This is a genomic window from Arthrobacter sp. GW822-FHT05G07 (assembly GCF_058799755.1).
This window is the reverse complement of the sequence record NZ_JBXALT010000015.1, coordinates 1-113,546: the sequence shown is the minus strand read 5'-3', so window position 1 is coordinate 113,546 and position 113,546 is coordinate 1. Positions and strand designations below refer to the sequence as shown.

Sequence of the window (113,546 nt, the reverse complement as noted above, 5' to 3'; positions counted from 1 at the left end):
ACCAACCACAACCCCCGCTGCTGCGGCGGCCGCAAGTACCTCCCTGGCCTCAGCCGTTGTAGCCGCCAACGGCTTTTCACCGTAGACCGACTTGCCGGCGGCGATTGCTTTGAGCGCGATGTCCGCGTGGGCCGCAGGGATGGTCAAGTTCAGGACGAGGTCCACATCGTCCGCTGCCAGGAGTTCGTCCACGGACAGCGCCCGGACACCATCGTAGGAGTCGGCCACGGCCTGCGCCCGCGCCGGGTCAAGGTCCGCTACGGCCACCAGGTTGATGGGATCCAGCCGGCGGAAGTTGCTCAGGTACTGGGCAATGATGGCGCCGCACCCGATGACTCCGACGTTTAGCGGCTTGGCAGGGGTTATCGAGACGCCCACAGCATGCCCCTTTCAATGATGGTACGGACGTTGTTGTCCTGGAGGATTTCCACGCGGTGGCCCGGGGTGCAGACGAAAATTCTGCCCGTGCCCCATTGACGGGTCCAGATGGCGGGCGAGGTGACCTCACGGTTCCACGGGTCCCACTCGCGGACTTTCTGGGTGGTGGTGGCCAGCACATCGATGTAGTCGTCGGACAGGACCCAGTACTGCTCCGTGACGAGGTCGAAGTCGCCGATTCCCTGGGTGATGGGGTGTTCGGATGCAGCGGGCAACATGTTGACGGTGTAGGGAACGTAATTGTCTGATTGCTCCCCGACCCGCTCGTCGGCATGCTTGCCTGGGTGGCAGGCGAACTGGCCGCCGATCAGGTGAAGGTAGTCCGAGTTGTTGCGGTAGGAGTCGGCGATGCCACCGTGCCATCCCGCCAGGCCGGTGCCGTTTTCGACGGCGGTGCGCAGGCCCTCGAACTCATCCTTCTCGATGGTGGTCATGGTCATGCATTGCACGATCAGGTCCACTCCGGCCATGTAGTCGGGATCGGCGTAGATCTTGGGCGATTCCTCCACCCGGACGTCGTAGCCGTTGTCCTTCAGATAGGGAATGAACAGCTCCGTGGCTTCCACCGGCTGGTGTCCGTCCCAACCGCCGCGAACCACCAGCGCTGTCTTGTTGTTGCTTGTCATGGTTTCCTTCGTATCGGGCGTATTCATATCAGTCAGATGTTCTGCCAGCGGCTGGCATTGTCTGCGCTGGCCTCCACCGCGGCCAGGACCTTCTGCACCTGCAACGCGTCAGCGAACGACGGCGAGGGCTGCTCGCCTGCGCCGATGGCTGTCACAAGGTCCACCACCTGATGAGTAAAACCGTGCTCATAACCGAGACCATGCCCGGTGGGCCACCAGTTGGCGGCGTAGGGGTGAGAGGGTTCGGTGACCATGATCTTTCGGAAGCCTGCATCGGGTTCCAAGGCAGAATCGTAGAACTGCAGCGAGTTCATGTCCTCGAAGTCGAAAGCGATGGACCCCTTGGTGCCGTTGAGTTCCAGGCGCATGGCGTTCTTGCGTCCCAAGGCAAAACGGGTGGCTTCGAAAATGCCAATGGGGCCGGAAGCGCCAGTGGCGCGTGAGCCGGCGTCAGCGCCGCCGTCGTGCTTGGCCTCAAAACGGGCGGTGAACAGCGCGGCGTCGTCCACGGTCACCGGGCCGCGCGGCCCGTCAGCGCCGCCGTGGCCGCCCAGACCCACGAAGTCACCGCCTACCGGGCGCTCCTTCACGAACGTCTCCAGCAGAGCGGAGACCCCGGTGATGTTGAGCCCGGTGATCCATTGCGCGGCATCGATGCTGTGCGCGCCGATGTCGCCGAGCGAGCCGGACCCGGATTTGGACTTGTCCAGCCGCCAGGTCAGCGGAGCCTCGGCGTCACTGAGCCAGTCCTGAAGGTACTGGGCACGGACGTGTCGGATCTCGCCCAAGCGGCCGTCGTCCACCATCCTCTTGGCCAGCGCCAAGGCAGGGGTGCGTCGGTAACTGAAGCCGCACATGGAGAGCACACCGCGTTCAGCTGCGGCCTTGGCCACCAGCGTCATCTTCTCGGCTTCCTCCACGGAGTTGGCCAACGGTTTTTCGCAAAGGACGTGCTTACCGGCTTCCAGCGCTGCGATAGCTATCTCCGCGTGGGTGTTGCCCGGAGTGCAGATGTCGATGAGGTCGATGTCGTCGCGCTCAATGAGGCGGCGCCAGTCGGTCTCGATGGAGGCCCAACCGTATTTACCGGCTGCTGCCCGTACACTTTCCTCGTTCCTGCCCGCCATTGCGGTGAGTTCAGGTGCCAGCGGAAGGTCGAAAAAGCGCGGTGCCGTGCGCCATGCGTGCGAGTGGGCGGCGCCCATGAAGGCATAGCCCACCATGCCCACGCGTAAGGGTTGTGGTGTGGTCATCAGTAAATCCTTTCTACTTGCTGAAACCTGCGGTGAGGCCACTGAGCAACTGCCGGCGGGCCACCACGTAAATCACCAGCAGCGGCAGCGTTGCCAGCACCACCGAGGCGAGCACCGCCGGGATGTTGACACTGAACTCACCCTGGAAGGTCCACAGTGACAACGGGAGAACCCTGGTGTCCGGGCTTTGCGTGAGGATCAGCGGGAACAGGAAACCGTTCCACACATGCAGTGCGTTGTAGATGCCAACCGTAATGACAGCAGGCTTGGTCATGGGCAACGCCAGGCGCCACATCATGGCCCAATCGGAACAACCGTCCAGCCGCATCGATTCAAACAATTCGTTGGGAACATCGCGCATGAAGTTGGACAGGATGAGCACCGAGACCGGGATCGCGAACGCAATGGAGGGCAGGATCAGAGCCAACAAGGTGTCGTACATGTGGGCCTTGGTGATCATCCAGTAGATCGGAATGATGGTTGCGTGCAGTGGGATAGCCAGGCCCAGGAGGAAGACGTTGTTGGTCCAACTGAGGAACCTTCCCTTGCCCCGGACGATGGCGTAGGCCGCCATGAAAGCGACGAAGAGTGCCGGAATCACGCTGCCTACTGTGACAATGAGGCTGTTGGTGAAGTACTTGGCGAAGTCGTTTTCCAGGACCAGCTTGTAGTTGTCCAGGGTTGGCTCTGCCGGTGGCAGCATCGGGTTGGATGTGAAGAACCCTGCCTGGTTCTTCAAGCTGGTGATGACCACGTAGTAGACGGGCACGATGATGATCGCCAACCAGAGCCAGCCGCCCAGGCCGCCCAGGAAGTTGGGCCGCGAACGGCCAAGCCGTTGAGGCCGACGGCGGGTGGTCACCTTTTCGGGGATTGTTGCCGGGGCTGCGGGGAGTTGGGTGGTGGAAGCCATTACGCACCTTCCAGTTGGCTGGCGTTGCGGTTCTTGCCGCCGAGTCGTTGCAGGAACACTGCCAGGGCCAGGCCGATGACAACGAGGATCACACCCAAGGCGCTCGCCGCTCCCATGTCGTTGGCTTTGAAACCGGTCAGGTACATGTGCAGGGGCAGGAGCCTGGTGGAGTAGCCCGGTCCGCCGGCGGTCAGTACGAACACCAGGTCGAAGTACGCCAGGGAACCCACCACCATGAGGGTGGAGGAAGTGATCATGGTGTACTTCAGCTGCGGCAGGGTGATGTTGAAGAACTGCTGGACACGGCCGGCACCGTCAATTTGGGCAGCCTCGTACAGCGAGGCAGGAATCTGTCGCACGCCGCCTTGGTAGATCAGTGTGTGGAACGGCACGAACTGCCAAGCAATCACGAATACCACCACAAACAGCACCAGATCCGAGTTGCCCAGCCAGTCCTGCGCGAGGATCGGCAGGCCCAGGCCGGGGCCGAGCCCGAAGTTTGGGTCCAGCAGCGCCTTGAAGGCGATGGCCACAGCGGCGGAGGAGAGGAGCAGGGGCACGAAGTACAGGACGGCCAGTGCCGCGCGGTACTTCTGGCTGGCCGCGGTGAAGACACCGAGCAACAGGCTGATGGGTGCTTGGACAATGAACGAGAAGAACATGATCTTGGCCGTCACCAACAAGGCGTTGCCCGTGACGGGATCGGCTAGGACCGTGTTCCAGCTGGACAGGCCGTCGAGTTTGATCTCACCGAGGCCGTCCCAGCGGGTGAAGCTGAGGAACAGCACTCCCAGGAGCGGGAGGATGGCGAAGAGCATGAAGAACGCGAGGGCCGGGACGGCCAGCCACCCTGACGGACCCTTTTCCAGGGTCCGTCGGGTGCCTGGGGCACGTTCGGCGCCCACTGCCCGTTGAGGCGTGGTGGTAGTTGCGGACACCGTATTACTTCCCGATCGTCGCGTTCATGGTGGAGGCGAACTGCTCAGGAGTGATCTTCTTCAGGAAGATCTGGTCGAGGTTGGCCAGCATGGCATCTCCTTGCGCGGGGCTGAGCGCCTGGTCCCAGGAAAGTGTGAAGTCCGGGGCATCCTTGGCCATGTCATAGACGTAGCTCAGGAAGTCCTTGTCAGGGGAGGCAGCGAGCTTGTCTTCAATGCCGGTGACCACTGGTACGGCTCCTGAATCGATCAGGCTTTGGACGTTCTCATCGTTGAACATTCCGTCTTTGACGTACTCCAGGGCGGTCTTCTTCTGGTCCTCGGTGGCCTTGGAAGATACAGACCAGAAGTTGGACGGGTTGCCCACAACGTTCGCCGGGTCACCCTTGCCGCCTTCGACAGTGGGGAAGGGGGTGTATCCGAGCTTTCCGCTGGAGACGAAGTCGGCCGCGTCCTTCTTCATGCCTTGGTAGATCCAGCTGCCCTGGAGGATCATGGCGGCCTTGCCTGTGTACAGCAGGGCTTGGTCCGCGTTGCTGTCAGCGGCAATGGAGGAGAAGCCGTTGATGAAGCCGCCGGCGTCCACCAGTTCCTGGATCTTGGTCAGTGCCTCGATCACGGCGGGGTCGGACCATGCGTTCGGCTTGTTGGCTGCAATATTGGCGAAGACTTCAGGACCGCCGATACGGTCCACAAGGTATTCAAGCCACATCAGGTCCGGCCACTTGGACTGGCCGCCCAGGGAGAAAGGTGCCACGCCGGCTGCCTTGAACTTGGGCACCAGCGCCATGAGCTCGTCCCAGGTCTTGGGCGGTTCTGCACCGATCTTCTCGAAGACTTCTTTGTTGAAGTAGAGCACTACAGGCTGCACCTTGTTGTTTGGCAGTGCATAGGTCTTGCCGTCGATCACGCCGCTCTCAAGAATGGAGGGAAGGTAGCGGCTCTGGACGTCGGGGTTCTCCTTGAGGAATCCCGTCAGATCATCAACCTGGCCGGCATCGACGTAGGACTTGAGCACCCCGCCGCCCCAGCCGTAGACGAGTGTGGGTCCTTGGCCGGCGCCGACGGCGGTACGCACCTTGGTCTTGTAGGCGTCGTTGGCAAAGAAGTCGAGCTTGATGGCGGAGTCGGGGTGTGACTTGTTCCAGGAGTCAACGGATGCTTGGAAAACAGGCTGGTCGCCGCCGGTGAGTCCCCACATGGTTGCCGAATCCGCCGAGGCTCCTGTTCCAGCCGGGCCCGAGGACCCGCAGGCTACGAGTGCGATCGACAATGCGGCTGCAGAAACGGCCATTCCGGCGGTGCGCAACTTGAGATTATTCATGTGCAGTTTCCATTCGTCCTTCGGGCTCGACGCTGATTGCCCGGTTGTGCGTTTAAAAAGCCACACTCCGCGGTGAGGCGATCGACTGCGATCATCCACATCCATTGACATTTCGAAATATTTCGAACATCCTTTCGGAAGTGCCCACCAAATTTAGCCGTGACACGCATCACCGTCAAGGCCTTTTTGTGGCCACATATAGAGGAGTGGCTCGGGTCGTTGACGGATTTCATCTTGATCGGGGACACTGTACTCATCCGAAATATTTCGAAAGCAGGAGAGTTGTGGAACCAGATCCTCGCCCGTCCAAACTCACCTTGGCCGCGGTGGCAGCCGAAGTAGGAGTCTCTGCGCCCACCGTTTCCAAGGTGGTCAACGGCCGTGAGGACGTGGCAGAAGCCACCCGCGCCAGGGTTCTGGCAGCACTACAGCGCACCGGCTACAAGTCGCCGCTCCAACGCAAAAGCATCCCCGAGCATCGTGCCGTGGAAGTGGTCTTCGATTCGTTGAATTCGGCTTATGGAGTGGAGGTCCTCAATGGCGTGATGGAACACGCGGCAGTATCGGACATGGAGGTAATCCTTTCCATCACCGGGCGCCAGGCCGGTTCGCCGCTTGGACCTGAGGAACGGGCACAGCGCCTGCTCGACGAGGGCCGTGCCGGCATGATCGTGGTGACGTCGGCCTTCGGCTCCGCGCAGTTGGAGGCGTTCAAACGCCGCCAAATCCCCATCGTGGTGGTGGATCCGCTGAATCCGCCACCCGCCGATGTCTTCAGTGTTGGCGCCAGCAACTGGGCCGGAGGCAAGGCCGCGGCATCACACCTGCTGGAGTTGGGGCATCGAAGAATCGCCTACATTGGTGGCCCCTCCACGGCGGAGTGCAGCCAAGCCCGCCTGCACGGCTATATGGCCGCCTTGATGGCAGAGGGCGTGAGCGTGGACCACGAGTACGTTTCCGATGGCCCCTTCAAGCCGGAGAACGGAGTACGCGCCATGAAAGCCCTGCTGGCGCTCGACAATCCGCCCACGGCGATCTTTGCCGGCAGCGACAGCATTGCGTTGGGGGTCCTCGCTGAAGCTCGGCGCCAGGATGTTCGTATTCCCGAGGAAATGAGCTTGGTCGGTTTTGACGGCACACACCAGGCCGAGGAATCCGTGCCGCCCCTCACGTCCGTGTCGCAGCCTCTGCAAGAGATGGGACGCTCTGCCCTGAGCTTCATCCTTCGCCAGAAAAACGGCGAGGAAATCGACTCGCGAAGGGTTGAGCTGGCCACGCACCTCGTCGTCCGCGAGTCCACCGCACCTCCGCGGGTGTCCACCGCTAGGGGAGTCGCCGCCGTCGAGGGCTGAGTGACACCGGTGGGATGGCGTCATACAGCAGCACCCGCACCCACCGTTCGCCCGTCTCGCGGAACTCCGCCCGGCTGGCGAAACGGTACAGGTAGCTGCGCGCCCGCACCCAACGTGGGCGTTCGCCGTCGAACGGGTCAACGCGCAGCAGTCCAAGAGTGCGTCTGTCGGCCTCCAACAACCTGTCCAGAAATATGTAAAACCAATCTTCGTGGACGGTCCTCAGCGGCAGGAACCACATCAGCCAATCCAAGCGCAGATGGTAGGGCGCCCATTGGCGGGGGAGTCGTCGCACGTCGCCGGGCTTGCCCTTAAAGCCGTACTCCAGCCACCGCTCATCCGGGGCGTCCGGCGCATCATCCAGCGTGCCCTCCACCACGATTTCAATGCGCTGCTTGGTCACCGTCCCAAAAGCTCCATAGGCGTTGACCAGGCGCCACCGGTTGAAACTGGCGTTCATCAACTGCCGGCTGGAGAAGAGGTTGAGGAGCGGCTGGTAGCTGAACACCAGCAACAGAACGGTCACAAGCACGACGACGGCGAGCCACCACACCGGGGTTTCAGTGCTTTGGTGCCACTCCAGCGGGATGAACGGAAAGACCGCATGGGCCACGGGGTCGCTGACGGCGGCGAAAGCCAGGACAATTGCCACCCAGTTCAACCACGCAAAGTTCCCGGTACCCACCAACCACAATTGCGTCGCGATGATGATTCCGGCGGCGATGCTGGCCAGCGGCTGAGGGGCGAAGAGGAAGAACGGCACCACGAGCTGCGCGAAATGGTTGCCCACCACTTCTACCTTGTGCAGCGGACGCGGCAGGAGATGCGCTTGTCGGCTCAGCGGGCCAGGCATCGGCTGTGTCTCGTGGTGGTAGAACATCGCCGTCATATCCCGCCACTCGCGACCACCCCGGATCTTGATCATGCCGGCACCGAACTCAAGCCTGAACACCAGCCACACAATAAGGATGAGGATGGTTGTGGGCGGCGGAGACTGGTTTGAGCCCAGGAACGCCACCGTGAAACCGGCCTCGAGGAGAAGGATCTCCCAGCCGAAACCATAGAACGTCTGGCCGACGTTGACGATTGACATGTAGAGGAACCACAGGGTAAGGAACGCCAGCATGGGAAGCCACGGAGGACCCGTTTGGGGGAGGCCCATGACCAACAGAACGGACACGCCGATACCCGTCCAGCACACGGCCTTGAGCAGCGCATCGGAGTAGCGCCACCGAAACAGAGTAGGCCGGGCCAGCCGACGGGCCATGTCCAGGAAAGCCGGCACCGGCAACAGCCCGCGCTCGCCGAGAAGTGCCGGGAACTGGTTCAGCGTGGAAAGGAAGGCAACGGCGTAGAGCACGGCTGTGCCGCGCTGCAATACCTGCCGGGCGAACTCGTAGTCCCGCGCATCAAACCAGGACAGCCACTCCACGATTCCACGGTACGCGCGGGCCGGTGGTGGTCAAGCGGTGTCGGTTTTCCACATACGCACCAGTCCGTTCGCGGCCCCCTGTAGTGACTGGGATACTTAAGCAATGCAGCCGCGCAAGATCGTCATCCTCGGGTCCACCGGTTCCATCGGCACACAAGCGATTGATGTCGTCGACGCCGCCCCACACCGTTTTGAGGTGGTTGCGCTCAGCGCGGGCGGAGGAAACCTTGCACTCATCGCGCAACAGGCCGTTCACACGAGGGCGCAAGCCGTGGGTATCGCCCAAGGAGATCAGGGAGCCCTGCGGCAATTGATCGCGGCCGCTGCCGCTGCAGCAGGCGTGCGAAACTTCGCTCCGGAGATTTTTGTTGGGCCGGACGCCTCCACCCGGATCGCCGCCATTGAGTGCGACGTCGTCCTCAACGGCATCACCGGTTCCATCGGATTGGCGCCCACCTTGGCCGCGCTCGGTACGGGAGCCACGCTGGCACTGGCCAACAAGGAGTCGCTGATAGTCGGCGGCGCCCTGGTCAAAGCAGCTGCGAGCCCCGGCCAGATCGTCCCCGTTGATTCTGAGCACTCCGCCATTGCCCAGTGCTTGCGTTCAGGAACGGACCAGGAAGTCGAAAAGCTGATCCTGACGGCATCCGGCGGGCCCTTCCGCGGACGCTCACGGGAACAGCTCCACGACGTCACGCCGCAGGAGGCGCTGGCTCACCCCACTTGGGACATGGGCCTCATGGTCACCACAAACTCGGCCAGCCTGGTCAACAAGGGCCTCGAAGTGATTGAGGCACACCTGCTGTTCGACGTTCCCCTGGATAGGATCGACGTCGTGGTTCATCCGCAGTCCGTGGTCCATTCCATGGTCCAGTTCGTGGACGGATCCATCATTGCCCAGGCGTCACCCCCGGACATGCGGTTGCCGATCGCGCTCGGGCTGGGTTGGCCGGACCGCGTCCCTCGCGCTGCACAGGCATGCGACTGGACGCAAGCCACCAGCTGGACCTTCGAACCCTTGGATACTGTGGCGTTCCCGGCCGTGGACCTCGCCAAGGACGCCGCGAAGCAGGGCAGCACGTTCCCGGCAGTGTTCAACGCCGCCAATGAGGAAGCCGTAGAGGCCTTCCATGCCGGGCGCATCCGCTTCACCCAGATTGTGGATACGGTTGAGTCCGTCCTCAGCGAACATTCAGGCTCCTCTGAGCTAACAGTGGAGTCCGTGCTTGATGCTGAGAAGTGGGCACGCGCCCGTACCCTTGATCGTTTAGCCACCAGCGCCCTGTAGCTCACAACCCTTATGGAAGCAGTCCCACCGGCATGAGTCCCGTCCTTCTCTTCATTCTCGGAGTCGTCTTCGTCGCCATCGGCGTAGCTGTTTCCATTGCGCTTCACGAGGTAGGCCACTTGGTCCCTGCCAAACTGTTCAAAGTGCGCGTCACCAAGTACATGATCGGCTTTGGACCTACCCTGTGGTCCAAGAAGAAGGGCGAAACCGAGTACGGCTTCAAAGCGCTTCCCTTGGGCGGCTACGTCTCCATGATCGGCATGTACCCGCCGAACAAGGAAGACGGCGCCGTCCGCCCCTCCAGCACAGGCATGTTCCAGACCCTGGCCACTGAAGCGCGCTCCATGGCACACGAGGAAGTGGGGCCAGGAGACGAGAACCGCGTCTTCTACAAGCTTCCCGTCTGGAAAAAGATCATCGTCATGCTTGGCGGTCCCGCCATGAACATGCTGATCGGGTTGATACTGCTGGCTGTCCTGCTCATGGGCTTCGGCATGGCCACAGCAACCACCACCATCGCTGACGTTTCCAAATGCCAGGTCGCGGCAGGGGAGACAGTGGACCCCGACTCGGCCGACTGCAAACTGACTCCGGCCGCGGCCGCGGGGCTCCAACCGAACGACACCATTACGTCCTTCGACGGAAAAGCCGTCACCAGCTGGGACGAGCTCACCAGCTGGATCCGTGCGTCCGCCGGAAGAGACGTGCCCATCACGGTGGAACGCAACGGATCGACTGTAGAAACCACTGTGACGCCCGTACTCTCGTCGCGGCCAGTAGTCGGCGCCGACGGCAGGCCCGAACAGGATGCCGACGGAGTGCTGAAATACCAGGAAGTCGGATTCCTTGGGATCGGGGCCCAAAGCGAACTGGTGCCCCAGCCGGCGTCGGCAGTTTTGCCCATGGCCGGAGAGAACATCAAGCAGATTTCCGGTGTGATCTTCAACCTGCCGGCCAGGGTGGTCGGGGTGGCGAAAGCCGCCTTCAGCGAAGAACCCCGCGATCCCAACGGACCCATCAGCGTGGTGGGTGTTGGCCGGGTTGCCGGCGAAGTCGCGGCCATGGAACAGGTGCCCATGCAAGCCCGCATCGGTACCCTGATCGGGTTGCTCGCCGGACTCAACTTCGCCCTGGCCATCTTCAATCTCATCCCACTTCTGCCCCTTGACGGCGGCCATGTAGCCGGGGCGCTCTACGAAGGGGCACGACGCCGGGTGGCCAAGCTCCTGGGTAAACCGGACCCGGGCGCCTTCGACATCGCCAAGCTGCTGCCGGCCACGTACGTGGTCGCGGCGCTGCTCATGGCCATGGGCGCACTCCTGATCTATGCGGACATCGTGAAACCCGTCAACATTTTCGGCTGAGCTGCGAGCATTCTTGGCTGGGCTGTGAACATTTTTGCCTGAGCAGGCGGGATAGGCTAGCTCCATGACTGTTTTCGCTGTTGAGTATGTATACGTCGCCGATTCCGGTGCCCTCCGCGATGAAGCCCGCCCCGCACACCGTGCCTGGCTCGGCGATCTGGCCGATGAAGGCAAACTGCTTGCCAGTGGCCCCTACGGTGACGGCGCCGGCGCCCTGCTGATCTTCAAGTCCGCTGACGAAGCCGAACTCAATGACCTCCTCAAGCAGGATCCGTTTGCAGAAGCCGGAGTAATCGCCGGCATCCGCACCACGGAATGGGCGCCCATTATCGGTGTCCTGGCTGCCCACGCGTCCTAGCCCGGACGTTCCCCACCACAACGATCCACCCCAACCCAAGGAGTCCACGTGACCTCGGTCAGCCTGGGAATGCCAGCAGCCCCACCCCCCGTCCTTGCCCCGCGCCGTAAGACGCGGCAGATCAAGGTAGGGTCCGTTGGCGTCGGTTCTGACTCGCCCATCAGCGTGCAGTCCATGACCACCACCCCCACCACGGATATCAACGCCACGCTTCAGCAGATCGCTGAACTGACGGCGTCCGGCTGCGACATCGTGCGTGTTGCCTGCCCTTCCGCCGACGATGCCGAGGCATTGCCGATCATTGCCCGTAAGTCCCAGATTCCCGTCATCGCAGACATCCACTTTCAGCCAAAGTACGTCTTTGCGGCAATCGAGGCCGGCTGCGCTGCCGTCCGCGTAAACCCGGGCAACATCCGTAAGTTCGATGACCAGGTCAAAGAAATCGCTGCAGCGGCCCGCGACCATGGAACGTCCATTCGGATCGGCGTCAACGCAGGTTCCCTTGAACCGGGCATCATGAAGAAATACGGCAAGGCCACCCCGGAGGCACTGGTTGAGTCCGCCGTCTGGGAAGCCTCGCTGTTCGAAGAGCATGGGTTCCACGACTTCAAGATCTCCGTCAAGCACAACGATCCCGTGATCATGGTGGCCGCGTACGAGATGCTGGCCGAGAAGGGCGACTGGCCCCTGCACCTCGGCGTGACCGAGGCCGGACCAGCGTTCCAAGGCACCATCAAGTCGGCCACGGCTTTCGGTGCACTCCTGTCCCGCGGCATTGGCGACACCATCCGTGTTTCCCTCTCGGCCCCGCCGGTGGAGGAAATCAAGGTTGGCAACCAGATCCTGCAGTCCCTGAACCTGCGCCCTCGCAAGCTCGAAATCGTCTCCTGCCCGTCCTGTGGCCGCGCCCAAGTGGACGTGTACACGCTGGCCGAGCAGGTCACCGCAGGTTTGGAAGGCATGGAGATTCCGTTGCGCGTTGCCGTCATGGGTTGCGTCGTCAACGGACCCGGCGAGGCCCGCGAAGCGGACCTTGGTGTGGCCTCCGGAAACGGCAAGGGCCAGATTTTCGTGAAGGGCGAAGTCATCAAGACTGTGCCTGAGAGCGAAATTGTTGAGACACTGATCGAAGAGGCCATGCGCATCGCCGAAGAGATGGGGGAGGCCGATGGCGAAGATGCTGTCAAGGGTAGCCCCGTGGTTAGCGTCTCGTAACGAGAACGGCTTGGGTGTCAGGGTGCTCGGCGATGCCGACACCCTGACTCTTCGTGCCCTGGCCAGCGAAGACGTGGTTGCCAACGTCTTCATCCTCGCCCACCTGGAAAGCACCGGGACAGCGGCGCCTACCAGCGGGGGTGCCAGTATTTTCGGAGTTTTCGACGGCGAAACGCTCCTGGGCGCGTGCTGGGCGGGCGCCAACCTTGTCCCTGTGCAGCTCGATCCCGGCCTGGCCGGTTATGTGGCCACTGCGGCTCACGAAACAGGACGCCGCTACGCGTCCATTTTCGGGCCCGCGGAAACGGTGATGGCCCTCTATGCGCGATTCGAGCAACTGGGCCATGGTGCCCACGAAGTCCGGTCTCAACAACCGCTGCTCACCATCTCAGGGACGCCGGTCATCGGCGCCAACCCTGCCCTGACATTCGGCACCATGGCGGACTTCGATCGCATCCTGCCTGCCTGCGCCGCCATGTTCGAAGAAGAAGTGGGCTACTCGCCCTTCCTCGGAGGGCAGGAGTTCTACAGCAGACGCGTTGCCGGGCTCATCCGGGAGGGCCATTCGCTGGTCCACATCGATGCCAACGGCACGGTGGTCTTTAAAGCCGAGCTGGGGGCAGTCACCCGGGACGTCACGCAGGTCCAGGGCGTCTGGATGAACCCCGAGCTGCGTGGACGCGGCCAAAGCGGTGGCTACATGGCCGCCGTCGTGAATCTCTCACGGACCTTCGCCCCGGTGACGAGCCTCTACGTGAACGACTACAACGCCAAAGCCCGCGCCACCTATGAGCGGGTGGGCTTCGAACAAGTGGGCACCTTCGCAACCGTCCTATTTTAGCCCTGCTTCCCGCTACTTGTAGTCTTGTCTCGGTTGGCGCACGCCACCAATCACTCGAACTTCCCTGGGGAACAAATGAATAAGAATGCGCTGCGCGGCTTTGCCGTGTCAGGACTATTGGTCATGGGCCTCACCGCGTGCGGCGGTGCCGGTACCTCCACGGACGCTGCGTCCGCTCCGGCCAGCGAAACGGCAACACCCACGCCCACACCGGCAAAGCAGCACACCTTGGAGGAACTCACGGCAGTTCTAGGCCAGATCAAGGACAAGCAGGGCGCTAAGTTGAGTGTCATGTCGAGCGCCGATATGTCCGGCACGCTGGAGCAGTCGAAGGCCATGATGTCGCAGATCGACGTCCAGCCCGCTGCCTGCAAAGACATGGCCCTGGGATCTCTCGCGCAGCCGGTCGACGGCGTCAAGGCCGCCTTTGGTGTCAGCCAGGATGTAGCTACCAGCAGTATGAGCACGATTTCCTTGGGGACTGGACTGGGGGAGCGGATCCGGGACAGGGCCCAGGAAAGCATCGATCAACTGTCGGCATGCGGCACGATGACCATGGGCGGTCCTACCGGGGTCAGCACGATCACGGTGACGGATCTGGCCGATAAGAAGCCCGCCAACGCTTTGATGGCGTATCGCATGGACACCAAGCTGCCGAGCGGTGAGACGGGGTCCGCCCTCATGTCACAGGCAATTAAACAAGACGTCCTGATCTCGGTCACCGTCGCGGGCGGTGCTTCCGAGGCGGATGCCTTGGCTAACACCACCGTTCTCCTGGACCAGGCGATAGAGCTCATCAAGTAGCCTATCCGGCCGTCAGTTGTGGCTCTTCCCAGGGTGGGGTGAGCCACAACTGCCACCTGTTAATGCCACCTGTTAAGGGGAGTCCAGACTCCCCGTGAGGTAGCGCTGGATGTTCGGCGCTACGAAGCGGACCACGTCTTCCTGATTCGCTGAGGCCAGGGGTTCGAGCCGGATCACGTAGCGGACCAGCATCAGCCCCACCACTTGTGTGGCTACGAGATTGCCGCGCACGCGTACTTCCTCGGCCGTCCCGGGCAGCCCCGCCATGATTTTGGACAGGATGGTGCGGTGTACCATTTCGCGCATGAGTGCCGTCTTGGCCTTGGAGCCGATGGTTCCCCGGACAAAGCCCACCAGGCCGTGCTGAGCCGGGCTTTCCCACAGCCGCAAGACGGCTCGCACAATCGCTTCGGCCCTCACCGCAGGGTCCAGGGTTTCGACGCCGGCAAGAACCTCGGCCGGGTCAGCGGGCAATTGGACGCTGGCGGCAAAGAGCTCGTCCTTGCCCCCGAAAAAGTGGTGCACCATGGCCGGATCCACGGATGACTCCCGGGCTACCTGTCGCATGCTTGTCCCCTCGAATCCTTGCTCGGCGAACAGTTTCCGTGCGGCTGCGAGGATGGCTTCCCGCGAATGGTCTCCAGCGCTTCGGCGGCCCCTACGCCCCTGCGGGTGGCTCATCGGGTTTGTCGTCGAAGGGTCAATGACGCGAGGACCAGGACTCCCACGACGATCCCGCCCATGATCAGGGCGTCTTGCCACATCGCGGCAGAGGCGTCGGCATTTCCGGCGATCTCCTTCAGTGCATCCACGGAGAAAGTCAGGGGCAATACGCTGGAGATTGCTTCCAGGACCTCATTCATATCGTCCCGTGCTACGAACAAGCCGCACAAAAGAATCTGTGGCACCACTACCACGGGCATGAACTGCACGGCTTGGAACTCGGTGCGGGCAAACGCCGAACACAACAGCCCAAGCGCGACGCCCAGGACGGCATTGATGACGGCGATCATCACCACCAGGCCGGGACTTCCCTTGATGTCGAGGTCAAAGATCCAGTAGGCCACAGCCGTCGCCACCAAGGACTGCAAGGCGGCCATGATGGAAAACGCCAGAGCATAGCCGAACAGCAGGTCTGCTTTGTGAATCGGTGTGGTCAGGAGGCGCTCCAGGGTGCCGGAGGTGCGCTCCCGGAGCATGGTGATGGACGTGACCAGGAACATCACCACAAAGGGAAAAATGGCCAGCATCATCAAGCCGACGCGGTCAAAGGTCCGGGGGAACCCCGGCGGGAGTGTTTCGTTCTCGAACAGGAAATAGACGGCCGTCAGCAGCAGCGCGGGGACCACAAGGATCAGCGCGACGCTCCGGTGATCGTGCCGCAGTTGTCCCAGGACACGGGCGGTAGTGGCAAGCGTCATTCGGAGGTTCATGACGTCACCTGGCTTTCTTCCTGCCCCCGTTTAGCGCCATCGATGCTGGGTTCAACGGTTTTGATGATGGTCAGGAAGGCCCGTTCCAGGTCTTCGCTCCGGCCGCGTTGGGCCAGTTCCGTCGGAGTCAGCTGCGCCAGCAGGAGCCCGTCGCGAAGCAGGAGCAGCGATGAACAATGGGATGCTTCCTCCATGACGTGGCTGGATACCAGCAGGGTTGTTCCGGTGGCAGCCATGGCGGCGAAACGCTCCCACAATTCGGCTCGGAGTACGGGATCCAGCCCCACTGTGGGTTCGTCCAGGACCAGGAGCTGCGGATGCGCCACCAGCGCGCACGCAAGGGACACACGGCTGAACTGTCCGCCGGACAGGTCTGCGGCTTTCTGCCTCGCTAGAGATTCAAGCCCGACGGCGGCAATCGCCTCGGCGACGTCGGCCGCCGTCGCGCCGTGCATTGCGCCGAAGTAGCGAACGTTCGCTTCGACGCTGAGGTCCGCGTAGACGCTGGCACCTTGGGTGACGTATCCGACGTCGTGCCTCAGTGGCGCGCTGCCCGCCGGCCGACCGAGGACGGTGACAGTGCCCCGGGTGATGCGCTGGACACCGACGATTGCCCGCATGAGCGTGGTCTTGCCGCTGCCGGAGGGGCCCAGGAGTCCTGTGATCCGGCCGGCATCAACCGTGAAGTTCAAGCCTCGGAGGATTTTCGTGCGTGAACGGGACACATGGAGTCCCGTCGCCTCAATGGCCGCTGGAAGGGGTGACATCAGGCCTCCACTTGGCTCCCTGTAATTCACCAACTGATGAATTAAAGCTAGATCTGCCTGACATGGTGGTCAAGGGCCTTACCGCCTCGGCGGAGGTCATCCTTGAAAATGTGTCTGCGATCACATAGGTTCTTCCCAAGCCGTGTCGTTGGGGCACGGGTGGTACAGGGGGAATCATGACCAAGACCTTGAAGGGCGCTATTGGCGGCTATACCATCCGTGATTTCGGCAATGAACAATGCTTCCCAGTCGCAGGCGATGCCGTTCCGCTGGAGGGAACGGCAATCTAGTCCCCGGACAGAGTCTGCGGCCGTCCGGCCGCTGAGCCACGCCATCGCAGGATGACCAGCCGGTTGCGGCCAGGGGCTTCCAAACGCGACGGCGTGGCTCTTCTGTTTTCAAGCTGTCCGGACGCCATGCGGGCCCGTTCAAGCGGCCGCGCAGTCAGCCGGTAGATTAGTAGACAGTTGTTTTTGCCACATCTGCCATAGAAACGGATACGTACCCGTGGTCCTTCGCCTTTCCCAGCTGTTCCTGCGCACCCTGCGTGAAGATCCCGTCGACGCCGAGGTTGACAGCCACAAGCTCCTGGTCCGCGCCGGCTACATCCGCCGCGCCGCACCCGGTATTTACACATGGCTGCCGCTGGGGCTGAGCGTCCTGCGCAAGGTGGAGGACATCATCCGCCAGGAAATGTCCGCCATTGGAGCCCAGGAAGTCCACTTCCCGGCCCTGCTTCCCCGCGAACCTTATGAGGCCACCAACCGCTGGACCGAATACGGCGAAGGCCTGTTCCGTCTCCAGGACCGCAAGGGCGCGGACTACCTTCTGGCACCCACGCACGAGGAAATGTTCACGCTCTTGGTCAAGGACCTGTACTCCTCGTACAAGGACCTCCCGCTGAGCCTCTACCAGATCCAGAACAAGTACCGTGACGAAGCCCGTCCGCGGGCAGGGCTCCTCCGTGGCCGCGAATTCATCATGAAGGACTCGTACTCCTTCGACATCGATGACGCCGGCTTGGACGCAAGTTACGCCGCCCACCGTGCTGCCTACCTGAAGATCTTTGAGCGGCTCGGCCTGGAAGTTATTCCTGTAGCCGCCACCGCTGGTGCCATGGGTGGATCCAAGAGCGAGGAATTCCTGTTCCCCACCGAGATCGGCGAGGACACGTTCGTGCGCTCGGCCGGTGGCTACTACGCCAACGTCGAGGCCGTCACCACCGTGGTTCCGGACGAGATCGACTTCAGCAACGCTCCGGCCGCCGAGGTCCTGGACACACCGAACACCCCCACCATCGACACTTTGGTGGACGCCGCCAACCAGTTGGCTCCCCGCAGCGAGTCCGACGGCGGCGCTTGGACTGCCGCTGACACGCTCAAGAATGTTGTCCTCGCCGTCACGCTGCCCACGGGTGAGCGCCAGATCGTGGTGATCGGCGTTCCCGGCGACCGCGGAGTAGACCTCAAGCGCGTGGAAGCCAACATTGGCTCCCACCTGCCCATCGCCGGTGAAATCGGCCTCGAGGCTGCCAACGAAGAGGACCTCAAGAAGCTGCCCTGGCTGGTCAAGGGTTACATCGGACCCGGACTGTCCCTCGACGAGCCTGTCCTTGGACTTGAAGGATCCTCCAAGGTTCTTTTCCTTGTGGATCCCCGCGTCGTCTCCGGCACCACCTGGGTTACCGGTGCCAACGCTGAGGGCAAGCACGTCTTCGGGCTGGTCGCTGGCCGCGACTTCGTGTGGGACGGCGTCATCGAGAGCACCGAAGTGCGTGCAGGCGACCCCGCCCCGGACGGCTCGGGACCGCTGGAAACAGCGCGTGGCATCGAGATGGGCCACATCTTCCAGCTCGGCCGCAAGTACGCTGAGGCCTTGGACCTGAAGGTCCTGGACCAGAACGGCAAGCAGCAGGTTGTCACCATGGGCTCGTACGGCGTTGGCGTGACGCGTGCCGTCGCGGCCCTGGCTGAAGCGAACAATGACGACCGCGGCCTCGTGTGGCCGCGCTCCGTAGCTCCGGCCGATGTCCACGTGGTGGCGGTGGGCCGCGGCGATGAGATCTTCGAAGCAGCAGAAAAGCTTTCCCTTGAACTCGAAGCCGCCGGCCTGGACGTCATCTTCGATGACCGTCCCAAGGTTTCACCCGGCGTGAAGTTCGGCGACGCCGAACTGGTGGGTGTGCCCACCATCCTGGCCGTCGGCCGGGGTCTTGTGGACGGTGTAGTGGAAATCAAGGATCGCCGCAGCGGTGAAGCCGAGAACATCTCGGTGGACAAGGCCGTGGACTACGTGGTCAACGCCGTACGAACCCGGTGATTTCCGGCTTCGAGTCGATCCAGCTCACCACACTCATCCTGATTGTGGTGGCTGGATTCGCAGCCGGCTGGGTGGATGCCGTAGTGGGGGGCGGGGGACTGATCCAGCTCCCCGCCCTGCTGCTGGTTCCGGGCATCACGCCTGTACAGGCCCTAGCTACCAACAAGATGGGGTCCATTTTCGGGACCACCACCAGCGCTGTCACGTACTACCGCCGCGTGGGACCCGATCTCAAGACGGCTGTTCCCATGGCGGTCATCGCGTTGGCCGGGAGTTTTGGCGGGGCCATCCTGGCTGCCTCCCTGCCGGCCAGCGTTTTCAAGCCCATCATCGTGCTGGCGCTCATCGCTGTGGCCATCTTCACAGCCCTGCGTCCCGGCGCCGGTGAACTGACCGCTCTCCGCCATGACGGCCATAAGCACTACGTGGTGGCGTGCCTGATCGGTGCCGTGATCGGCTTTTACGACGGCTTGATCGGCCCGGGTACGGGCTCGTTCCTGGTCATTGCCCTTGTTTCGGCCATGGGTTATGCCTTTCTGGAAGCCAGCGCCAAAGCGAAGATCGTCAACATGGCCACGAATGCCGGCGCGTTGATTTTCTTCCTCCCTCACGGTTCCCTGCTGTGGGGCGTAGGCCTCATCCTTGGCTTGGCCAATATGGCAGGAGGCTACCTCGGTGCCAGGACCGCTGTGGCCAGGGGAAGCAAGTTTGTGCGCCTTGTCTTCCTGATGGTGGTTGCGGCGTTGATCATCAAACTGGGCATGGATGTCTGGAACGAGAACTTCGCAGCGTAGGGCTGCCGCAGTTGGTTTTAGATAAAGCTGCCGCTGGCATTGGCCATGGTCCTCAAACCACGGACGACGGCGTGGGGCACCACCGCGCTCGACGCCGGGTTGCCGGGGGAAGCCTCGTTCGTCACCCGGATGTCGAACCCGCGGAGGCTTGTTTCCGCCACCACTTCAAAGCCACCGTCAGGACCATGAGCTACTGAACCGCTTCGCCGGGCTCGGGGAGTTCGTGCGCCCGCGGCAGGGCATCGAGGGTGCTGCCGGCCAACGTGCTGGCTACCCACAGGGAACGGGCAAGGTCACCACCGTGTCCGGGTTTTGCGGCGTACCACAAAGCGTTCTGCACCTCACGGGCGACGCTCCATTGCCGCGCGACCTCAGGATCCAGTCCTGCGGCGAGGCTGAAGTCATGGCACCGCTCGCGCAAGGCCGCTTCCGGGTCCGTCCGCGAGAGGTCGTGGATGCGGTTCCACAGGATGGGTGCTACGGCGAACTCGGCCTCGCCAATCTGTGGTTGCGGATCAATGGCCAGGTAGTCCCCGCGGAGGGACAGCCGTCCGGCGGCGGTGGTAGCGAGAATGTTCATGAAGTGGAGGTCCGTGTGCACCAGGACATCGGTGCCGGAACGGCGTCCCACCACTCCACGCGTCTGGCAGACCTCCAAAGCTGCCTCCAGAAGCCACCTCGGGAAGGGCCGGTCCAAACGTTCCCATTCTGCAGGGAGTTCATCGCTCCACCGTTCGGCGGTGGCAGCAATATGGTCGAAAGCCCGCCACTCCGGGCGGTCGTCAGGCTGGATTGAGAGTTCGCGCATGATGGCGCCCCACACGTCCCTGGCCTCGTCCAGCGGAGCGTCCTGCAGCCACCGGGAAGCATCCAGGCGTTCGAGCACCATGGAGCACCTTGCGTCGTCTGAGGCGAGAAGACGGACCGCGCCCCGGCCGTCCCAAAGGGCCAGGGCGTGGCCCTCCACCAACGCTTCGTCGTGGGGAAAAGCGATCTTCAGGGCCGCGGGAACGCCGTTCTGAAGAACAGGCACCACCAAGGCTCCATGGCCATTCCAAGGCTCGGCGCCTGGCGCAAGGTCCACCGTGAGCTGCCAGCGGTCCAGTGCCTCAGAGATGAGCCCCGGGAGGCTGGCCAGCCAGTCCCTGCCCGCGGAGTCGCGGTTGTACCGGGCGTGGAGGTCGCCCGGAATGGGAATCATCGCGTGAAGGGTCACGCCAACAGCCTAACTCCGCGTCACCGCGTGCCCCTTAGAAAACGCCGCTTGCGCCCAATAGGGTTCCGATCGAGAAGGTTGCGGCCAGCGCCAGTGCCCCGCCCAAGACCACCCGGGCTGCCGCGCGGAAGCGGGAGGCGCCGCCGATCCATGCGCCTACCGCACCGGTGATCGCCAGGGCCAGCAGGACTGCGACGAACGTCAGCGGCACCCGCAGCTCCGGCGGAGGCAGCAGGATGGCCAGCATGGGCAGCGCCGCCCCCAAGGTGAAGGCGACAGCGGAAGCCAAGGCTGCGTTCCAAGGGCTGACGATGTCGTCTTCATGGATATTCAGCTCGGCCGAGAGGTGGGCGGCCAAGGCATCGTGTTCGGTCAGCTCCTGTGCAACGGTCCGGGCGGTCTCGGCGCTGAGCCCTCTCGACTCGTAGATCGCGGCCAACTCGTTGAGTTCATCTTCCGGTTGCTCCGCCAGCTCACGTTTTTCTTTTTCGATCAGCGCTTTTTGGGTGTCGCTTTGGCTGCTGACGGACACGTACTCACCCAAAGCCATGGAGATAGCGCCACCCACCAGGCCAGCGGTTCCTGCAGCGAGGATACTGCCCGTGCTCGTGGTAGCGCCCGCCACGCCCACCACGATCGCCGCGACGGACACGATGCCGTCGTTGGCACCCAGGACTCCGGCCCGCAACCAGTTCAACCGGTGGGCAAGATCGTCGCGGTGGGGTTCGTTCTCATGCATGGTGGCAGTTTCTGTGGAAGCCATGCATCAAGCCAAGCACTGGCAGGCGGCCCTGACCAGCATGGCTAGGCTCGCCTATCCGCCGGTGGAAGCGGGTGCGGTGGTGGGCGTCGGCAGCGAAGGCAACTCGCCGGCGTCGAGCATGAGTCCCGGCAACGCAGGCAGGGGCGCGCCCCAGGCTGCGCTCCTGCGGGCAGCAGTCAGAAGACCGTCAACTGCCCAGCTCCGAGTCTCATCCGTGGACAAAGCAACCAGGTCACCGAATCGAGGCAGGGATGCAAGTTCCACGGAGCCCAGGAAAGCGGCCGGGTCCTTGGCGAACTGTTCCGGCAGCCGGTAACCGGCCTCGCTGGCGGGCGAGTCCGCGCAGTTGGCGCTGGTCAGTGATTCTGCCTGCTGGAGCAATGCCTCGTGCACTGGCAAGTACTTGGCAGCAGCCGCCGAGTTCGGCTCGTCCAGGCGCTTCAGGGCCACCTGGTACACGTAGATCGCTTCTTGTTGCGAGCGAACCACCGCTGCCAGGGCGGTGTCGGTGGTGGCGGACGTCGACTCCGGGGTGGGGCTGACCGACGGGCAGGAGGCGGCCAAAGGCGTTGCCGCCAGAGCCTTGGCGTCCGCCGCCGCTGTCTGCTGTGGCTGTGGCAGCTGCCACTCCGCGGCCAACCGTTCAGCCTCAAGCAGCTGAGCGGATCCGACGGCGGCAAGCATGCGGGCGATCCCGCCGTCGGCCTTTCGGGCATCGTCCAGTCGCTCCTGCCCACTGCCGGCCAAGCCGGTCAGGAAGGAGGCGCGGCTGGTTTCCGTCGCTGCTGCCCCGGTCTTGGCAGCCGTGGCCCGGCCGGACGATCTTGGGCTGGGCGTTGCATCATTCGGGCCAAGCAACGCCTGTGCATGGGTTGTCAGCAAAGTCACAGCGTTATCGAGTGTCGATTTTTCGGCATCAGGAGCGGCAGCCTCTGCCTGCATGGCGGCTGATTCGCGCAGCTGCAGCGTGTCTTCCAACGCCGAGGCGCGGGCTGTTTCGGAGAACGGGACTATCGGGGGAGTGCCGGAATCCCGCGGAATAAGCACCATTCCGGTGCCCGCAACAAGCAGTGCCACCACGGCAACCAGCAAAACCCGGCCCCAGGGTGGTGTTCGTCGTTTTTCGCTTGTCCGCCCGTTCACAACAGACCATGGTGTCACGTGGAGGGGGAAGTCCGTGCACCATGTTCCCGGGAAAATCGTTAGGCTAGTAGTCACAACAACATCTATCGGGAGGCGGCGGGCAACGTGAGTGACTCGGAAGCCACGACTTCAACAGACCGTTCTGAATCGAACTCAACGGCCACCATCCACAACCCGGAAGAGAGCAGGCTTAAGGCACTGCTTGAACCGGCTGTCCTTGCCAGCAGGCTCTACCTCGAGGATGTTTCCATCCACGTTGCCGGTTCTCACCGCACGGTCCACGTCGTCGTGGACCTTCCGCAGGAAGAGACCGGGGGCGTCAGCCTTGACGCTATCGCGGACGTCTCACGTGGGCTGTCCGATATTCTGGACAACGATCCCCATGACGACGGCCGTCCGTACGACCTTGAGGTTTCTTCCCCGGGAGTAAGCCGCCCACTGACCGAACCGCGTCACTGGCACCGCGCCCGCGGCCGCATGGTCAGGGTCAACGTCATTCAAGGGGATAACCTCCTGGGCCGTATTGCCTCGGTGGGGGATGATGCCGTGACGCTCATCCCCGAGCACGAGGTCAAGAAGGGCATGAAGCCCAAGCAGGGCGAACCCATCACTATTCCTTTCGACAGGATCCGCCAAGGAAAAGTCGAGATTGAATTCAGCCACCTCCACGAGGCTGCGCTGGAAGACGAGCACAACGGACCTTCCGAGGAGGCCTAATGGATATTGACATGAGCGCACTGAGACTCCTGGAGCGTGAGCGTGAAATCCCGCTGGATCTCCTGATTCCCACCATCGAGCAAGCGCTGCTGGTGGCGTATCACAAGACGCCCGGGGCCTTCGAGAAGGCCCGCGCGGAACTGGATCGCAAGAGCGGCCACGTGACCATCTGGGCCACGGAAATCGACGACGACGGTGAGCCCATCGGCGAGTTCGAGGACACCCCGGCAGGTTTTGGCCGCATCGCTGCCAGTACGGCCCGCCAGATCATTCTGCAGCGCCTTCGCGACGTTGAAGACGACAACGTGCTGGGCGAATTCAAGGGCCGTGAGGGCGAGCTTGTGGCCGGCATGATCCAGCAGGGCAACAACCCGCACATGATTCAGGTCAACCTTGGGGCTGTGGAGGCATTGCTGCCGCCGCCCGAGCAGGTTCCGGGCGAGAAGTACCTCCACGGAAGCCGCTTGCGTGCCTTCGTGGTGGACGTACACCGCGGTGCCAAGGGCCCGTCCATCACGTTGTCCCGTTCGCACCCCGGCCTGGTCCGCAAGTTGTTCGAAATGGAAGTTCCGGAAATCGCGGACCACTCGGTAGAGATCGTGGCGCTGGCGCGCGAAGCGGGTCACCGCACCAAGATCGCCGTCAAGGCAAACACTCCCGGCGTCAATGCCAAGGGTGCCTGCATCGGTGAAATGGGTTCGCGTGTCCGGGCGGTCATGACCGAACTCAACGATGAAAAGATCGACATCGTCGATTTCAGCGATGACCCCGCGACCTTCATCGCCAACTCGCTGTCGCCGTCGCGAGTGAATTCCGTCACTATCACCGACGAATCCACCCGCTCGGCCCGCGTGGTTGTGCCTGACTACCAGCTTTCGTTGGCCATCGGCAAAGAAGGCCAGAATGCGCGGCTCGCAGCCAAGCTGACCGGCTGGCGCATTGATATCGTCTCGGACGCCGCCCCCGCCAAGACTGACTAGCGCTTCAGCCGGCGGCCTGTGCCGCCGGTTCCGCGCCGCACTGGCGCGTACCTGGTTTCGGGAGACCGGGGCCGGGGGGCTAGACTAGATGGAACCGGGCTTACGTCCGGTATCCGCGCGCTTTGGCGTGCCTCAGCTGCATCCGCAGGACCGGGGCCCGTCGGGTGCCAGTAGCGTAAGGCAGGTTGGACACGTCGTGGCTGAACTGCTTGAACACGGCCATGGGCCTGTTCGCACCTGCATCGGATGCCGGAAGCAAGGCTCCCGGTCCGAGCTTGTCCGGTTGGTCGCCCAAGGCAGCGGTTCGTCCGCTGTCCTGGTGGATGAACGACGCCGGATGGCCGGCAGGGGTGCGTGGCTGCACCCCAGCGAAAAGTGCTTGGCATTGGCGATCAAGCGGCGAGCTTTTGGAAGGGCCCTTGCGGGTGCTTCCGATACAGGCGCCGTGGAACGATACTTGATGCCCGGCACGCCACTTGTGGAGGCCCAGGCCGCCGCAGGAAAACCGTCCAAACCTGAAAGCGGGTCAGAAAACTGATGGAAACCCGATGAGTTCCCAGCGATGAGTGCGTAACGATGACAACTTTGTTGCGCTCTGCAATGGGCCTTTCAATCGCGCAAGCGGCGAAGGCCCGCAGTAAGAAGTAGACGGTTCGTGCCTGGCTCGGTGCGGACCGAGACAGGAGAAATGTGGCCAAGGTCCGCGTACATGAGCTCGCCAAAGAGCTCGGTATTACTTCCAAAGATGCAGTAACCAAACTGCAGGAATTGGGCGAATTCGTTCGCTCCGCCTCTTCAACCATTGAGGCCCCCGTCGTGAAGAAGCTTCGCGACGCCTACCCGGGTGCCGGCGCTGCCAAGGCTGCCGCTCCCGCTGCAGCCCCCAAAGCTCCCGCAGCATCCCGTCCGGCTGCTCCGGCACCGGGACCTGCAGCGCCGAAGGCCCCGGCCCCGGCACCTGCAGCCCCCGCTCCGGCAGCTCCGGCCGCCGCTGCTCCGGCCGCCGCTGCTCCGGCAGCACCCGCCCCGGCAGCCCCCGCGGCTCCTGCCGCGTCCACCCCGGTTTCGGCCAAGCCCGGCGCCCGTCCTGCTCCCAAGGCAGAGACCCCGGCTCCGGCACGTCAAGGTGGTCAGGCTCCCCGTCCCGGCGGTCCGCGTCCGGGCAACAACCCGTTTGCCACGTCCCAGGGCATGCCCCGTGGACGTGGTGGCGACGGAGACCGTCCGCCGCGTCCGGGTAACAACCCGTTTGCACCGTCCCAGGGCATGCCCCGAGGCGAACGCCGCAACGACGGCGAACGCCCCGGCGGTCCCCGCCCTGCAGCTGGCGCAGGCGGCCCCCGTCCCGCAGCCGGTACCGGTGGTCCCCGTCCGGGCGCACCGCGTCCCGGTGCACCCCGTCCGGGCGCACCGCGTCCCGCCGGTGGTCCCGGTGCCGGAAACCGTCCTACTCCGGGCATGATGCCCAACCGCACTGAGCGTCCGGCTCCCGGTGGCGCAGGCCGTCCGGGTGGCGCAGGCCGTCCCGGTGGCGGACCCGGTCGTCCCGGTGGCGCACCTGGTGCAGGTACCGGTGGCGGAGCTCCCGCCGGCGGTGGCTTCGGTAAGGGTGGCCGCGGTCGCGGTGGCACCCAGGGTGCCTTCGGCAAGGGCGGCGCCGGTCGTGGCAAGCAGCGCAAGTCGAAGCGTGCAAAGCGCCAGGAACTGGAGCAGATGAGTGCTCCGTCGCTGGGCGGCGTATCGGTACCCCGCGGTGACGGTGAGACCATCATCCGCCTGCGTCGTGGCTCGTCCATCACGGACTTTGCCGAGAAGATCGATGCGAACCCCGCATCGCTGGTGACCGTACTGTTCCACCTCGGTGAAATGGCTACGGCAACGCAGTCCCTCGACGAAGACACCTTCGGCCTGCTTGGCGCCGAACTCGGCTACAAGCTCCAGGTTGTTTCGCCGGAGGATGAAGAGCGCGAGCTCCTCGACCAGTTCGACATCAACATCCAGGACGAACTTGACGCCGAAGGCGACGACGTTCTCGAGGCCCGAGCACCGGTTGTCACGGTCATGGGTCACGTTGACCACGGTAAGACCCGTCTGCTGGACGCGATCCGCAACTCGAACGTTGTGGCCGGCGAGCATGGTGGTATCACCCAGCACATCGGTGCCTACCAGATCAGCCACGTCCACGAGGGCAAGGCCCGCGACATCACCTTCATTGACACCCCCGGTCACGAGGCCTTCACGGCCATGCGTGCACGTGGTGCCAAGGTCACAGATATCGCGATCCTGGTTGTTGCAGCCGACGACGGCGTTATGCCGCAGACGGTGGAAGCACTCAACCACGCCCAGGCAGCCAATGTGCCGATCGTCGTCGCAGTGAACAAGATCGACAAGGAAGGCGCCAACCCTGACAAGGTCAAGGGACAGCTGACCGAGTACGGACTGGTTCCCGAAGAGTACGGTGGCGACACCATGTTCGTTGAGGTCTCTGCACGCCAGAACCTCAACATCGACGAACTGATCGACGCCGTTCTGCTGACGGCCGATGCCGCACTGGATCTGCGCGCCAACCCGGACAAGGACGCTCGAGGCATTGCCATCGAAGCGAACCTGGACAAGGGCCGCGGTGCTGTTGCTACCGTCCTGGTCCAGTCCGGAACCTTGGCAGTGGGCGACACGATCGTGGCCGGTACGGCTCACGGCCGCGTCCGCGCCATGTTCGACGAAAACGGCGAGGCACTCGATGTCGCACTGCCGTCCCGCCCGGTTCAGGTCCTCGGCCTGTCCAACGTGCCGCGTGCAGGTGACACCTTCCTGGTGACACCTGACGAGCGTACGGCCCGCCAGATCGCTGAGAAGCGTGAAGCTGCCGACCGCAACGCTGCACTTGCCAAGCGTCGCAAGCGCATCAGCCTGGAAGACTTCGACCAGGCCGTTGCCGAAGGCAAGATCGACACCCTCAACCTCATCCTCAAGGGTGACGTGTCCGGTGCCGTGGAAGCCCTCGAAGACGCGCTGCTCAAGATCGACGTCGGAGACGACGACGTTCAGCTTCGTGTCATCCACCGCGGTGTGGGTGCCATCACGCAGAACGACGTCAACCTCGCCACGGTGGACAACGCCATCATCATCGGCTTCAACGTCAAGCCGGCCGAGCGTGTTGCCGAACTGGCCGACCGTGAAGGCGTGGACATGCGCTTCTACTCGGTCATCTACGCAGCAATCGATGACATCGAGATGGCTCTCAAGGGCATGCTCAAGCCGGAATACGAAGAAGTCCAGCTCGGTACCGCCGAGGTTCGCGAAGTCTTCCGTTCTTCCAAGTTCGGAAACATCGCCGGCTCGATCGTCCGCACGGGCATCATCCGCCGTAACTCCAAGGCACGTGTCAGCCGCGACGGCAAGGTCATCGGTGACAACCTCACCGTTGAGACGCTCAAGCGCTTCAAGGATGACGCCACCGAAGTCCGCACGGACTTCGAGTGTGGTATCGGTCTTGGCTCCTTCAATGACATCAATGAAGGCGACATCATCGAGACCTTCGAAATGCGCGAAAAGCCGCGCAGCTAGGTTCCGTTTGGAACGGGTCCGTCGGGTAGCCCCGGCGGACCCGTTCCGTCCCCTTTTCTACTTTCCAGGAGGAAGTCATGGCTGATCCCGCACGCGCCGCCAAGTTGGCACAGAGGATAAAGGTGGTTGTTGCCGAAGCGCTCGGACGTCGCGTCAAGGATCCGCGCGTGGAGTCCATCACGGTCACGGACGCCCGCGTCACCAACGACCTTCAGCACGCCACCATCTACTACACCGTCTTTGGTGACGACGTAGCACAGGCCGATGCCGCCAGGGCACTGGAGAAGGCAAAGGGTGTGCTGCGGCAGGAAGTCGGCCGCAACATCACTGTTCGTCTCACTCCGACCCTCGAGTTTGTGGCTGACCAGATTCCGGTCAATGCATCCAACCTTGAAGAGCTCCTGCGTGAAGCCAAGCGCCGCGACGCAGAGGTAGCCGCTTTGGCTGCCAGCGCCAAGCACGCAGGCGAGGCAGACCCCTACAAGGGCGATTCCCCGGAGGACATCGACGAGGACGACTTCGACGAAGAGGACACCGACCTCTCCGGCGATAACGATCTGGACGAAGACGCCAACCGGTAGACCACTCTTTGAGTTTTTCTACAGCTGATGCCCTTAAGAAGCCTTCTTAGGGGCATCAGCTGTATTAAAACTCGCTATGATCTGGAGCATGTCGGCGCACAGTGCTCAGCAACGCGATGAATACCTGAACCTTGCCATCCAGCTGGCCGTGCACAACGTTTCCGACGGCGGCGGCCCTTTCGGCGCCGTTGTGGTCACCGCGGACGGAACTGTCCATGAGGGAGTCAACCGGGTTACTCGGGACCACGACCCCACAGCACATGCGGAAGTGGTGGCGATTCGTCGTGCCGCAGCCGCAAGCAAAAGGTTCGACCTCACGGGTTCCGTCCTTTATGCAAGCTGCGAGCCGTGCCCGCTGTGCCTATCCGCCACGCTCTGGGCCAGGATCGGGCACGTCTACTTCGCTGCAGACCGACACGGTGCGGCCAAGGCAGGCTTCGACGACGCTGTGTTCTACGAGTACTTTGCCGGCACCCGGCCGGAGTTGCTGCCCGTGGAGCATGCCGAGCTGGCCGCTTCCAATGAACCCTTCGACGCCTGGCGGAACCACGCGCGCCGCACGGCCTACTGAAGATCCGCGAAAACTAGACCTTGGCTGGGAGGCGGCTGACGCCGTCGAGCAGGTCCTGCTGCCCGCCGCACAGGGCAATCCTGATCCAGCCCTCGCCGATCGAACCGAACGCCGTACCCGGAGCGAAGGACACGCCGGACTCTGCCAGGAACGCCCGCACCCAGGACCTGACATCCCCGCCGCTCACATGCGAGACGTCGGCCCACAGGTAGAACGCCCCCTGGGCGCCCAGGAACGGAATTCCCTTCTTCGCCAAAACAGCTGAGGCTGCATCCCGGTTACTCCGGTAGTGGTCGCGAGCCTGGGAAACATAGTCCTGGGGTCCTGTCAGCGCGGCCAAGGCGGCGTACTGCGAAGGAGACGCGACGCAGGACACGATTGACTCCATCACGTTGTTCATCTTCGGCTCCAACCCGGGCGGGCAGATCAACGCTCCAATCCGAAGGCCAGTTAGCCCGTAGGTCTTGGACAGCGTCAGGGAAGTGAAGACCCGGGCTTCTCCGGGGATGTCGCTGTCGAAGCGCGCGGGACTGACATGGGGGACATCGAAAGTGAAGGCTTCATAACATTCGTCAGAGATGATCCAAAGGTCATGGCGGACGGCAAGCTCCACCAGTTGGCGCGTGGATTCTTCGGTGAAAACGGCGCCCAAGGGATTGGACGGGGAGTTCAACATGAGGACCCGGGTGCTTGGCGTGACGAGCGCCTCGATGTCCTCAACGCGCGGCTGGAAGTCGTTCTGCGGGTATAGCGGATACGGCACCGGAACGGCGTGCAGTAACCGGCTGGTCATGGCGAAGGTGGGGTAGCCGGGGTTGGGGATGAGAATCTCATCGCCGGGGGAGAGAAGGAGGCTCATGGCGAAGTGCAGTCCCTGTTGGGCGCCGTCCACTACGTACACGCGATCCGCGCCGATATCCACGTTTTGCTGTTCCCGGAAGCGGGCGGCAAAGGCTTCACGGAGGGCGGGGATCCCGGCGTTGGGTGTGTAGTTGGTCTCATCCCGATCCAGGCAGTCAATACCGGCGTCGAGGATGTGCCGGGGTAAGGCAAAGCCCGGCTCCCCGATGCTGAGGACGATTGCTTCGGGGGTGCACCACGCAGCTTCGGTGATCTCACGGATCTGGTTCACAGGGACGTCGCGGACATGCGCGGCAAGGTCAGGCATGGGAGCCATCCTAGCCACCCATATACTGGTAAGCGTGCTTTCTGGACTGGTAATCGTTGACAAACCGCAGGGATGGACCAGCCATGATGTGGTTGGCCGGATGCGGCGGCTGGCCGGCACCCGGAAAGTAGGCCATGCGGGCACGCTTGATCCCATGGCAACCGGCGTTCTGGTGCTCGGCATCAACAAGGCCACGCGCCTGCTGACCTACATTGTGGGCACGTCCAAGACGTACACCGCCACTATCAGGCTGGGCGAAACCACCATCACCGACGACGCCGAGGGCGAGGTCACGGAGGCCCGCACCGCAGCGGACATTACTGATGACGCCGTTGCCGTTGGTGTTGCCGCGCTCACCGGGCCCATCCAGCAGGTTCCCAGCAGCGTGAGCGCCATCAAGGTCAATGGCGAACGCTCCTACGCCCGTGTCCGCTCGGGCGAAGAGGTTAAGCTCGCGGCTCGCCCGGTCACCATCCACCGCTTCGATGTCCACTCCATCACGAAGATCGACGGCGGCAGGGTAGTTGACGTCGACGTCACCGTTGAGTGTTCTTCCGGCACGTACATCAGGGCGTTGGCCCGGGACCTCGGCAACGCTTTGGGCGTCGGTGGGCACCTCACAGCCCTACGCAGAACCCAAGTTGGCCCGTACTCCCTCGATCAAGCGCGCACGCTGGAGGAGTTGGCAGAAGAGCTCGAGGTTTTGGAGATGTCCTTGGCAGCACGCTCGCTGATGCCCAACCGGGAGTTGAGCGAGGAAGAAACCACCGAGATATCTTTTGGCCGCCGCATCGCTGCCGGACCAGGAGCAGGAACGCCGGACGCTGCCACGGCTGAAAAGCCTGCCGCCGCGTTCGCGCCGTCGGGAGAGCTCGTGGCATTGCTGGCAGACACGGGCAGCTTCGCTAAACCCGTGCTGGTCTTTGCCCCTGGAACTGGAACTGGAACTGGAACAGGGCAGGCAAAATAGGCATGGACGGATACTTCTACGCCATCCTCATCGTTGGATTGGTGTCCACGATCATGTGCGTCGTGGCCGGTTTGATGAAGAAAGCCCCGAACGACCCCACCATCTTTTCCGTACTCGCCGTTGAGCTTGTGCTCGTGGTGTATCTGGTGGGCTCGATAGTCCGGGTTGCCATGGGCGAGCAGATGGCCGGTGAAGCTTGGGAGTTCTGGGGCTACCTCATCGTTGCCCTGATGATTCCGTTGGGGGCCGTCTATTGGGCCATTCTTGAACGAACCCGCTGGAGCAATTTTGTCCTCGCGGCAGTGGGCGTAACCGTGCTGGTGATGGCCGCGCGCATGAATCAGATCTGGTACTGACCTTGAAGGAAGAACGCAACGTGACTGGAACCGAGACCAACCCGGCCAACCGGCAGCCGAAGCAAAAGGACACACGGAACACAGGGCCAGGTCGCCTGCTGATCGCGGTCTACGCCGTGTTCGCGTTGTCGGCGACAGCTCGTGCCGGCTACCAGATCGCCACCAAGTTCGCCGAAGCTCCCTTGGCGCATATCCTGTCGGCGTTCGCCGCCGTCGTCTATATTGTGGCCACTGTCTCGCTTGCCAAGCCGGGCCGGACTTGGTTCAAGGTTTCCCTGGCGGCTGTGCTCACTGAACTTGTGGGTGTGCTGGTGGTAGGAGCGATCAGCCTCTTTGATCCGGTCGCTTTCCCGCACGACACCGTGTGGTCCCTGTTCGGCCGCGGTTACGGGTTTGTTCCGCTTGTCCTGCCGATCCTGGGTCTCTTGTGGCTCAACAAGCGGCGGCCGTCCTGAGTCAAACACCCTAGCGGGTAACCTTAGATTGTTCCGGCGCCGGGAGGTTGCCGGGCGCAATGAACATCTGCAGTAAAAAGGCGAGGTTGATGGTCCACATCTGGAACGATCCCACTGAAGTCCCCAAGGACTTCGGACCTACTGTCGTTACCATCGGGAACTTTGACGGCGTCCATCGTGGCCACCAGCACGTTCTGTCGCAGCTGACCGATACGGCCAAGAGGCACAACATCCCGTCGGTCGCCGTGACATTCGATCCCCACCCCGCCCAAGTGCACAGGCCGGATTCTGCTCCGGAGCTGATCATGGGGCTTCAGGACAAACTGGAGGCCCTTGGCGATACCGGGGTGGATGCCGTACTGGTGATGAAGTACACCCTTGAACTTGCTGCCATGACGCCCCTGGAGTTTGTCCGGGAGGTCCTGCTTGAGGGTCTCCACGCCGCACACCTCGTGGTGGGACACGACCTCCGCTTTGGTGCCGGCAATGCCGGCGACGTTGTCACCATGCAGGAACTGGGAGATCAGCTCGGTTTTGGGGTTCAGGTTGTCAATGAATACGGCGCGGGGGGCTTCCCGGTCCACCACGACGGCGATACCGACCGGCGCTGTTCCTCCACCTGGGTGAGGGAGGCCTTGTCCGAAGGCGACGTCGTTACTGCTGCCGCGGTGTTGGGCCGGCCCCACCGCATGCGCGGGGAAGTGGTGCACGGAGCTGCCCGCGGACGGGATCTCGGTTTCCCTACGGCTAACCTTTCCCACGATTCCACCGGTTACGTGCCAGCGGACGGCATCTATGCGGGGTGGCTGATCGACCAGGCCGGCACGCGGTGGCCAGCCGCAATCTCCGTTGGTTCCAACCCCACGTTCGACGGCGTGAGCCGGCAGGTTGAGGCACACGTGATCGACCGTCCCGAAGAGAACGTGGAAGACTTCAACCTCTACGGGCAGACAGTTGCCGTGGAATTTACGCAGCGTCTGCGGGGCATGGTGGCCTATCGGGGACCGGAAGCCTTGGTGGAACAAATGTGCCTGGACGTAGCCCAGGCACACGAGCTGCTGACCCGGCACTAGGGGCATTTCGACAACACTGCTGACGTGCCGGTAAACTGATGAGTGGATCCGGCTGCAGTCCGTGGCGGCTGGACCTGTTTTTGTGTGCGGCAACGTACCAAGGACAACCCGTCAGCGAGGCGCTGCACCGGGAGGCACGGCACAACTCTAGGAGTTCACGTGGCACTTGACGCCGCTGTAAAGCAGTCCATCATCAAGGAATACGCAACCACTGAAGGCGACACCGGTTCGCCCGAGGTTCAGGTTGCAGTCCTGACTCAGCGGATCAAGGATCTGACTGAGCACATGAAGGAGCACAAGCACGACTTCCACACCCAGCGCGGTCTGCTGGCCATGGTTGGTCGTCGCAAGCGCATGCTTTCCTACCTGAAGAACACTGACATCGCCCGCTACCGTGCGCTCATCGAGCGTCTCGGCCTGCGCCGCTAGTTTGCCTTTAGGGGCGGCCCGCTCCGTTTCGGAACGGGCCGCCTTCTTCACCAACAACTAAAAACAGGAATCAACCGCATCGCGCATTCGCGGTCCTCGGTAGTGATTCCCGGGAAACCATCTGTGACGATGATGCCCGTGGATCTCGATCGATGACCGGGTGTCGTACAGGCCAGGAAAAAAGAAGAGGCCTGGGTTGATGCGGCGGACTTCCGCTAACAGAAACGGAGGTGACTCTCTATGGAGGGTCCCGAAATCCAGTTCTCAGAAGCCATTATCGACAACGGACGTTTCGGCAAGCGAGTCATTCGCTTCGAAACCGGCCGCCTTGCCAAGCAGGCAGCCGGCGCGTCGATGGTCTACATCGACGACGACACCGCACTGCTCTCGGCAACCACCGCTGGCAAGCAGCCGCGCGAAGGTTTCGACTTCTTCCCGCTGACGGTTGATGTTGAAGAGCGTATGTACGCTGCCGGCCGTATCCCGGGTTCGTTCTTCCGCCGCGAAGGCCGTCCCTCCACGGAAGCCATCCTGGCTTGCCGCCTCATGGACCGCCCGCTGCGCCCCGCCTTCGTGAAGGGCCTGCGCAACGAGGTCCAGATCGTGGTGACCGTTCTGGCCATCAACCCGGATGAGCTCTACGACGTCGTCGCCATCAACGCGTCCTCGATGTCCACGCAGCTTTCCGGCCTCCCGTTCTCCGGCCCGATCGGTGGCGTCCGCGTCGCCCTCATCGCCGACGAACAGGGTTCGCAGTGGGTCGCTTTCCCCAAGCACTCCCAGCTTGAGAACGCCGTGTTCAACATGGTTGTTGCCGGCCGCATCGCCGGTGACGACGTCGCCATCATGATGGTGGAAGCCGAAGCCACGGACAACTCCTGGAACCTCATCAAGGAACAGGGCGCAACCGCTCCTACCGAAGAGGTTGTTTCCGAGGGCCTCGAGGCTGCAAAGCCGTTCATCAAGGCACTTTGTGAAGCACAGGCAGACCTGGCAGCCCGCGCTGCCAAGCCCACGGTTGAGTTCCCGGTATTCCTGGACTACCAGGACGACGTCTACGCCGCTGTTGAAGCCGCTGCTGCCGACAAGCTGGCCGCTGTCTTCCAGATCGCTGACAAGCAGGACCGCGACAACGCCTCCGACGAGCTCAAGGACGAGGTCCTTGGTGCCCTTGCCGGCCAGTTTGAGGGCCGCGAGAAGGAACTGTCCGCAGCTTTCCGCTCGGTCACCAAGCACGTTGTGCGCCAGCGCATCCTCAAGGACCAGGTCCGCATCGACGGCCGTGGCCTGACGGACATCCGCCAGCTGACCGCCGAGGTAGAGGTTCTGCCCCGCGTACACGGTTCGGCAATCTTCGAGCGCGGCGAAACCCAGATCATGGGCGTCACCACGCTGAACATGCTGAAGATGGAGCAGCAGATCGACTCGTTGTCACCGGTAACGCGCAAGCGCTACATGCACAACTACAACTTCCCGCCGTACTCCACCGGTGAAACCGGCCGCGTCGGTTCCCCGAAGCGCCGCGAAATCGGCCACGGTGCCCTTGCTGAGCGCGCCCTGGTGCCGGTTCTACCCACCCGTGAAGAGTTCCCGTACGCCATCCGCCAGGTATCCGAGGCCCTCGGTTCCAACGGTTCGACGTCCATGGGTTCCGTCTGTGCTTCGACGCTCTCCATGCTTAACGCCGGTGTGCCGCTGAAGGCCGCTGTTGCCGGTATCGCCATGGGCCTGGTTTCCGACCAGGTTGACGGCCAGACCCGCTACGCAGCCCTGACCGACATCCTCGGCGCCGAAGACGCATTCGGTGACATGGACTTCAAGGTGGCAGGTACCTCCGAGTTCGTTACGGCCATCCAGCTGGACACCAAGCTCGACGGCATCCCCGCTTCCGTGCTGGCAGCAGCACTGAAGCAGGCCCGCGAAGCCCGCCTCCACATCCTCGAGGTCATCAACGCAGCGATCGACACCCCGGACGAGCTCTCCGAGTTCGCGCCGCGCGTTATCGCTGTCAAGATCCCCGTGGACAAGATCGGCGAGGTCATCGGCCCCAAGGGCAAGATGATCAACCAGATCCAGGAAGACACGGGCGCGGACATCTCCATCGAAGATGACGGCACTGTCTACATCGGCGCCACCAACGGTCCGTCTGCCGACGCAGCACGCTCCGCCATCAACGCCATCGCCAACCCGCAGGTACCGGAAATCGGTGAGCGTTACCTGGGTACGGTCGTCAAGACCACTACCTTCGGCGCTTTCGTTTCCCTCACCCCGGGCAAGGACGGCCTGCTGCACATCTCAGAGCTCCGCAAGCTGGCCAATGGCAAGCGCGTGGACAACGTTGATGACGTCGTCTCCGTGGGCCAGAAGGTTCAGGTCGAGATCACCAAGATCGATGACCGCGGAAAGCTTTCCCTCTCCCCGGTTGTTGCCGAGGAAGAAGGAGCAGCCTCCGAGGACGCTCCTGCCGAGGCCGCTGAAGAGTCCGCAGAGTAGTCTGTAAGCAGTACACCCGGCAGGGCCGGTGGGCTTGAAAAAGCGCCACCGGCCCTTCCGGCCTTAACCCGAAAGGCCTTGATGACTGTTGTACCCTTGCCGTTGGAGCAGACCCTTCCCGGCGGCGAATTGATCCATGGTGCAGAGGGCGGTTCCGTCGTAAGGCGCTCCGTCCTTCCCGGGGGCGTGCGCGTCCTGACCGAGGCCATGCCCGGTCAGCGTTCGGCCACCATAGGGTTTTGGGTGGCAGTGGGTTCGCGCGACGAAGCGGACGGCCAGCACGGTTCCACACACTTCCTTGAGCACCTGCTGTTCAAGGGCACCAAGCGGCGCACAGCCTTGGAGATCGCCTCCGCTTTTGACGAGGTGGGCGGCGAGTCCAATGCGGCTACGGCCAAGGAAAGCACCTGCTACTTCGCCCGCGTCCTGGACACCGACCTTCCCATGGCCATCGATGTCATTGCCGACATGATCACCGGGGCTGTCCTCGATCCTGCTGAACTGGAGCAGGAGCGCGATGTCATCCTTGAGGAAATCGCCATGGACAGCGATGACCCCACAGACGTTGCCCACGAGAAATTCGTAGCGGCCGTCCTCGGCCACCACCCGTTGGCACGCCCCATTGGGGGAACCCCGGATGCCATCAAGGCTGTGGCGAGGGATTCTGTCTGGGCGCACTACCAGCGCTACTACCGCCCCGAGGAACTGGTCATCACCGCGGCCGGCGGCCTGGATCACGACGTCGTCTGTGAACTCGTTCTGGATGCTTTGAAGGCCGCAGGATGGCAGCTCAACGCCGATGCCGCGCCCGTGAATCGTCGTGGGACTGACCGGGCCGTCATCACGGGCACGTCGGGACTGCACGTAGTAAAGCGTCCCGTGGAGCAAGCAAACATCATCATGGGTTGCCCCACGATCGTTGCAACGGATGACCGCCGGTTTGTCATGAGCGTGCTCAACGCCGTCCTGGGTGGTGGCATGTCATCCCGCCTGTTCCAGGAGATTCGTGAGAAGCGCGGCTTGGTGTACTCCACGTACTCGTTCACGGCAGCGTATGCAGACGCCGGATACTTCGGGATGTACGCCGGCTGCACGCCGTCCAAGGTTCGCCAAGTGTTGGAACTTCTGGGCCTTGAGCTGGACAAGCTCGCCAAGGAAGGCATCACGGACGAAGAGCTCCGGAAAGCAGTAGGGCAGCTCAGCGGCGGGATTGTCCTCGCGCTTGAGGACACCGGCTCGCGGATGTCGCGGCTTGGCCGGGCGGAACTGGTGTCAGGAGAATTCCAGGACATTGACGAGACCTTGGCCCGTATCAAGGCCGTCACGGTGGAGGATGTTCAGGAGCTCGCCCGCGAACTCGCAGCGGCGCCCCGCACCATCACCGTTGTTGGTCCATTCGAGGAAACCGAGACCTTCGGCCTGTAGCTTCCTGTCCCGAATCTCTGGACTCCCGCACTGTAAACAGGGCAGCATGATCACACGATGATGCTGCCCTGACTACATTGGAGTCCTGATGGATCTGCCCCCAAGCGGCCATGCTGCGGAGATGCTGCGGGATTTCCTCGGTCATTGGCGGGGCATCACGGAGATCGCTGCGTCACCGTGGGGAACTGCACGGACAGCTGAGGCCGAGGCGGTGTTTACCAAGGCTGCGGGCGGCTACGCGGTGGTCCAGAGCTACAGGCACCGCGAAACCGACGGCACGCATTTCGAAGGTCATGGCATGTTCACTGTTGACCGGGACCACGGCGATACGCTGTGGTACTACGTGGACAGCATGGGCCGGCCGCCGGCGAGCCCGGTCCGTGGGACATGGAACGCAGGCACGTTGACCCTGGACCGGCGGACAGCCGACGGCGTGGCCCGGCACACGTTCCGCGTTGACGATGGCGTCCTGGTGCACACCGCAGACTTGAAGCTTGAGGGATCTGCCGAGTTCAGCCCGTTGTTGAAGAGCGTGTTCCGGAAGGTCTGAACCCCGAGCAGTCCTAGCCCCCTGCGCGGTCCTAGCCTCCGGCGAACGGCGGCAAAACGTCGATGACGTCTTCGCTTCCCAAGGGAGCCGTACGGTCCCGGACGGCCACCTCATTGCGGAGGAAACTGCTGCGCGCCACGATCCTGGCGAGCGGCGGCGTGCCTTCGGGAGGCAGAGGGCGTTCGACGGCGAGGGCGGCTTCCAGCAGTTCCTCCAGGCTGGTGCCTTCCGGGAGGACGTGACGTTCTTCTTCCACCCCGGCGGCCGCGCGTGCGGCAGCGAAGTAACGGACAAGCAAGGGTTCAGCCTCCGATTGCGCTCATGCTGCGGTCCGGCTGGACGAAGTCCGCTGCGCCGAGACCGGTGTGGTCCATGCCGTGGGCTTTGGGCTTGACCCACATGGCGTCCTGCCACCGTGACGCCAATTCATCATCCGTGGCACCCTCACGGAGAATGCCCAACAGGTCGAATTCTTCGCGGGAGAAAAGGCAGCTCATGATCTTGCCCTCCGCGGTGATGCGAGTACGGCGGCAGTCGGAGCAGAACGGTTCAGTGACTGATGCGATGATGCCGACTGTGCCGAGGACCGGCCCTGTGGCGACGCCCGTTGCCGCATCCCGGCGTCGTACTTCAAAACGTTCGGCCGGGGCGCCGTCCCGCTCCCGGGGGTCGTTGTCCAGCACGAAGTCGCGGGAGAGCAGCTCACGAATCTCGGCGGCCGTGATCATGTTGCGCCGGGTCCATCCGTGGTCGGCATCCAGGGGCATTTGCTCGATGAAGCGGAGTTCGTAGCCGCGGCCCAGGGCCCAAGCCAAGAGGTCCGGCGATTCGGCGTCGTTGATGCCGCGCATCAGCACAGCATTCAGTTTCACGGGACCCAAGCCGGCTGCCCAGGCGGCATCTACGCCGGCCAGGACGCGGTCCAGGAAGGGGCGTCGCGTCAGTTTGGTAAACGTCTCCTCGTGGAGGGAATCGAGCGAGACGTTGATCCGGGTCAGGCCTGCAGCTTTCAGGGCTTGGGCCTTCTTATCCAGTCCCACGCCGTTGGTGGTCATGGAAATGGGGAGGTCCGGGTGGTCGCTCCGGATGCCGGCAATGATTTCCACCAAGTCGGCGCGGACCAGGGGCTCGCCGCCAGTCAGGCGGAGCTCACGTACGCCCAGGGCGTTGACGCCCACACGGACAATGCGGACGATTTCGTCTTTGGTCATCACGGCCTGTTTCGAGAGCCATTCCAAGCCCTCGGCAGGCATGCAGTACGTGCAGCGCAGATTGCATTTGTCCGTCAGGGACAGGCGCATGTCCGTTGCGCGCCGACCATAGCGGTCCCACAGCCCGGCGGGCGTGCCTGCGGGACGTGGGGGCGGAACTGCAACGCCGCTTTCCGTGCTGCCTGCCGCGCCGCCCGTAGGGGGCGCCGGCATGCCTAGCTGAACACTCATAAATTCAGGCTACGCCACCGCGGCTGGATCAGTGACACCCGTTACAGTCGCAGAGGCCTTTACCCACACAGTTCTTACGGATTCCATACACTTGTGCCCTTTGTGCCAGGATCGGGTGCCGGCCACCCCCAGCAAACCTATGCTGAAAGCGTGACCACAAATACGGCATCATCTGCACCAGGGAATCGTCGCATTCTTCTGGTAGAGGATGAACAGACCATTGCCGACGTTGTCCGCGACTACCTGCTGAAGGCCGGGTTCCAAGTGGACATGGCGGGGGACGGCTTCACCGCCCTCGAGCTGGCAGCCTCTCGTCAACCCGACCTTGTGATCCTGGACCGCATGCTGCCGGGACTGGACGGTGTGGAGGTCTGCCGCCGACTCCGCCAAACCATGAGCGTTCCCGTCATCATGGTCACGGCTCTGGGAACCGAAGACGACCGGATTCTGGGCTTGGAAATGGGAGCGGATGATTACGTCACCAAACCCTTCTCTCCGCGGGAGCTGGTCCTCCGGGTTAAATCGGTACTGCGCCGGAGCATCAAGGAATTCGCGCCGGAACCGCCTGTGGAGGCCGCAGGACTTGAACTGGATCCTGCCTCCCGGACAGTCACGCACGGCGGAGTTCCGCTGGCGCTGACGGTCCGTGAATTCGACCTCCTGGCTTTCATGATGCGAAGGCCCAACCAAGTTTTCAGCCGGGAAGAACTGATCAAGGCCGTCTGGGGCTGGGACTTCGGCGATCTGTCCACAGTCACGGTCCACGTCCGGCGCCTGCGGGAGAAAATCGAAGCCAACCCCACCAAACCCGAACTGCTCAAGACCGTATGGGGCGTCGGCTACCGCTTCGACAGCAAGCGATCCGATGGCGTCACTATGAACGTGCACGGCAAAGGGGGTGAGCATGGAAGGCAGTGAGCTGTGGGCCATCCTCGCGTGGGTCCTGTTCTGGGCCGTGCTCATCGGTGGCGGCACTTGGGTGCTTCTCCGGCTGCTTCGCCGGGCCTCGATACTCGCCCAGATCTGCCTGGTGGTGGTGGCCACCGTTGCCGTTCTGGTGGCGGGCATGGTCAGTGCCTTCACCGCGATGTTCATCTCCGCGAGGGACCTCGAAGTCATGTGGTACATCTTGGCCACTGCCTCGGCGGTTGCTGTTGCACTGTCCCTCATGCTTGGTGCCGGCGTCTCCCGGAACGCTGCCCACCTGGTGGACGCTGCCCGGCGCCTGGGGCGTGGCGAAACACTGGAACATACCGTGGCGGAGGGTCGGGGGAGCGCTCCCGCCATGACGTCCGAACTCGCCGAACTGGCCCAGGAACTTGAGGCCAGCAGCCGGAGCCTGGCCGAGTCCCGGCAACGCGAAGCCGCCATTGAGGCCGCCCGTCGCGAGCTGGTGTCGTGGATTTCGCATGACCTCCGAACACCCTTGGCCAGCATGCGCGCCATGACCGAAGCCCTTGAAGATGGCATGGCATCAGATGTTCAGGGCTATTACCGGAAGATCATCGGGCAAACCGAACAAATGACGGCCATGGTCAACGACCTCTTGGAACTATCCAAAATTCAGGCAGGCACCCTCCGCCTGCGTGCCGAGCCGCTGGACCTTTATGACCTCGTCAGCGATGCGCTCTCGGACTTGGCACCTTTGGCCGCGAAACGCGGAATCAGGCTCGACGGCGGCGGTGACCGGGAGTGCATGGCCGTCGCCGACGGACCAAGCCTGGCCCGGGCCGTGCGAAACATACTCCTCAACGCCATCATCTACAGCCCACCAGGCAGCGACGTCCACATTAGCGTCGGCCGGGATCGCGTGGGAGGTTCCGGCGGGAACGCCGTTATCGCTGTGGAGGATCAGTGCGGCGGCATCCCGGACGAGGACCTCCCGCACCTGTTCGAAACGGGCTGGCAGAAAGACCCCGCCCGCCGCACCACGGAAGAGATGCAAGGCCGCTACAGCGGTGCAGGCATCGGCCTCAGCATGGTGGCCGGCATCGTCAAGGCACATGGGGGATCGGTCACCGTGGACAACGTCGACGGCGGTTGCCGCTTTGCGTTGTCATTGCCGGCTGGGGCACCCCCACCGGAATCATCGATGTCATCAATGACTCCTACCCATCAAGTCATCGCAACTGACAACCGCCCTGGAGGCTCGTCATGAGTACGCTCGCACCCGATAGCACCCAGCAGCGTCGCATCATGGGCAAGCCCGTATTGTGGGCCGCTGCGGCCGGGGTAGCAGCCGGAGCCGCCGGGATCGCGGCGGGCGAACTGACAGCAGGCCTCCTGAGCCCGCTGGTATCGCCGGTCACAGCCCTTGGTGGCGCCGTGATCGACGCCGTGCCGCCGGGAGTCAAAGACCTGGCAGTCCAGTTGTTCGGCACCGCAGACAAAATCGTGCTGGTGGTGTGCATCGTGGTCGTCGCAGGAATTCTGGCAGCGCTCGCTGGTGTCCTGGAACGCCGCCGGACCGGCTGGGGCCTGGCACTCGCTGGACTGGCGGGCGCAGCAGGACTGACCGCCGTCGTGACCCGAGCCCAAGCGAGCCCCCAAGCGGCCCTTGCACCGATCGTTGCCGCCATTGTCACCATGCTGCTGCTGCGAACGCTCATACGTCGGCTCGCAACCTGGGCTCCGTCCGAAGAAACCCCCGGGCGCGAAAAGGCGCCATTGGCTCGGCGAAGCTTTCTGAACGCCTTGGCTGGAACCTCACTCGCCGCCGTCGTAGCCGGAACGGTGACCACTGTCCTCACCAGGGCCACAGCGGTGGCTTCCGGTTTCCGCGGCTCCATGACGCTCCCGGAACCCGCCACCCCGGCGCAAGCCATTCCTGCGGGTGCGTCCTTGCCGGTGGATGGCATCAGCCCTTTGGTCACCCCGAATGCGGATTTCTACAGGATCGACACCGCGTTGACCGTGCCGGCCATCGACCCCCCTGCCTGGACACTGAAGGTCACCGGAATGGTGGAACGCGAAGTTGAAATCGACTTCGCTACCCTCCTTGCCAAGCCCATGACAGAACGCCACATCACCATCGCCTGCGTGTCCAACAACGTAGGTGGCGACCTCATAGGCAATGCCCTCTGGCTGGGCTGGCCCGTGAGGGAACTCCTGGCAATGGCAGGACCCAAAGCCGGCGCAGACATGGTCCTCTCCACCAGTAACGACGGCTGGACGGCCAGCACTCCCTTGGAGGCCCTCACCGATGACCGTGACGCGCTCCTGGCCGTAGGCATGAACGGTGAACCCCTTCCGCTGGAACACGGATTCCCCGTACGGATGATCGTGCCGGGCCTCTACGGCTTTGTCTCCGCCACCAAATGGCTCACTGAACTGAAGGTCACACGTTTCACCGACGACACCGCGTACTGGACGCCCCGCGGCTGGAGCGATCACGGGCCCATCAAGACGCAATCGCGCATTGATGTACCCCGCAGCGGCCGGAGCGTCCAAGCAGGCAAGGTGCAGTTCGGCGGTGTGGCATGGGCCCAGCACAGGGGAATCAACCGCGTCGAGCTCCGCGTCAACCGCGGACCGTGGCAGCAGGCAGCGCTTGCCGGAGCCATCTCCACTGACACTTGGTATCAGTGGCAGTTGGGCATCGACCTCACGCCAGGAGACTACGAAGTGCAAGTCCGGGCCACCGATTCCAGCGGCGTTCCCCAGACCGAAGACAAGGCACCTGTAGCCCCCGACGGTGCCACCGGATATCACACCATCAACGTCAAGGTGGGCTGAGGCCCTAGTCTGGGTACGTCCGGAGAATTCCCCGGAAGCCAGCGTGTCCACACAGGAGGATGTCCGTGCCCAGATCTGTTGCAGCCCACCGCCAGGCAGTGGTGGAACTGCTGACCGGCGTCAGTGCGGATAGGGGTAAGCTCCGCCTGCCACTGCTGGAGGCGCTGGGCAAAGCGCTCGCCGTCGATGTCTACGCGCCCCTCTCCCTGCCCCCGTTCGACAATTCCCAAATGGACGGCTTTGCCGTCCGCTCGGCAGACATTCCCGACGGCGGTGCGGAGCTCCGGGTAGCTGAGCCGGTTCCGGCAGGTGCCGCGCCGGCAGCACTCAAGCCCGGCTTTGCCGCCCCCATCATGACCGGGGCCGTGATCCCCGAGGGGGCCGACGCCGTCGTGCCCATTGAAAAGGCGACGCCGAACGCTTTCCCGGACCCTGCAGCGGGGGAGGCTGTTGTCGTCCTGCCTTCAGTCGCTCCCGGCACCTACGTCCGGGACAGCGGCAGCGACATTGGGAAGGGTGAACTGGCGCTGGTCGCAGGCACCCGGATGGGACCCGCACAGTTGGGTCTCTTGGCGGCCTTAGGCCTGACAACCGTTGAAGTCCGCAAACCTTGGCGCGTGCTTCTGGTCACAACCGGAGACGAGGTAGTGGAGCCCGGGAAGGAACTCACTGCCGGCAAGATTTTCGACTCCAACGGAACACTGCTCGAAGCCTCCATGCGACAGGCCGGCCTGGACGTGGTCCGCACCGGAATTTCCGATGACGACCCCTCCAAGCTGCTGGCGGTCCTCCAACGTCACACCGGACCGGCGGAGGACCGGGTAGATGTCATCGTCACCACAGGGGGAGTGAGTAAGGGCGCCTACGAAGTAGTCCGGCAGGCCATGGCGAACCAGCCGGTGGAGTTCCTGCCGGTCGCCATGCAGCCAGGTGGACCGCAGGGATTGGGCACCGTCGAGGGTGTTCCGTTCCTTGGCTTCCCGGGAAATCCGGTCAGCTGCCTGGTCTCCTTCGAGATGTTTCTCCGACCGGCCCTTTCACAGGTACTGGGAACGCCTGCGCAGCGGCCGGTGCTCAAAGCACGTTTGGCCGAATCGCTGACCTCTCCGGAAGGAAAACACCAGGTTCGCCGCGGAACCATGGACGCCGATGGCACGGTCCGGATGGAAGGCGGCGCAGGTTCCCACCTGGTCCACGCCCTGGCCCGGGCAAACGCGCTGGTGCAGATCCCCGGCGACGTCACGGAACTCGCCGAAGGGGACGAAGTGGAAGTATGGATGCTGTGAACCACACTCCCGAAAATTCCGGTGGCCTGACCCACCTCAGGCAGGACGGCACTGCGCAGATGGTGGACGTTTCAGAAAAAGCCGTCACTACGCGTGAAGCCACCGCCACAGCCACTGTCCGCAGCACGCCTAACGTCCTGGCCCTGCTGGGCGCCGGTGAGCTGCCCAAGGGCGATGCCCTCGCCGTGGCACGTGTTGCGGGGATCATGGCGGCGAAGAAGACACCCGAGCTGATTCCGTTGTGCCATCCCTTGCCGATCTCCAAGGTCACGGTGGACTTCGAGCTGGGCGCCGACTCTGTTGAAATCCTGGCGAGCGTCAAGACCAGAGGCGTGACCGGCGTCGAAATGGAAGCCCTGACGGCTGCCTCGGTTGCCGCATTGAGCGTCTACGACATGATCAAGGCCGTGGACAAGCATGCAGTGCTGACCGATATTCGTGTGCTCGCCAAGAGCGGTGGAAAAAGCGGAGACTGGGACGTTTCCGGAGAATCGACCCCCAGGGAGGCCGGCGCGTGAGTGCGTGCGAGCCGATCACGCCGCGGAAGGCCGGCGTCGTTATCGCGTCAACCCGAGCAGCCGCCGGCGTGTACGCCGATGAGACGGGGCCGATCATCCTCGATTGGCTCAGCGAGCACGGCTTCGATACGTTCCCCACCATGGTGGTGCCGGACGGTGAGCCGGTTGGCGCTGCCCTGAGGGCACTCCTGACACAGCACCCCGCCGTGATCATCACCAGCGGCGGTACGGGCCTCAGCCCGGACGACCGCACGCCTGAAATGACGCTGCCCCTCCTCGAACGCGAGATTCCGGGCATCATGGAGGGTATCCGGCGCGCCGGCGCCGCCAAAACCCCCATGGCCATGCTGAGCCGTGGCCACGCCGGGGCAGCGGGGAAAACGTTCGTCATCAACCTGCCCGGATCCCCGAAAGGCGTCATGGACGGCTTGGCTGTCCTGGACCCTGTGATCGGGCACCTCTGTGAGCAATTGGAAGGAAACCATGGGCATTGAAACAAACTTTGAAGTGGTGAGCGCAGTCCTCAGCGCCGAGCCCATTTCCGTAGACCAAGCCATCAGGGCAGTGGAGTCGGATACCGCCGGAGCAGTGGTCAGCTTCAGTGGCGTCGTTCGAAATCACGACGACGGCAAGGCAGTGGACCGGCTAAGCTACAGCGCGCATCCCACGGCGCATCAGGTGATGTCGGACGTCGTGGCGCAGCTGGTTGCCGAGCACTCCGGAGAAGCGGCGCAACCCGTTCGGATCTGGGCAGCCCACCGGATCGGCATGCTGGAGATCGGTGATCCCGCGCTGGTGTGTGCAGTGGCTGCCGCCCATCGAGGCCAAGCATTCGCTGTGTGCTCCGAACTCGTGGACCGGGTCAAAGAACAGGTCCCCATATGGAAGGAACAGTTCTTTTCTGACGGCACCGTGGAATGGGTGGGAGCAGGGGAGTAGGCCGGAGTAACGGTTCCTGCCGGGCTCCGGCCCGGCGGTAGGGTTAACGGCATGACCGAACAACTTGCTGTTGCAGTGCTGGGCGCCCACGGGCGCATGGGAATTGAAGCCGTTAAGGCTGTTGACGCAGCCGAAGACATGAAGCTCGTAGCCGCTCTGGGCCGCGGCGATTCCCTGGAGAAACTGCTCGACGCCGGTGCACAGTACGTTGTTGACCTGACCGTTCCGGACATCACCGAGACCAACGTCCGGTTCGCCGTGGAGCACGGCATCCACGCAGTTGTGGGTACCACTGGCTGGGACGCCCACCGGCTCGATTCCTTGCGGAGCCTCTTGGAGCAAAAGCCGGACACCGGTGTTCTGATCGCCCCGAACTTCGCCCTCGGATCGGTGCTCGCCTCCGCGTTCGCGGCGAAGGCGTCGCAATACTTCGAGTCCGTGGAAATCATCGAACTGCACCACCCCAACAAGGTTGATGCTCCCTCCGGCACCGCAGTGCGCACGGCACAGCTGATCGCTGAAGCGCGCCAGGAAGCCGGCGTCCCGGCGAGCCCGGACGCCACGGAAACATCACTGGACGGTGCGAGGGGCTGCGACGTGGACGGGGTTCGTGTCCATAGCGTGCGCCTCCGCGGTTTGGTGGCCCATCAGGAAGTGCTCTTCGGTGGTCCGGGTGAGCAGCTGACGTTGCGCCACGACTCCTTCGACCGTGCCTCCTTCATGCCCGGCGTCCTTCTCGGGCTTCGCAAAGTCGCAGCCAACCCCGGCCTCACCGTTGGCTTGGACGGCTACTTGGACCTGGGGCTCTAGGATCATGGGCAATTTTTGGACCTCTTTGAAGAAGAACCGCACCAAAATCTGGGTGGGTGCCATCACCTTGCTGTTGGTGCTTTACCTGGTGGTTTCCGTGCAGCGCTCGTTCCTCTTGCTCGGCGACCCCAACCTTGTAGCCAAGGGGATCGGGGCCGCCTATCTGGTCCTGCCTGTTGTTGGCGCATGGGCGCTCATCCGTGAGCTGCTTTTTGGTGCCCGTACAGAGCAGATGGCCAAGGTTCTGGAAGCCGAGGGCGGATTGCCGGTTGATGATCTTCCGCGCACTCCCGGCGGGCGTATTGTCCGCGCAGCTGCTGACGCCGAGTTTGAGAAGTACCGCGCCGAGGCCGAGGCCGCTCCGGAGGACTGGCGCTCATGGTTCCGGCTCAGCTGCGCCTACGATGCCTCAGGAGACCGCAAACGTGCACGTGCATCCATGCGTGACGCCGTGAAACTCTTTCGCTCTCAGCCCACCGCAGCTGGCCGGTGACGGCCCAGGCTTGATGCCGTGTGGGCCACCCACTCCAATGGTCCGCGGCGCCGAAGTACGGCGAAACAAACGCCGATCACAACAGCAGTGAGAGCCTGGGCCCAGTACATACCTTCATCTGTCCACCCCGAGGGCAGGGGCTGGTTGGTGAAGCCGGAGACAACCCACACGTGCGCTGAATAGAGGGTCAGGGTCATCGCCCCCGGCCCGCTCAGCAGGATCAGGAAGTTGACCTTGATCCGCTCCGCCCAGGTGCCGAGCAGCAGGAACAAACCCACCACGGCCGCAGCCACCCCACCGCTGTGCAGCAGGTCCAAGGTGGTCCCGGCGTGCGGGGACGCTGTCGCCAGCCACCACCATGTACCGGTCTGTTCGAGGCCGGTGACGTTCACCTGAAGCATGCTCTCCAACGGGTATCCGCGGGTGTTCGGGAGGACTGAAAGTGCAGCCCGACCACCCCACAGCTCCATGGCAAGGATTCCGACGACTTTTGCCAGGCCGGCCACCACGACCCCGCAGGTCAGCAGCAGCACTTGGACTCGCGCCGTCGTCAGCGCCAAGCGGCCGATCACCAATCCGAGCAGCAGATAAGAGATCCACTGGAACGCGGGGTAGTAGCCGGTGAAAAAGAGGTCGGCGAGGAGGAGCGCAGGCGTCTCCATGTCCTCCCAGTTGGGATTGTGGCCCAACTTCAAGGGAGGGTTGGCGTCCAGCAGCAGAGGCCGGACCAGATATGCCAGCACCGGTGACAGCAGGACCCAGCCAAGTGCCCAAAAGCAGAGCGCCTTGAGCCGAAGGCCGAGGAACGGCAGGATGCACAGGAACAGAACCGCGTAGTGGACGAGGATCACGGCTACGTTGACTTCCAGGCCGCCCAGCATGAGTCCGACGACGGCGATCACCAAGGCGCGCATGGCAACTCCACCCCGGGCAGCCCATAGTTCCGTGCCGCTGCGGGGCTCCTGCTTGCCCGTACTGAGCGCCAGCCCGACGCCGGCGAGGACGGCAAACAGCGCCGCGGACCTGCCTGAGAACACCAATCCCACAAAGGTCGGCTCCCATTGCGGGGACGGTCCGAACGTTGGCATCACGTGCGTGGCCATCATCCCCAGCAAGGCTGCACCCCTGGCGGCATCTATCCCTGTGAGCCGGGAGGAGACGCGTCGGCCGCCTGGCGCTTTCTGCGTCGGGGTCGTCTCTTGCGAAGTCATGCAGCGATCGTCTCATAAGCCAATGTGAGCCGCTCGTGATGTGACAAGAAGCCCTTGTGTTCGAATATATGTTCGAATAACATGGCTGCATGAACGAAGCTCCCAAGCCGCCGGAAGGCATTCAAGGACCCATGAAAGCGATGAGCCCCGGCGTCGTCGATTTCCTGTTCAGGCAGCTCGTAGCGGGCGAGCCTCCGGAAGACACCCAGTGGCGGCGTGAAGGTCCTGTCTTGGCGGAGCAGACGCCGGGGGCCGAACTCGCCCGTCGGCTGTCCGAGACGGACCTGGCGTCCTTGACGCCACTGGAACTTTTCGAGTACGTTCGCGCCTCGCAGCGCTTGGTGGCTTGGGCAGAACAGCTCAAGGAGCGGGCAGTGGCGCACTACTGTGCGGAGGAGCCTGCACGGGCGCCCAAACCCGCTTAACAGCCTCGGACCCGTCTCCTTCCACAGCTCTGTCGCCGGCGAATGAGGACCACCACGCGGGACCCATTCTTCCAACAAGCCTGCGACAGGGTAACGTTTTTCGTATGTCTGACTTGCGCGCCCACGTTCCCGCCCTTGGTACCCTGCTGACCGCCATGGTCACCCCGTTCACTGAGGACGGCAAGGTGGACTATGACCAAGCCGCAGCGCTGGCAGAAAAGCTCGTTCAGGACGGATGCGACGGACTCGTGGTCACCGGTACCACTGGAGAGACGTCAACCCTTACGGACGATGAAAACCTCGGTATGTTCCGGGCGGTCAAAGAAGCCGTTGGAGGCAAAGCCGCCATCATTGCCGGGACCGGCACCAACGACACCGCCCACTCCGTGCACCTCTCGCAGCGTGCGGCAGAAGTCGGCGTCGATGGTCTCCTGATCGTCACCCCTTACTACAACAAGCCCAGCCAGGCAGGCGTTCGTGCGCACTTCGAGACGATTGCATCGGCCACGGACCTGCCCGTCATGCTCTACGACATTCCGGGCCGTTCCTCCATTGCGATCGCTCCCGAGACCATGATTGCGCTTGCGAAGCACCAGAACATCGTGGCCGTCAAGGACGCCAAAGCGGACTTCGCTGCTGCAACGCGGGTCATGGCTGAAACGGACCTGGTCTTCTACTCCGGTGATGACGGATTGACGCTGCAGTGGATGGCACTCGGCGCCGTCGGCCTGGTGGGCGTCACCACTCACGTCGCCACGAGCCGCTTCCGCGAGCTGATCGACGCCGTCAACGCCAGCGACCTCGCCAAGGCAAGGGCCATCAACTTTGAACTGGAGCCCGTCATACGTGCAACCATGACGCGGGTCCAAGGCGCAGTAGCCGCCAAGCAGATTCTCAAGTGGCAGGGAGTCCTGCCCAACTCGGTTGTCCGTTTGCCCCTCGTGGAGCCGGACGCGGCCGAGATCGAAATCATCCGCGGGGATTTGGCAGAAGCCGGAATGGACTTCGACGTCCAGGACGGTTCCGCCGGAAAGTAGCAAAACATGACCCAAACCGCCCTTCCCGGACTGGTTACTCCGCCGAAACTGCCGAAAGGCACACTGCGGATTGTCCCGCTCGGTGGACTGGGAGAGATTGGCCGCAACATGGCGGTCTTCGAAATCGACGGCAAACTGCTGGTGGTTGACTGTGGCGTGCTCTTCCCCGAGGAAACCCAGCCCGGCGTCGATTTGATCCTGCCTGATTTCTCCTACATTGAGGACCGTCTGCAGGACATCGTAGGCGTCGTGCTGACCCACGGCCACGAGGACCACATTGGCGCGGTTCCCTACCTCCTGCGCCTCAAAGCCGATATCCCGCTGATCGGATCCCAGCTGACTCTTGCCCTGGTGGAAGCCAAGCTCCAGGAACACCGGATCAAGCCGTACACGCTGACCGTCACTGAGGGGCAGGTGGAGCAGTTCGGCCCGTTCGAGTGTGAGTTCGTTGCAGTCAACCACTCCATCCCGGATGCCTTGGCAGTCTTCATCCGAACCGAGGGCGGCAACGTCCTCCACACCGGCGACTTCAAGATGGATCAGTTGCCGCTGGATGGCCGTATTACGGACCTTCGACACTTCGCGCGTTTGGGCGAAGAGGGCGTGGACCTGTTCATGGCAGACTCCACCAACGCGGACGTACCGGGCTTCACCACCGCCGAGAAGGAAATCGGGCCCACCTTGGACCGGTTGTTCGGACAGGCCAAGAAGCGCATCATCGTGGCCTCATTCTCTTCCCACGTTCACCGTGTCCAGCAAGTTCTGGATGCCGCAGCCAAACATGGCCGCAAGGTGGCCTTCGTTGGCCGTTCAATGGTCCGCAACATGGCTATCGCAGCCAAGCTTGGCTACCTCGATGTCCCCGAAGGCATCCTGGTGGACATCAAGAACATCGACAACATGCCGGACGACCGCGTGGTTCTCATGTCCACCGGATCGCAGGGTGAGCCGATGGCTGCGCTCTCCCGCATGGCCAACGGTGACCACCGTGTGGTGGTGGGCAAGGGAGATACCGTCATCCTGGCCTCCAGCCTCATCCCGGGCAATGAGAACGCCGTTTTCCGTATCATCAATGGCCTCCTCAAGCTCGGCGCCGATGTGATCCACAAGGGCACGGCAAAGGTTCACGTGTCCGGGCACGCAGCCGCCGGTGAACTGCTCTACTGCTACAACATCCTTGAGCCCCTCAACGCGATGCCCGTCCACGGTGAAACCCGCCACCTGATTGCCAATGGCAACATTGCGCTCGAATCAGGTGTCCCGGCCGAGGGCATCATCCTGAGCGACAACGGCACTGTCATTGACCTCAAAGACCATAAGGCCAACGTGGTGGGCCAGGTGGAAGTCGGCTTTGTCTACGTCGATGGTTCCAGCGTGGGAGAAATCACCGACGCCGACCTCAAGGACCGTCGCGTCCTGGGGGATGAGGGCTTCATTTCCGTTATCACGGTCATCAGCCGCACCACCGGCAAGATCGTGTCCGGCCCGGAGATCCATGCCCGCGGTGTGGCCGAGGATGACTCCGTTTTCGACGAGATCATCCCCAAGATCAACGCCGCCCTCGAAGATGCTGTGCTTAATCACACCGACCACACCAACCACCAGTTGCAGCAAGTGGTCCGCAGGATCATCGGCACGTGGGTTAACCGCAAGCTTCGCCGCCGCCCCATGATCATCCCAGTGGTCCTGGAGGCGTAGCCAGCCAGCAACATGAATACCCAAGGGGGCCTGAAATCCGCGGATTTCAGGCCCCCTTGGGGTAGCGTGGCACTTATGGCGACCCGTACTACCTCCACGCCACGAGGCAGCTCCAGCAGTAAATCCGGCGGCACAGGCCGGAGCACAGCCGCATCCAAAACCAGCGGAGCTGCGTCCAAGAGCGGGCGCGGCAGCACTGCCCGCACCAAACAGGCGGCCGCCGTCGAGCCTCATGCTCCTCTGCCGCTTCGCATGCTTTCAGGTTTCTGGCAGGGCATCGGCCACGTTGTCGGCGCCGGGGTCCGGCGAATCGGCTACGACGTCAGTGATCTGGATCCCGCCGACCGCCGGGACGGTGCAGCCCTGTTCAATTTGGTGTTGGGCATTGCCATCGCCACCTTCGCTTGGTGGGGTCTGACCGGGTGGCTCCCTGACATGGTTTACAGCGTGGTCAATGGGACCTTCGGGTGGATGTCCCTGATCCTGCCCTTCATGCTGTTCGTCTGTGCTTTCCGTCTTTTCCGCAAGCCACAGGATGGCCGTGGGAATAACCGCGTGGGTATCGGTTTCATGATCATGACCCTGGCAGGGTCGGGCCTGGCCCATGTCATCGGTGGCCTGCCCACCGTTGCGGATGGCTTCGACGGCCTGCGCAAAGCTGGCGGAATGCTGGGTTTCCTCGCCGCCGCCCCGTTGGCTGCAATCCATATGGCTGTCCCCGTGGTCCTTTACGGACTATTGGCGTTTGTGTCTCTGTTGATCGTCACGGCTACGCCGTTTGGTGCCATTCCGTCCCGGATCAGGGGCGCCTATGAACACCTCATGGGTGTCGACCTCATGGATGAGTCCGGCAAGGACGCCCATGACCGCAGCTACCTCTATGAAAACGAAGCTTCCACCAAGCCGAAGAAAAAGAAGCGCATGCGCTTCTTTGGCAAGGACGAGGAAACAGATAAGAGCCTGGAAGGTTACGTCGGGGACGAGGCCTTCGAGCACGCAATAGTCGACGACGACGAAACTCCGCGTGCGTCCGAACCGCGCGTTCCACCGGGCGTGCGTCGTCCAACGCAGGCCGAGATCGCCGTCGGAAAGATCAAGGCCGCCCAAGGCCTGGGTGGCGCCACGCCAGGTATCGACAACCCCACCGAGGCCATCCCGATACTGACTCCGGAGATGACCGCGCCTGTGGCTCCGGTTGCGCAGGTTCCCGCGAAACCCGCAGGGGCGCCCCTCCCTCAGGCGCCCATTCCGCAGCGCACCGAGCAACTGTCCCTTGCCGGCGATGTCACCTACACCTTGCCGGCATCGGACTACCTGACGCCCGGCTCCATTCCGAAGGAGCGCACGGAAGCCAATGACGCCGTCGTCGCTGCGCTGACGGACACCCTGACGCAATTCAACGTTGAGGCCGCGGTGACCGGCTTCAGTCGTGGTCCCACTGTGACGCGTTATGAGATCGAGCTGTCTCCCGGTACCAAGGTGGAGCGCGTCACTGCCTTGTCCAAGAACATCTCTTATGCCGTGGCGTCGAGCGATGTCCGCATCCTGAGCCCGATTCCCGGCAAGTCCGCCATTGGTATCGAGATCCCGAACACTGACCGCGAGACCGTATCGCTGGGTGATGTGCTGCGGAGTCAGAATGCGCGCAGGACCGACCACCCGATGGTCATGGGCGTCGGCAAGGACGTCGAGGGTGGCTACGTGGTAGCCAACCTCGCCAAGATGCCTCACTTGCTCGTTGCCGGTGCTACCGGTGCCGGTAAGTCGAGCTTCGTGAACTCCATGATCACCTCCATCCTCATGCGTGCCACGCCTGATGAGGTACGGATGGTCATGGTGGACCCCAAGCGCGTGGAGCTCACGGCGTACGAGGGCGTCCCGCACCTGATTACGCCCATTATCACCAACCCCAAGAAAGCGGCCGAGGCTTTGCAGTGGGTGGTTCGCGAGATGGACGCCCGCTACGACGACCTCGCCAACTACGGTTACAAGCACATTGACGACTTCAACAAAGCGGTCAGGGCGGGCAAGGTTGTGCCGCCCGTGGATTCCAAGCGCGTCATCAAGCCTTACCCGTATCTTCTGGTGATCGTTGACGAGCTCGCCGACCTCATGATGGTTGCCCCGAGGGACGTCGAAGACTCGATTGTCCGCATCACCCAGCTCGCGCGTGCCGCCGGCATCCACTTGGTGCTTGCAACGCAGCGTCCGTCCGTTGACGTCGTGACGGGCCTGATCAAGGCGAACGTTCCATCCCGTATGGCGTTCGCTACATCGTCCGTGACGGACTCGCGTGTTGTGCTGGACCAGCCGGGCGCCGAGAAGCTCATCGGCCAAGGTGACGCTCTGTTCCTTCCGATGGGTGCTTCCAAGGCCATGCGTGTCCAAGGCGCGTGGGTCACGGAATCCGAGATCCATAAGGTTGTGGAGCACGTCAAGGGACAGCTGCAGGCTGTCTACCGTGACGACGTCGCTGCTGAGGCGCCCAAGAAGCAGATCGACGACGACATTGGAGACGACCTCGAGGTCCTGCTCCAGGCAACGGAGCTTGTGGTCACCACGCAGTTCGGCTCAACCTCCATGCTTCAGCGAAAGCTTCGGGTGGGCTTTGCCAAGGCCGGCCGCCTCATGGACCTCCTGGAATCCCGCGGCGTTGTGGGTCCCTCAGAAGGTTCCAAGGCGCGGGACGTCCTGGTCAAGCCCGATGACCTCGCAGCAGTACTTGCCGCGATGAAGGGCCAGGAATCACCCGCTGCGCCCGACGCGCATACCGCCGCGCTGAGCGATAACGCGAACTCGAACATCGCCGTCGGCGGTTATGCCGAAGACCTTGTGCAGGCGGACCTGGACAACCGGACGCAGGCCATCGAATACTACGACGGCGCCGATGGCCCGAATGATGACGAAGAGGGCGGCGAGGACGCCTGGTCGCTCACGGGGCGTTAGCCCAAGGAAGGCAGCCCCAAAGAAGGTAGCCTAGTGGGGTGACTACAGCCGAGGGTGATAACGCGACTTCCAGCAGTTCCGACGTCTGGAACCTGCCCAACATCCTCACGATGCTCCGCATCGTCCTGGTTCCCTTCTTCGTCTGGTTCCTGGTGGCCGACGACGGCGAATACGGCGTCTGGCGCTGGGCCGCTGTTGTCGCCTTCGCCGTCGCCATCTATACGGACAAGCTCGACGGCGACATTGCCCGGGCGCGGGGCCTCATCACCAACTTCGGCAAGATTGCCGATCCCATCGCCGACAAGCTGCTGATCGGTTCTGCGCTGGTTCTCCTGTCCATCCTGGGAGAGTTGCCGTGGTGGGTAACTATCCTCATCCTGGTGCGGGAGTGGGGGATAACCGCCCTACGCTTCGTGGTTATCCGGTACGGCGTCATGCCTGCCTCCCGCGGGGGCAAGCTGAAGACAGTGGTCCAAACGGTGGCCATTTTCCTTTACATCCTGCCGCTGAAGGCGATCGCTCCCTGGCTGGGCGACGTCGCCTTCTGGGTCATGATGGTGGCTCTCGCCATCACCCTCTGGACCGGCGTCGAGTACGTCATCCAAGCGCTGAAGCTGCGCGCGGCCGGGCGGCGTGCATGACGCCCGATGACGGCGCATCCGCCGCTGAACAGACGTCGACGGCGGCAGTGGCTATTGCCATCGGGAACAAACTGACCGTGGCTACCGCTGAGTCACTGACGGCGGGCATGGTTGCGGCAGTATTGGCCAACACCCCGGGAGCATCCGGGATGCTGCAGGGCGGCGTGGTTGCCTACCAGAATTCAGTGAAGGCCGGTGTCCTGGGTGTTTCCCAGCAGCTGCTCTCAGAGGTCGGCTCCGTTGACGGGCAGGTGGCGGAGGCCATGGCCGACGGCGCAAGGCGGGTCTGTGGCGCCGATCTTGGGATTTCCACGACGGGGGTGGCCGGACCTGAGCCGCATGACGGCAAAGCAGTAGGCACGGTGTTCATCGGAATTGCCGGGAAATCCGGAACGGAGTCGTTTGAATACAGTTTTTCGGGGGACAGGCAATCCATCAGGGAACAAGCTTGCGGGGCCGCCTTGGCGCGTCTGCTTGCTGCCCTGAGTGACGTTGGTTACCGTTCGTAAAGTAGTCGGGAACAAAAACTGATTGCCAATAGTTGTGTCATTGTGTCGCTTCGGAAGAGCCGGGGCGCCTAGGATGTAAAAACCAACCCGGTCCGCCAGCCAGCGAACCGGACGAATGAGGGAGCAAGGCGATACAGATGGTAAAGCAGCCCGTATCCGTAAACGGCGTTGTCCGCTGGAAGGATGTGGGCTTGGCTGATCAGGCACAGAGCGAACAGAAGGAGCGCAAAATGGTTGTACTACGCCACGAGATCGGTGATGTACTGCGCGATGTCCGCCAGCGTCAGGGCCGTACCCTCCGCGAGGTTTCGCACAGCGCCCGCGTCTCACTCGGCTACTTGAGTGAAGTTGAACGCGGCCAGAAGGAGGCTTCTTCCGAGCTCCTGTCCTCTATCTGCACAGCCCTGGATGTTCCGTTGTCCCACATGCTTCGCGAAGTCAGCGACCGCGTGGCCGTCGCAGAAGGTGTCGCAGTTCCGGACACTGTTCCGCAGGAATTCTCCCAGCGTTACGGGCGCGATCTCGACCTCACGGACGACTTCCCGCAAGGAATGCTCTCCGGAGCCAGGTAACCGCTCCACCAGAACCATGGAAAAGGTCCCCAGCCTCAGGCTGGGGACCTTTTTCGTTTGAGTTCGTGGGATGCAGGCGCGGCAGGATGCTGCCTAAACGCCCGTGGGCTTGTCCTCGGCGTCGATTCCAGGTTCCTTCACGTTGAGCACACCGTCGCCGTAGATCGCGTTGAGCCGGCCCATATAATCAGCCAACGTTTGGACGTCCTCCAGTGGCCATTCGCCGAGTCGTTCTCGGAACACCTGCCTGCGGGCATCCTGAACCTGGTGCATCTTCTCTTCGCCCTTATCCGTCAACCGGATGGACTGGGCCCTGCCGTCCTGGGGATCCGCTTCTTTGTACACCAGGCCGATGCTTTCCAGAAAGGCGATCTGGCGGCTCACGGAGGGCTTGCCTACCCCGATGCACGTGGCCAGGTCAGTGAGCCGGATGGGCCCCTCCCGGCGGATGACTGTGAGGAGTCCATAGGCGGCAGGTTCCATGTCAGGGTGGACCTGGCGAGACAACTGGTGGGAGATAGAACGGGCACGGCGCCAGAGCAGGCTCAGCTGGTGTTCAACCTGCTGGAGGGCGTCGTCCGCGGCGTCGCCTGGCACGGCCGCACTTGGCGTGCTCTGGAGAGGATTGCTCATGGCAACCATTCTAGAGTCCGGGGCCATGAGAGACTCTATCCGTGAGGGCAAGTGACTTTTGGCGATTGATGGACGATGAATTCGGGGCAGGCTACTCCCGGGTCCTGGCCAACTCGCTGGTACTCGCCGGCGTTGGCGGACGGACTGCCGTGGAGGCGTTGGCCTCCGGTTATCAGCCCCGCGAGGTCTGGTTGGCCATGTGTGAGGTCCAGGATGTTCCCCCCGAACGCAGGCTTGGCAGGGATATCAAACCGACTGCCAATTGAACTCCGGCACCCGATGGTGACGGCGTCCCGGCATGGGACACGCCGGGACGTTGTTCGAATATCTGTTCGGGTGAGGATATGCTCCTGTGAGAGGAAAATTGATCTCGAAGGACGCATTCCAGAGCCTCCGGCAGCCCGGTTATCCACATAGCCATTGCCGGCTACTAAAAATGTCAGAGCACCGTAATAGCGTCTGACGTGACAGGAAAGCGGCCCTTCGGGCCACTCCACAGCGAGAAAGCATCAGAGGTGTGAACCATGGCGGCAACCCCGGATCGTGAGAAGGCGCTCGAAGCAGCGCTTGCCCAGATCGACAAGCAGTTCGGCAAAGGCTCCATCATGCGCCTGGGTGATGACACCCGCGCGCCGATTGAGGTCATTCCGACCGGCTCCATTGCACTGGATGTCGCCCTTGGCATTGGCGGCCTGCCGCGAGGCCGAGTGGTGGAAATCTACGGCCCGGAGTCCTCGGGTAAGACCACCGTTGCGCTTCATGCCGTGGCCAACGCGCAGCGGGCAGGTGGCATTGCAGCCTTCATTGACGCTGAGCACGCCCTTGACCCGGACTACGCTGCCAAGCTTGGCGTGGATACGGATGCACTCCTGGTCTCCCAGCCGGACACCGGTGAGCAGGCCCTGGAGATCATGGACATGTTGGTGGGCTCCGGCTCGCTGGACATCGTGGTCATTGACTCCGTGGCGGCCCTGGTACCCCGCGCCGAAATCGAAGGCGAAATGGGCGACTCCCACGTTGGCCTCCAGGCCCGACTCATGAGCCAGGCATTGCGTAAGATCACAGGCCGCTTGAGCCAGACCAAGACCACCGCCATCTTCATCAACCAGTTGCGTGAAAAGATCGGCGTGTTCTTCGGATCTCCGGAAACCACCACCGGTGGTAAGGCCCTGAAGTTCTACGCCTCAGTGCGAATCGACGTCCGTCGTATCCAGACCCTGAAGGAAGGCGCGGACTCCGTCGGTAACCGCACCAAAGCGAAGATCGTCAAGAACAAGATGGCTCCGCCGTTCAAAATCGCCGAGTTCGACATCATCTACGGTCAGGGCATCTCCCGCGAGGGCGGCATTATTGACATGGGTGTGGAGCACGGCATCATCAAGAAGTCGGGCTCGTGGTTCACGTACGACGGCGATCAGCTCGGCCAGGGCATGGAGAACTCGCGTCGATTCCTTCGGGATAACCCTGAGCTTGCTCAGGAGCTTGAGCGCCTGATCAAGGAAAAGCTTGGCGTGGGCGTCGTCAAGACGGAAGAAGATTCCCCGAAACTGAAGGCCGTTGACGGCTAGAAGAGGGCCGGATCCGAATTCTTCGGTTGCGGCCGATCCCGAACCTGATCCCGAATCCGTGGCGCGTGCCATCGTGCTGAGGCAGTTGACGATGGCGCCGCGGAGTCGGCTGCAGTTGTCCCGGAAACTCGCGGAACGCAATGTTCCCGAGGACGTGGCGCAGGCAGTTCTGGATCGCTTCGAAGAGGTTCAGCTGATCGATGATGCTGAGTTTGCCAGAATGTGGGTCCGGAGCCGCTCGCAAAGCAAAAAGCTTGCCAAGGGTGCCATTCGTCGTGAACTGGCAGACAAAGGCATCGAGTTGGACGCAGCGGAAGAGGCCCTCTCGCAGCTCAGTGACCAAGACGAGGAATTGGCTGCCCGGGAGCTCGTTCAGCGCAAGCTGCGGCCGGGCATGGATTTGTCAGATCGGGCCGAGCGGGACAAGTACACCCGCCGGTTTGCATCCATGCTGGCACGCAAAGGGTATGCCCCTTCCTTGGCTTTCAGAATCGTCGGTGAGGTGCTGGCAGAAGCCGGTACCCTTGAGTAGTGAGTTTGACCATTCCCTCCCCAATAGCTGCCACCACTCCTTCTGCTGCGTCCATGACTGCCGGTGAGCCCAAGACCTATCAGGTTCGGACTTTTGGCTGCCAGATGAACGTCCATGATTCCGAGCGCATGGCGGGGCTGCTTGAAGAGGCCGGTTATGTGCCCGCTGACGGGGAGGTGGCGGATGTTGTGGTCTTCAATACGTGTGCTGTCCGGGAGAACGCAGACAACAAACTCTACGGAAACCTCGGTCAGCTGCGGCAGGTCAAAGAGGCGAACCCCGGTATGCAAATTGCAGTTGGCGGTTGCCTGGCCCAGAAGGACCGCGAAACTATTGTGAAGAAGGCGCCGTGGGTTGACGCTGTATTCGGAACGCACAATGTGGGGGCTCTTCCGGCTTTGCTGAACCGTGCCCGTCACAACAATGAGGCGCAACTGGAGATTCTCGAATCCCTGGATGTGTTCCCGTCGACGCTCCCCACAAAGCGTGACTCAGTGTATGCAGGATGGGTCTCCATCTCCGTGGGTTGCAACAACACCTGCACTTTCTGCATTGTGCCCTCGCTTCGTGGCAAGGAGAAGGACCGGCGCCCGGGCGAGATCCTGGCCGAAATCCAGGCACTCGTTGATGACGGAGCTGTGGAAGTAACGTTGCTGGGCCAGAACGTGAATTCGTACGGTGTGGAGTTTGGTGACCGTCAGGCATTCTCCAAACTCCTGCGTGCTTGCGGTGAAATCGAAGGTCTGGAGCGTGTTCGTTTCACCAGCCCCCACCCCGCTGCATTTACGGACGATGTCATAGACGCCATGGCCGAGACACACAACGCCATGCCACAGCTGCATATGCCGTTGCAGTCCGGCTCGGACAAAGTGCTCAAGGACATGCGTCGTTCATATCGCTCCAGCAAGTTCCTGGGGATTCTGGACAAAGTGCGGGACCGCATCCCCCACGCCGCCATCACGACGGACATCATCGTTGGCTTCCCGGGCGAAACCGAAGAAGACTTCCAGGCGACCCTGGATGTCGTGGAGAAGTCGCGGTTTGCGTCCGCTTTTACGTTCCAGTACTCAAAGCGGCCAGGCACGCCGGCCGCAGACCTTCCGGAGCAACTCCCCAAGGCCGTGGTGCAGGAGCGCTACGAAAGGCTCACGGCGCTGCAGGACCGCATTGCTGCAGAAGAGAACGCCAAGCAGCTGGGACGGAAGGTGGAGGTCCTGGTCACAGCGCAGTCAGGGCGGAAGGCCGGTGAAACACACCGGTTGTCCGGGCGTTCCAAGGACCAGAGGCTGGTCCACTTCTCCGTGCCTGCAGGTGCTGAGGCTCCGAGGCCCGGTGACTTCGTCACGGTGACCATTACGGAGGCCGCTGCTTTCCACCTTGTAGCTGACCCGGCGGGCGCAGACGATTACCTCTTGCGCCGCTCCCGCGCAGGGGATGCCTGGGACCGTTCGCAGGCTGATTCCTGCGGAGTACCCGCAGCAGGAGCGGCGTCAGGCAAGGCCGGTGTGTCGTTGGGCATGCCGTCGCTGCCAACTCGTCGCGCTTAGAGACGGATCACAGGACCTCATGTCGTTCACCAGACAGGAACCTCCTCGGCCTGTCATTGCAGTTGTAGGCCCCACAGGTTCCGGTAAGTCGGATCTGGGCGTCAACCTCGCCCTTGCTTTGGATGGTGAGGTAATCAACGCCGACGCCTTGCAGTTTTACCGCGGCATGGACATTGGTACCGCCAAGATCACAGTGGAAGAGCGCAGGGGTGTGCCACACCATTTGCTTGACTCCATGGACGTCACCCAGGAGGCCAGCGTCGCGGACTTCCAAGATGAATGCCGCGCTGCCATCAATGACATTCACTCGCGGGGAAAGCGCGCTATCCTCGTGGGCGGATCCGGATTGTATGTGCGGGCCGCCTTGGATGTGCTGGAGTTTCCCGGCACTGATCCCACACTCCGCAAGGAGCTGGAAGAAGAGTGCGAAAACAACGGGCTTGCGCCGCTGCGTGCCCGCCTGGAGGAAGTCGATCCCGTGTCGGCGGCCCGCCTCGGCGACGCCCGGCGCGTGATCCGTGCTTTGGAGGTCCACGGCCTCACTGGGCGCCCCTTTAGTTCGTTCATGCCGCAGCGGGAGTACTTCCAGCCTGCACTGCAGATCGGCCTTGAAGTGGATCGGGAGCAACTAAGGGAACGTCTGGCCGTGAGGGTCCATCGGATGGTGGAGGGCGGTCTTCAACAAGAAGTTGAACGACTCGACGCCGTCGGGTTGCGGAGCGGGAAGACAGCTTCGCGCGCCTTGGGGTATGCCCAGTTCCTGAAGGTTCTTGACGGTGAGATGACCGCAGATACTGCAGCTGAGGAAACCATCGTGGCCACCAGGCAGTTCGCACGCCGCCAGCTGACGTGGTTCCGGGCGGATCCACGCATCACGTGGCTGGGTTGGCAGGATCCGGAGCTTGTGGACAAGGCGGTCAAGGTGGTCAACGCGGCTTCGACGTAGCCGATGCAATTTCTGGCCGAACAGGCGCGGCAGGTAGCCTAGAACCATGGATGAAACCGCCGCAGTTCCCGCCCGGCAGGCCGCAACTGCCGACGTGTCAGTGACACCTCCAAGCCTCGCAGGCCTGACATTTTCCAAGGGTCACGGAACGGGCAATGACTTTGTGCTTATCGCTGATCCCGGGGACGCCCATGAGGTCACGGCTGAGCAGGTGGCGCAATTGTGCGACCGCCATGTGGGCATCGGGGGTGACGGCCTTATCCGGGCGGTCCCGTCCCGCTTTCTCCCGGAAGGCCGCGTTGCCCTGGAGCAGGATCCCCAAGCAGAGTGGTTCATGGACTACCGCAATGGGGATGGTTCGCTTTCCGAGATGTGCGGCAATGGCGTGCGCGTCTTCGTCCATTTTCTGATCGCGGAGGGTTTGGTGGACCTGGGGCCCGGTCAGACCCTCACTATCGGCACACGCGGCGGCGTAAAAAAGGTTGTACGCACGGTCAACGGCTATGCCGTGGATATGGGCCCGTGGGAGTTCCTTTTCCCCGAGGAAGCCACCAGTAAGGCCATGGATGCACTGGTCAGCGCCGAGGGCCTGGAAGTGCCAAGGCCCGGCCTGTCAGTCAGCATGGGCAATCCCCACACGGTAGTTGCCCTTGCGGAACTTAGCGAGCTTTCAGCCACACAACTGTTCAAGGCTCCCGTGGTGGACCCCAAGCCCGCCAATGGAACCAACGTCGAGTTTGTGGTCCCCGCCGAGCCGCTGGTGGAGGACGGTGTAGGAACCATCACCATGCGCGTTCACGAGCGTGGCGTGGGGGAGACACAGTCCTGCGGCACGGGCGCGTGTGCCGCCGCCGTCGCGATCCGTCACTGGGCGGGGGACACAGCCCCGAACGACTGGCACGTCAAGGTGCCGGGCGGCGTCGTGGGTGTGAAGTTCTTCCCCGGGGCAGGCGGCCGCGAGCATGTGGAACTTAGCGGCCCGGCCGTGATTGTGGCTACTGGGACGCTTTCCTGACCCGGATGATCCTGAACGTCTTGGACGTGCTTTCACGGGAAACCGTGTAAGAACTGTCCAGTTCGGCGGCGAGCCATCGCTGGAGGGAGTCCGAGCCCAGGTTCTTCTGCACAACCAACCAGGCGTTGCCTCCCGGGGCCAGCCGGGGCAGCCACGTCAGCAGCAGCGAGTGTAGTTCGTCCTTGCCGATGCGGATGGGCGGGTTGGACCAGATGGTGTCGAATTCGACGGCGGGATCTACCTCGTGCGGGAGGCTCGCCGTGACGTTGGTGAGGCCGAGCGCCGTCGCGTTCTCGTTGGTCAGCGCGATGCAACGCTCATTCACGTCCACGGCATGAACGTGGGCATGTGGCGCCATCAGGCCAAGGGTCAGGGCAATCGGGCCCCAGCCACAGCCGATGTCCAGAAGGTGACCCTTCGGTGACGGCGGTGGAACCTCGGCGAAAAGCACCGCCGTGCCCTTGTCTACACCGTCGGGACTGAAGATGCCCGATGAGGTCTGCAGATGGCGCGTGGCCCCAGCGAGTTCAACTGTGAGTGGCTTGCGCGTGAACGGTCCTGCCGGTTGGGCGGTGAAATAGTGTGCAGACTCCATAATTTGCCAGATTAGTTGGCTATCGTCGGCTTGGGAAACCGCCTCCGTCCACGGCAGGGTTGACAACGGCTGCTAAAGTGGAACGCATGTTCTTGATCTTCGAGTAATCAGCCGAACAACGCCTGATTCATCAGGTGTTGTATGGCACCGCCCGCGACGCAGGCCCCGCTTGGCATTTCAGCCCGGCCCGGCCTTTCCGCCAGGCAGGTCCCAATGGTCCAGTTTGGTCGCAACGGCTCAGTCCGTTGGTTCCATGACGACCCGGACACTCTGAAGATCCCGTCCCGCCTTTCTATTCGCCGTGGACCGCTAACGTTTTGCGGCCGAAGCGCAGGGACAGGCAGCGCATCCTCACCTTGGCCAAGGACCCTCCCCGCGGAATCAACCACGCCACATCACAACAGCCCTGCCCCCACAAGGCCCGGGCTGCCCAGTACACAGGAGGCCCTTTTGGCCGATGCCCGTCAGCCCAGCGCGAATAGCGCCCCACCCAGTAGCAAACAGCACTATTCTGGAATTGCCGAACAGTCTAAGGAGACCATGACCACCCAGAAGCACTCCGGATCCGATTCCGACGCCCAGGACATGAGTCCTGAACAAATCCAGGCCGTCATCGACCGGATTCTTTCCAAGGATGTACCTGCGCAGGCATCCGACGACAACGACGCCAATGGTGTGTTCGGCAAGGCGCAGGCGATTTCCACGCTGGACCAGGAACACAGCATCTTCGACGGCGATCAGGAAGATTTGGCTGAACGCCGCGCTCTTCGCCGTACCGCAGGACTGTCCACCGAGCTTGAGGACGTCACTGAGGTCGAATACCGGCAGCTGCGCCTGGAGCGAGTTGTCCTGGCCGGCCTGTGGACCGAGGGGACTCTTGCTGATGCAGAGAACTCCCTCCGCGAACTCGCGGCACTGGCTGAGACCGCCGGATCCGAGGTGCTGGATGGCTTGGTTCAGCGTCGGCAGAAGCCGGACCCCGGGACCTTCCTTGGTTCCGGTAAAGCCCAGGAACTCAAGGACATCGTCGCCGCCACCGGCGCAGACACCGTGGTGGTGGATACAGAGCTCGCGCCGTCTCAGCGACGCGGCCTTGAGGACATTGTGAAGGTCAAGGTCGTTGACCGGACCACATTGATCCTGGACATCTTCGCCCAGCACGCCAAGAGCCGGGAAGGCAAGGCGCAGGTTGAGCTCGCGCAGCTCGAATACCTGCTCCCGAGGCTTCGTGGTTGGGGTGACTCCATGTCCCGTCAGGCCGGTGGCCAGGTGGGTGGAGCAGGCGCTGGCATGGGCTCGCGTGGTCCGGGTGAAACCAAGATCGAACTTGATCGACGGCGAATCCGCACCCGCATGGCCAAGCTGCGTCGTGAAATCGCCGCGATGAAGCCAGCGCGCGAGACCAAGCGCGCCAACCGCCGTCGTAATGCTGTTCCGTCCGTCGCCATCGCCGGGTACACGAACGCCGGCAAGTCGTCCCTGCTCAACCGCCTTACCGACGCCGGTGTCCTGGTGGAGAACGCCCTGTTCGCCACCTTGGATCCCACGGTCCGCAAGGCGCAAACCCCGGATGGCATCGGCTATACCCTCGCAGATACCGTTGGATTCGTTCGTTCACTGCCAACCCAGCTGATTGAGGCTTTCCGGTCCACGTTGGAAGAAGTTGCAGATGCGGACCTGATCCTCCATGTGGTGGATGCATCGCACCCTGATCCTGAGGGCCAGATTGCCGCAGTAAGGGCCGTTTTCACCGAAGTGGATGCCCGCAAGGTTCCGGAAATCATCGTCCTCAACAAGGTTGATGTCGCGGATCCCTTTGTGGTGGAGCGCCTTAAGCAGAAGGAACCCCGCCACGCTGTGGTGTCCACCCGCACGGGTCAGGGTATTGCCGAACTGCTGGAAGACATCAGCCGATCCATTCCCCGGCCTGGCGTGCGCCTTGAACTGCTCATTCCCTACGACCGCGGGGAAATGATCAACAAACTGCACAATTCCGACTCGGAAATCCTCAGCCTTGAGCATGAGGAGAACGGGACCCGCGTAGTTGTCATGGTGCGTGAAGGTCTGGCTGCCGAACTGGAGTCATTCGTCAGTAATGGTTGAGAAGGTGGCGGCGGACGGCGTCGAGTCGGCGGGGGAGAAAGCCACCCTCGAGTTGTTGGACCGGGCTGTTGCCGGCATGGGCGGACAAAGCCGTACGGGTCAGCACGAAATGGCCAAGTATGTAACCCGGGCTATTGAGACCGGAGAGCATTTGCTGGTCCAAGCGGGAACGGGAACGGGTAAGTCCTTGGCTTACCTGATTCCGTTGATCGCTCATTCCATGGACAGCGACAAACCGACGCTCGTGTCCACCGCCACCTTGGCACTCCAGACTCAGATCGTCGGCCGTGATCTTCCCCGGCTGCTGGAGACGATCAATCCTGCCCTTGAGCGTCCGGTCAACGTGGCACTGGTCAAGGGCAGGGCCAATTACGTGTGCCTGCAGAAACTTGAAGGCGGATTTCCCAGCGAAGAGCCCTCCGAAGGGCAGCTGTTCTCCTTGGGCGAGGACACCAGCGTGCCTCACTTTGCTGCCTCCATGGGCGGGCCGCAATCCCAGCTGGGCAAGGAAGTAGTCCGCCTCCGGGAATGGGCGGAGAAGACCGCTACGGGCGACCGGGACGAACTGATGCCGGGCGTCACTGACAGGGCCTGGCGTCAGGTGTCCGTCACGTCCATGGAGTGCTTGGGTGCGCAGAAGTGCCCTCTGGCCGAGGAGTGCTTCAGCGAGCTGGCGCGCTCCAGGGCGGGGGAGGCCGACGTCGTGGTCACCAACCATGCCATGCTTGCCGTCAGCGCCTTCGAAGGCCTCGCTGTGCTGCCTGAGTACGACGTCGTGGTGGTTGATGAGGCGCATGAGCTTCAGGACCGCGTGACCGGTGCCGTTTCAGGGCAGTTGTCGGTGGCGATGGTCCACGCTGCGGCATCCAGTGCCCGCAAGCACACAGCCATAACAGTGGACGCCCTCAACGCTGCAGCGGACCGGCTGGATATGGCCATCGCCGGCGTATCCAACGGGCTGTTGCCCAGTGGCCTCAACGACGAGCAGCTCGATTGCCTGGACCAATTGCGGGACGCCACGCGCGCTGCGCTCTCGGATTCGAAGACTGATTCGTCAAGCGCAGTGGACGGCGGCCGCCAGCTCGCGCGCTCACGGCTCATGCTCATCCTGGAACTGTGCGAGCGAATGCTGGCCGCCAAAGAGAACCGGGAAGTTGTCTGGTTCTCGCGGAACAGCACATTCGACCCCCAGCAGGGCTATTCGCAACCGGATGAGACTGCCCCGGCTTTGATCAATATCGCCCCGCTCAGTGTCGCGGGACGGCTTCGGGAGGGCCTCTTCGCCGGCCATACCGTGGTGCTGACTTCCGCCACGCTGGCCATAGGCTCTGCCTTCGAGCCGGCAGCAGGCGGCCTCGGCCTGATTGGCGACGGTGCCCCGAGTTGGACAGGGATCGATGTCGGATCGCCCTTTGACTACCCCAAGCAGGGTGTGTTGTACGTGGCTAAGCACCTGCCCAAACCCGGTCGGGGAACTTCGCCCGAGGCGCTGGACGAATTGGAAGACCTCATCCGGGCCTCCGGAGGCGGGGCTCTGTGCCTGTTCTCCTCACGGCGTGCGGCAGAGGAAGCAGCCGATGCCATGCGACTCCGGCTGGACGTGGATATCCTCTGCCAGGGCGAATCAACTATGGCGGCCCTCGTAAAGCAATTCGCGGATGAGCCGGACACCTGCCTCTTTGGAACAATGTCACTGTGGCAGGGGGTCGACGTTCCTGGGGGCTCATGCCGTCTGGTGGTGATTGACCGCATTCCCTTCCCGCGCCCCGATGATCCCCTCATGACTGCCCGCTCCCGGGCAGTGGCACAATCAGGCGGGAATGGCTTCATGGCCGTATCAGCAACGCACGCTGCCATCAGGCTGGCGCAGGGCGCTGGCCGCCTGATCCGCTCGACGGGCGACAAAGGGGTAGTGGCAGTGCTCGACTCGAGGCTTTCGACGGAACGTTACGGAGGCTTCCTGCGTGCCGCCCTGCCGCCCTTCTGGGCAACGACGGACCGATCAGTGGTCCGAGGCGTTCTGGAGCGTCTGGGCTCCGCTAAGGCCCCGTAGCGCAACCTTCGCGTGGACACCTGCTGGTGTCCACGGGAAGGGGCGTCTAGATGGAGCTGCATCTAGGGGGAACGGCGTCTAGAGAGAGCGCAGTACCGAAACTACTTTGCCCATGATGGTGGCCTGATCGCCGAGGATGGGTTCGTACTGGGTGTTTTGGGGGAGCAGCCACGTATGGCCGTCACGCTGGCGGAAGGTCTTCACGGTTGCTTCGTCATCCAGCAGGGCGGCCACGATGTCGCCGTTGATGGCGTCGTTCTGGCGGCGGACCACCACCCAGTCACCGTCACAGATGGCGGCATCAATCATGGAGTCGCCGGCCACTTTCAGCATGAACAATTCGCCGTGCCCCACAAGTTGCCGGGGGAGTGCAAGTACGTCTTCCACCGTCTGGTCAGCCAGGATTGGGCCACCGGCAGCGATGCGGCCAACCAGCGGAACCATGGCGGTATCGCTGGCGCTGGCGAGTTCCGTTACGGCAAGGCCACCCGCGCTGCGAAGGGTGGTGGGCGCTTCCACTCCCGGAATCGCCCCACCATCAAGGGTCAGCGGCATCAGGACTTCCATGGCGCGCGGACGCTTGGGATCCCTGCGGAGATAACCAAGCTTCTCCAATTGGGACAACTGATGAGTGACGCTCGACAAACTGGCCAGACCCACGGTGTCGCCGATCTCACGCATGCTGGGCGGGTAACCGTTGTCATTGACCGACCGTTGGATGGTCTCCAGGATCTTCTTCTGCCGGACAGTCAGGCTCTTGGGACTCTTTTGAGGCTGCTGGCTCCGCAGGGGTGCCCCGCCGCCTGTGGCTTTCGCTGCCATGTTCGCCAATGCCTTTCCTTTCGGCCCCGAACCGTGCCCGGGGTTGTCGGGTCTGCAAAAAATGTCAGACCCTCCTGTTCCACTGAAACAGTGCTGTTTCTTCACTCAAACGTAGGGCAGGCACAGGCGTTTATCAAACATTTGTTCTAGCGAGTCTCGACACCGTTCGTTGATAAGTGCTAAAAATGTCATAGCAAGGTTCGAATATGTGTTCTATAAACCTGATGCTGAAGCCGGATGTTCGAACATAGCGTTCGAATATCCGGAGCCAGAGGAAGGGAACACCAAGAATTGGCCGCCAAGCACCGGGCACCCCGGAGCTTGGCAATAGCTCAGAAGGGCTCAGCTCATGTCCGCAATCACTACGTTCGCTGATTTCCGCACCACCCAGGCACCTGCTCGCCTGCGTCTCACTCGGCGGGGACGGATTGTTTTCTTCGGCATTCCGGCAATGCTGCTGGTGGCGGCACTGCTGAGCCTGGCCGGTTTCATCAACTCTCCAGCCAAGGCCTCGGACTCGCAGTCCCAACTACGTCCGCCCGTTGCCGTCACCGTCACGGTTCAGCCGGGGCAGTCCCTGTGGGGCATCGCCGGCGCTGCCGCTCCCGAGCGGGACCCTCGGGATGTCATCGCCGAGATCATCCAGCTGAACGACCTCCGCGGCGGTCGCATCCTGCCAGGCCAGCAGCTGTTCGTTCCGGCGAACTGAGCCAGTTCCCATCCGCGGGAACCCGTGGTCGGGCGTCACAGTTAGTCGGCAGTACCGGAGGCCCCTTAAACTAAGTTGGTGAGTGACCAGCTTGAGCGACTTGACCGACTTCCCCTCCGGACCAACCTGCGTGGACTGAGCCCCTACGGCGCACCGCAGCTTGATGTCCCCATTCTGCTCAATGTCAACGAGAACACTCATGGCGTCCCCGCAGATGTCCAAGCCGCCATCACCGAGGCCGTAGCCGCTGCGGCCACAGGACTGAACCGCTATCCGGACCGCGAGTTCACGGAACTTCGTGAAGCCTTGGCCGAGTACCTTGGCCACGGACTTTCTCCGGACAACATTTGGGCCGCCAACGGATCCAATGAAGTCCTGCAGCAGATCCTTCAGGCATTTGGCGGACCCGGCCGCAAGGCCTTGGGCTTCCCTCCCACGTACTCCATGTACCCCCTGCTTGCCAGTGGCACAGACACCGAGTATGTCCGCGGAGTGCGTGCCGACGACTACGGGCTGGATGCCCAATCAGCCGCTGCCCAGGTTCGGGAAACGGGAGCCAACATTGTGTTCCTGTGTTCACCCAATAACCCCACGGGTACAGGCCTGAGCCTTGACGTCGTCGAGGCCGTCTATGAGGCCGGCGAAGCGAGCCAGGCCATTGTGATCGTGGATGAGGCTTACCACGAGTTCGCGCACGACAATACTCCGAGCGCCTTGACCCTGTTGCCCGGACGCGAGCGTCTGATCGTCTCGCGCACCATGAGCAAGGCATTCGCCTTGGCGGGCGCCAGGCTCGGATACATGGCGGCTGCCCCGGAAGTCACGGACGCCATCAGGCTGGTCCGCCTCCCGTACCACCTCTCTGCCGTCACGCAGGCAACGGCCCTCGCAGCTCTCAATCACCGCGAAGCCCTTATGGCCGATGTTGAGGACATCAAGGTTCAGCGCGACCGCATCGTTACTGAGTTGCTGCGCATGGGCCTCAAGCCTGCGGCATCAGACTCCAACTACGTCTTCTTTGGAGGACTGGAGGATCCGCACACCATCTGGCAGGGCCTGCTGGATGCCGGCGTGCTGATTCGCGATGTCGGCATCCCCGGACACTTGCGCGTCACTGCCGGAACCGAGCCGGAAACCACAGCTTTCCTGGAGGCTTTGGAAGCATTGCTGGACGGCACAGCGCCACACCGCGCCTAAACTTGTCCATAGACCCAACCCACCCTCCGTGTATAAGGACGTCCCAATGAGCGAAACCGGCGCCACGCCGACCGCTGCCCGCACTGCGCGCATGGAGCGCACCACCAGCGAGTCTTCCGTCCTGGTGGAGATCAACCTGGACGGTTCCGGTGTCTCCGACATCAGTACCTCGGTACCGTTCTATGACCACATGCTGACGGCACTGTGCAAGCATTCCCTGATTGACATGACCGTCAAGGCAACCGGCGATACCCACATTGATGCGCACCACACGGTGGAAGATGTCGCCATCACCTTCGGGGAGGTCCTTCGCCAGGCCTTGGGCAACAAAGCCGGTATTCGTCGCTTTGGTGAAGCAACGGTTCCCTTGGACGAAGCCTTGGCTCACGCCGTCGTTGATGTTTCCGGACGTCCCTACCTGGTCCACGGCGGTGAGCCGGCCGGACAGGAGTATCACCTGATCGGCGGGCACTTCACGGGATCGCTGACCCGTCACGTTTTTGAGGCCATCACGCTGCACGCCGGCATCTGCCTGCACATGAACGTCCTTGCCGGACGGGACCCGCACCACATTGTAGAGGCCCAGTTCAAGGCCTTTGCGCGCGCGCTGCGTGCGGCCGTGGAGTCCGATCCCCGAGTGGAGGGCATTCCGTCCACCAAGGGCGCACTATGAGCGGCCAGGTTTTGAAGGATGGGGCAGTGGCGGATGCCATTGCGTCCGTGAAGCCGGAGTCGCCGGAAGGCAAGCCCACCGTCACCGTATTGGACTATGGATCGGGCAACGTTCGGTCCGCTGTCCGTGCGCTTGAACGCGCGGGCGCCCATGTGGTGTTGAGCTCCAAGCCTGAGGACGTGCTCAACGCTGATGGTCTGGTGGTTCCCGGGGTTGGTGCCTTCGAGACAGTGATGAAGGAACTTAAGTCCGTTGACGGCATCCGCATGATCGGGCGCCGGGTTGCCGGTGGCCGCCCTGTGCTGGCCATCTGCGTCGGCTTGCAGGTCCTTTTCGAAGCCGGTGTTGAGCATGGCACCGAATCCGAAGGCATGGCCGAGTGGCCCGGCAAGGTTGAGCTCCTGCCCGCCCCCGTAGTCCCTCACATGGGCTGGAACACGGTAGACGTGCCGAAGGGCTCAAAGCTCTTCGCCGGCGTGGAAGAGGAACGTTTCTACTTTGTGCACTCCTACGGTGTTCAGGAGTGGAATTTCGACGTCGTGCAGCCCCGAATGGCTCCTCCCATGGTCACGTGGTCAGAGCACGGTGCACGCTTCATTGCTGCGGTGGAGAACGGCCCTCTCTGCGCCACGCAATTCCACCCGGAGAAGTCAGGCGACGCCGGAGCGCGGCTCCTGCGCAATTGGGTGGACAGCCTCCGCAAGCCCGCTCAGGAAGCATCCGGAAGCGGTGCCGCCTAAATGTGGTGGTCGGTAATACTCATGGGCCTCGCGGGCTTGCTGGTGGGTGGGGGTATCTCCTTCCACCAGCAGAAAAAGCCGCGGTGGGTTTCCATTTCTTTCTATGTGCTGGCCGGGATGTCCCTGCTGGCCGCTTATCTCCTGACGCTGGGTAACTGAACCAGGCGCTCAACAAGCCCGCGTCACCTTTCAAACTCCAAGGACACACATGACCACCTCCGCCCAGTCCGTACTGGAACTCCTTCCCGCCGTCGATATTGTTGACGGTCAGGCAGTCCGCCTCCTTCAGGGAGAAGCCGGTTCGGAAACCAGCTACGGCACACCCCTTGAAGCAGCTTTGAACTGGCAGAACGACGGTGCCGAATGGGTGCACATGGTGGACCTTGACGCCGCTTTCGGGCGCGGAAACAACGCCGCGCTGATCAGCGATGTCGTGTCGCAGCTCAATGTCAAGGTGGAGCTCTCCGGCGGTTTGCGGGACGACGAGTCCCTGGAACGTGCACTGGAACTGGGCGTCGCGCGCGTAAACCTCGGTACGGCAGCGTTGGAGAACCCGGAATGGACCCGGAAAGCAATCGACCGCTTCGGTGACAAAATCGCGGTCGGCCTTGATGTCCGCGGTACAACTCTTGCCGGGCGCGGTTGGACCAAGGAGGGCGGCGACCTCTGGGAGGTTCTGGCCCGCCTCGAGGATGCAGGTTGTGCGCGTTATGTAGTCACCGACGTCACCAAGGACGGAACACTGCAGGGCCCCAACGTGGAACTTCTGCGCCAGATGGTGGAGAAGACCGGCAAGCCTGTTGTCGCGTCGGGCGGAATCTCCAGCTTGGAAGACCTCCGTGTCCTGCGCGAACTGGTACCTCTGGGCGTTGAGGGCGCGATCGTAGGCAAGGCGCTCTATGCGGGTGCCTTCACGTTGCCCGAAGCCCTGGACGTTGCCGGCCGACGCTGATGCCCCACGACGAAGGACACGGGCATGGGGATCACGGCCACGGACGGCGTGAGCTTCCCGGCCACATTGCGGCCGCGTTGGCCGGCGCCGGGGGAGCTACCGACTCTGCAGGCCAGCCCTGGGCCGGCAGGAGCCTCAGCGGTGACGACGCCAAGATCCACAATTTCGAGGACGACGACGGCTCAGCGGACCCCGGGTACGTAGCCGCCGTGGCGGCACTGATCAACGGAACCGGCAGTGAGGCAGACGTTGTGGCCTCCCTGGCGACGGCACGGGTTTTCGTTCCGGTGGTTGCTCAGCTGGCTGAAGAAGCCGAAGGCGTTGACGGCCTGCACGCTGACAAGCAAGCGGATATGGCGTTGGTCACACTTAAGGCTCCTGATGGCCGCACGGCCATGCCGGTATTTACTTCCGCAGCCGCCCTCGAGGCATGGCATTCGGAGGCGCGGCCGGTTGCCGTTTACGCCGCGCGCGCAGCACTTTCGGCAGTATCTGAAGGCGCACAACTGTTGGTGTTGGATCCCGGTTCCGACTTTGCCTTTGTTGTGCGGCGCCCGGCCATGTGGGCCCTTGCCCAGCAGAAGGACTGGACGCCGTCATACCTTGATGATCAACTGGAGGCTGCTCTCGGTTCCACGGTCACGGCCTTCCGGACGGTCCGTCGACTCGAGACGCAACCCGGCGGCGGTGTTTCGTCGCTGACGGCCGATGGTCGTCAGGTCTCAGGAGGCGGTGCGGGGCCGGAGCTACGCGTTGTTCTTTTCCTTGAGGATGGACTCGACGCCGTAGCGGTGCAAACTCTCGTTGCCCAACTGAACGAGGCGTGGGCGCAGATGGATTCCTTTGCCGAAAGCGTTGATTCCATGGAAGTAAAACTGCAGCGTGCAGCACAGGAGCCCACGCGGCATTAACGGCAGCACCGGTTCCCCGGGGCTGCCCTGGGGAACAAGAGGATTTAGCCAGTGAACTTCGCTCTCTACAAAGAGATGCTGTCCATCCGTCCTGTCCGGCGTCTACTGATAGTGGGCATGATTGCCCGCATTCCGCACTCGGCTGCCGGAGTGCTGCTGACGCTGCACATCGTGCTCACACTGGGCCAGGGATACGCTGCTGCCGGTGCGGCAGCAGCCGTCATGACCATCGGCATCGCGGTGGGTGCACCGTGGCGTGGCCGCCGGGTGGACATGGTGGGCCTCAGGAAGGCACTGATCCCTTCGGTTGTCTCCGAAACTGTCATCTGGTCGGTCGTTCCGCACGTTTCATACGAGTGGCTGCTGCCGCTGGTGTTCGTCGGCGGCCTTTTCACGCTGCCGATCTTCAGCGTTGTCCGCCAGTCGTTGGGCGTCATGGTGGATGGTGAGCAGAGGCGTTCGGCGTTCGCCCTTGATTCCATCGCCACCGAGCTGGTCTTCATGATCGGCCCGGCAGTCGGTGCCATCGTTGCCACCAGCGGCTTCTCGGCAATTGGTCTCACCGCGGTGGGAATCTCCGTCTCTGTGGCGGGACTGTTCCTCATGTGGTTCAACCCGCCAACACGCAGCGAGGTGGTGTGCAGCCCACAAGAATCGGCAGACCGGGCCGCAGCTGACCTCGCTGCCGCGGAGGCTGCCATGGTGGCTTCAGCGCCTGCCCACGTTCAGGAGGCGGCATCGGAGATGGCGTCGGCAACCTCGCGTACAGCAGCCCTTCGGACCCGGGTCGCCAGGAACTTCACCTGGTTCACGGTCTCTGTTGCGGCACTCTTCGCGGTTGCTGCGGGATCGGGCATGGTGCTTAGCGGGTCCGACGTCAGCATCGTCGGGCTGTTGGAACGTGGCGGGCACGAGAATGAAATCGGAATTGTCTTCTTCTTCTGGTGCGCCGCGTCGGTAGTTGGCGGACTCATCTACGGGTCCATGAAGCGGTCCATCTCGCCAATGCTCTTGCTGCTTGGAATGGCCGCCCTCACTATACCTATGGGCTTCGCCCAAGACACGTGGACCCTTGCGTTCCTGTCGCTGTTGCCCGGCCTTTTGTGTGCCCCGGTTTTGTCGGCATCGTCGGAGAAGGTGGCTGACCTGGTGGACGAGGAACGCAGGGGTGAAGCGATGGGCTGGTACGGCTCCGCACTGACCGCTGGCGTTGCGTTGGGCGCTCCTCTCGCCGGGGTCTTCATTGACACGGTTGGGCCGTCGGGCGGCTTTGCGGCCGTCGGCATCGCCGGCGTCGCTCTCTGCGCTACGGGACTCATCCTCACGTCTTTGCGCCGCCGGTCCGCCCGCGTCTGAGGCGCGGTATAACCAAGCAAACAACGACGGCGGGTCGACCACATGTGGGTCGACTCGCCGTCGTTGTTTCTTGCGGTTGTTGGGGCTAGTTCACCGGTCCGGTGAACTTTTCGCCCGGGCCCTTGCCCGGTGCGTCGGGAATGAGTGACGCTTCGCGGAAGGCGAGCTGCAGTGAGCGAAGGCCATCGCGCAACGGGCCTGCGTGCTGTGAACCGATCTCCGGGGCGGCTGCCGACACCAGGCCGGCGAGGGCTGTGATCAGCTTGCGGGCCTCGTCCAAGTCCTTGAGGTCCTCGGCATTGGGGTCATCTGCCAGGCCAACCTTGACGGCGGCCGCACTCATGAGGTGGACGGCGCCGGTGGTAATAACTTCCACGGCCGGAACTTCGGCGATGTCACGGATCTGCTGGGACACCCCGGCATCAACGGCGGGGGCGGCGTCTTCGCCATAGGAGTTGCGGGAGTTGCTGTCTTCAGTGCTCATACTGGTAAGCTTGTCACAGACCGACTGGAAGTCGTTATTCACAGTCAACATCTGCAGTTCATGCTCCCGCCTCACGCAATGTGCGCTTGGCGGGTTGTTTCTGTAGAATTGATTTTCAGTTTGCAAGCGGAGTTCTCTCCCACCCGCGTCAGCCGTTCCCTTCGGGGACAGGATCCCTTTTCGGGACAAGAGGTTGCCGGGTACCTGGTCGGACACTTTTGGAGGCATGGCCTCCGGGGGTGCGTGCTTCCTTAGAGGAGGCGCAGCCGATCTTCGAGGCCTTCGATTGCACCAGCAATTGGGGGCCTTCTCTATTTGCCGGTGACATCATCACAACCACAGGAGCTTTAACATTAGCGAGCCAAGAATCAATGAGCGTATCCGCGTCCCCGAGGTGCGGCTGGTCGGTCCTGCCGGCGAACAGGTAGGAATTGTCCGCATCGAGGACGCCCTGCGTCTTGCTGCCGAGTCCGATCTCGATCTCGTTGAAGTTGCCCCGCAGGCTAAGCCTCCTGTTTGCAAGTTGATGGACTTCGGCAAGTACAAGTACGAAGCCGCCGTAAAGGCCCGCGAGGCCCGCAAGAACCAGACCAACACGGTTCTGAAGGAAATTCGCTTCCGCCTGAAGATCGACAAGCACGACTACGAAACCAAGCGCGGACACGCACTTCGGTTCCTGGGTGCCGGCGACAAAGTCAAGGCCATGATCCAGTTCCGCGGCCGTGAGCAGCAGCGTCCCGAGATGGGCATCCGCCTGCTGCAGCGTTTCGCTGAAGACGTTGCCGAGGTTGGCATCATCGAGTCCAGCCCGCGCATCGATGGCCGCAACATGGTCATGGTGATCGGCCCGCTGAAGAACAAGGCTGAAGCGAAGGCTGAAGCCCGTCGCGCAACGCAGCGTGCTGAGGCCAAGGCGCAAAATGAGGCCAAGGCGTCGGGACGCGTTGACACCACGGGCGAGCAGGCTCCGCTGACTCAGAGCCTCGCTGACCTTCTTCCCGAGGGCTTCAGGGTCACCGAAGAGGAGACCAAGCAGGAAACTGTTGAAGCTCCCGAGGTCCAGGCGCCGGTTGCTGAGGAAGCTCCGGTTGTTGAGGAAACCGCGCCGGCTGCTGAAGAAGCTCCGATCGTGGAGGAAGCTCCGGTTGTTGAGGAAGCCCCTGCGCCGGTGGTTGAAGAAGCACCCGTGGCCGAGGCTGCACCGGTCAAGGCAACGCCGGCCGCAAAGGCTCCGGCCGCCAAGGCTGCTCCAGTAGAAGCAGCTCCGAAGCCGGCTGTTCCCGCAGCTGCCCCGAAGCCTGCAGTTCCTTCGGCTCCGAAGCCCGTCGCCAAGCCGGCAGCTCCCAAGCCGGCAGCCCGGCCCGCGGCGCCCAAAGCTGCGCCGAAGCCCGCATCACGCAAGACCAACTAGTTCAACGCCGCGGAGGCCCCGCCTCCATCGGCAAGCAACCAGCACGCCGGCCCTCGTAGGCCGGCTGCGCGAAAGAATCGCGGACTCGTCCGTGGATACGTAAGGAGATCGGTTCCCATGCCGAAGATGAAGACCCACAGCGGTGCTAAGAAGCGCTTCAAGCTGACCGGTACCGGCAAGCTGAAGCGCCAGCAGGCCAACCGCCGTCACTACCTGGAGCACAAGTCCTCCAGGCTGACCCGTCGTCTCGCAGGCGACAAGCTCGTCTTCAAGGGCGATGCCAAGGTCATCAAGAAGATGCTCGGCGTCTAAGTTCCAAGTTCTTTGGTTACTGCCATCCGGCAGGGACCGACTACACCAAAAGCCTTCTCAGGCCGGCCGGGTTTCCGGCAGTAGCAGCTTGGGATAAAGATTTCTGAAGGAGTACGCACGTGGCACGTGTGAAGCGGGCGGTAAACGCCCACAAGAAGCGCCGGGTTGTCCTCGAACGCGCAAAGGGTTACCGCGGACAGCGTTCGCGCCTGTACCGCAAGGCCAAAGAGCAGCTGCTGCACTCGTTTGTGTACAGCTACGGTGACCGCCGTAAGAAGAAGGGTGACTTCCGTCGCCTCTGGATCCAGCGCATCAACGCTGCATCCCGCGCCAATGGCCTCACCTACAACCGTCTGATCCAGGGCCTCAAGGCCGCTGAGGTTGAGGTTGACCGCCGCATGCTGGCCGAGCTGGCCGTTTCCGACGCCAACGCTTTCGCCGCTCTGGTGAACATCGCCAAGGCTGCACTTCCGGCTGACACCTCGGCTCCTGCAGCTGCCGCTGCCCCCAAGGCTGCCAAGGTTGCTCCGGCTGCTGCCACCGCAACGGCTGTCAAGGCTGTCGTTTCCGAGAAGCCGGCCATCGACGGCGCAGTTGCTGCTGACGGCGACGAGGCTCCGGAAGGCTACGCCATCAAGGGCAACGCCGAGTCCAAGAAGTACCACGTTCCGGGTTCCACCTGGTACAACACCACTGCTGCTGAGTACTGGTTCTCCACCGTTGAGGCTGCAAAGGCTGCCGGCTTTGAGCCTGCAGGTGGCGAAGCCCGCCAGCAGATCAAGAACTAGTCGCAACTGCCACTAAAGTTCTTTATATGAACGAAACCGGGCGCCCGCAAGACTTTCCGATGACCAACCCCCGAGCTGATCGGGTGAGGGACGTCGCCAAGCTTGCCGGGCGCCCGGCGCGTTTAAAACGCGGACGCTTTCTGGCAGAAGGTCCGCAGGCGGTGCGTGAGGCGTTGACACTGCACCGTGAGCGCACCGCGGCCGGAGGTCCCGCCGTCGTGCATGAAGTTTTCGCCAGCGAAGCCTGCCTTGAACGCCTCCCTGAGCTTGCCGACCTCGCGCTGGGGACGCTGCTCCGGCTGGCAAGCGACGAAGTCCTTGCCGCCATGGCGGACACCGTCAATCCACAGGGGATTGTGGCAGTGTGCAGTTTTGTGGATGTCAGCCTGGATTCAGTGCTCGACGCCGGTCCCCGCCTGATCGCCGTGATGTGCCAGGTGCGCGACCCAGGCAACGCCGGTACGGTCCTGCGCGCCGCTGATGCGGCTGGGGCAGATGCCGTGGTGCTGACAGGCTCCAGCGTGGATATTTACAACCCCAAGGCTGTCCGCTCCACTGCCGGCTCCCTCTTCCACCTGCCGGTGGTTCTGGGAGCCGACGTCGAGGAACTGGTGGCACAGTGCCGCCGGCGAGGGATCGGCATTCTGGCGGCCGATGGCTATGGAACCGTCAACCTGGACAAGCTGCAAGATGAGAATGCGGCGCGGAGGCTCGGGAATGGTTCCGTAGCCTCGGACTATGCCCTTGAGTCTCCTACGGCATGGTTGTTCGGTAACGAGGCACAGGGTTTGTCGGATGCGGAGCTTGCACTGGCTGATCACCGGGTGGCAGTACCGGTTTATGGGGCAGCTGAGAGCCTTAACCTGGGCACGGCTGCCACGGTGTGCCTTTACGCCAGTGCGCGTTCCCAGCAAAGCGCCCGAGTGGGGAATGTGTAAACAGCGCATCGCCGGGTACGGTATTGGATGCAGGATCAGACGATGACGACTCTTCTTGGTCAATTCCATTCTTTCCCTAACCCGAAGAGGTGAAGCTTTCGTGGCTGCAGGTGGCGGTACCAAAGCGATTGTGGCGGCGCTTGCCGCGAACCTGACCATCGCCGTATTGAAGTTCGTTGCGTTCTTCCTGACGGCGTCATCGTCCATGCTCGCAGAAGCCATTCACTCTGTAGCTGACTCAGGCAATCAGATCCTCCTGCTCGTGGGCGGAAAGCGTGCCAAGAAAGCCGCCAGCCCTGAGCACCCGTTCGGCTACGGCCGCGAACGGTATATTTACGCGTTTATCGTCTCGATCGTGCTGTTCAGTGTTGGTGGCCTGTTTGCCCTGTACGAGGCGTGGGAGAAGTTCCAGCACCCGCACGGTATTGAGGGGGCTTTCTGGTGGGTCCCGTTGGCCGTCCTGGTGGGTGCCATCATTGCCGAGTCTTTCTCGTTCCGCACTGCGATCATCGAGTCGAACCACATCCGCGGCAAGCAGTCGTGGGTGAAGTTCGTCCGGAACGCCAAGCAGCCGGAACTGCCGGTTATTCTCTTGGAAGATTTCGGCGCGCTGCTTGGCCTGATCTTCGCGCTCTTCGGTGTGAGCATGACGTTGGTTACGGGTGACGGTGTCTGGGATGCACTCGGCACGGCAATGATCGGCCTCCTGCTGGTGGCCATAGCCGTGGTCCTGGCCCTGGAAACCAAGTCCCTGCTGTTGGGGGAGTCCGCCACCAAGGAGGACGTCCAGCGCATCACGGAGGCCCTGGAAGCCGACGGCACCCGCATCATCCACCTCAAGACCCTGCATTTGGGCCCGGAGGAACTGCTTGTAGCCGCGAAGATCTCCATGGGTGCTTCCGAAACGGGTGAAGAGATCGCCAAAGGTATCGACGACGCCGAGCAGCGTATCCGTGCGGCCGTTCCGATCGCGCGGGTCATCTACCTCGAACCCGACATCGAGCGCGTCCAAGCATCGCAGCTTTAGGATTTCGGCCACGCGCTTAACGCAGATGGGCTCCGCTTGCGCGGAGCCCATCTGCGTTAACTCAAGCTAACCGGCCAGTGCCGCCGGTCCTCATGAGGATCAGGTGGCCAGCGGCCTCTTGCGTTCCAGCAGGCCGCTCAGTACGGCCACTCCGAGACCCAAGATAGCCAGGACCGAACCTACCAATGCAGGAGCTACATAGCCCCAGCCCCACGCGATAACGGTTCCGCCGAGGAAGGCGCCGAGCGCGTTGGCGATGTTGAGGGCTGAGTGGTTCAGGGAGGATGCCAGCGATGCGGCGCCCGGTGCAGCGTCCAGGAGTCGGGTCTGCAGGGCAGGGGTCAGCATGGAACCGATGCCGCCCACTACGAACACCATGATGAATGCGGCCCAAGCCCAGTGCGCAGCGATGGCGTAGACCACCAGCGCCACGGCGATTCCCGGCATGACCCAGTAGATGGTGCCCATCACGGACTTGTCAGCAAGGCGTCCACCAAAGATGTTGCCCACTACCATGCCTAGTCCGTAGAGGGCCACGACGGCGGGGATCAGGTTTTCGGGTATTCCAGCCACGGACGTCATGGTGTGCGCGATGTACGTGTACACGGCAAAGAAGCCGCCAAATCCAATGACGCCGATCAACAGCGCAAGCCAAACCTGAAGACGCTTGAGTGCCCCCAGCTCGCGCCGGATGCTCGCCTCCGGGTGCGCTGCTTCGAAGGGAACGAACTTCCACACCATGGCAACGGTCAACAGCCCGATGGCGCCGACGATGACGAAGAGCAGTCGCCATCCGAAGGTCTGACCCACCCACGTGGCCAACGGGACGCCGATGACGTTGGAGACCGTGAGTCCTGCCATCACCATGGAGATTGCCCACCCCCTCTTGGTAGGGGCGACGAGGCCGGCAGCGATGACGGCTGCCACTCCGAAGAAGGCTCCATGGGGAAGGCCCGAAGCAAAGCGCGAGAGCAGCATGAAGCCGTAATCGGGCGCGATGAAGGAAGTCAGGTTCGCCAGGGACAGGAACAGCATGAGCCCCAGGGCAAGATGCTTTCTGGGGAGCTTTGCCCCGAATGCGGCGAAGACGGGAGCGCCGATGACCACACCCAAGGCGTAAGCAGAAATGAGGTTGCCGGCCTCGGGGGTGCTGATGCCCAGCCCTTCCTCGATTTCCTTCAACAGGCCCATCATGGCGAACTCGGTGGTACCGATGGCGAATCCGCCCATGGCCAAGGCCAGGATTGCCAGACCAAGGTGTTTCCTTGCAGCTTTGGCGGTAGCGGGTGGGGACACAGTGGTAGTCATAAGCCTGCTTCTTGAGGGTGCCTTGTGGGCTGAGGAATGCGGAGAAAATCCGATAACAAGTTTAGTCCCGCACCCACCACTTGGCGTCGCTATGTGACGAGCCCCATTCATCGGGCCCCCATAGACTGTTGCGGTGACTGCACTGATTAACGTTGTGGGCGCCGCCGTCGTCGACTCCCTGGAAGCCCCCACCCGCCTACTAGTTGCGCGCCGCACAGCACCACCCCAATTTGCGGGTATGTGGGAATTTCCGGGCGGCAAGGTGGAAACCGGTGAGGCTGCGGAGGCTGCCCTGCATCGCGAACTCGCGGAAGAACTGGGAATTGAAGTGCAACTGGGGCCCGAGCTTGACTCAGGCAATGTCGCCGGGTGGACACTCAATGAACGTGCGTCCATGCGCGTGTGGTTCGCCGAACTGAGGGCGGGCGAGCCGCGGCCCCTGGAAGATCACGATGAACTGCGCTGGGTGTCGCTGGTTGAGCATGACGAAGCTCTCAGCCTTCCGTGGATTCCGGCAGACCTTCCGATTGTCCAGGCCCTGCTGGATCGGGTAGCCGCTCCAGCTTGAGAACGGACTCCTAGAAAAGCGGCTGTTGTCCCGGGAGGGGAGCGGACACGTCCACGGCCGGGCCGGCTCCCGTTCCGGTGGAAGGCCGTGCATTCCGATGGCTGAAGCCCGACGTCCCGGTGAAGCCGTACTTCGCCTTGAAGTAGCTGATCCGGCCGGTCAGCCATGCACGGTACTCCTTGGAGGCGTAGGAGCCTTGGCCGTAAAGCCGCCTGTACTTGCCCACCAGCTCCGGGTGCTGGACGGCCAGCCACTTCATATACCACTCCCGCGTTCCCGGCTTGAGGTACAGGGCGCCGGCTGTGACTCCTGTGGCCCCCGCTTTCGTCAGCTCCGCGAACAAGGAGTCAAGGGCCTCATCCGAGTCTGTAAGCCAGGGCAGGATAGGCATCGCCATGACGCCGCAACCCAGGCCAGCGTCCCGAAGACGGGCGATGAGCTTCAACCGCGCCCTGGGAGAAGGCGTACCGGGCTCGATCAGTGCAGCCAGATCTTCATTGGTCATAGCCAGGGAGATACCGAGGTCCACGGGAACCTGCGTAGCGGCGTGCTTGAGCAGAGGAATGTCCCGTGCCAGCAGGGTGCCCTTGGTCAGGATGGAAAACGGAGTGCCGGAGTCCGCCAGGGCCCGGATGATTCCCGGCATGAGCGCATAGCGACCTTCGGCGCGTTGGTAGGGGTCGGTGTTGGTGCCAAGGGCAACTTGAGGACGTGCCCAGGAGGGCTTGGCCAGTTCCTTGCGCAGAACCTCTGCGGCGTTGATCTTGACCACCACTTGGGAATCGAAGTCCCGTCCGGCGTCGAATTCCAGATACGTGTGGCTCTTGCGGGCGAAGCAGTAGACGCAAGCATGGCTGCAGCCGCGGTAGGGATTCACGGTCCATTCAAACGGCATGTTGGAACCGGAAGGCACCTTGTTGAGCACTGACTTTGCGGTGACCTCATGGAAGGTGACTCCCGAGAATTCGGGTGTTGAGATGGAACGCACAAGCCCGGCCAGTGGCAGCAAGGCATCCAGTGCCGGGGCAGGGCCCGGAGCCTGGGTGTCACTGGTTTCTGACGCCGGTCCACGCGTAGGTGAAAGTGCTTGTGCGTCCCATCTCATGGACTCTATTCGAATGTATGTTCGAATGAATGTCAAGGCCTCGACACCAAGGTCCGGATCACGGGGGCAGGGGCATTGCTAAGGTTGCCCCATGATTCTGCTGACTGGCTTCGAACCGTTTGCTGAGGACACCGTGAATCCTTCCTGGCTGGCGGCGCGGCGTGCGGGGGAGTTGCTCGCATCAGAGGGCATCGCCGTTGAAGCGGTGGAGCTCCCATGCGTCTTCGGTGAGTCCGTACATGTCCTCACCGAGGCAATAGCCCGTCTCAACCCGGACCTGGTTATTTGTCTTGGCTTGGCGGGAGGCCGTGAACGGGTCTCCTTGGAACGCGTCGCCATCAATTGCGATGACGCCCGGATCCCGGACAATAAAGGCCAGCGCCCCGTCGATGAGGAGGTTATCCCGGGCGGGCCCGCAGCATACTTCTCAAGCCTGCCCATAAAGGCGGCGCTCAGAGACCTCCAGATTGCGGGAATCAGGGGAGAGATCTCGCAGTCCGCGGGAACCTACGTGTGCAACCACGTTTTCTACGCCCTGATGCATTCGCTCGTGTCCAGGCCCGGCATCCGTGGCGGGTTCGTCCACGTTCCCTACTTGCCGGAACAGCTGCAGGCAGACAGCCCAGTGCCGTCCATGCCCTTGGATGTGATGGCGGAGGGAATTGCCGTCATTGTCCGGACGGCCCTGCGCACACAGACCGATGTGAAAATTTCAGCAGGGGCTATCCGCTAAACAAGCTCCCACTCAACCTTGACGCTCGCCGTGACTGAGGACTCGCCGGCTTCCACGGGCATGGCCTCGGCAGTGAAGGAGGCCCTGACCATTCCACCCAAAGGAATAGGTGCGCCGTGCAGGGGTTCTTGGGAAATGGACACCACCTGCCCAAGCCGGGCCGAAGCCAGCGAAGCGTACTGTTCGGCTCTTGCCACGGCATCCTGCCATGCGGCCTCTTGTGCCTGGGCTGTGACCGAGGAATGATCCGCAAAGCCTTGCTCGATTCCGTTGATCCGTATGTCGTCGCCGCCGGCCGCCACTGCGGCGGCGATAGCACCTGGTGCGTCCGCCTGGGAGCGGATTCCCACCTGCAGGTTCGTGGATGCCACGTACGCGGTCACCTTCTGCCCTTGACCTTCCACCCACACCAGATCGGCACGAAGGTTCAATCCGCTGGTTCGAAGGTCGACGTCGGAAATACCGGACCCCCGCACAGCGGCCGCGACAGCGTTAGCCGCCTTCCCGGCGTCGTCATACGCTTTCGCCGCCGAGTCCCGGCGGGTCTCGATGCCGAGCGTCAAGGTGACCAGGTCTGGAACAGCCTTTGCGCTCGCGGTCCCGGTGACAGTGATGGTTCGCTTCATTCTTAAGCCTCGATTCGATTGCTGGCAGGTCTCTCTTGCGGGCGGTTGGGTGCGTCCACGTAGCCGCCGGCCGCGAGGCCCGCCTGGCGCTCGAAGAAATTCCTTGAGCCCGGGTTTCCGCTGCGCAGCATGGACCAAGCGGCGGCGACGCCGTAAAGGGCCAGGAAAGGAAGTCCCAGGCAGTACGCGTATTGGGTGCTGTGCCGCTCTTCATGGCCCAGGAGCACTGTGTCGGCTCCGGCCACGCCCGGCGGCGCGCGGTACAGAATGACGTTCCCCAGTGTGAATGCGCCCGCGTGGGGGAGTTTCCACTGATATCCGGCAGCTATCAGGAGGCCGCGCGGACCGCGCGAGAGAGTGCTTCGGGACGCCGCAGCCACTGCAAGTCCCAGCGGTGTGGACAGGTTCACGACGTTTGCGATCTGCCGTAAGCGTTGCGCCGGAGTCATGAAGCCATGCTAGACCCGTCCCAAACTCCGCGGTTAAAGCGCGCCTGCGAGGTTCAACTAGACTGAAGGGTAGTGCCTGCCGTCCGCGGTGAGCACTGCCCTTTCGTTTTGCAGGCCTGCCTTGCCGGCCGCTCCCGACTCGTAGCTAAGAACAGTAGATGACTGACACTTTGCCAGGCGCTGCCATCCCGAATCCGCTGGATGAAGCCGCCATCACCGCCGCCGTCGAGGACGCCATTGCCGCTATTGCGGCTGCTTCCTCCCTTGATGAACTCAAGGCTGTCCGCCTCGCCCACACCGGTGAGAAGTCGCCCCTGAGCCTGGCCAACCGTGAAATCGGTGGCCTCGCCAAGGAGCACAAGGCTGCCGCCGGCAAGCTCATGGGCTCCTCCCGCGGTCGGGTCAACCAAGCGCTCGCTGCCAGGACCCAAGTGCTCGAGGCCGAGAATGACGCCCGCATCCTGGTGGAAGAAACCGTTGATGTCACGGCCGCTCCGCGTCGTCGCCGTGCCGGTGCGCGCCACCCGCTGTCCACGCTGCAGGACCGTGTTTCGGACATCTTTGTTGGCATGGGTTGGGAAATCGCCGAAGGCCCCGAGGTGGAGTCCGAGTGGTTCAACTTCGATGCCCTCAACTTCAAGCCGGACCACCCGGCCCGCGAAATGCAGGATACGTTCTTCGTCGAGCCCCCTGAGGCGCACCTGCTGATGCGTACGCACACGTCCCCTGTGCAGGTCCGTTCCATGCTGGAACGTGAAGTTCCCATCTATGTGCTGTGCCCCGGCAAGGTGTTCCGCACGGATGAACTCGATGCCACGCACACGCCTGTCTTCCACCAGTTCGAGGGTCTTGCGATCGACAAGAACCTCAGCATGGCAGACCTTCGCGGCACGCTGGAGCACTTCGCCCGCCAGATGTTCGGCGACGAAGCGTCCATCCGCCTGCGCCCCAACTACTTCCCGTTCACTGAGCCTTCCGCTGAGCTGGACATCTGGCACCCGGGCGCCAAGGGTGGTCCCCGCTGGATCGAGTGGGGTGGCTGCGGCATGGTCAACCCCAACGTCCTCCGGGCAGCCGGCATCGATCCGGACATCTATTCAGGTTTTGCTTTCGGTATGGGCATCGAGCGCACGCTCATGTTCCGCAACGAGGTCGGCGATATGCGCGACATGATCGAAGGCGATGTACGTTTCAGCGAGCACTTCGGGATGGAGATCTAACAGTGCGTATCCCACTTTCCTGGCTGCGTGAATTCGCGCAGGTACCGGCCGACGCCACGGCCGAAGACGTCATGGCTGACCTGGTCAAGGTTGGCTTCGAAGAAGAAGAAGTCCACCGCCCCACCGACGAGCTCAGGGGTCCCATTGTGGTTGGCCAAGTTCTAAGCCTGGTCAAGGAACCGCAGACCAACGGCAAAACCATCAACTGGTGCCAGGTCCGCGTGGTCCCTGAGGGACAGGAGCAGACCCTCACCGGCAAGGGCATCGATCCTTCCGGTGTGCAGGGCATCATCTGTGGTGCTCACAACTTTGTTGAGGGAGACAAGGTAGTTGTCACACTGCCTGGTGCTGTCCTGCCCGGCAACTTCCAGATCTCGGCGCGGAAGACCTACGGTCACTTGTCCGCGGGCATGATCGCTTCCGTTCGCGAGCTGGGCATCGGGGATGACCACGACGGTATCCTGGTCCTCTCGCGTATCGGCCTGGACCCGGAAATCGGCACTGACGCGATGGAACTCCTAGGTCTCTACGACCAGGCAGCGGAAATCAACGTCACGCCGGACCGCGGTTATGCTTTCTCCATCCGTGGTGTCGCCCGTGAATACGCCCACGCCACCGGGACCACGTTCGTGGATCCGGCGTCGAGGGTCAGCGCACCGGCTTCCCTTCAGGGCGGCTATGGCGTCAAGATCAACGACGACGCGCCGATCTACGGCAAGCCCGGCTGCGACCGCTTCGTGGCCCGCACGGTCCGCGGCGTGGATGCTTCACGTCCCACCCCGCCGTGGATGTCCGCGCGCCTTCGCCTGGCCGGCGTTCGCTCCATCTCGTTGCCGGTTGATATCTCCAACTACGTCATGCTGGAGCTCGGCCAGCCGAACCACTGCTATGACCTGGACAAGCTCGCTGGCGACATCGTGGTTCGTCGTGCAGTGGCGGGGGAGAAGATCACCACCCTCGATGACAAAGAGCGCACGCTCGATGTCGAGGACCTGCTGATCACCGATGATTCCGGCGCCATCGGCATCGCCGGTGTGATGGGCGGCGCCCACACCGAGGTGTCCGATTCCACCACCAACATCCTGGTGGAAGCCGCGCACTTCGACGAAGTCTCCATTGCCCGCTCCCGTCGCCGGCACAAGCTGCCGTCCGAAGCTTCCAAACGCTTCGAGCGTGGCGTGGACTGGCACGTCGCCAACATTGCCGCCCAGCGCGTGGTTGACCTCTTGGTCGAGCTCGCCGGTGGCACCGCAGATGAGGCCGGGACCGACGTCGGAACCGCTCCTGACGCCGTCACCATTGAACTGCCCGCAGAGTTCGCCTCCGCCCGTATCGGCATCGACTTCACTGACGAGCAGATCACCACGTCCCTTGTGGACTTGGGGGCCGTGGTGGAGAAGACCGCCAGCGGCTACCGCGTGACGGCTCCGAGTTGGCGCAACGACCTCGAAACCAAGGAAGACCTCTCCGAGGAAATCGCGCGTCTTGTCGGCTACGACAACATCCCCTCGACTCTTCCGGTGGCGCCTCCGGGCCGTGGCCTGACCCGCAGCCAGCAGCAGAAGCGCCGCGTTGTCCAGGCTTTGGCTGATGCAGGGCTTACCGAGGTGTTGTCCTACCCGTTCGTCTCCAAGGCAGCCAATGACACCTTCGGTGTTGCTGCTGAAGGTGCGGCTCGCCCGGCGCTCAAGCTGGCCAACCCCATCAGTGAGGAACAAGGGTACCTCCGCACCTCCATCCTGCCGGGCTTGATCGAGGTCGCCCGCCGCAATCACTCGCGCGGCTTCCGCGACCTGGCATTGTATGAGGCCGGTTCGGTCTTCCTCCCCGGCGACAAGCTGGGCACGGATTCCATTCCGCCGCTGGGCGTCAAGCCTGCCGATGAGGTACTGGATGCACTGTACGACGGCGTCCCTTACCAGCCGCTGCACATCGCCGCTGTCCTGACCGGCCATGACTCCCCGGCAGCTGCGACGCATACGCCGCGTGCCTGGGACTGGGCAGACGCTGTTGATGTGGCACGCCTGATCGCCGACGTCCTGGGCGTGGAGCTGGTTGTCAGCCAGGGAAGCCACCAGGCATTCCACCCGGGCCGTGCAGCCCGACTCGCACTGCGCACTGGCGACGTTGTGGGCTACGCAGGAGAGCTGCACCCTAAGCTCCTGGCTGCGCACGACATGCCGGCCCGCTCCGTGGCACTTGAGGTCAACGTTGAAGCGTTGTTCGAAGCTGCCGCTGACGTGATCGTGGCCAAGCACATCTCCGGGTTCCCCGTGGCGACGCAGGATGTTGCCTTGGTTGTCCCGCAGGACGTGCCGGCAGACCAAGTCCTTTCGGCGCTCCGCGAAGGCGCCGGAGTCCTCCTCGAAGATGTCTCGTTGTTCGATGTCTATGTGGGGCCGGGCATTGAGGACGGCAAGAAGTCGCTGGCTTTCGGCTTGCGTTTCCGCGCGGACGACCGCACGTTGACGGCCGATGAGGCCTCTGAAGCCCGCGCTGCTGCTGTGGCCGTGGCGACTGAGCGGTTTGGGGCTGTTCAGCGCTGACCTGTTTTACTTAGGACTGTCCCCGGAATCGAACAGGTTCCGGGGACTTTCTTTTTATTGAGATAACACTCCCAGCATCTTGACAGAAGATTCACATGTGTATGACAGTTTTGTCATACACATGTGAAGCATGCGTATCACATCCCTCGCACGGTTCCCCAGAGCCGTCCCTTGAAAGGTACCCATGAAGAAGCAGAACGTTGCTTTGCTTGTCGGGGCTGCAGTAATGGCTTTGACGTCCTCGCTTGGTGGAGCCGCTGTGGCGTCAGAGTCGACGCCCCAAGTGAACGCCGCAGAGGTCCAGCCCGTATCGCACACGGTAGACCAATCGCAGGTTTCCGGTTCCGCCGCGTCGCCGTTGGCAGACAAATACACCATTGCCGCACCCTCCAAGAACGGCGGCGCCTCCACAGACTCAGTCATCGGTGCGGACGGCCGGGTGCGGATCACCAACACCACTGCGGCACCCAACCGCTCGATCGTGCAGATTGAATTCAATGGCGGCTACATCTGCTCCGGTGCCTTGATCTCCGACGACACAGTCCTGACTGCCGGGCACTGCGTGCACGAGGGCGGCACCGGATCGGAAACCGACTACTCCTGGGGTGTCAAAGTGGCTCCGGGCCGCAACGGCTCAACCGATCCCTACGGCACGTGCGGGGCAACCAAGATCTTCACGGACCAGCGCTGGATCGACTCCGCCAATACCAACGCAGACTGGGGTGTCATCAAGCTCGACTGCACCATCGGTAACACCACCGGATGGCTCAACTACACCGGCACAACCGCCAGCCTGAACGGGATCAGCACTACGGTCCGGGGCTATCCGGGAGACAAAGCCTTCGGCACCATGTGGTCCATGACCGGCCCCATTGAAAGCACCCAGACGGAGAAGGTTTTCTACAAGATGGACACCTACGGCGGTCAGAGTGGCGCCCCCGTGTACAACAGCTCCAACACCATCGTGGCAATCCACACCAACGGCGGCAGCTCCAACTCAGGCACCCGCATCACGCCCACGCTGGCGAACTACCTGACGTCGGTGAAGTAACCCGGATGAGTTAACTCACCTACAAGTGTTCCCCGCTGCGAACCTGGCTGCGGGGAACACTGCTGTCCGGGTGGGATGCGAGAGAAGCACGCTAAAGTTTTGCTGGGGAGAGAGCCGTAGGGAGGTCGTGATGGATAACCCAAAACTTGCGCTGCATAAGCTGGGTGACCTGCCTTTTTCGGATGTCCCTCTTCGAGACCTTGGCCAACCGGCCCTCGAGCGCGCCAACAGCTTTGCCGATGCCAAGGACCGCAACGTGTTCCTTGCCGGCCGGCTCGCTCTCCAGCACTTCGCGGCCTCGCTCCTCGACGTGGACCCCACTCGGCTGGTACCGGACTATTGTTGCCCGCGGTGCGGCCCGGGACAGGACCACGGCCGCCCCGGGTTCATGCTCGACGGCGGCCCGGCAGCTTTGGCGGTGAGCGCGTCCCGGGCGTCGGGCTGGGTGCTGCTGGCCGGCGTCGTACATCCAGCGGAGGGCATCCGGCTGGGAGCGGACCTTGAAGCGATAAGCGGGATTGGCTTCGATGGCTTTGACGGCGTCGCCTTGACCGCAGCCGAGAAGGTATTCCTGGTGTCCATCCCGGCGCAGGATCAAGCCAGGCAGCGCGCCCGGCTCTGGGCGCGCAAAGAAGCCTGGCTAAAGATGATGGGCGAGGGTCTGCGAAGGAACCCAGCCGAATTGGACGTGTTGGACCGTCCGGGCTTACAGGACGTGAACATTGTCAGCAATCGTGATCTGCCGGAAGGCCTGGTCGCCGCTTTGGCCCTCGGCTAACGCGTCAACGCGCTGAAGGCAGTGGTGGCAGCGAAGCTTCGTACAGCCACGGGCGGAGAATCGACGCGGCATTAAGCCCGGGAACGAATGAATCCGCAGCCTCAATGAACGTCCCAGTTGAGACCGAACCGTGCCGATTCGTAGCCGTCCAGTGCTGCAGGAAACCGAAGAATGCTTCGTCCCCGGCCGCCATCCGCACCGCATGAACGGCAAGTGCGCCGCGTTTGTAGACCCGGTCATCGAACATTAGCTCGGGACCCGGATCACCCACTACGAGGTCTTGGGCCCCGGCGTCGAGCCTCTTCCACGCGGCCGTTGCGCGGGCGGCGACCGTCATGGTGCGGGATTCCTCGGACCATAGCCACTCCGCATAGCAGGCGAAGCCTTCATGCAGCCAGATGTCCTTCCAGCTGCTCACCGTGAGCGAATTGCCAAACCACTGGTGCGAGAGCTCGTGCGCGATCAGGCGCTGCGCATCCCATGTGTCGCGCATATGGTTTCGCCCGAAGATGGAGACGGTCTGGGCTTCCAGTGGAATTTCCAACTCGTCTTCGGTGACCACCGAGGTGTAGTCGGCGAACGGGTAGGGGCCGAAGCAGTCCTCGAAAGTACGCATCATGTCCGGCTGCCGGCGCAGGCCTTGGAGGGCGTCCACTGCCATCTCGGGCGTCACGGCAACAAACTGGGGGACCCGATGGTGAGTATTGCCGGCGTGGAGTGGAACCCTCGCGTAGCGACCGATCTGCACAGTGGCCAGGTACGTGGCCATGGGTTCGGTTTGTTCGTAGACCCACGTTTCCCGGCTGGACTTCCGGGTATGGCTGACCAGCCGGCCGTTGCAGACGGGCCGGTAATTGTCGTCTGTGGTGACGGAGATGAGGAAGGTTGACTTGTACCGCGGATGGTCGTTGCACGGGAACCAGGACGCTGCACCGTTGGGCTGGCCGGCCACCAGTACGCCGTCGTTCAATTCCTCCCAGCCGACATCACCCCAGAGGCCGCGGCGCGGCTGGGGGTTGCCGTCGTAGCGGATCTCGAGTGAGAACTGCTGGCCAGGCTTGAGCGAGGCTGCCGGCGTCAGCACCAGGTGCTCCGCCCTGTGGCTGAACTTCTGAAGCTTCTTGCCATCCAGCTGAACCTTGCTGGCCCGCAGGCCCACCAGGTCCAGGACGATCTGCGAGGCCGCCTCCAGGGCCGTGCATCGCAGGACCGCTTTGCCGATCAGCTTGTTGCTGCCCAGCCTGACATCGAGGTCCAACTCGTACCTGTCCACGCGGTAGCTGCTGCTGCCGTGGTTCAAGGCGTAGGGGTCGGCTTCGGCTGTGGGAGTAGCGATTGGTACGGTCATGATCCGTCCAATCTACTTGAGGCGCGGCGCTTGTGCAGACGGACCCACCCACGGGCTCACCGGGTTACCCATCCAGTACGTCCCGGCCGGGACGGTTTCGCCGCGCATGACCAACGACGCCGGACCAACAGTACCGCCGTCGCCGATGCTGGCCGCGGGGAGGATGACGCCGTGCGGTCCCATGGTGGCACCGTTGCCGAGCGTCACGGTGTCGAGGCTCATTACACGGTCGTGGAACAGGTGTGTCTGGACCACGCAACCACGGTTGACGGTGGAGTTCTCGCCCAAGGTCACGAGGTCAGCTTCGGGGAGCCAGTAGCTTTCGCACCATGTTCCGCGTCCAATCTTGGCTCCAAGTCCGCGCAACCACCACACCAAGGCAGGAGTTCCGGCAGCAGACCGGGCAAACCACGGGGCGCTCACCATCTCGATAAACGTGTCCACAACCTCGTTGCGCCAAATGAACGAGCTCCACAGCGGATGTTCTCCCGAACGGATGCTCCCCACCAGGACCCACTTAGCGACGATGGAGCTGAGCGCGGCAACGGCGCCTGCGGCCAGCATCACTACGCCACCCAGGAGGGCGGCAATCCAGTAGCCCCACCCGCGGGCGATCCAGTCCAGCACCAGCATCACGGAGACAGCGATGGTCACCGTGAGGATGACCGGAACCAAGCGGCACAGCTCCCACAGGGCTCGTGCCAGTTTGAGCTTGAGGGGCGGTTGGAAGGTGCGGGTCTGGTCAGCGTTGACTGCGGTGCGGCGCAACCTCACCGGAGGGCTGCCAAGCCATGAGGTACCGGATTTCGCCTTGGCGGGCGTGGCCGACAGCACTGCGACGAGGGAGTTCTTGGGTACGTTGCGGCCTGCGGCCGTCATCCCCGAGTTGCCAAGGAAGGAACGCTTCCCGATCTTCGCGGGAGCGATTTTCATCCACCCGCCGCCAAGCTCGTAGGAGGCAACCATAGTGTCATCCGCCAGGAAGGCGCCATCGCCAATGGTGGTCATTTTTGGAACGAGCAGCACGGTGGAGGCTTCCACGTTCTTGCCCACCTTGGCCCCGAGGAGTCGGAGCCAGACAGGGGTGAACAGGCTTGCGTACACGGGAAAGAGGAGGTCGCGTGCCATGTCCAGGAGGCGTTCCGTGGCCCAGACCTGCCAGCCGATGCGGCTTCGAACCCGGTAGTAGCCCTCCGCCAGGCCCAATCCCAGAAGCCTGGCGACAATCAGGATGAGCACGAGGTTGCCGAAGAACCACACCAGGGCCGCCAGCGGCAGGGCGATGGCGATGTGCGGAAGAGCGGTCTCCAACGAATCATGGCCTTGGATGAAAGCCAGGACCACCAGTGCGCCTGCGAAAGCAGAAACATAGGGGATGAGGGCCAGAAGGGCCGAAGCGCTGGCAAAGGCGGAGAACCAGAGCCTGTCGATGACGGGCCGGCGGCTGCTGGGCTCAGGCCACTCGTGCTTGGCTTTTCCGCGGCGTTCTGCGGGGGAGCCGGCTACGAGGTGTCCGGCTTTTACTTTGCCCAGTACAGCGGATCCAGCATCGACGTGGGCACCTGCGCCGATGGTCGCTCCGGGCATCAGGGTGCTCCGTGCACCTACGACTGCACCAGCTCCCACGTGGATCTGGCCGATGTGGACTGAATCGCCGTCCACCCACCAGCCCGAAAGGTCCACTTCGGGCTCGATGTTTGCTCCGCTACCCAAGGACAGCAGGCCGGTGACCGGGGGCAACGAGTGCAGATGGACGTCCCTGCCGATTTTCGCACCCAGGGCGCGCGCGTAGTACGGGACGAACGGTGCGCTGGCCAGGCCGATGGCGCCCGAAAGATCCTGAATTTGCTCTGCGAGCCACAGCCGCAGGTGCGTCTTGCCGGACCTCGGGTAAGTGCCGGGTTCAATTCTGCCGAGCAGGATGCGGGCCGCCAGGACCGAGATCGCCATGCGGCCCAAGGGGCTGACAAAGACCAACCATGACGCCGCGATCCACCACCAGGAGACCACGGGGGCCGCAGCGAACCCGGCAAAGGCTGCAAGTAGATTGTTGGCGCCCATGAGGTAGGTCAGCCAGCGCATCCCCACGAGTATGTGGAGCGGCACGCCCATGAGGACCTGGAAAATCTGCGATTTCAAAGCGGTGGGACGGACGGTGCGCTCAGCGGCGGGACCCGGCGTGCCGCCGTCGGGCAGTGATTGCCGGGCGGCGTCAATCAGGGCGCCGATGCGCGGCGTCGCATAAATATCGGCGACGGTAATGGTGGGGTACCGGACACGAAGAGCGGAAACGAGCTGGGCCGCTGCCAGGGACCCGCCGCCGTAGGCGAAGAAATCGGCATCCAGGGAACTCACAGGACTGCCCAGCACAGACTCCCACTGATCCACTACCCAACCCGCGTCATCCGGCAGGTTCAACGGTGCGTTGCTGGCCTCCGTGGCACCGGCCCCCGCCAGCGGCCAGGGAAGGGCATGACGGTCTACTTTGCCGCTGGTCTTGGTGGGTAGCGAATCCACCACGGTCAGCAAAGGGATCAAGGCAGCCGGAAGGCTCTCGCCGAGGAGCTTCCGTGCTTCATCCATATCGAGCTCATGGCCGTCAGCCGGAGCCAAGTACCCCACCAGGATCTGGTTGCCGGCCGCCGTCGTCTGGACTGCGGCCGCTGCGCCGGCAACGCCGGGGAGGGATTGCAAGGCCGCATCCACTTCGCCCAGTTCGATGCGACGCCCGCCCAGCTTGACCTGTTCATCGGCCCGGCCAATGAAGATCAAGCCCTCGGTTTCGAAGCGCACGAGGTCGCCAGAGCGGTAGGCGCGGGCCCATCCCAGCGTGGTCATGGGGGCGTACTTCTCGGCGTCCTTGGCGGGATCCAGGTAGCGGGCCAACCCGACGCCGCCGATGATCAGTTCGCCGATGTCGCCTTCAGCGACCGGTACTCCATTGGAATCGACGACGGCGAGGTCCCACCCGTCCAGCGGCAGGCCGATCCGTACGGGACCGGGTCCGCCAAGGGGAGCGGCGCACGCCACCACCGTGGCCTCTGTGGGCCCGTAAGTGTTCCACACTTCGCGGCCGTCCACGGCGAGCCGTTCGGCCAATTCGGGTGGGCATGCTTCGCCGCCGAAGATGAGGAGCCGCACGTTCTCCAATGCCTCAGCCGGCCACAGTGCAGCCAAGGTGGGCACTGTGGAGACTACCGTGATGCCGTGGTTGATGAGCCAGGGGCCGAGGTCCATTCCGGTGCGAACCAGGGCTCGTGGTGCGGGCACCAAGCAAGCACCGTGCCGCCAGGCAAGCCACATCTCCTCGCAGGAAGCGTCGAATGCGACGGAGAGCCCAGCCAGTACCCGGTCCTGAGGTCCAATGGGTTCGGCTTGGAGGAAGATCCGGGCTTCCGCGTCAACGAACGCTGCGGAAGAGCGGTGCTTGACGGCGACGCCCTTGGGAGTGCCTGTGGAACCGGAAGTGAAAATGATCCAGGAATCGTCATCCAGTCCGGGCGTGCTGGGACCGGAAACAGCTTCCCTTGCCTCGCCGGCGAGCTGGACGTCCAGGCCCGAAGCAATGACCGCGCCAACTTTGGCTTCCCCGAACACCAACTTGGCGCGCTCGTCGGGGTCGTCCGCATCCACCGGGACATAAGCGGCGCCGGCCATGAGAATTCCCAGTATGGCGATGTAAAGCTCATTGGTTCCCGAGGGGATCCTGACGCCGATCTTGTCCCCACGGCCAAGCCCCGCACCGTTCAATTGCGCTGCGAAAGCGCGGACAGCCTTGAGCAGTTCGGTGTAGCTCAATGACTTGTGCCCATCATCCAAGGCAGAGGCCTCGGGGAATGATGAAGCGGTATCTTCCAGGATGTCGACGAGAGTGCGCTCGGCGGGGGCCGCCGCGCCTCCCGGTAGCTGGGGTCGGTATGTCATCAGGGCAGGCGTCGTACCGGCCCCAGCGGGATGTTCTGTGCTCACGAACGTCAGCTTTCCGCAGAAAGATGAACAAAAGGTGTCTGACGTTTCCTGCCCTTAACACTTTGTTGCATCATTGTTCGCTTTCCGCTCACCTGACGTTCAAACCGGTACTTAAGGGACCAGCAGGACTTTTCCAGTGGTCCGGCGGCCTTCCAAGTCCCGGTGCGCCTGCGCCGCTTCTGCCAAGGGATAGGTGGCACCAACCCTGACAGCGAGGGTGCCGTTGGCGGCGGCGTCGAAAATTTCTGCCGAGCGCCATCGACGCTCGTGGGTGTTCTGGACAAAGTGAGCCATGGTGGGCCTGGTCAGGGTGAGCGAACCTGCGGCGTTCAAACGCTGGGGATCGAACGGCGGCACCGGGCCGGAAGCCGCACCGAAGAGCACCATGGCGCCGCGGATGCGCAGGCTCTTCAGGGAGTCATCGAACGTGTCCTTGCCGACGCCGTCGTACACCACGTTGACGCCCTCACCGTCGGTAAGTTCGCGGACTCTGTCTGCGAAGCCCTCGTAGCGGAGTACTTCATCGGCACCTGCCAGCGTGGAGAGATCGGCCTTCTCATCAGAGGAGACGGTGGTGATGACGCGGGCGCCGCGGGCCTTGAGCAGTTGGGTCAGCAGGAGGCCGACGCCGCCGGCACCTGCATGCAGGAGGACGGTGTGCCCGGGCTCCACCCGGAAGGATGAATTCATCAGGTAGTGAGCGGTGATTCCCTGCAGCGGCAGGGCCGCGGCGGTGTGATCATCGACGCCGTCAGGAACCGGCAGTGCCTTGCTTGCCTCAACGAGGGCGTACTCCGCGTAGGTTCTGGACCCCTCGGCGGTGGCAATGCGGTCACCAACAGAGAATTCCTCAACGCCTTCTCCTACGGCCTCCACTGTGCCGGCAGCCTCGGCGCCCGGCGTGAAGGGGTACTCCACTTTGTAGGTGCCGCTGCGTTGGTACGTCTCGATGAAATTGACCCCGGCAGCTGCGACCTTGATCAACAGCTGGCCGGGGCCAGGCGACGGTGTTTCCACGGATGCGTACTCGAGGACCTCAGGTCCTCCGGACTGCTGTGCAACGATGGCGTTCGTCATGGTGGCTCCTTACTCCGGGGCGGTCCTTCCGGTGCCCGGTTTCAGAATCCATCCTAGGGAGGTTGGGGCCTCCGGTGTCGAACGCCTAGCGGCGTCCGTGCGTCGAAGCGACGGGGCAGTCGAAGCCGCGGCCTGCGGCCAAGCCCACGTCATTCAGGTACCGGACCACGATCCCGTAAGACTGCATGAGCGTGGTTTCGGTGTAGGCGATGGAGTGTTTGCTGCAGAACTCGCGCACAATTTTTGTGGCCTTGTACAAATGGGGGCGAGCCATGTCAGGGAACAGGTGGTGTTCCACCTGCCGGTTCAGCCCACCCAGGAGGAAGTCCATAAAGATGCCGCCGGAGATATTGCGCGAGGTCAGGATCTGGCGGTTGAGGAAGTCCACGCGGCTGTCCTTGGGAAGGACGGGCATGCCTTTGTGGTTCGGGGCGAACGAGGCCCCCATGTAAAAGCCGTAGACCATGATCTGCACACCCAGGAAGGCGAACGCCATGCCGATGGGCAGGAATGTGAATGCCAGAACCGGGAGGGCGGCCAGCCTTGTGACCAGGATGGGCGTCTCTACCCAGCGGTGGCGTACTTTCTGCTTGCCGAAGACGAAGCGAAGGGAGTCAAACTGCAGGCTCAAGCCGAGGAGCGTCAGGAGCGGGAAGAAGAACCAGCCCTGCTTCTTGGTGAGGAAAGCGAGGCGGCCCTTACGTTCGGCTGCGGCGTCTTCGTAGAAGACCAAGGCGTTGTTCCGGATGTCCGGGTCCTTGGAAATGACGTTGGGGTGGTTGTGGTGGGCTCCGTGCTTCTGCTCCCACCAGGAGTAGCTGATGCCGGCGACGCCGGTGGCCAGGAGACGGGCGGACCAGTCATTGGCGCGGCGTGAGGCGAAGATCTGCTTGTGGCCGGCCTCGTGGGCCAGGAAGCTCAACTGCGTGCAGAGGATACCCACGGCAGCGGCGATCAACAGCTGGTACCAGGATTCACCGATCAAGGCGAACCCCAACCAGGTGCCTGCCATAAGGAGCACTAAGGCAACGAAGACCCAGATGTAAAAGCCGCTACGGCGTTCGAGGAGTCCTTCGGCTTTGACGCTCTTGAGGAGCTCGGAGTAGCTCTGGACGACGGGGTTGGGTTGAATTGCGCGAGCTTTGGGGCGCTCAGCGGTGGACGTGGGTGACATAAATGTGCCCCGTATCGCTAACGGGCAACGCTGCAGCCGACGTTCGGACTGCACGGTCTGGATCACCCTTCACTAAGCATACGGGTAATCTCCAAAATAATGAGACTGCTCACAACTGCATGCATAAATATCGGACAGCATGAATATTCTTGCTGTACAGTGGAGGTATGACTATTTCTGTTGCCGTCTCCGGTGCCAGCGGCTACGCCGGGGGAGAAGTGCTGCGCTTGCTGGCTGGCCATCCGAACGTCACCATCGGTGCCATCACCGCTCACAGCAACGCCGGTTCCAGACTAGGGGAGTTGCAGCCGCATCTCCACGGTTTGGCCAGTCGGATTCTGGAAGACACCACAGTGGAGAACCTTTCCGGGCATGACGTCGTGTTCCTGGCTCTGCCGCACGGTGCCTCTGCCGAGATCGCTGCACAGTTGCCTGAAGGGACGGTAGTGATCGACGCCGGTGCTGACCACCGCTTGCAGGACGCCGCAGCGTGGGAAAGGTTCTACGGCTCCGCTCACGCGGGCACTTGGCCGTATGGCCTCCCTGAGCTCCCCGGTCAACGCGAAGCCCTCAAAGGCGCTACCCGCATCGCCGTTCCCGGGTGCTACCCGACGTCCGCCCTGCTGGCCTTGACGCCCGGTTTCGCCAACAATCTCCTCTTGACGGACGACGTCGTGATTGTCTCCGCCTCGGGGACCTCAGGCGCCGGAAAGGCAGCCAAGGTCAACCTGATCGGCGCCGAGGTCATGGGTTCCATGAGCCCCTACGGTGTTGGCGGCGGACATCGGCACACCCCGGAGATCGAACAGGGACTGTCCAATGCGGCCGGTGAGCCGGTGACGGTTTCGTTCACGCCCACGCTGGTTCCGATGAGTCGCGGCATCCTCACCACGGCAACGGCCAAGGTTGGCCACGGCGTTTCCTACGCGGAGCTTCGCCAAGCCTGGGCAGACGCTTACGACGACGAACCGTTCGTGCACCTCCTTCCCGAAGGCCAGTGGCCCACCACCAAGTCCGTTCAGGGCTCCAATCATGCGGTGATGCAGTTGGCCTTCGACGCCCACACTGGCCGCGTGATCGTGACGTGCGCTATCGACAACCTCACCAAGGGGACCGCCGGTGGAGCCGTGCAGTCCATGAACATTGCCCTCGGCCTGGACGAAACCGCCGGCCTGAACCTGCAGGGAGTTGCACCGTGACCATTACCGCCCCCAAGGGATTCCGCGCCGCAGGCATCAAAGCCGGCATCAAGGCCTCGGGCAAACCGGACCTTGCTCTGGTAGTCAACGACGGCCCGCAAAAGTCCGCCGCCGCGGTCTTCACCTCCAACCGTGTGGCTGCTGCGCCGGTTCATTGGTCACGCCAGGTGGTCAGCGACGGACGTGTGGATGCCGTGGTCCTGAACTCCGGTGGAGCCAACGCCTGCACCGGTCCCCAGGGCTTCCAGAACACCCACGCCACCGCCGAGAAAGTGGCAGAGGTGCTGGGAATCTCAGCTTCCGACGTCGTCGTGTGCTCAACCGGCCTGATCGGTGAGCAGCTGCCCATGGACAAGATTCTGCCCGGCGTGGACGCTGCCTTCCGTGAACTGTCGGAGGATGGCGGCTCCGCCGCAGCCACGGCGATCATGACCACGGACAGTGTGTCCAAGGAAGCCGTCTTCACCGGCACCGACGCCGAGGGCAAGCAGTTCACTGTCGGCGGCATTGCCAAGGGTGCCGGCATGTTGGCTCCGGGCCTCGCCACGATGCTGGTGGTCCTCACTACCGACGCCGAGGTTCCTGCTGATGAACTCGACGTCGTCCTGCGGGATGCCACGCGCGTCACCTTTGACCGGGCAGACTCGGACGGCTGCATGTCCACCAACGACACCGTGGTTCTGCTGGCATCCGGGGCGTCCGAGGCGTTGCCATCCGCCGAGCAGTTGAGCGAAGCGGTCACCCAGGTCTGCGCCGAACTGGCCCGCAAGCTCATCGGTGACGCCGAAGGCGCCAGCCACGACATCGCCATCCGGACGTTCAACGCTGCCAGCGAACGCGATGCCGAAATCGTTAGCCGCAGCGTTGCCCGCTCCAACCTGTTCAAAGCCGCCATCTTCGGCAAGGACCCTAACTGGGGCCGTGTGCTCTCGGCCGTGGGAACGACTGACGCCGTCTTCGAGGCGGACCAGCTCAACGTGGCAATGAACGGTGTGCAGATCTGCCGCAACGGCGCAATCGGCGATGACCGCAACCTGGTGGACCTGGAGCCGCGCGAAGTGCTGGTCGAAATCGACCTGCAGGCCGGCGATGCCGAAGCCACCATTTGGACCAACGACCTCACGCACGATTACGTGCACGAGAACAGCGCATACTCGAGCTGAGCGGATGACTATGACTGCGCACACCCGCGAAACCACCTCCATGAGTGACGCCCAGGACAAGGCCGGCACCCTGATCGAGGCCCTTCCGTGGATCCAGCGTTTTGCCGGTACCACCATGGTGATCAAGTACGGCGGCAACGCTATGGTCAACGACGACCTTCGTCGTGCCTTCGCCGAGGACATTGTGTTCCTCCACCACGTTGGCATCCACCCCGTGGTGGTCCATGGCGGTGGCCCCCAGATCAACTCCATGCTGAGCCGCCTGGGCATCGAGTCCGAGTTCAAGGGCGGCTTGCGCGTCACCACCCCTGAAGCCATGGATGTGGTCCGCATGGTCCTCACGGGCCAGGTTGGACGCGAGCTTGTTGGCCTCATCAACTCCCACGGTCCCTACGCCGTGGGCATGTCAGGCGAAGATGGCGGACTATTGCGCGCCGTTCGTACGGGCACGGTTGTTGACGGCGAAGAGGTGGACCTCGGCCTGGTGGGCGAAGTGGTGGGTGTGGATCCCGCCGGCATCAAGGACATTCTCGACGCCGGCCGCATCCCGGTGATCTCAACGGTCGCCCCGGAAATTCTCGACGACGGCAACGGTTCCGGTCCCACCACCGGACAGGTCCTCAACGTCAACGCGGACACTGCAGCTGCCGCCGTCGCCTCCGCCCTGGGCGCCACCAAGCTTGTCATCCTGACCGACGTCGAAGGCCTGTACGCCAACTGGCCGGACAAATCGTCGCTGATCTCATCACTGACCGCATCGGAACTCCGGGACATGCTGCCTCGCTTGGAGTCCGGAATGATTCCAAAAATGGCCGCCTGCCTCAAGGCCATCGATGAAGGCGTGGAACGCGCGCACATCGTGGACGGCCGCTTGCCGCACTCGATGCTGCTGGAGACGTTCACGACCGCCGGTATCGGCACGCAAGTAGTACCCGACGAGGAAGTGAACGCATGAGCACCGAACTGAGCCATACCGCCATCGCTGCGGAGGCTGCCGCAACCACGCTCGTTTCCCAGAGCTCAGGCGCTGACTGGCTTGCTCGTTACTCGTCCTCGCTCATGGGCGTCTTCGGCACGCCGCAGCGTGTCCTGGTCCGTGGCGCCGGCTGCCTCGTGTGGGACGCCGACGGCAAGGAATACCTGGACCTGTTGGGCGGGATTGCCGTGAACGCGCTGGGCCATGCCCACCCCTTCGTCACGTCTGTCATCTCCAGCCAGCTGGCCACGCTGGGCCACGTCTCGAACTTCTTCACCAGCCCCACGCAGATCGCACTGGCCGAGAAGCTCCTGGCCATCAGCAATGCACCGGCAGGTTCCAAGGTCTTCTTTGCCAACTCCGGCACTGAGGCCAACGAGGCAGCGTTCAAGCTCGCCCGACGGAATAACTCCGATGGAAAGCGCACCAAGATCATCGCCTTGGAGGGGGCCTTCCACGGCCGCACCATGGGCGCCTTGGCGCTCACGGCCAAAGAGGCTTACCGTGCACCGTTTGAGCCACTGCCCGGTGGCGTGGTCCACATCCCGTTCGGCGACGTCGAAGCCTTGCATGCCGCCGTCGACGATTCCACAGCGGCCGTCTTCCTGGAACCCATCCAAGGCGAAGCGGGCGTCCGCCCACTCAGCGCCGAATACCTGCAGGCGGCCCGCGAGGTGACCACCGCGGCGGGAGCCCTGCTGATCTTGGATGAGGTACAAACCGGCATCGGCCGGACCGGTAAATGGCTCGCCAGCGAAGACGCCGGAATTGTTCCCGACGCCGTGACCCTCGCCAAGGGACTCGGCGGCGGCTTCCCGGTGGGCGCCTTGGTTACCTTCGGAAGTACGACGTCGGCCCTGCTCAGCGCCGGGCAACACGGCACCACGTTCGGCGGGAATCCGGTGGCTACGGCCGCCGCGCTGGCCACGCTCCACGCGATCGAAAGCCAAGGTGTCCTGCAGAACGTGCTGACTGTCGGCGCCCACCTTCGTGAGGGACTGGCCGCCATCGAGGCCGTCACTGAAGTCCGTGGCGAGGGTCTGTTGATCGGCTTCGATGTGAACGCCGACATCGCACCCGCGATGGTGACCGCAGCTTTGGACGCCGGCTTCATCATCAACAGCCCGGGCCCGAGGACCATCCGCCTCGCGCCGCCGCTGATCCTGACCGTCGATCAAGCGAACCGTTTCCTGGACGCTCTACCCACCCTGATCGCTACGGCTACGGCCAACACCGCTAAGGACGCACAGTGACTACTACCAACACCACCCGTCACTTCCTCAAGGACACGGATCTGAGCCCTGCCGAGCAGGCTGAGGTTTTGGAACTCGCCGTCCGTATGAAGGCCGCGCCGTACAGCGTGCAGCCCTTCGCCGCCGAGGGTAACGGCCGTAAGACAGTGGCAGTGATCTTTGACAAGACCTCCACCCGCACGCGTGTTTCCTTTGCCACCGGCATAGCGGACATGGGCGGCAACGCGCTGATCATCAACCCGGGTGAAGCCCAGATCGGCCACAAGGAATCCGTGGAGGACACGGCGAAGGTCCTGGAGCGCATGGTGTCCACCATCGTATGGCGGACAGGTGCGCACTCCGGCCTGGTTGCCATGGCGGCAAACTCCAAGGTCCCCGTCATCAATGCCCTGTGCGACGACTACCACCCCTGCCAGCTCCTTGCCGACCTTCTGGCCGTCAAGGAACACAAAGGCGAACTGGCTGGATTGAGCATGGCTTATCTGGGTGACGCCGCGAACAACATGGCCAACTCCTACTTGCTGGCCGGAGTTACTGCCGGAATGCATGTGCGCATTTCCGGCCCCGAAGGCTATCTTCCGGCACCTGAAATCGTGGCTGCCGCGGAGGAGCGTGCGGCCGAGACAGGCGGCTCGGTGCTCATCACCAGTGATGCAGCCGAAGCGCTCAAGGGCGCCGACGTCGTAGCAACGGACACGTGGGTTTCCATGGGCCAGGAAGCCGAAAAGGAAGCCCGGCTGCAGCTCTTCCGCGAGTACTCCGTGGATGAGGCCGCCATGGCGCAGGCCGCGCCGGACGCCGTTGTGCTTCACTGCCTTCCGGCCTACCGGGGTTACGAAATTTCCGCCGGAGTGATCGACGGGCCGCAGTCGATTGTCTGGGACGAGGCGGAGAACCGCCTGCACGCCCAGAAGGCGCTGATGGCCTGGCTGATGCACCGCTCCGGTCTCGCTTTCGTGGACGGTCTTTCTCCCGTCGAAGGAACCGGGGAGAGCACGTTCTAGTGTCCACCAACCCGTCCGTGCCGGGCGCCAGCCCAGCCACCAAGACTGCCCGACAGGCGCGCATCACCGCGATCCTGACGGGTGAGTCCGTGCGTTCACAAGCAGAGCTTGCAGCCCTGCTGGCGGACGACGGCGTCCAGGTCACCCAGGCCACCCTGTCCCGCGACCTCGTTGAACTGGGCGCAGTCCGGGTCCGGGGCAAGGAAGGCGCACTTGTTTACGCTGTCCCGGGGGAGGGTGGGGACCGCAACGCCAAGAGCGGCGTCACCCAGGAAATCCTGGATGCGCGGCTGACCCGGCTTTGCGGCGAACTCCTGGTGACAGCGGAGGCATCGGGCAACATCGTGGTACTCCGCACCCCGCCGGGAGCAGCCAATTTCCTGGCCTTGGCAGTTGACCACTCGGTGATGCCGTCGGTATTGGGTACGATCGCAGGCGACGACACTTTGCTGCTGGTCGCACGGGATCCCGATGGCGGGGCAGAACTGGCAGCGCGTTTCCTGCGCATGGCCGAAGAAGCCGGGCCTGGCAATTAATTGATCTTTTTCAGCATTGATTCACACAGCATTGATTCGAATGAACCAAGCAACAATAAAGGAGCACTCTCGTGACTGAGCGCATTGTTCTGGCCTACTCCGGTGGCCTTGATACTTCCGTAGCCATCGGCTGGATCGGTGAAGCCACCGGCGCCGAGGTCATCGCTGTGGCCGTCGACGTCGGACAGGGCGGCGAGTCGCTGGAGACCATCCGCCAGCGCGCACTCGGTTGCGGTGCCGTCGAAGCCTACGTTGCCGACGCCCGTGACGAGTTCGCCAACGAGTACGCCATGCCTACCCTGAAGGCCAACGCCCTCTACCAGGGCCACTATCCGCTGGTTTCCGCTATTTCCCGCCCGGTCATCGTGAAGCACCTCGTGAAGGCTGCCCGCGAATTCGGTGCCACCACCGTTGCCCACGGCTGCACCGGCAAGGGCAACGACCAGGTCCGTTTCGAAGTTGGCATCCAGACCCTCGGCCCGGACCTGAAGTGCATTGCACCGGTCCGCGACCTCGCGCTGACCCGCGACAAGGCCATCGCCTTCGCCGAGGAAAAGGGACTGCCGATCGAGACCACCAAGAAGAACCCGTACTCGATCGACCAGAACGTCTGGGGACGGGCCGTCGAAACCGGTTATCTCGAGGACATCTGGAACGCTCCCACCAAGGACATCTACGATTACACCGCCACCCCGGAATTCCCGCCGGCGCCGGATGAGGTCATCATCTCCTTCCAGGCCGGTGTTCCGGTCGCCATCGACGGCGTCAAGGTCACCCCGCTGCAGGCCATCCAGGAACTGAACCGCCGTGCAGGCGCGCAGGGCGTTGGCCGCATCGACGTCGTCGAGGACCGCCTCGTCGGCATCAAGTCCCGTGAAATCTACGAAGCCCCGGGTGCCATGGCGCTGATCACCGCCCACAAGCACCTCGAGGACATCACCATCGAGCGTGAGCAGGCCCGCTTCAAGGCAACTGTTGGCCAGCGCTGGGCCGAGCTGGTCTACGACGGACAGTGGTTCTCCCCGCTCAAGCGCTCCCTGGATGCCTTCATCGAGGACACCCAGCAGTACGTTTCCGGTGACATCCGCATGGTCCTCCACGGCGGCCAGGCAGTCGTCAACGGTCGTCGCTCCGAGACCTCGCTGTACGACTTCGACCTCGCTACCTACGACACCGGCGATACCTTCGACCAGTCCATGGCACGCGGCTTCATCGAACTGTGGGGCATGTCCTCCAAGGTTGCTTCGGGCCGCGACCTTCGCGTCGCAGGGCAGTGACACCGCAGCAGGGCCCCGGGACGCAGGGGTCCCCGGCCGAGCGTAGCGAGGTAGGGGAGCGTTCAGGGACAAATGAAGGTGCACTGTGGGGCGGCCGGTTCGCCGGCGGCCCGGCAGATGCGCTGGCTGCTCTGAGCAAGTCCACCCATTTTGACTGGCGGCTCGCCCGCTATGACATCGCCGGTTCCAAGGCCCACGCCCGCGTGTTGGCCAAGGCCGGTCTGTTGGACGACGCCGAGCTCGAAGGCATGCTTGCCGCCCTCACCCAGTTGGATGAGGACGTCGCCAGCGGCGCCTACCTCCCGGCTGAGAGCGACGAGGACGTGCACGGTTCGCTGGAGCGTGGCCTGATCGAGCGGGCTGGTACCCAGCTGGGCGGCAAGCTGCGTGCGGGCCGTTCCCGCAATGACCAGGTGGCCACGCTGGGCCGTATGTTCCTGCGTGACCACGCCCGCATCATCGCCCGCGGTGTCCTTGCCACCATCGATGCCCTTGTGGAGCAGGCCAAGGCCCACCACGGCGTAGCGATGCCTGGTCGGACGCATTTGCAGCACGCGCAGCCGGTGTTGCTGAGCCACCACCTGCTGGCCCACGCCTGGGCGCTGTTGCGCGATGTGCAGCGCCTCCAGGACTGGGACAAGCGTGCCGGTGTGTCGCCCTATGGTTCGGGTGCGCTGGCCGGTTCATCCCTGGGCCTGGACCCTGAGGCTGTCGCCGCTGATCTGGGCTTCTTCTCGGCCGTCCACAACTCGATTGATGGCACCGCCTCCCGCGATGTCTTCGCCGAGTTCGCCTGGGTATGCTCCATGATCGGCGTGGATCTGTCCCGGATTTCCGAGGAAGTCATCTTCTGGGCAACCAAGGAATTCTCCTTCGTGACACTGCATGACTCGTACTCCACAGGGTCCTCGATCATGCCGCAGAAGAAGAACCCGGACGTTGCCGAGCTCGCGCGCGGCAAGGCAGGACGCCTCATTGGCAACCTGACCGGACTGCTGGCGACGCTCAAGGGCCTGCCGCTCGCGTACAACCGCGATCTGCAGGAAGATAAAGAACCTGTCTTCGACGCCGCCGACACCTTGGAGCTGCTGCTTCCGGCCGTGTCCGGCATGATTGCCACGCTGAAGTTCAACACGGAGCGCATGGAAGCACTGGCTCCCCAAGGCTTCGCGTTGGCCACGGACATTGCTGAGTGGCTTGTCCGCCAGGGCGTTCCGTTCCGTGAGGCGCACGAGCTCTCCGGTGCTGCCGTGAAGCAAGCCGAAGGTCGCGGCGTGGAGTTGTGGGACTTGACGGACGAGGAATACTCAGCAATCTCGGAGCACTTGACTCCCCAGGTTCGCAGCGTCCTGAGCACTGAGGGGTCGCTCAACAGCCGCAACTCTCAGGGCGGAACGGCACCAGCCGCCGTCGAACGCCAACTGGCTGCCCTTCAAGCGGAACTGGACGCAGCGCGTTCCTACGCCAGCTAGACCACTCGGGACGGCACGTCGCGGCCATGCCTTCGGGCAGGGCAACGCGAGGTGCCGTCCCGCAGTGCGTTAACATGGCGCTATGACTCAGATCACCCCTGAGACGTTGCCCGCAGAGCTTCACAAAGCCGCCGACACCGTCACCCGCCTCGTATCCAAGATGGACGAATCCTCCGTCGCGGAACCGTCAGAACTTCCAGGCTGGACCCGTGGCCACGTCCTGGCGCACCTTGCCGGAATTTCCAACGCCATGGCCCGGCAACTGGAGTACGCGCGCCGCGGCGAAACCGTGGAGCTGTACGACGGCGGCATGGACGGCCGTACGAAGGCCATCGAACTGGCGGCAGGGCACAGCCTCGCCCGGCACACGGAATCGGTCACCGCCGCGCTGGGGTCCGCCATTGCCGCGTTCGACGCCTTGGGTCCGGACGATTGGCAAGCACGGATCGCCTACAGAGACGGAACAGTGCTCGACGGCGGTCTGGCGCTGTGGCGCGAACTCACCATCCACGCATCGGACCTGCGTTTGGGTTACGGGCCGGAGACTTGGAGCCGACCCTTCTGCGAGCACCTCATCACTTTCCTGGCCGCACGTGTGCCCGAGACCTACAAACTGGTCCTGCAACCCACAGGGCTGCCACAACTGAGCATCGGCACCGGAGGCACATCCATAGCAATTACCGGCATGCTGACGGACATCGCGGCCTGGCTGGCCGGCCGCGAACCGAGCCTTGGGAGCCTGCGGGCAACTGCAGCCGCTGACGGAGTGGAGCTCCCCGAATTGCTGCCGTGGCCCGCGGCCCAGCCCGCCGCCCGCTAAAGTCCGGATGCTCTCTCACTTCCCTCGGGTTTGGGGCGGTCGCTCTCTCACGTCCCTCGGGCTTGAGCTGGATGCTCTCTCACGTCCCTCGGGTTTGGGGCGGTCGCTCTCTCACTTCCCGCGGGTTTGGGGCGGTCGCTCTCTCACGTCCCTCGGGTTTGGGGCGGTCGCTCTCTCACTTCCCGCGGGCTTGGTCTTCACCGCTGCTGCCCGCCACAAGTGCATGGTGGCGTACGAACGCCACGGGCTGACCTCCCTGAAGTCTGCGCTGAGTCCCAACCCCACGGGCAGCGCCTTCACGCCGTTCCTTACTGCCGCGTCATTGGCCAGGAACACATCCGGGGCGCCCAGTACCCTCATGGCGACATAGCCCACCGTCCACGGTCCCACGCCAGGCATTGGGAGAAGCTTCCGGCCGAGGCTGGCGGGGTCGTCGCCGTAGCCGAAGTCCAGTTCCCCGCTGGCCATGGCCTCGGCGGCGGCCACGATGGAGTCGATGCGGCGCTGTGGTCCTCGGAGTAAGGCACGCCCGTGTTCGGCGAGTTCTGCTGCTGTAGGAAATAGTCGATCAAGGTCTGGCGCAGCGCCATCGACGGCGGATCCGGCCGCAGACAACTGGCTAAGGGCAGTTCGGGCAGCAGCGACGGTGATCTGTTGTCCGATCATTGCCCGAATAAGCAGTTCCTGGGGCTCCACAGCCCCCGGCACGCGCATCCCCGGGAGTGCGGCCACGCTGGCCGTAAGCCTCGGATCCGCTGCCAGGGCACCATCGACCGCTTGCGGATCGGCGTCCAGGTCGAACAGCCTGCGGACCCGGCTCAACAGTGCCGGGAGGTCGTGCAGGTCCACGGCCGTGGCTGTGAGTTGCAACGGTTTGCCGGGTGTTGAGGGGCTGTAGGCAACCGAAAAGGATGCGCTGCCTCGGGGGAGCCGCAGCGTGCGGGCATAGGTCCGGCTCCCGTCACTGTCAGTCGTTGCTCTTTCGATGCCCGGCACCGCGCGAACTGCCAGGAAGTCGAAAATGCCCGGATCGAAGGGTTCCCTGTAAGGAAGGTTCAGCGTCAGCGCCGCCGGGGCTGGCGTCGCTGCCCCGGAACCTTTGCGGGTGCTGGACTTCGCCCCGGTGGCCCGCACCGCCGTCGGGGTCATCGCGAAAACCTCGCCGATGGTGTCGTTAAATTGCCGCACGCTGTTGAACCCTGACGCGAACGCAACGTCGGCGAGGAGCATGTCGGTGGAAACCAGCAAAGTCCTGGCGGTCTGCGCCCTGCTGGCCCGTGCCAGTGAGAGGGGGCCGGCGCCGAGTTCGTTGCTGAGGATGCGATTAAGCTGTCGAGCGGAGTACCCCAGCCGGTTCGCGAGGCCGTCCACGCCCTCGCGCGTGATGACGCCGTCGTTGATCAATCTCATCGCGCGTCCGGCAATGTCGGAACGGATGTTCCATGCAGGCGTTCCAGGGACAGCCTCGGGCAGGCATCGCTTGCAGGCGCGATACCCGGCCTCATGGGCGGCTGCGGAGGTTTCATAGAAGGTGACGTTCTCAGCCTTGGGCGTACGCGCGGGGCACGACGGCCGGCAGTAGATGCCGGTGGAGCTGACGGCAGTGAAGAACTGACCGTCAAAGCGGGTGTCGCGGGCGTCGATCGCCCTGTAGCGCTGCCAGAAGTCCATTGCTTTATCCTGCCAGCCGTTCGAAGCAGTCGCTAGCGGAAATCGGACATGGCCGTTTGCTGCATTGTTGCTAGGGTCTGGTCATGAGTTACGTGCCAAACGAGGTCAGCAGCCCCGCCGACGTGCGCAAGTTTCTTGAGGGCGATCCCCGAGTCATCGCTCCGCTGGTACTCGGTGCGGTACTGACCCACCACTCGGAAGCCGGTCCGGTCTCCGTCAGGCTCACCGAAGTTGAGGCCTACCTTGGGCCGCGCGACTCCGAGCACCCCGACCCCGGCTCCCACACCTTCGGCGGTCCTACCGCCCGGAATGCGCCCATGTTCGGGCCGCCCGGGTTCCTGTACGTCTACTTCACCTACGGCATGCACTACTGCGCCAACATTGTCTGCGGTCCCGAGGGCGCTGCGTCAGCACTGCTCCTGCGTGCCGGTGAAATCGTCGAGGGGGAGGGTCTCGCCGCCCTTCGCCGGCCTGCATCCAAAGCGCACAAGGACCTGGCCAGCGGACCCGCCAGGCTCGCCTCCGCGCTGGGACTTACGACGGCGGACACTGGCCGTGACGCGCTCGCGGAACCGTTCAGTTTGTGGTTGCCCAGGACGCCGGCGCCTGCCGTTGCCAGCGGACCACGGGTGGGCGTAGCGGGTCCGGGCGGAAGCACTGAATACCCGTGGCGCTTCTGGATCGAGGACGATCCTACGGTGTCCCGGTACAAGGCAGCACGGCCGCGGAACCGGAGCGCCACCAACTGACTTCAGCGCTGGCGGCTTTGCTAACCTCGACTTTTTTGTGACGCAGTCCGCCGTATGACGTGTACCCCCCACGTTTACCAAAATCGCTGTAGAATGGTAGGTCTGTCTTTTGCGATAGGGGTTACGGTTCGATGCACGACGCTGATTTGGTCCATGAGCAGGAATATGTTGCCAGGCTGTATGCCCGGCTCGATGAGCTGCGCGCCGAAAAGCGCGCCCAGCTGGCGCAGGTGCGCAAGGCCGGTGCGGTGGGAACCATGCAGAACGTCTCAGAACGTGACGCGTTCGCGGCACTGTACGAAGACCGCCTGGCCCAGCTCGACGCCGTCGACGACCGCCTGGTCTTTGGCCGCCTGGACCTGGATTCCGGTGAGGCCCAGTACATTGGCCGCATCGGGCTGTCCACGGCCGATCTCCAGCGGCTGATGGTCGACTGGCGTGCCCCGGAAGCCGGCCACTTCTACCAAGCCACCGCGTTCGACCGTCAAGGCGTGCGCCGCCGCCGCCACCTGATCCTTCAGGGGCGCGACGTGAAAGCCATAGAAGACGACGTCCTGGATGCCGGGATGCTTGCGGACAACGACTCGCTCCAGGGCGAGGGCGCGCTGCTCGCTGCGCTGAATTCCAAGCGCACGGGCCGCATGTCGGACATCGTGGGCACCATCCAGTCCGAGCAGGACCGGATCATCCGTTCATCCATTTCCGGCGCGCTGGTAGTCCAGGGCGGCCCCGGAACGGGCAAGACCGCCGTAGCCCTGCACCGTGCCGCCTACCTGTTGTACACGCACCGCGAGCGGCTCAAGAGCGCCGGTGTGCTGCTTGTCGGGCCGTCGTCGTCCTTCATGCACTACATCGAACGAGTGCTTCCGTCGCTCGGCGAGACCGGTGTGGTCATGGCCAGCCTCGGACGCCTCATGCCCGGCATTCACGCCATTCCCGAGGAAAATGCGGACGTCGCCGCCCTCAAGGGCAAGCTGGACATGGCCACCGTGGTGGCAAATGCCGTGGCAAACCGGCAACGGACGCCTGCTGAGGACCGTATCCTCGAAGTTGACTCGCGGAAGCTGACGCTGACGGTTCGTCAGGTCCGCCGTGCCCGGGAAAAAGCCCGCGCAACAGGCAAGCCGCATAACGAAGCGCGGCTCACGTTCGTCAAGATCCTCCTACGCGAGCTCACGGAGCAGCTGACGGACCTCGTAGAAGAGGGCAACATCGGCAACAACGCCGATCGCGCCTACTTGGCCGAAGACGTACGGTCGGCCCGCGACGTGCGCATCGCGCTCAACCTTTGCTGGATGCCGATGACGCCTGAGAAACTCATTTCCGAGCTCTTCAGCAAGCCTGCCATCCTCGAAGCCTGCACGCCGCACCTGACACCCGCACAGCGTTCGCTGCTGCAGCGTCCGGTGGATGCGCCGTGGACGGAAGCAGATGTTCCGCTGCTGGATGAGGCTGCAGAATTGCTCGGTGAGCTGGACCCGGCCGCCGGCAGGGGACTGGCCCAGCAGGAAGCCGACCGCGCACGCGACCTCGCCAACGCCAAGCAGACCCTCGCCAACATGGAAGCGATGGGCGTGGACGTCCTGGTGACCGCTGAAGAGCTCGCCGAACAGAACCAGGAACGCGAAGGACGGCTGACCGCTGCCGAACGCGCCACGAGCGACCGGTCATGGGCCTTCGGCCACATCGTGGTTGACGAGGCCCAGGAACTCTCGCCCATGCAGTGGCGGCTCCTCGTGCGGCGTTGCCCGCTGAAGTCCTTCACCATCGTGGGTGATATCGCCCAAACGAGTGCAGCAGCCGGTGCCAATTCGTGGCAAAGTGCGCTGGCGCCGTCGTTCGGTGACCGCTGGACACTGGAAGAACTTACCGTCAACTACCGCACGCCGTCGCAGATCGCAGAAGCTGCTGTCCGTATGGCCAACCGCGCAGGTTTGGTTGTTTCGGCTCCGAAGGCCGTACGCGAAGGCAAGTGGTCACCCATTGTGGACCACGTGGAGGCGGACGGCATCGTGAAGCGCTTGGTTGAAGTCCTGCCGGAAGAAGTCGAAGCGATCGACGGCGGCCTGCTGGCTGTCATTGCCGACGGTCCCTTGCTGCCTCAGGCCACAGCCGCGTTGCGGGAAGTCTACGGGCGTCGCATCGGATCCGGGGCGGGCAGCTACCAGCAGGACATCGTGGTGATCAGCCCCAAGGAAGCCAAGGGACTGGAATTCGACGGTGTGGTGGTGCTGGAACCGGCTGCCATGTTGAATCACGAGCACGGCAAGGTGGGTGACCTCTACGTTGCCATGACCCGGGCCACCCAGCGTCTGCGCCTCATCGCAGCCGCACCGGTACCCGCCGGTATCGAACGGTAGGAAAAACGGACCCTGCAATCCTGCTAACTTAGATCTCGTGTCACACGTAAACAACCTCGAGTCCCAGCACAACGATCCCGCCTTTGCCAACGTCTGGCAGGAGCTCAAATGGCGCGGCCTTGTCCACGTTTCCACTGATGAAACGGAACTGGAAAAGCTGCTCGCCGGGGACCCGATCACGTATTACTGTGGCTTCGATCCCACCGCACCGTCGCTGCACCTGGGCAACCTTGTGCAGTTGCTGGTGATGCGCCGCCTGCAGCTGGCCGGCCACAAGCCGCTCGGTTTGGTGGGCGGTTCCACCGGCTTGATCGGTGACCCCCGCCCGACGGCAGAACGTACTTTGAACACCAAGGACACCGTCGCGGAGTGGGTCGGCTACCTTCAGGGCCAGGTGCGCCGTTTCCTCAGCTTCGAGGGCGAAAACCCTGCCCGCATGGTCAACAACCTGGACTGGACGGCGCCTTTGAGTGCCATCGACTTCCTTCGCGAGATCGGCAAGCACTTCCGTGTCGGCACCATGCTGCGCAAGGATGCCGTAGCGTCGCGCCTCAGCTCGGACGAAGGTATCAGCTACACCGAGTTCAGCTACCAGATCCTGCAGGGAATGGACTACCTCCAGCTTTTCCGCGACTACGGCTGCGCGTTGCAGACGGGCGGCTCGGACCAGTGGGGCAACCTCACCAGCGGAACCGAACTCATCCGTAAGGTAGAAGGCAAGAGTGTCCACGCCCTCGGCACGCCGCTCATCACCAACTCCGACGGCACCAAGTTCGGCAAGAGCGAAGGCAACGCCATTTGGCTGGACCCGGACATGTGCAGCCCGTACACCTTCTACCAGTTCTGGCTGAACACCGCCGATGCTGATGTGGTTGACCGGCTTAAGGTATTCACATTCCTGAGCCGTGCCGAGATCGAGGCACTTGGCCAGGCTGTGGAGGAGCGCCCGTTTGCCCGCGAAGGCCAGAAGAAGCTTGCCTTCGAGGTGACCTCCTTGGTGCATGGCGTAGACGCGACCGAGAAAGTCATCGCTGCTTCGGCTGCGCTGTTCGGCAACGGGGACCTCACCGTACTGGATGAGCGGACCCTTGAGGCTGCCACGGCGGAACTTCCCTCCGCGACGATTGGGGCCGACGGCCTCGGCATCATCGACCTCCTGGTTGCTTCGGGTCTGTCGGACAGCAAGTCGGCCGCCCGCCGGACCGTCGGCGAGGGCGGTGCCTACGTGAACAACACCAAGGTGTCCGATCCCGACGCTGTCATTGCCCGCGAGGAACTGCTGCATGGCCGGTACTTGCTCCTCCGCCGGGGCAAGAAGAACCTGGCAACCATCGAGGTCTCGGCCTAAGTAGTTTAGTTATCCAGCCCTGAAAGGGTCGGCAACCGTTATGGTTGCCGGCCCTTTCTGCGTTTAAGCGTGCTTACTCTTGCCGGCGTTGGGTGGTGTGGCTGGATGGTGGGGGGTGGGCTGGTGTGGTTGGCGCGGAAGCGGTGGTTGGTGCGGAGGGTGTGGTTGGCGCGGAGGGTGTGGTTGGTGCGGAGGCGGTGGTCATCCTCGGCGCGCTCGCTCCTTCGTCGCTTGGACGCGCGCTGCCGGATAACCGCCGCCACCTTCCGACGCTCT

111 protein-coding genes (1 of these 111 running past the window's edge) are annotated in these 113,546 nt (G+C 63.1%); 78 read left to right on the top strand and 33 right to left on the bottom strand.

Going from position 1 to position 113,546, the window contains the following annotated elements; all coding sequences use genetic code 11:
• The 6 genes in view from AC1RJY_RS22255 to AC1RJY_RS22230 are tightly spaced (at most 32 nt apart) and all read right to left on the bottom strand, a layout consistent with a single transcriptional unit that may run on beyond the window.
• A protein-coding gene (locus AC1RJY_RS22255; protein WP_498603551.1) for a Gfo/Idh/MocA family protein crosses the window boundary here: on the bottom strand, positions 1-378 show its start. Its footprint begins 753 nt before the window's first position; the window shows 378 of its 1,131 coding nt (coding positions 1-378); the start codon lies at positions 376-378; its stop codon lies off the left edge, out of view.
• A complete protein-coding gene (locus tag AC1RJY_RS22250; protein WP_210064275.1) occupies positions 363-1,064 on the bottom strand; it encodes a ThuA domain-containing protein in 702 nt (233 codons plus the stop codon). Before AC1RJY_RS22250 ends, AC1RJY_RS22255 begins: the two co-directional genes overlap by 16 nt.
• Positions 1,065-1,096: 32 nt before the next feature.
• Entirely contained in the window at positions 1,097-2,317 is a 1,221-nt protein-coding gene (locus tag AC1RJY_RS22245; RefSeq protein ID WP_011774249.1) for a Gfo/Idh/MocA family protein, read from the bottom strand.
• 13 nt (positions 2,318-2,330) lie between these two features.
• On the bottom strand, positions 2,331-3,230 hold the full coding sequence (locus AC1RJY_RS22240) for a carbohydrate ABC transporter permease (protein ID WP_011774250.1): 900 nt from the start codon (positions 3,228-3,230) through the stop codon (positions 2,331-2,333).
• Positions 3,230-4,168, bottom strand: coding sequence for a carbohydrate ABC transporter permease (locus AC1RJY_RS22235; protein ID WP_011774251.1), 939 nt, complete (start codon positions 4,166-4,168; stop codon positions 3,230-3,232). Before AC1RJY_RS22235 ends, AC1RJY_RS22240 begins: the two co-directional genes overlap by 1 nt.
• A 4-nt stretch (positions 4,169-4,172) precedes the next feature.
• On the bottom strand, positions 4,173-5,492 hold the full coding sequence (locus tag AC1RJY_RS22230; RefSeq protein ID WP_014921258.1) for an extracellular solute-binding protein: 1,320 nt from the start codon (positions 5,490-5,492) through the stop codon (positions 4,173-4,175).
• A gap of 284 nt (positions 5,493-5,776) precedes the next feature.
• Here AC1RJY_RS22230 and AC1RJY_RS22225 point away from each other — a divergent pair, with 284 nt between their 5' ends.
• Positions 5,777-6,844 carry a LacI family DNA-binding transcriptional regulator gene (locus AC1RJY_RS22225; RefSeq protein ID WP_011774253.1) on the top strand — a complete coding sequence of 356 codons (1,068 nt, stop codon included), beginning with the start codon at positions 5,777-5,779 and terminating at the stop codon, positions 6,842-6,844.
• Here the strand turns inward: AC1RJY_RS22225 and AC1RJY_RS22220 are convergent.
• Complete coding sequence (locus tag AC1RJY_RS22220) at positions 6,816-8,276, bottom strand: lipase maturation factor family protein (protein WP_210064272.1); 1,461 nt, start codon at positions 8,274-8,276, stop codon at positions 6,816-6,818. The genes AC1RJY_RS22225 and AC1RJY_RS22220 overlap by 29 nt on opposite strands.
• A 103-nt stretch (positions 8,277-8,379) precedes the next feature.
• On the opposite strand from AC1RJY_RS22220, the gene dxr reads away from it, so the two are divergent.
• The 6 genes from dxr (at position 8,380) to AC1RJY_RS22190 (ending at position 14,146) form a co-directional block, all read left to right on the top strand.
• On the top strand, positions 8,380-9,564 hold the full coding sequence (dxr, locus tag AC1RJY_RS22215) for a 1-deoxy-D-xylulose-5-phosphate reductoisomerase (protein WP_011774255.1): 1,185 nt from the start codon (positions 8,380-8,382) through the stop codon (positions 9,562-9,564).
• A gap of 32 nt (positions 9,565-9,596) precedes the next feature.
• Positions 9,597-10,928 (top strand): M50 family metallopeptidase, encoded by a 1,332-nt coding sequence (locus AC1RJY_RS22210; RefSeq protein ID WP_011774256.1) that lies wholly within the window; start codon positions 9,597-9,599, stop codon positions 10,926-10,928.
• Positions 10,929-10,992: 64 nt separating this feature from the next.
• Positions 10,993-11,286, top strand: coding sequence for a YciI family protein (locus tag AC1RJY_RS22205; protein WP_011774257.1), 294 nt, complete (start codon positions 10,993-10,995; stop codon positions 11,284-11,286).
• Between the two features lie 48 nt (positions 11,287-11,334).
• Complete coding sequence (ispG, locus tag AC1RJY_RS22200; RefSeq protein WP_011774258.1) at positions 11,335-12,501, top strand: flavodoxin-dependent (E)-4-hydroxy-3-methylbut-2-enyl-diphosphate synthase; 1,167 nt, start codon at positions 11,335-11,337, stop codon at positions 12,499-12,501.
• The gene (locus tag AC1RJY_RS22195; RefSeq protein WP_014921262.1) at positions 12,464-13,342 is read left to right on the top strand and encodes a GNAT family N-acetyltransferase; all 879 of its coding nucleotides are present in this window, start codon (positions 12,464-12,466) and stop codon (positions 13,340-13,342) included. The genes ispG and AC1RJY_RS22195 overlap by 38 nt, the downstream gene beginning before the upstream one ends.
• Positions 13,343-13,417: 75 nt before the next feature.
• On the top strand, positions 13,418-14,146 hold the full coding sequence (locus tag AC1RJY_RS22190; protein ID WP_014921263.1) for a hypothetical protein: 729 nt from the start codon (positions 13,418-13,420) through the stop codon (positions 14,144-14,146).
• Between the two features lie 72 nt (positions 14,147-14,218).
• On the opposite strand, the gene AC1RJY_RS22185 is transcribed toward AC1RJY_RS22190, so the two are convergent.
• The 3 genes from AC1RJY_RS22185 to AC1RJY_RS22175 are packed head-to-tail and all read right to left on the bottom strand — an operon-like array spanning position 14,219 to position 16,346.
• Positions 14,219-14,827 carry a TetR/AcrR family transcriptional regulator gene (locus AC1RJY_RS22185; RefSeq protein WP_014921264.1) on the bottom strand — a complete coding sequence of 203 codons (609 nt, stop codon included), beginning with the start codon at positions 14,825-14,827 and terminating at the stop codon, positions 14,219-14,221.
• Positions 14,824-15,567 carry an ABC transporter permease gene (locus tag AC1RJY_RS22180; protein WP_011774262.1) on the bottom strand — a complete coding sequence of 248 codons (744 nt, stop codon included), beginning with the start codon at positions 15,565-15,567 and terminating at the stop codon, positions 14,824-14,826. Before AC1RJY_RS22180 ends, AC1RJY_RS22185 begins: the two co-directional genes overlap by 4 nt.
• 8 nt (positions 15,568-15,575) lie before the next feature.
• Complete coding sequence (locus AC1RJY_RS22175; protein WP_498603547.1) at positions 15,576-16,346, bottom strand: ABC transporter ATP-binding protein; 771 nt, start codon at positions 16,344-16,346, stop codon at positions 15,576-15,578.
• A gap of 507 nt (positions 16,347-16,853) precedes the next feature.
• Between AC1RJY_RS22175 and AC1RJY_RS22170 the strand changes: the two genes are divergently transcribed.
• Both AC1RJY_RS22170 and AC1RJY_RS22165 read left to right on the top strand, forming a co-directional pair.
• Positions 16,854-18,665, top strand: a complete 1,812-nt coding sequence (locus AC1RJY_RS22170; protein WP_011774265.1) for a proline--tRNA ligase — start codon at positions 16,854-16,856, stop codon at positions 18,663-18,665.
• Positions 18,662-19,459 carry a sulfite exporter TauE/SafE family protein gene (locus AC1RJY_RS22165; protein ID WP_011774266.1) on the top strand — a complete coding sequence of 266 codons (798 nt, stop codon included), beginning with the start codon at positions 18,662-18,664 and terminating at the stop codon, positions 19,457-19,459. The genes AC1RJY_RS22170 and AC1RJY_RS22165 overlap by 4 nt, the downstream gene beginning before the upstream one ends.
• Positions 19,460-19,476: 17 nt before the next feature.
• Here the strand turns inward: AC1RJY_RS22165 and AC1RJY_RS22160 are convergent, their stop codons facing one another.
• From AC1RJY_RS22160 to AC1RJY_RS22145, 4 genes are read right to left on the bottom strand one after another with little or no spacing between them, the layout of a single operon-like run.
• Positions 19,477-19,623 carry a hypothetical protein gene (locus AC1RJY_RS22160; protein ID WP_498603544.1) on the bottom strand — a complete coding sequence of 49 codons (147 nt, stop codon included), beginning with the start codon at positions 19,621-19,623 and terminating at the stop codon, positions 19,477-19,479.
• Between the two features lie 26 nt (positions 19,624-19,649).
• Positions 19,650-20,675 (bottom strand): aminoglycoside phosphotransferase family protein, encoded by a 1,026-nt coding sequence (locus AC1RJY_RS22155; RefSeq protein ID WP_143711629.1) that lies wholly within the window; start codon positions 20,673-20,675, stop codon positions 19,650-19,652.
• Between the two features lie 34 nt (positions 20,676-20,709).
• A complete protein-coding gene (locus AC1RJY_RS22150) occupies positions 20,710-21,438 on the bottom strand; it encodes a VIT1/CCC1 transporter family protein (RefSeq protein ID WP_498603543.1) in 729 nt (242 codons plus the stop codon).
• Between the two features lie 51 nt (positions 21,439-21,489).
• On the bottom strand, positions 21,490-22,656 hold the full coding sequence (locus AC1RJY_RS22145) for a ferritin-like domain-containing protein (RefSeq protein ID WP_011774269.1): 1,167 nt from the start codon (positions 22,654-22,656) through the stop codon (positions 21,490-21,492).
• A 30-nt stretch (positions 22,657-22,686) separates the two neighbouring features.
• Between AC1RJY_RS22145 and rimP the strand changes: the two genes are divergently transcribed.
• Entirely contained in the window at positions 22,687-23,298 is a 612-nt protein-coding gene (rimP, locus tag AC1RJY_RS22140) for a ribosome maturation factor RimP (RefSeq protein ID WP_011774270.1), read from the top strand.
• On the top strand, positions 23,298-24,278 hold the full coding sequence (gene nusA, locus AC1RJY_RS22135; RefSeq protein WP_011774271.1) for a transcription termination factor NusA: 981 nt from the start codon (positions 23,298-23,300) through the stop codon (positions 24,276-24,278). Before rimP ends, nusA begins: the two co-directional genes overlap by 1 nt.
• Positions 24,279-24,378: 100 nt before the next feature.
• Here the strand turns inward: nusA and AC1RJY_RS22130 are convergent, their stop codons facing one another.
• Complete coding sequence (locus tag AC1RJY_RS22130) at positions 24,379-24,642, bottom strand: hypothetical protein (RefSeq protein WP_286140395.1); 264 nt, start codon at positions 24,640-24,642, stop codon at positions 24,379-24,381.
• Here AC1RJY_RS22130 and AC1RJY_RS22125 point away from each other — a divergent pair.
• From AC1RJY_RS22125 to AC1RJY_RS22110, 4 genes are all read left to right on the top strand, one after another.
• The gene (locus AC1RJY_RS22125; protein WP_238324636.1) at positions 24,562-24,816 is read left to right on the top strand and encodes a YlxR family protein; all 255 of its coding nucleotides are present in this window, start codon (positions 24,562-24,564) and stop codon (positions 24,814-24,816) included. The genes AC1RJY_RS22130 and AC1RJY_RS22125 overlap by 81 nt on opposite strands.
• A gap of 152 nt (positions 24,817-24,968) precedes the next feature.
• Positions 24,969-27,845 (top strand): translation initiation factor IF-2, encoded by a 2,877-nt coding sequence (infB, locus tag AC1RJY_RS22120; RefSeq protein ID WP_011774273.1) that lies wholly within the window; start codon positions 24,969-24,971, stop codon positions 27,843-27,845.
• A gap of 77 nt (positions 27,846-27,922) precedes the next feature.
• Positions 27,923-28,426: a 30S ribosome-binding factor RbfA gene (gene rbfA / locus AC1RJY_RS22115; RefSeq protein WP_011774274.1), complete on the top strand. Its 504-nt coding sequence runs from the start codon at positions 27,923-27,925 to the stop codon at positions 28,424-28,426.
• Positions 28,427-28,514: 88 nt separating this feature from the next.
• Positions 28,515-28,997, top strand: a complete 483-nt coding sequence (locus tag AC1RJY_RS22110; RefSeq protein WP_011774275.1) for a nucleoside deaminase — start codon at positions 28,515-28,517, stop codon at positions 28,995-28,997.
• 13 nt (positions 28,998-29,010) lie between these two features.
• Here AC1RJY_RS22110 and AC1RJY_RS22105 read toward each other — a convergent pair whose 3' ends face one another.
• Positions 29,011-30,165, bottom strand: coding sequence for a pyridoxal phosphate-dependent aminotransferase (locus AC1RJY_RS22105; protein ID WP_498603539.1), 1,155 nt, complete (start codon positions 30,163-30,165; stop codon positions 29,011-29,013).
• Positions 30,166-30,199: 34 nt separating this feature from the next.
• Here AC1RJY_RS22105 and truB point away from each other — a divergent pair, with 34 nt between their 5' ends.
• The 8 genes from truB (at position 30,200) to AC1RJY_RS22065 (ending at position 37,916) form a co-directional block, all read left to right on the top strand.
• Positions 30,200-31,135 carry a tRNA pseudouridine(55) synthase TruB gene (gene truB, locus AC1RJY_RS22100; protein WP_498603537.1) on the top strand — a complete coding sequence of 312 codons (936 nt, stop codon included), beginning with the start codon at positions 30,200-30,202 and terminating at the stop codon, positions 31,133-31,135.
• Positions 31,136-31,137: 2 nt separating this feature from the next.
• Positions 31,138-31,491, top strand: coding sequence for a hypothetical protein (locus AC1RJY_RS22095; RefSeq protein ID WP_011774278.1), 354 nt, complete (start codon positions 31,138-31,140; stop codon positions 31,489-31,491).
• A gap of 20 nt (positions 31,492-31,511) precedes the next feature.
• Positions 31,512-31,946: a hypothetical protein gene (locus AC1RJY_RS22090; protein ID WP_498603535.1), complete on the top strand. Its 435-nt coding sequence runs from the start codon at positions 31,512-31,514 to the stop codon at positions 31,944-31,946.
• An 89-nt stretch (positions 31,947-32,035) separates the two neighbouring features.
• Positions 32,036-33,019, top strand: coding sequence for a bifunctional riboflavin kinase/FAD synthetase (locus tag AC1RJY_RS22085; RefSeq protein ID WP_011774280.1), 984 nt, complete (start codon positions 32,036-32,038; stop codon positions 33,017-33,019).
• A gap of 159 nt (positions 33,020-33,178) precedes the next feature.
• Positions 33,179-33,448, top strand: a complete 270-nt coding sequence (gene rpsO / locus AC1RJY_RS22080) for a 30S ribosomal protein S15 (protein ID WP_011774281.1) — start codon at positions 33,179-33,181, stop codon at positions 33,446-33,448.
• A gap of 240 nt (positions 33,449-33,688) precedes the next feature.
• On the top strand, positions 33,689-35,941 hold the full coding sequence (locus tag AC1RJY_RS22075) for a polyribonucleotide nucleotidyltransferase (protein WP_498603533.1): 2,253 nt from the start codon (positions 33,689-33,691) through the stop codon (positions 35,939-35,941).
• Positions 35,942-36,022: 81 nt separating this feature from the next.
• On the top strand, positions 36,023-37,366 hold the full coding sequence (locus AC1RJY_RS22070; RefSeq protein WP_014921277.1) for a M16 family metallopeptidase: 1,344 nt from the start codon (positions 36,023-36,025) through the stop codon (positions 37,364-37,366).
• Positions 37,367-37,454: 88 nt separating this feature from the next.
• Positions 37,455-37,916: a DUF1579 family protein gene (locus tag AC1RJY_RS22065; protein WP_011774284.1), complete on the top strand. Its 462-nt coding sequence runs from the start codon at positions 37,455-37,457 to the stop codon at positions 37,914-37,916.
• A gap of 31 nt (positions 37,917-37,947) precedes the next feature.
• Here AC1RJY_RS22065 and AC1RJY_RS22060 read toward each other — a convergent pair whose 3' ends face one another.
• Both AC1RJY_RS22060 and moaA read right to left on the bottom strand, forming a co-directional pair.
• The gene (locus AC1RJY_RS22060) at positions 37,948-38,214 is read right to left on the bottom strand and encodes a MoaD/ThiS family protein (RefSeq protein ID WP_011774285.1); all 267 of its coding nucleotides are present in this window, start codon (positions 38,212-38,214) and stop codon (positions 37,948-37,950) included.
• 4 nt (positions 38,215-38,218) lie between these two features.
• Positions 38,219-39,358 (bottom strand): GTP 3',8-cyclase MoaA, encoded by a 1,140-nt coding sequence (gene moaA, locus AC1RJY_RS22055; protein ID WP_498603531.1) that lies wholly within the window; start codon positions 39,356-39,358, stop codon positions 38,219-38,221.
• 150 nt (positions 39,359-39,508) lie between these two features.
• Between moaA and AC1RJY_RS22050 the strand changes: the two genes are divergently transcribed.
• The 9 genes from AC1RJY_RS22050 to AC1RJY_RS22010 are packed head-to-tail and all read left to right on the top strand — an operon-like array spanning position 39,509 to position 47,139.
• Positions 39,509-40,276 carry a response regulator transcription factor gene (locus AC1RJY_RS22050; RefSeq protein ID WP_210064260.1) on the top strand — a complete coding sequence of 256 codons (768 nt, stop codon included), beginning with the start codon at positions 39,509-39,511 and terminating at the stop codon, positions 40,274-40,276.
• Positions 40,263-41,516, top strand: coding sequence for a sensor histidine kinase (locus AC1RJY_RS22045; RefSeq protein ID WP_498603529.1), 1,254 nt, complete (start codon positions 40,263-40,265; stop codon positions 41,514-41,516). The genes AC1RJY_RS22050 and AC1RJY_RS22045 overlap by 14 nt, the downstream gene beginning before the upstream one ends.
• The gene (locus tag AC1RJY_RS22040) at positions 41,513-43,093 is read left to right on the top strand and encodes a molybdopterin-dependent oxidoreductase (protein ID WP_498603527.1); all 1,581 of its coding nucleotides are present in this window, start codon (positions 41,513-41,515) and stop codon (positions 43,091-43,093) included. The genes AC1RJY_RS22045 and AC1RJY_RS22040 overlap by 4 nt, the downstream gene beginning before the upstream one ends.
• 59 nt (positions 43,094-43,152) lie before the next feature.
• Entirely contained in the window at positions 43,153-44,379 is a 1,227-nt protein-coding gene (locus tag AC1RJY_RS22035) for a molybdopterin molybdotransferase MoeA (RefSeq protein ID WP_498603524.1), read from the top strand.
• Complete coding sequence (gene moaC / locus AC1RJY_RS22030; protein WP_011774291.1) at positions 44,367-44,897, top strand: cyclic pyranopterin monophosphate synthase MoaC; 531 nt, start codon at positions 44,367-44,369, stop codon at positions 44,895-44,897. Before AC1RJY_RS22035 ends, moaC begins: the two co-directional genes overlap by 13 nt.
• Positions 44,894-45,391, top strand: coding sequence for a MogA/MoaB family molybdenum cofactor biosynthesis protein (locus AC1RJY_RS22025; RefSeq protein WP_014921281.1), 498 nt, complete (start codon positions 44,894-44,896; stop codon positions 45,389-45,391). Before moaC ends, AC1RJY_RS22025 begins: the two co-directional genes overlap by 4 nt.
• The gene (locus tag AC1RJY_RS22020) at positions 45,381-45,836 is read left to right on the top strand and encodes a molybdenum cofactor biosynthesis protein MoaE (RefSeq protein WP_011774292.1); all 456 of its coding nucleotides are present in this window, start codon (positions 45,381-45,383) and stop codon (positions 45,834-45,836) included. Before AC1RJY_RS22025 ends, AC1RJY_RS22020 begins: the two co-directional genes overlap by 11 nt.
• A 51-nt stretch (positions 45,837-45,887) precedes the next feature.
• The gene (gene dapB, locus AC1RJY_RS22015; protein ID WP_011774293.1) at positions 45,888-46,646 is read left to right on the top strand and encodes a 4-hydroxy-tetrahydrodipicolinate reductase; all 759 of its coding nucleotides are present in this window, start codon (positions 45,888-45,890) and stop codon (positions 46,644-46,646) included.
• Between the two features lie 4 nt (positions 46,647-46,650).
• Positions 46,651-47,139 (top strand): hypothetical protein, encoded by a 489-nt coding sequence (locus AC1RJY_RS22010; RefSeq protein ID WP_014921283.1) that lies wholly within the window; start codon positions 46,651-46,653, stop codon positions 47,137-47,139.
• Here the strand turns inward: AC1RJY_RS22010 and AC1RJY_RS22005 are convergent.
• The gene (locus AC1RJY_RS22005; RefSeq protein ID WP_011774295.1) at positions 47,115-48,350 is read right to left on the bottom strand and encodes a heparan-alpha-glucosaminide N-acetyltransferase domain-containing protein; all 1,236 of its coding nucleotides are present in this window, start codon (positions 48,348-48,350) and stop codon (positions 47,115-47,117) included. The two genes, AC1RJY_RS22010 and AC1RJY_RS22005, sit on opposite strands and share 25 nt — an antisense overlap.
• Before the next feature lie 89 nt (positions 48,351-48,439).
• On the opposite strand from AC1RJY_RS22005, the gene AC1RJY_RS22000 reads away from it, so the two are divergent.
• From AC1RJY_RS22000 to AC1RJY_RS21970, 7 genes are all read left to right on the top strand, one after another.
• Positions 48,440-48,775, top strand: a complete 336-nt coding sequence (locus AC1RJY_RS22000) for a hypothetical protein (protein WP_011774296.1) — start codon at positions 48,440-48,442, stop codon at positions 48,773-48,775.
• A gap of 104 nt (positions 48,776-48,879) precedes the next feature.
• The gene (gene dapA / locus AC1RJY_RS21995; protein WP_014921284.1) at positions 48,880-49,812 is read left to right on the top strand and encodes a 4-hydroxy-tetrahydrodipicolinate synthase; all 933 of its coding nucleotides are present in this window, start codon (positions 48,880-48,882) and stop codon (positions 49,810-49,812) included.
• Positions 49,813-49,818: 6 nt separating this feature from the next.
• Entirely contained in the window at positions 49,819-51,510 is a 1,692-nt protein-coding gene (locus AC1RJY_RS21990; RefSeq protein WP_011774298.1) for a ribonuclease J, read from the top strand.
• 75 nt (positions 51,511-51,585) lie between these two features.
• Positions 51,586-54,456: an FtsK/SpoIIIE family DNA translocase gene (locus AC1RJY_RS21985; RefSeq protein WP_498603519.1), complete on the top strand. Its 2,871-nt coding sequence runs from the start codon at positions 51,586-51,588 to the stop codon at positions 54,454-54,456.
• A gap of 38 nt (positions 54,457-54,494) precedes the next feature.
• The gene (pgsA, locus tag AC1RJY_RS21980; protein ID WP_011774300.1) at positions 54,495-55,097 is read left to right on the top strand and encodes a CDP-diacylglycerol--glycerol-3-phosphate 3-phosphatidyltransferase; all 603 of its coding nucleotides are present in this window, start codon (positions 54,495-54,497) and stop codon (positions 55,095-55,097) included.
• Complete coding sequence (locus AC1RJY_RS21975; RefSeq protein ID WP_014921287.1) at positions 55,094-55,606, top strand: CinA family protein; 513 nt, start codon at positions 55,094-55,096, stop codon at positions 55,604-55,606. The genes pgsA and AC1RJY_RS21975 overlap by 4 nt, the downstream gene beginning before the upstream one ends.
• A 137-nt stretch (positions 55,607-55,743) precedes the next feature.
• Entirely contained in the window at positions 55,744-56,178 is a 435-nt protein-coding gene (locus tag AC1RJY_RS21970) for a helix-turn-helix domain-containing protein (RefSeq protein WP_014921288.1), read from the top strand.
• Positions 56,179-56,271: 93 nt separating this feature from the next.
• Here the strand turns inward: AC1RJY_RS21970 and AC1RJY_RS21965 are convergent, their stop codons facing one another.
• Entirely contained in the window at positions 56,272-56,811 is a 540-nt protein-coding gene (locus AC1RJY_RS21965; protein WP_052295539.1) for a MarR family winged helix-turn-helix transcriptional regulator, read from the bottom strand.
• Positions 56,812-56,852: 41 nt separating this feature from the next.
• Here AC1RJY_RS21965 and AC1RJY_RS21960 point away from each other — a divergent pair, with 41 nt between their 5' ends.
• The 6 genes from AC1RJY_RS21960 to dapF all read left to right on the top strand — a co-directional run bounded on the left by AC1RJY_RS21960 (position 56,853) and on the right by dapF (position 62,419).
• On the top strand, positions 56,853-57,077 hold the full coding sequence (locus tag AC1RJY_RS21960) for a DUF3046 domain-containing protein (protein ID WP_011774304.1): 225 nt from the start codon (positions 56,853-56,855) through the stop codon (positions 57,075-57,077).
• A 258-nt stretch (positions 57,078-57,335) separates the two neighbouring features.
• On the top strand, positions 57,336-58,379 hold the full coding sequence (recA, locus tag AC1RJY_RS21955; RefSeq protein ID WP_011774305.1) for a recombinase RecA: 1,044 nt from the start codon (positions 57,336-57,338) through the stop codon (positions 58,377-58,379).
• Positions 58,369-58,911 (top strand): regulatory protein RecX, encoded by a 543-nt coding sequence (locus tag AC1RJY_RS21950; RefSeq protein ID WP_011774306.1) that lies wholly within the window; start codon positions 58,369-58,371, stop codon positions 58,909-58,911. The genes recA and AC1RJY_RS21950 overlap by 11 nt, the downstream gene beginning before the upstream one ends.
• Positions 58,911-60,458, top strand: a complete 1,548-nt coding sequence (gene miaB, locus AC1RJY_RS21945) for a tRNA (N6-isopentenyl adenosine(37)-C2)-methylthiotransferase MiaB (RefSeq protein ID WP_011774307.1) — start codon at positions 58,911-58,913, stop codon at positions 60,456-60,458. Before AC1RJY_RS21950 ends, miaB begins: the two co-directional genes overlap by 1 nt.
• Positions 60,459-60,477: 19 nt before the next feature.
• Positions 60,478-61,404 carry a tRNA (adenosine(37)-N6)-dimethylallyltransferase MiaA gene (gene miaA / locus AC1RJY_RS21940; RefSeq protein WP_011774308.1) on the top strand — a complete coding sequence of 309 codons (927 nt, stop codon included), beginning with the start codon at positions 60,478-60,480 and terminating at the stop codon, positions 61,402-61,404.
• A 46-nt stretch (positions 61,405-61,450) separates the two neighbouring features.
• Positions 61,451-62,419 carry a diaminopimelate epimerase gene (gene dapF / locus AC1RJY_RS21935; protein WP_011774309.1) on the top strand — a complete coding sequence of 323 codons (969 nt, stop codon included), beginning with the start codon at positions 61,451-61,453 and terminating at the stop codon, positions 62,417-62,419.
• Here dapF and AC1RJY_RS21930 read toward each other — a convergent pair.
• Positions 62,400-63,014: a class I SAM-dependent methyltransferase gene (locus AC1RJY_RS21930; RefSeq protein ID WP_014921295.1), complete on the bottom strand. Its 615-nt coding sequence runs from the start codon at positions 63,012-63,014 to the stop codon at positions 62,400-62,402. The genes dapF and AC1RJY_RS21930 overlap by 20 nt on opposite strands.
• Positions 63,015-63,554: 540 nt before the next feature.
• Between AC1RJY_RS21930 and hflX the strand changes: the two genes are divergently transcribed.
• Both hflX and AC1RJY_RS21920 read left to right on the top strand, forming a co-directional pair.
• On the top strand, positions 63,555-65,117 hold the full coding sequence (hflX, locus tag AC1RJY_RS21925; RefSeq protein WP_043470004.1) for a GTPase HflX: 1,563 nt from the start codon (positions 63,555-63,557) through the stop codon (positions 65,115-65,117).
• Positions 65,110-67,170 carry an ATP-dependent DNA helicase gene (locus AC1RJY_RS21920; RefSeq protein WP_014921297.1) on the top strand — a complete coding sequence of 687 codons (2,061 nt, stop codon included), beginning with the start codon at positions 65,110-65,112 and terminating at the stop codon, positions 67,168-67,170. Before hflX ends, AC1RJY_RS21920 begins: the two co-directional genes overlap by 8 nt.
• 78 nt (positions 67,171-67,248) lie before the next feature.
• Here the strand turns inward: AC1RJY_RS21920 and lexA are convergent, their stop codons facing one another.
• On the bottom strand, positions 67,249-67,992 hold the full coding sequence (gene lexA, locus AC1RJY_RS21915; RefSeq protein WP_011774313.1) for a transcriptional repressor LexA: 744 nt from the start codon (positions 67,990-67,992) through the stop codon (positions 67,249-67,251).
• A gap of 349 nt (positions 67,993-68,341) precedes the next feature.
• On the opposite strand from lexA, the gene AC1RJY_RS21910 reads away from it, so the two are divergent.
• The 8 genes from AC1RJY_RS21910 (at position 68,342) to AC1RJY_RS21875 (ending at position 74,530) form a co-directional block, all read left to right on the top strand.
• On the top strand, positions 68,342-68,701 hold the full coding sequence (locus tag AC1RJY_RS21910) for a LysM peptidoglycan-binding domain-containing protein (RefSeq protein WP_210064249.1): 360 nt from the start codon (positions 68,342-68,344) through the stop codon (positions 68,699-68,701).
• 78 nt (positions 68,702-68,779) lie between these two features.
• Positions 68,780-69,898, top strand: a complete 1,119-nt coding sequence (locus AC1RJY_RS21905) for a histidinol-phosphate transaminase (protein ID WP_011774315.1) — start codon at positions 68,780-68,782, stop codon at positions 69,896-69,898.
• 46 nt (positions 69,899-69,944) lie between these two features.
• Positions 69,945-70,571: an imidazoleglycerol-phosphate dehydratase HisB gene (hisB, locus tag AC1RJY_RS21900; RefSeq protein WP_011774316.1), complete on the top strand. Its 627-nt coding sequence runs from the start codon at positions 69,945-69,947 to the stop codon at positions 70,569-70,571.
• Positions 70,568-71,311, top strand: coding sequence for an imidazole glycerol phosphate synthase subunit HisH (gene hisH / locus AC1RJY_RS21895; RefSeq protein WP_498603512.1), 744 nt, complete (start codon positions 70,568-70,570; stop codon positions 71,309-71,311). The genes hisB and hisH overlap by 4 nt, the downstream gene beginning before the upstream one ends.
• A 21-nt stretch (positions 71,312-71,332) precedes the next feature.
• Positions 71,333-71,470, top strand: a complete 138-nt coding sequence (locus AC1RJY_RS21890; RefSeq protein ID WP_162486097.1) for a CG2302 family histidine operon protein — start codon at positions 71,333-71,335, stop codon at positions 71,468-71,470.
• Positions 71,471-71,519: 49 nt separating this feature from the next.
• Positions 71,520-72,263, top strand: coding sequence for a bifunctional 1-(5-phosphoribosyl)-5-((5-phosphoribosylamino)methylideneamino)imidazole-4-carboxamide isomerase/phosphoribosylanthranilate isomerase PriA (gene priA, locus AC1RJY_RS21885; protein WP_011774319.1), 744 nt, complete (start codon positions 71,520-71,522; stop codon positions 72,261-72,263).
• Positions 72,263-73,174: an SseB family protein gene (locus AC1RJY_RS21880; RefSeq protein ID WP_011774320.1), complete on the top strand. Its 912-nt coding sequence runs from the start codon at positions 72,263-72,265 to the stop codon at positions 73,172-73,174. The genes priA and AC1RJY_RS21880 overlap by 1 nt, the downstream gene beginning before the upstream one ends.
• 51 nt (positions 73,175-73,225) lie before the next feature.
• Positions 73,226-74,530 carry an MFS transporter gene (locus AC1RJY_RS21875; RefSeq protein ID WP_014921301.1) on the top strand — a complete coding sequence of 435 codons (1,305 nt, stop codon included), beginning with the start codon at positions 73,226-73,228 and terminating at the stop codon, positions 74,528-74,530.
• Positions 74,531-74,615: 85 nt separating this feature from the next.
• Here AC1RJY_RS21875 and AC1RJY_RS21870 read toward each other — a convergent pair whose 3' ends face one another.
• Positions 74,616-75,014, bottom strand: coding sequence for a DUF1844 domain-containing protein (locus AC1RJY_RS21870; RefSeq protein WP_043471107.1), 399 nt, complete (start codon positions 75,012-75,014; stop codon positions 74,616-74,618).
• 394 nt (positions 75,015-75,408) lie between these two features.
• On the opposite strand from AC1RJY_RS21870, the gene infC reads away from it, so the two are divergent.
• From infC to AC1RJY_RS21845, 5 genes are all read left to right on the top strand, one after another.
• Positions 75,409-76,425, top strand: a complete 1,017-nt coding sequence (gene infC, locus AC1RJY_RS21865; protein WP_014921303.1) for a translation initiation factor IF-3 — start codon at positions 75,409-75,411, stop codon at positions 76,423-76,425.
• Positions 76,426-76,542: 117 nt separating this feature from the next.
• Positions 76,543-76,737, top strand: a complete 195-nt coding sequence (gene rpmI / locus AC1RJY_RS21860) for a 50S ribosomal protein L35 (protein ID WP_011774324.1) — start codon at positions 76,543-76,545, stop codon at positions 76,735-76,737.
• A 119-nt stretch (positions 76,738-76,856) separates the two neighbouring features.
• Positions 76,857-77,525 (top strand): 50S ribosomal protein L20, sunset domain variant, encoded by a 669-nt coding sequence (rplT, locus tag AC1RJY_RS21855; RefSeq protein WP_011774325.1) that lies wholly within the window; start codon positions 76,857-76,859, stop codon positions 77,523-77,525.
• Between the two features lie 26 nt (positions 77,526-77,551).
• Positions 77,552-78,463 carry a TrmH family RNA methyltransferase gene (locus AC1RJY_RS21850; protein ID WP_014921306.1) on the top strand — a complete coding sequence of 304 codons (912 nt, stop codon included), beginning with the start codon at positions 77,552-77,554 and terminating at the stop codon, positions 78,461-78,463.
• Positions 78,464-78,563: 100 nt separating this feature from the next.
• Complete coding sequence (locus AC1RJY_RS21845; RefSeq protein WP_014921307.1) at positions 78,564-79,490, top strand: cation diffusion facilitator family transporter; 927 nt, start codon at positions 78,564-78,566, stop codon at positions 79,488-79,490.
• Between the two features lie 99 nt (positions 79,491-79,589).
• On the opposite strand, the gene AC1RJY_RS21840 is transcribed toward AC1RJY_RS21845, so the two are convergent.
• Entirely contained in the window at positions 79,590-80,798 is a 1,209-nt protein-coding gene (locus tag AC1RJY_RS21840) for an MFS transporter (RefSeq protein ID WP_498603509.1), read from the bottom strand.
• A gap of 133 nt (positions 80,799-80,931) precedes the next feature.
• On the opposite strand from AC1RJY_RS21840, the gene AC1RJY_RS21835 reads away from it, so the two are divergent.
• On the top strand, positions 80,932-81,366 hold the full coding sequence (locus tag AC1RJY_RS21835; protein ID WP_498603507.1) for a (deoxy)nucleoside triphosphate pyrophosphohydrolase: 435 nt from the start codon (positions 80,932-80,934) through the stop codon (positions 81,364-81,366).
• Positions 81,367-81,376: 10 nt separating this feature from the next.
• Here AC1RJY_RS21835 and AC1RJY_RS21830 read toward each other — a convergent pair whose 3' ends face one another.
• The gene (locus tag AC1RJY_RS21830) at positions 81,377-82,471 is read right to left on the bottom strand and encodes an Rv2578c family radical SAM protein (RefSeq protein WP_014921310.1); all 1,095 of its coding nucleotides are present in this window, start codon (positions 82,469-82,471) and stop codon (positions 81,377-81,379) included.
• Positions 82,472-82,562: 91 nt separating this feature from the next.
• Here AC1RJY_RS21830 and pcp point away from each other — a divergent pair, with 91 nt between their 5' ends.
• Positions 82,563-83,204, top strand: coding sequence for a pyroglutamyl-peptidase I (pcp, locus tag AC1RJY_RS21825; RefSeq protein ID WP_014921311.1), 642 nt, complete (start codon positions 82,563-82,565; stop codon positions 83,202-83,204).
• On the opposite strand, the gene AC1RJY_RS21820 is transcribed toward pcp, so the two are convergent.
• Positions 83,201-83,830 (bottom strand): SIMPL domain-containing protein, encoded by a 630-nt coding sequence (locus AC1RJY_RS21820; RefSeq protein ID WP_498603505.1) that lies wholly within the window; start codon positions 83,828-83,830, stop codon positions 83,201-83,203. The two genes, pcp and AC1RJY_RS21820, sit on opposite strands and share 4 nt — an antisense overlap.
• 2 nt (positions 83,831-83,832) lie before the next feature.
• Entirely contained in the window at positions 83,833-84,279 is a 447-nt protein-coding gene (locus AC1RJY_RS21815) for a hypothetical protein (protein ID WP_011774333.1), read from the bottom strand.
• 158 nt (positions 84,280-84,437) lie between these two features.
• On the opposite strand from AC1RJY_RS21815, the gene pheS reads away from it, so the two are divergent.
• The 4 genes from pheS (at position 84,438) to AC1RJY_RS21795 (ending at position 89,874) form a co-directional block, all read left to right on the top strand.
• Positions 84,438-85,499, top strand: coding sequence for a phenylalanine--tRNA ligase subunit alpha (gene pheS, locus AC1RJY_RS21810; RefSeq protein WP_011774334.1), 1,062 nt, complete (start codon positions 84,438-84,440; stop codon positions 85,497-85,499).
• A 2-nt stretch (positions 85,500-85,501) separates the two neighbouring features.
• A complete protein-coding gene (gene pheT, locus AC1RJY_RS21805; protein WP_498603503.1) occupies positions 85,502-88,045 on the top strand; it encodes a phenylalanine--tRNA ligase subunit beta in 2,544 nt (847 codons plus the stop codon).
• Positions 88,046-88,229: 184 nt separating this feature from the next.
• Positions 88,230-89,096: a trypsin-like serine peptidase gene (locus AC1RJY_RS21800; protein WP_043805970.1), complete on the top strand. Its 867-nt coding sequence runs from the start codon at positions 88,230-88,232 to the stop codon at positions 89,094-89,096.
• Positions 89,097-89,226: 130 nt separating this feature from the next.
• Positions 89,227-89,874, top strand: coding sequence for a 4'-phosphopantetheinyl transferase family protein (locus tag AC1RJY_RS21795; protein ID WP_210064241.1), 648 nt, complete (start codon positions 89,227-89,229; stop codon positions 89,872-89,874).
• Between the two features lie 4 nt (positions 89,875-89,878).
• Here the strand turns inward: AC1RJY_RS21795 and AC1RJY_RS21790 are convergent, their stop codons facing one another.
• The 4 genes from AC1RJY_RS21790 to AC1RJY_RS21775 form a co-directional block, all read right to left on the bottom strand.
• Positions 89,879-91,222, bottom strand: coding sequence for a M1 family metallopeptidase (locus AC1RJY_RS21790; protein ID WP_498603500.1), 1,344 nt, complete (start codon positions 91,220-91,222; stop codon positions 89,879-89,881).
• 12 nt (positions 91,223-91,234) lie between these two features.
• A complete protein-coding gene (locus tag AC1RJY_RS21785) occupies positions 91,235-95,146 on the bottom strand; it encodes a Pls/PosA family non-ribosomal peptide synthetase (protein ID WP_498603562.1) in 3,912 nt (1,303 codons plus the stop codon).
• Between the two features lie 156 nt (positions 95,147-95,302).
• Positions 95,303-96,268 (bottom strand): quinone oxidoreductase family protein, encoded by a 966-nt coding sequence (locus AC1RJY_RS21780; RefSeq protein WP_011774340.1) that lies wholly within the window; start codon positions 96,266-96,268, stop codon positions 95,303-95,305.
• 85 nt (positions 96,269-96,353) lie between these two features.
• A complete protein-coding gene (locus AC1RJY_RS21775) occupies positions 96,354-97,442 on the bottom strand; it encodes a fatty acid desaturase family protein (RefSeq protein ID WP_014921318.1) in 1,089 nt (362 codons plus the stop codon).
• A gap of 167 nt (positions 97,443-97,609) precedes the next feature.
• Here AC1RJY_RS21775 and argC point away from each other — a divergent pair, with 167 nt between their 5' ends.
• From argC to AC1RJY_RS21730, 9 genes are all read left to right on the top strand, one after another.
• Positions 97,610-98,641 carry an N-acetyl-gamma-glutamyl-phosphate reductase gene (argC, locus tag AC1RJY_RS21770; RefSeq protein WP_011774342.1) on the top strand — a complete coding sequence of 344 codons (1,032 nt, stop codon included), beginning with the start codon at positions 97,610-97,612 and terminating at the stop codon, positions 98,639-98,641.
• Positions 98,638-99,804, top strand: a complete 1,167-nt coding sequence (gene argJ, locus AC1RJY_RS21765; protein ID WP_011774343.1) for a bifunctional glutamate N-acetyltransferase/amino-acid acetyltransferase ArgJ — start codon at positions 98,638-98,640, stop codon at positions 99,802-99,804. Before argC ends, argJ begins: the two co-directional genes overlap by 4 nt.
• A gap of 10 nt (positions 99,805-99,814) precedes the next feature.
• Positions 99,815-100,759: an acetylglutamate kinase gene (argB, locus tag AC1RJY_RS21760; RefSeq protein ID WP_043470013.1), complete on the top strand. Its 945-nt coding sequence runs from the start codon at positions 99,815-99,817 to the stop codon at positions 100,757-100,759.
• On the top strand, positions 100,756-102,033 hold the full coding sequence (locus AC1RJY_RS21755; RefSeq protein WP_498603497.1) for an acetylornithine transaminase: 1,278 nt from the start codon (positions 100,756-100,758) through the stop codon (positions 102,031-102,033). Before argB ends, AC1RJY_RS21755 begins: the two co-directional genes overlap by 4 nt.
• Complete coding sequence (gene argF / locus AC1RJY_RS21750; RefSeq protein WP_210064237.1) at positions 102,030-103,037, top strand: ornithine carbamoyltransferase; 1,008 nt, start codon at positions 102,030-102,032, stop codon at positions 103,035-103,037. The genes AC1RJY_RS21755 and argF overlap by 4 nt, the downstream gene beginning before the upstream one ends.
• On the top strand, positions 103,037-103,573 hold the full coding sequence (locus AC1RJY_RS21745) for an arginine repressor (RefSeq protein ID WP_011774347.1): 537 nt from the start codon (positions 103,037-103,039) through the stop codon (positions 103,571-103,573). The genes argF and AC1RJY_RS21745 overlap by 1 nt, the downstream gene beginning before the upstream one ends.
• Before the next feature lie 71 nt (positions 103,574-103,644).
• Entirely contained in the window at positions 103,645-104,850 is a 1,206-nt protein-coding gene (locus tag AC1RJY_RS21740) for an argininosuccinate synthase (RefSeq protein WP_011774348.1), read from the top strand.
• Positions 104,847-106,322 carry an argininosuccinate lyase gene (gene argH, locus AC1RJY_RS21735; protein WP_498603493.1) on the top strand — a complete coding sequence of 492 codons (1,476 nt, stop codon included), beginning with the start codon at positions 104,847-104,849 and terminating at the stop codon, positions 106,320-106,322. The genes AC1RJY_RS21740 and argH overlap by 4 nt, the downstream gene beginning before the upstream one ends.
• 82 nt (positions 106,323-106,404) lie before the next feature.
• Positions 106,405-107,142: a maleylpyruvate isomerase family mycothiol-dependent enzyme gene (locus AC1RJY_RS21730; RefSeq protein WP_210064235.1), complete on the top strand. Its 738-nt coding sequence runs from the start codon at positions 106,405-106,407 to the stop codon at positions 107,140-107,142.
• 111 nt (positions 107,143-107,253) lie between these two features.
• Here AC1RJY_RS21730 and AC1RJY_RS21725 read toward each other — a convergent pair whose 3' ends face one another.
• Complete coding sequence (locus tag AC1RJY_RS21725; RefSeq protein ID WP_498603492.1) at positions 107,254-108,813, bottom strand: AlkA N-terminal domain-containing protein; 1,560 nt, start codon at positions 108,811-108,813, stop codon at positions 107,254-107,256.
• 83 nt (positions 108,814-108,896) lie between these two features.
• Here AC1RJY_RS21725 and AC1RJY_RS21720 point away from each other — a divergent pair, with 83 nt between their 5' ends.
• The 3 genes from AC1RJY_RS21720 (at position 108,897) to tyrS (ending at position 113,270) form a co-directional block, all read left to right on the top strand.
• Complete coding sequence (locus tag AC1RJY_RS21720) at positions 108,897-109,562, top strand: DNA-3-methyladenine glycosylase (RefSeq protein WP_498603490.1); 666 nt, start codon at positions 108,897-108,899, stop codon at positions 109,560-109,562.
• 131 nt (positions 109,563-109,693) lie between these two features.
• Positions 109,694-111,922 (top strand): HelD family protein, encoded by a 2,229-nt coding sequence (locus AC1RJY_RS21715; protein WP_498603488.1) that lies wholly within the window; start codon positions 109,694-109,696, stop codon positions 111,920-111,922.
• 37 nt (positions 111,923-111,959) lie between these two features.
• Positions 111,960-113,270 (top strand): tyrosine--tRNA ligase, encoded by a 1,311-nt coding sequence (gene tyrS, locus AC1RJY_RS21710; protein WP_014921325.1) that lies wholly within the window; start codon positions 111,960-111,962, stop codon positions 113,268-113,270.
• Positions 113,271-113,308: 38 nt separating this feature from the next.
• On the opposite strand, the gene AC1RJY_RS21705 is transcribed toward tyrS, so the two are convergent.
• On the bottom strand, positions 113,309-113,546 hold a 238-nt coding region (locus AC1RJY_RS21705; RefSeq protein ID WP_498603486.1), incomplete at its 5' end, for a hypothetical protein.

Excerpts from the sequence above, each read along its gene's own strand:
- AC1RJY_RS22000 (WP_011774296.1), top strand. The coding sequence starts at position 48,440 with ATGAACGAAGCTCCCAAGCCGCCGGAAGGCATTCAAGGACCCATGAAA.
- AC1RJY_RS22085 (WP_011774280.1), top strand. The coding sequence starts at position 32,036 with ATGGTCCACATCTGGAACGATCCCACTGAAGTCCCCAAGGACTTCGGA.
- AC1RJY_RS22020 (WP_011774292.1), top strand. The coding sequence starts at position 45,381 with ATGGGCATTGAAACAAACTTTGAAGTGGTGAGCGCAGTCCTCAGCGCC.
- AC1RJY_RS21820 (WP_498603505.1), bottom strand. The coding sequence starts at position 83,830 with ATGAAGCGAACCATCACTGTCACCGGGACCGCGAGCGCAAAGGCTGTT.
- AC1RJY_RS22010 (WP_014921283.1), top strand. The coding sequence starts at position 46,651 with ATGGGCAATTTTTGGACCTCTTTGAAGAAGAACCGCACCAAAATCTGG.
- AC1RJY_RS22040 (WP_498603527.1), top strand. The coding sequence starts at position 41,513 with ATGAGTACGCTCGCACCCGATAGCACCCAGCAGCGTCGCATCATGGGC.
- AC1RJY_RS21830 (WP_014921310.1), bottom strand. The coding sequence starts at position 82,471 with ATGAGATGGGACGCACAAGCACTTTCACCTACGCGTGGACCGGCGTCA.
- AC1RJY_RS21975 (WP_014921287.1), top strand. The coding sequence starts at position 55,094 with ATGACGCCCGATGACGGCGCATCCGCCGCTGAACAGACGTCGACGGCG.
- AC1RJY_RS22065 (WP_011774284.1), top strand. The coding sequence starts at position 37,455 with ATGGATCTGCCCCCAAGCGGCCATGCTGCGGAGATGCTGCGGGATTTC.
- moaA (WP_498603531.1), bottom strand. The coding sequence starts at position 39,358 with ATGAGTGTTCAGCTAGGCATGCCGGCGCCCCCTACGGGCGGCGCGGCA.
- AC1RJY_RS21930 (WP_014921295.1), bottom strand. The coding sequence starts at position 63,014 with ATGGAGTCTGCACACTATTTCACCGCCCAACCGGCAGGACCGTTCACG.
- AC1RJY_RS21990 (WP_011774298.1), top strand. The coding sequence starts at position 49,819 with ATGACCCAAACCGCCCTTCCCGGACTGGTTACTCCGCCGAAACTGCCG.
- priA (WP_011774319.1), top strand. The coding sequence starts at position 71,520 with ATGACCACCTCCGCCCAGTCCGTACTGGAACTCCTTCCCGCCGTCGAT.
- argC (WP_011774342.1), top strand. The coding sequence starts at position 97,610 with ATGACTATTTCTGTTGCCGTCTCCGGTGCCAGCGGCTACGCCGGGGGA.
- moaC (WP_011774291.1), top strand. The coding sequence starts at position 44,367 with ATGGATGCTGTGAACCACACTCCCGAAAATTCCGGTGGCCTGACCCAC.
- AC1RJY_RS21815 (WP_011774333.1), bottom strand. The coding sequence starts at position 84,279 with ATGACTCCGGCGCAACGCTTACGGCAGATCGCAAACGTCGTGAACCTG.
- AC1RJY_RS22245 (WP_011774249.1), bottom strand. The coding sequence starts at position 2,317 with ATGACCACACCACAACCCTTACGCGTGGGCATGGTGGGCTATGCCTTC.
- AC1RJY_RS21850 (WP_014921306.1), top strand. The coding sequence starts at position 77,552 with ATGAACGAAACCGGGCGCCCGCAAGACTTTCCGATGACCAACCCCCGA.
- AC1RJY_RS21720 (WP_498603490.1), top strand. The coding sequence starts at position 108,897 with ATGAGTTACGTGCCAAACGAGGTCAGCAGCCCCGCCGACGTGCGCAAG.
- AC1RJY_RS22195 (WP_014921262.1), top strand. The coding sequence starts at position 12,464 with ATGCTGTCAAGGGTAGCCCCGTGGTTAGCGTCTCGTAACGAGAACGGC.
- AC1RJY_RS21800 (WP_043805970.1), top strand. The coding sequence starts at position 88,230 with ATGAAGAAGCAGAACGTTGCTTTGCTTGTCGGGGCTGCAGTAATGGCT.
- AC1RJY_RS21795 (WP_210064241.1), top strand. The coding sequence starts at position 89,227 with ATGGATAACCCAAAACTTGCGCTGCATAAGCTGGGTGACCTGCCTTTT.
- AC1RJY_RS21985 (WP_498603519.1), top strand. The coding sequence starts at position 51,586 with ATGGCGACCCGTACTACCTCCACGCCACGAGGCAGCTCCAGCAGTAAA.
- AC1RJY_RS22005 (WP_011774295.1), bottom strand. The coding sequence starts at position 48,350 with ATGACTTCGCAAGAGACGACCCCGACGCAGAAAGCGCCAGGCGGCCGA.
- AC1RJY_RS22185 (WP_014921264.1), bottom strand. The coding sequence starts at position 14,827 with ATGAGCCACCCGCAGGGGCGTAGGGGCCGCCGAAGCGCTGGAGACCAT.
- rpmI (WP_011774324.1), top strand. The coding sequence starts at position 76,543 with ATGCCGAAGATGAAGACCCACAGCGGTGCTAAGAAGCGCTTCAAGCTG.
- pcp (WP_014921311.1), top strand. The coding sequence starts at position 82,563 with ATGATTCTGCTGACTGGCTTCGAACCGTTTGCTGAGGACACCGTGAAT.
- hisB (WP_011774316.1), top strand. The coding sequence starts at position 69,945 with ATGAGCGAAACCGGCGCCACGCCGACCGCTGCCCGCACTGCGCGCATG.
- AC1RJY_RS21785 (WP_498603562.1), bottom strand. The coding sequence starts at position 95,146 with ATGACATACCGACCCCAGCTACCGGGAGGCGCGGCGGCCCCCGCCGAG.
- AC1RJY_RS22210 (WP_011774256.1), top strand. The coding sequence starts at position 9,597 with ATGAGTCCCGTCCTTCTCTTCATTCTCGGAGTCGTCTTCGTCGCCATC.
- AC1RJY_RS22190 (WP_014921263.1), top strand. The coding sequence starts at position 13,418 with ATGAATAAGAATGCGCTGCGCGGCTTTGCCGTGTCAGGACTATTGGTC.
- AC1RJY_RS22105 (WP_498603539.1), bottom strand. The coding sequence starts at position 30,165 with ATGCCTGACCTTGCCGCGCATGTCCGCGACGTCCCTGTGAACCAGATC.
- AC1RJY_RS21790 (WP_498603500.1), bottom strand. The coding sequence starts at position 91,222 with ATGACCGTACCAATCGCTACTCCCACAGCCGAAGCCGACCCCTACGCC.
- dxr (WP_011774255.1), top strand. The coding sequence starts at position 8,380 with ATGCAGCCGCGCAAGATCGTCATCCTCGGGTCCACCGGTTCCATCGGC.
- hflX (WP_043470004.1), top strand. The coding sequence starts at position 63,555 with ATGACCACCCAGAAGCACTCCGGATCCGATTCCGACGCCCAGGACATG.
- AC1RJY_RS22035 (WP_498603524.1), top strand. The coding sequence starts at position 43,153 with ATGTCCGTGCCCAGATCTGTTGCAGCCCACCGCCAGGCAGTGGTGGAA.
- dapB (WP_011774293.1), top strand. The coding sequence starts at position 45,888 with ATGACCGAACAACTTGCTGTTGCAGTGCTGGGCGCCCACGGGCGCATG.
- AC1RJY_RS21715 (WP_498603488.1), top strand. The coding sequence starts at position 109,694 with ATGCACGACGCTGATTTGGTCCATGAGCAGGAATATGTTGCCAGGCTG.
- rbfA (WP_011774274.1), top strand. The coding sequence starts at position 27,923 with ATGGCTGATCCCGCACGCGCCGCCAAGTTGGCACAGAGGATAAAGGTG.
- AC1RJY_RS21725 (WP_498603492.1), bottom strand. The coding sequence starts at position 108,813 with ATGGACTTCTGGCAGCGCTACAGGGCGATCGACGCCCGCGACACCCGC.
- AC1RJY_RS22250 (WP_210064275.1), bottom strand. The coding sequence starts at position 1,064 with ATGACAAGCAACAACAAGACAGCGCTGGTGGTTCGCGGCGGTTGGGAC.
- AC1RJY_RS21965 (WP_052295539.1), bottom strand. The coding sequence starts at position 56,811 with ATGAGCAATCCTCTCCAGAGCACGCCAAGTGCGGCCGTGCCAGGCGAC.
- AC1RJY_RS21730 (WP_210064235.1), top strand. The coding sequence starts at position 106,405 with ATGACTCAGATCACCCCTGAGACGTTGCCCGCAGAGCTTCACAAAGCC.
- AC1RJY_RS22110 (WP_011774275.1), top strand. The coding sequence starts at position 28,515 with ATGTCGGCGCACAGTGCTCAGCAACGCGATGAATACCTGAACCTTGCC.
- AC1RJY_RS22070 (WP_014921277.1), top strand. The coding sequence starts at position 36,023 with ATGACTGTTGTACCCTTGCCGTTGGAGCAGACCCTTCCCGGCGGCGAA.
- AC1RJY_RS22095 (WP_011774278.1), top strand. The coding sequence starts at position 31,138 with ATGGACGGATACTTCTACGCCATCCTCATCGTTGGATTGGTGTCCACG.
- AC1RJY_RS22230 (WP_014921258.1), bottom strand. The coding sequence starts at position 5,492 with ATGAATAATCTCAAGTTGCGCACCGCCGGAATGGCCGTTTCTGCAGCC.
- lexA (WP_011774313.1), bottom strand. The coding sequence starts at position 67,992 with ATGGCAGCGAAAGCCACAGGCGGCGGGGCACCCCTGCGGAGCCAGCAG.
- AC1RJY_RS22205 (WP_011774257.1), top strand. The coding sequence starts at position 10,993 with ATGACTGTTTTCGCTGTTGAGTATGTATACGTCGCCGATTCCGGTGCC.
- dapF (WP_011774309.1), top strand. The coding sequence starts at position 61,451 with ATGGATGAAACCGCCGCAGTTCCCGCCCGGCAGGCCGCAACTGCCGAC.
- argB (WP_043470013.1), top strand. The coding sequence starts at position 99,815 with ATGACTGCGCACACCCGCGAAACCACCTCCATGAGTGACGCCCAGGAC.
- AC1RJY_RS22175 (WP_498603547.1), bottom strand. The coding sequence starts at position 16,346 with ATGTCACCCCTTCCAGCGGCCATTGAGGCGACGGGACTCCATGTGTCC.
- AC1RJY_RS21780 (WP_011774340.1), bottom strand. The coding sequence starts at position 96,268 with ATGACGAACGCCATCGTTGCACAGCAGTCCGGAGGACCTGAGGTCCTC.
- miaA (WP_011774308.1), top strand. The coding sequence starts at position 60,478 with ATGTCGTTCACCAGACAGGAACCTCCTCGGCCTGTCATTGCAGTTGTA.
- AC1RJY_RS22150 (WP_498603543.1), bottom strand. The coding sequence starts at position 21,438 with ATGGCTTCCACAGAAACTGCCACCATGCATGAGAACGAACCCCACCGC.
- AC1RJY_RS22045 (WP_498603529.1), top strand. The coding sequence starts at position 40,263 with ATGGAAGGCAGTGAGCTGTGGGCCATCCTCGCGTGGGTCCTGTTCTGG.
- AC1RJY_RS21880 (WP_011774320.1), top strand. The coding sequence starts at position 72,263 with ATGCCCCACGACGAAGGACACGGGCATGGGGATCACGGCCACGGACGG.
- AC1RJY_RS21870 (WP_043471107.1), bottom strand. The coding sequence starts at position 75,014 with ATGAGCACTGAAGACAGCAACTCCCGCAACTCCTATGGCGAAGACGCC.
- AC1RJY_RS21970 (WP_014921288.1), top strand. The coding sequence starts at position 55,744 with ATGGTAAAGCAGCCCGTATCCGTAAACGGCGTTGTCCGCTGGAAGGAT.
- AC1RJY_RS21775 (WP_014921318.1), bottom strand. The coding sequence starts at position 97,442 with ATGTCACCCACGTCCACCGCTGAGCGCCCCAAAGCTCGCGCAATTCAA.
- AC1RJY_RS21840 (WP_498603509.1), bottom strand. The coding sequence starts at position 80,798 with ATGACTACCACTGTGTCCCCACCCGCTACCGCCAAAGCTGCAAGGAAA.
- dapA (WP_014921284.1), top strand. The coding sequence starts at position 48,880 with ATGTCTGACTTGCGCGCCCACGTTCCCGCCCTTGGTACCCTGCTGACC.
- recA (WP_011774305.1), top strand. The coding sequence starts at position 57,336 with ATGGCGGCAACCCCGGATCGTGAGAAGGCGCTCGAAGCAGCGCTTGCC.
- AC1RJY_RS22240 (WP_011774250.1), bottom strand. The coding sequence starts at position 3,230 with ATGGCTTCCACCACCCAACTCCCCGCAGCCCCGGCAACAATCCCCGAA.
- AC1RJY_RS21910 (WP_210064249.1), top strand. The coding sequence starts at position 68,342 with ATGTCCGCAATCACTACGTTCGCTGATTTCCGCACCACCCAGGCACCT.
- AC1RJY_RS22075 (WP_498603533.1), top strand. The coding sequence starts at position 33,689 with ATGGAGGGTCCCGAAATCCAGTTCTCAGAAGCCATTATCGACAACGGA.
- hisH (WP_498603512.1), top strand. The coding sequence starts at position 70,568 with ATGAGCGGCCAGGTTTTGAAGGATGGGGCAGTGGCGGATGCCATTGCG.
- pheS (WP_011774334.1), top strand. The coding sequence starts at position 84,438 with ATGACTGACACTTTGCCAGGCGCTGCCATCCCGAATCCGCTGGATGAA.
- AC1RJY_RS21890 (WP_162486097.1), top strand. The coding sequence starts at position 71,333 with ATGGGCCTCGCGGGCTTGCTGGTGGGTGGGGGTATCTCCTTCCACCAG.
- AC1RJY_RS21755 (WP_498603497.1), top strand. The coding sequence starts at position 100,756 with ATGAGCACCGAACTGAGCCATACCGCCATCGCTGCGGAGGCTGCCGCA.
- nusA (WP_011774271.1), top strand. The coding sequence starts at position 23,298 with ATGGATATTGACATGAGCGCACTGAGACTCCTGGAGCGTGAGCGTGAA.
- AC1RJY_RS21920 (WP_014921297.1), top strand. The coding sequence starts at position 65,110 with ATGGTTGAGAAGGTGGCGGCGGACGGCGTCGAGTCGGCGGGGGAGAAA.
- AC1RJY_RS22180 (WP_011774262.1), bottom strand. The coding sequence starts at position 15,567 with ATGACGCTTGCCACTACCGCCCGTGTCCTGGGACAACTGCGGCACGAT.